73 protein-coding genes (1 of these 73 running past the window's edge) are annotated in these 106,659 nt (G+C 65.4%); 40 read left to right on the forward strand and 33 right to left on the reverse strand.

The window, feature by feature from the left end:
- From ACIPY3_RS05330 to ACIPY3_RS05345, 4 genes are all read right to left on the reverse strand, one after another.
- Window positions 1-1,649, reverse strand: partial view of a molybdopterin-dependent oxidoreductase gene (locus ACIPY3_RS05330; RefSeq protein ID WP_400331037.1) — the beginning only. Its footprint begins 2,683 nt before the window's first position; only the first 1,649 of its 4,332 coding nucleotides appear in the window; its start codon is at window positions 1,647-1,649; its stop codon lies beyond the left edge, outside the window.
- Window positions 1,650-1,810: 161 nt separating this feature from the next.
- Window positions 1,811-2,218: an arsenate reductase ArsC gene (locus ACIPY3_RS05335; protein ID WP_400331039.1), complete on the reverse strand. Its 408-nt coding sequence runs from the start codon at window positions 2,216-2,218 to the stop codon at window positions 1,811-1,813.
- Window positions 2,215-2,919 carry an aquaporin gene (locus ACIPY3_RS05340; RefSeq protein WP_400331041.1) on the reverse strand — a complete coding sequence of 235 codons (705 nt, stop codon included), beginning with the start codon at window positions 2,917-2,919 and terminating at the stop codon, window positions 2,215-2,217. The genes ACIPY3_RS05335 and ACIPY3_RS05340 overlap by 4 nt, the downstream gene beginning before the upstream one ends.
- Window positions 2,916-3,266 (reverse strand): metalloregulator ArsR/SmtB family transcription factor, encoded by a 351-nt coding sequence (locus ACIPY3_RS05345; protein ID WP_400331635.1) that lies wholly within the window; start codon window positions 3,264-3,266, stop codon window positions 2,916-2,918. Before ACIPY3_RS05345 ends, ACIPY3_RS05340 begins: the two co-directional genes overlap by 4 nt.
- A gap of 159 nt (window positions 3,267-3,425) precedes the next feature.
- Here ACIPY3_RS05345 and ACIPY3_RS05350 point away from each other — a divergent pair, with 159 nt between their 5' ends.
- Window positions 3,426-4,724 carry a Y-family DNA polymerase gene (locus ACIPY3_RS05350; RefSeq protein ID WP_400331043.1) on the forward strand — a complete coding sequence of 433 codons (1,299 nt, stop codon included), beginning with the start codon at window positions 3,426-3,428 and terminating at the stop codon, window positions 4,722-4,724.
- Between the two features lie 33 nt (window positions 4,725-4,757).
- Here ACIPY3_RS05350 and ACIPY3_RS05355 read toward each other — a convergent pair whose 3' ends face one another.
- The 3 genes from ACIPY3_RS05355 to nirB are packed head-to-tail and all read right to left on the reverse strand — an operon-like array spanning window position 4,758 to window position 9,591.
- Window positions 4,758-5,909 (reverse strand): uroporphyrinogen-III synthase, encoded by a 1,152-nt coding sequence (locus ACIPY3_RS05355; protein WP_400331045.1) that lies wholly within the window; start codon window positions 5,907-5,909, stop codon window positions 4,758-4,760.
- Between the two features lie 10 nt (window positions 5,910-5,919).
- Entirely contained in the window at window positions 5,920-6,954 is a 1,035-nt protein-coding gene (cobA, locus tag ACIPY3_RS05360) for a uroporphyrinogen-III C-methyltransferase (protein ID WP_400331047.1), read from the reverse strand.
- A 9-nt stretch (window positions 6,955-6,963) separates the two neighbouring features.
- Complete coding sequence (nirB, locus tag ACIPY3_RS05365) at window positions 6,964-9,591, reverse strand: nitrite reductase large subunit NirB (RefSeq protein ID WP_400331049.1); 2,628 nt, start codon at window positions 9,589-9,591, stop codon at window positions 6,964-6,966.
- Between the two features lie 282 nt (window positions 9,592-9,873).
- On the opposite strand from nirB, the gene nirD reads away from it, so the two are divergent.
- Window positions 9,874-10,236 carry a nitrite reductase small subunit NirD gene (gene nirD / locus ACIPY3_RS05370; protein WP_397326076.1) on the forward strand — a complete coding sequence of 121 codons (363 nt, stop codon included), beginning with the start codon at window positions 9,874-9,876 and terminating at the stop codon, window positions 10,234-10,236.
- Here nirD and ACIPY3_RS05375 read toward each other — a convergent pair.
- From ACIPY3_RS05375 to ACIPY3_RS05385, 3 genes are all read right to left on the reverse strand, one after another.
- Window positions 10,233-11,978: a phospho-sugar mutase gene (locus ACIPY3_RS05375; RefSeq protein ID WP_400331051.1), complete on the reverse strand. Its 1,746-nt coding sequence runs from the start codon at window positions 11,976-11,978 to the stop codon at window positions 10,233-10,235. The two genes, nirD and ACIPY3_RS05375, sit on opposite strands and share 4 nt — an antisense overlap.
- 100 nt (window positions 11,979-12,078) lie before the next feature.
- A complete protein-coding gene (locus tag ACIPY3_RS05380) occupies window positions 12,079-13,719 on the reverse strand; it encodes a glycoside hydrolase family 32 protein (RefSeq protein ID WP_400331054.1) in 1,641 nt (546 codons plus the stop codon).
- 87 nt (window positions 13,720-13,806) lie between these two features.
- Window positions 13,807-15,405: a glycoside hydrolase family 68 protein gene (locus tag ACIPY3_RS05385; protein WP_400331057.1), complete on the reverse strand. Its 1,599-nt coding sequence runs from the start codon at window positions 15,403-15,405 to the stop codon at window positions 13,807-13,809.
- Between the two features lie 685 nt (window positions 15,406-16,090).
- Between ACIPY3_RS05385 and ACIPY3_RS05390 the strand changes: the two genes are divergently transcribed.
- Entirely contained in the window at window positions 16,091-16,675 is a 585-nt protein-coding gene (locus ACIPY3_RS05390) for a hypothetical protein (RefSeq protein ID WP_400331060.1), read from the forward strand.
- On the forward strand, window positions 16,672-17,967 hold the full coding sequence (locus ACIPY3_RS05395; RefSeq protein WP_400331063.1) for an Ig-like domain-containing protein: 1,296 nt from the start codon (window positions 16,672-16,674) through the stop codon (window positions 17,965-17,967). The genes ACIPY3_RS05390 and ACIPY3_RS05395 overlap by 4 nt, the downstream gene beginning before the upstream one ends.
- A 2-nt stretch (window positions 17,968-17,969) precedes the next feature.
- Here the strand turns inward: ACIPY3_RS05395 and ACIPY3_RS05400 are convergent, their stop codons facing one another.
- Window positions 17,970-18,788, reverse strand: coding sequence for a purine-nucleoside phosphorylase (locus tag ACIPY3_RS05400; RefSeq protein WP_397326611.1), 819 nt, complete (start codon window positions 18,786-18,788; stop codon window positions 17,970-17,972).
- Window positions 18,789-18,892: 104 nt separating this feature from the next.
- Here ACIPY3_RS05400 and ACIPY3_RS05405 point away from each other — a divergent pair, with 104 nt between their 5' ends.
- Window positions 18,893-20,296 carry an NAD(P)H-quinone dehydrogenase gene (locus tag ACIPY3_RS05405; protein WP_400272136.1) on the forward strand — a complete coding sequence of 468 codons (1,404 nt, stop codon included), beginning with the start codon at window positions 18,893-18,895 and terminating at the stop codon, window positions 20,294-20,296.
- Between the two features lie 123 nt (window positions 20,297-20,419).
- On the opposite strand, the gene ACIPY3_RS05410 is transcribed toward ACIPY3_RS05405, so the two are convergent.
- The 4 genes from ACIPY3_RS05410 to ACIPY3_RS05425 form a co-directional block, all read right to left on the reverse strand.
- Window positions 20,420-21,151, reverse strand: coding sequence for an MBL fold metallo-hydrolase (locus ACIPY3_RS05410; protein WP_400331067.1), 732 nt, complete (start codon window positions 21,149-21,151; stop codon window positions 20,420-20,422).
- Window positions 21,152-21,278: 127 nt separating this feature from the next.
- Window positions 21,279-22,844 carry an FAD-dependent oxidoreductase gene (locus tag ACIPY3_RS05415; RefSeq protein WP_400331070.1) on the reverse strand — a complete coding sequence of 522 codons (1,566 nt, stop codon included), beginning with the start codon at window positions 22,842-22,844 and terminating at the stop codon, window positions 21,279-21,281.
- Entirely contained in the window at window positions 22,841-25,027 is a 2,187-nt protein-coding gene (locus ACIPY3_RS05420; RefSeq protein ID WP_400331073.1) for a molybdopterin oxidoreductase family protein, read from the reverse strand. The genes ACIPY3_RS05415 and ACIPY3_RS05420 overlap by 4 nt, the downstream gene beginning before the upstream one ends.
- Window positions 25,028-26,440, reverse strand: a complete 1,413-nt coding sequence (locus tag ACIPY3_RS05425) for an MFS transporter (RefSeq protein ID WP_400331076.1) — start codon at window positions 26,438-26,440, stop codon at window positions 25,028-25,030. It lies immediately after the preceding gene.
- A gap of 294 nt (window positions 26,441-26,734) precedes the next feature.
- On the opposite strand from ACIPY3_RS05425, the gene ACIPY3_RS05430 reads away from it, so the two are divergent.
- Window positions 26,735-28,144, forward strand: a complete 1,410-nt coding sequence (locus tag ACIPY3_RS05430) for an MFS transporter (protein ID WP_400331079.1) — start codon at window positions 26,735-26,737, stop codon at window positions 28,142-28,144.
- 71 nt (window positions 28,145-28,215) lie between these two features.
- On the opposite strand, the gene ACIPY3_RS05435 is transcribed toward ACIPY3_RS05430, so the two are convergent.
- Window positions 28,216-30,030, reverse strand: a complete 1,815-nt coding sequence (locus ACIPY3_RS05435; protein WP_400331082.1) for an acetyl/propionyl/methylcrotonyl-CoA carboxylase subunit alpha — start codon at window positions 30,028-30,030, stop codon at window positions 28,216-28,218.
- 120 nt (window positions 30,031-30,150) lie between these two features.
- Window positions 30,151-30,807: a Maf family protein gene (locus tag ACIPY3_RS05440; protein WP_400331086.1), complete on the reverse strand. Its 657-nt coding sequence runs from the start codon at window positions 30,805-30,807 to the stop codon at window positions 30,151-30,153.
- 117 nt (window positions 30,808-30,924) lie between these two features.
- Between ACIPY3_RS05440 and ACIPY3_RS05445 the strand changes: the two genes are divergently transcribed.
- Window positions 30,925-31,575: an HAD family hydrolase gene (locus ACIPY3_RS05445; protein WP_400331089.1), complete on the forward strand. Its 651-nt coding sequence runs from the start codon at window positions 30,925-30,927 to the stop codon at window positions 31,573-31,575.
- A gap of 305 nt (window positions 31,576-31,880) precedes the next feature.
- Here ACIPY3_RS05445 and ACIPY3_RS05450 read toward each other — a convergent pair whose 3' ends face one another.
- Together ACIPY3_RS05450 and ACIPY3_RS05455 are read right to left on the reverse strand one after the other, a co-directional pair.
- Window positions 31,881-34,406 (reverse strand): MMPL family transporter, encoded by a 2,526-nt coding sequence (locus tag ACIPY3_RS05450; RefSeq protein ID WP_400331092.1) that lies wholly within the window; start codon window positions 34,404-34,406, stop codon window positions 31,881-31,883.
- A gap of 1 nt (window position 34,407) precedes the next feature.
- Window positions 34,408-35,073: a TetR family transcriptional regulator gene (locus tag ACIPY3_RS05455; RefSeq protein ID WP_400331637.1), complete on the reverse strand. Its 666-nt coding sequence runs from the start codon at window positions 35,071-35,073 to the stop codon at window positions 34,408-34,410.
- A gap of 176 nt (window positions 35,074-35,249) precedes the next feature.
- Between ACIPY3_RS05455 and ACIPY3_RS05460 the strand changes: the two genes are divergently transcribed.
- Window positions 35,250-36,959, forward strand: a complete 1,710-nt coding sequence (locus ACIPY3_RS05460; RefSeq protein ID WP_400331095.1) for an HNH endonuclease — start codon at window positions 35,250-35,252, stop codon at window positions 36,957-36,959.
- Window positions 36,960-37,061: 102 nt separating this feature from the next.
- Here the strand turns inward: ACIPY3_RS05460 and ACIPY3_RS05465 are convergent, their stop codons facing one another.
- From ACIPY3_RS05465 to ACIPY3_RS05485, 5 genes are all read right to left on the reverse strand, one after another.
- Entirely contained in the window at window positions 37,062-37,595 is a 534-nt protein-coding gene (locus ACIPY3_RS05465) for a YbjQ family protein (protein ID WP_400331098.1), read from the reverse strand.
- 93 nt (window positions 37,596-37,688) lie between these two features.
- A complete protein-coding gene (locus ACIPY3_RS05470; protein WP_400331101.1) occupies window positions 37,689-39,122 on the reverse strand; it encodes a dicarboxylate/amino acid:cation symporter in 1,434 nt (477 codons plus the stop codon).
- A 254-nt stretch (window positions 39,123-39,376) separates the two neighbouring features.
- On the reverse strand, window positions 39,377-41,059 hold the full coding sequence (locus ACIPY3_RS05475; RefSeq protein ID WP_400331103.1) for a DUF885 domain-containing protein: 1,683 nt from the start codon (window positions 41,057-41,059) through the stop codon (window positions 39,377-39,379).
- Window positions 41,060-41,109: 50 nt separating this feature from the next.
- Entirely contained in the window at window positions 41,110-41,301 is a 192-nt protein-coding gene (locus tag ACIPY3_RS05480; protein ID WP_387434159.1) for an acyl-CoA carboxylase epsilon subunit, read from the reverse strand.
- Between the two features lie 44 nt (window positions 41,302-41,345).
- Window positions 41,346-42,929 (reverse strand): acyl-CoA carboxylase subunit beta, encoded by a 1,584-nt coding sequence (locus ACIPY3_RS05485; protein ID WP_400331106.1) that lies wholly within the window; start codon window positions 42,927-42,929, stop codon window positions 41,346-41,348.
- Window positions 42,930-43,193: 264 nt separating this feature from the next.
- On the opposite strand from ACIPY3_RS05485, the gene ACIPY3_RS05490 reads away from it, so the two are divergent.
- From ACIPY3_RS05490 to ACIPY3_RS05580, 19 genes are all read left to right on the forward strand, one after another.
- Window positions 43,194-44,057 (forward strand): SDR family oxidoreductase, encoded by an 864-nt coding sequence (locus tag ACIPY3_RS05490; RefSeq protein WP_400331109.1) that lies wholly within the window; start codon window positions 43,194-43,196, stop codon window positions 44,055-44,057.
- A gap of 57 nt (window positions 44,058-44,114) precedes the next feature.
- Window positions 44,115-45,029: a biotin--[acetyl-CoA-carboxylase] ligase gene (locus ACIPY3_RS05495; RefSeq protein ID WP_400331112.1), complete on the forward strand. Its 915-nt coding sequence runs from the start codon at window positions 44,115-44,117 to the stop codon at window positions 45,027-45,029.
- A complete protein-coding gene (locus tag ACIPY3_RS05500; protein WP_400331114.1) occupies window positions 45,022-45,615 on the forward strand; it encodes a PH domain-containing protein in 594 nt (197 codons plus the stop codon). The genes ACIPY3_RS05495 and ACIPY3_RS05500 overlap by 8 nt, the downstream gene beginning before the upstream one ends.
- Window positions 45,605-46,780, forward strand: a complete 1,176-nt coding sequence (locus tag ACIPY3_RS05505; RefSeq protein WP_400331117.1) for an adenylate/guanylate cyclase domain-containing protein — start codon at window positions 45,605-45,607, stop codon at window positions 46,778-46,780. The genes ACIPY3_RS05500 and ACIPY3_RS05505 overlap by 11 nt, the downstream gene beginning before the upstream one ends.
- Before the next feature lie 151 nt (window positions 46,781-46,931).
- Entirely contained in the window at window positions 46,932-53,066 is a 6,135-nt protein-coding gene (locus ACIPY3_RS05510) for an Ig-like domain-containing protein (protein WP_400331120.1), read from the forward strand.
- 178 nt (window positions 53,067-53,244) lie between these two features.
- Window positions 53,245-59,424: an Ig-like domain-containing protein gene (locus ACIPY3_RS05515; RefSeq protein WP_400331123.1), complete on the forward strand. Its 6,180-nt coding sequence runs from the start codon at window positions 53,245-53,247 to the stop codon at window positions 59,422-59,424.
- 61 nt (window positions 59,425-59,485) lie between these two features.
- Window positions 59,486-60,457, forward strand: coding sequence for an AAA family ATPase (locus ACIPY3_RS05520; RefSeq protein WP_400331126.1), 972 nt, complete (start codon window positions 59,486-59,488; stop codon window positions 60,455-60,457).
- Between the two features lie 63 nt (window positions 60,458-60,520).
- Window positions 60,521-61,921: a DUF58 domain-containing protein gene (locus tag ACIPY3_RS05525; RefSeq protein WP_400331129.1), complete on the forward strand. Its 1,401-nt coding sequence runs from the start codon at window positions 60,521-60,523 to the stop codon at window positions 61,919-61,921.
- Window positions 61,918-64,437, forward strand: coding sequence for a transglutaminase family protein (locus ACIPY3_RS05530; protein ID WP_400331132.1), 2,520 nt, complete (start codon window positions 61,918-61,920; stop codon window positions 64,435-64,437). The genes ACIPY3_RS05525 and ACIPY3_RS05530 overlap by 4 nt, the downstream gene beginning before the upstream one ends.
- Window positions 64,427-65,920, forward strand: coding sequence for an RDD family protein (locus tag ACIPY3_RS05535; protein ID WP_400331135.1), 1,494 nt, complete (start codon window positions 64,427-64,429; stop codon window positions 65,918-65,920). Before ACIPY3_RS05530 ends, ACIPY3_RS05535 begins: the two co-directional genes overlap by 11 nt.
- Window positions 65,917-66,858, forward strand: coding sequence for a PP2C family protein-serine/threonine phosphatase (locus ACIPY3_RS05540; RefSeq protein WP_400331138.1), 942 nt, complete (start codon window positions 65,917-65,919; stop codon window positions 66,856-66,858). The genes ACIPY3_RS05535 and ACIPY3_RS05540 overlap by 4 nt, the downstream gene beginning before the upstream one ends.
- Complete coding sequence (locus ACIPY3_RS05545) at window positions 66,845-68,980, forward strand: hypothetical protein (RefSeq protein ID WP_400331140.1); 2,136 nt, start codon at window positions 66,845-66,847, stop codon at window positions 68,978-68,980. Before ACIPY3_RS05540 ends, ACIPY3_RS05545 begins: the two co-directional genes overlap by 14 nt.
- Window positions 68,977-70,707: a protein kinase gene (locus ACIPY3_RS05550; RefSeq protein ID WP_400331143.1), complete on the forward strand. Its 1,731-nt coding sequence runs from the start codon at window positions 68,977-68,979 to the stop codon at window positions 70,705-70,707. The genes ACIPY3_RS05545 and ACIPY3_RS05550 overlap by 4 nt, the downstream gene beginning before the upstream one ends.
- A gap of 44 nt (window positions 70,708-70,751) precedes the next feature.
- Window positions 70,752-71,456, forward strand: a complete 705-nt coding sequence (locus ACIPY3_RS05555; RefSeq protein WP_397325788.1) for a hypothetical protein — start codon at window positions 70,752-70,754, stop codon at window positions 71,454-71,456.
- A complete protein-coding gene (locus ACIPY3_RS05560; protein ID WP_400331146.1) occupies window positions 71,453-75,901 on the forward strand; it encodes an FtsK/SpoIIIE domain-containing protein in 4,449 nt (1,482 codons plus the stop codon). Before ACIPY3_RS05555 ends, ACIPY3_RS05560 begins: the two co-directional genes overlap by 4 nt.
- A 97-nt stretch (window positions 75,902-75,998) precedes the next feature.
- The gene (locus ACIPY3_RS05565; protein WP_400331149.1) at window positions 75,999-76,640 is read left to right on the forward strand and encodes a hypothetical protein; all 642 of its coding nucleotides are present in this window, start codon (window positions 75,999-76,001) and stop codon (window positions 76,638-76,640) included.
- 43 nt (window positions 76,641-76,683) lie between these two features.
- Window positions 76,684-78,969, forward strand: coding sequence for an NAD-dependent DNA ligase LigA (gene ligA, locus ACIPY3_RS05570; protein ID WP_400331151.1), 2,286 nt, complete (start codon window positions 76,684-76,686; stop codon window positions 78,967-78,969).
- Entirely contained in the window at window positions 78,966-79,802 is an 837-nt protein-coding gene (locus ACIPY3_RS05575; protein ID WP_400331154.1) for an inositol monophosphatase family protein, read from the forward strand. Before ligA ends, ACIPY3_RS05575 begins: the two co-directional genes overlap by 4 nt.
- Before the next feature lie 7 nt (window positions 79,803-79,809).
- Window positions 79,810-81,021: an AAA family ATPase gene (locus ACIPY3_RS05580; RefSeq protein ID WP_400331157.1), complete on the forward strand. Its 1,212-nt coding sequence runs from the start codon at window positions 79,810-79,812 to the stop codon at window positions 81,019-81,021.
- On the opposite strand, the gene ACIPY3_RS05585 is transcribed toward ACIPY3_RS05580, so the two are convergent.
- From ACIPY3_RS05585 to ACIPY3_RS05600, 4 genes are read right to left on the reverse strand one after another with little or no spacing between them, the layout of a single operon-like run.
- Window positions 81,018-82,385 (reverse strand): LLM class flavin-dependent oxidoreductase, encoded by a 1,368-nt coding sequence (locus ACIPY3_RS05585; RefSeq protein ID WP_400331159.1) that lies wholly within the window; start codon window positions 82,383-82,385, stop codon window positions 81,018-81,020. The genes ACIPY3_RS05580 and ACIPY3_RS05585 overlap by 4 nt on opposite strands.
- A 25-nt stretch (window positions 82,386-82,410) precedes the next feature.
- Complete coding sequence (locus ACIPY3_RS05590; protein WP_400331162.1) at window positions 82,411-83,151, reverse strand: ABC transporter ATP-binding protein; 741 nt, start codon at window positions 83,149-83,151, stop codon at window positions 82,411-82,413.
- On the reverse strand, window positions 83,127-84,038 hold the full coding sequence (locus ACIPY3_RS05595; protein ID WP_400331165.1) for an ABC transporter permease: 912 nt from the start codon (window positions 84,036-84,038) through the stop codon (window positions 83,127-83,129). The genes ACIPY3_RS05590 and ACIPY3_RS05595 overlap by 25 nt, the downstream gene beginning before the upstream one ends.
- On the reverse strand, window positions 84,035-85,132 hold the full coding sequence (locus tag ACIPY3_RS05600; protein WP_400331168.1) for an ABC transporter substrate-binding protein: 1,098 nt from the start codon (window positions 85,130-85,132) through the stop codon (window positions 84,035-84,037). The genes ACIPY3_RS05595 and ACIPY3_RS05600 overlap by 4 nt, the downstream gene beginning before the upstream one ends.
- Before the next feature lie 387 nt (window positions 85,133-85,519).
- On the opposite strand from ACIPY3_RS05600, the gene ACIPY3_RS05605 reads away from it, so the two are divergent.
- The gene (locus ACIPY3_RS05605; RefSeq protein ID WP_400272170.1) at window positions 85,520-86,032 is read left to right on the forward strand and encodes a GNAT family N-acetyltransferase; all 513 of its coding nucleotides are present in this window, start codon (window positions 85,520-85,522) and stop codon (window positions 86,030-86,032) included.
- Between the two features lie 53 nt (window positions 86,033-86,085).
- Window positions 86,086-86,466 (forward strand): RidA family protein, encoded by a 381-nt coding sequence (locus ACIPY3_RS05610; protein WP_400331171.1) that lies wholly within the window; start codon window positions 86,086-86,088, stop codon window positions 86,464-86,466.
- Between the two features lie 69 nt (window positions 86,467-86,535).
- Here the strand turns inward: ACIPY3_RS05610 and ACIPY3_RS05615 are convergent, their stop codons facing one another.
- Both ACIPY3_RS05615 and ACIPY3_RS05620 read right to left on the reverse strand, forming a co-directional pair.
- On the reverse strand, window positions 86,536-87,195 hold the full coding sequence (locus tag ACIPY3_RS05615; protein WP_400331174.1) for a response regulator: 660 nt from the start codon (window positions 87,193-87,195) through the stop codon (window positions 86,536-86,538).
- Window positions 87,188-88,894, reverse strand: coding sequence for an ATP-binding protein (locus tag ACIPY3_RS05620; protein ID WP_400331639.1), 1,707 nt, complete (start codon window positions 88,892-88,894; stop codon window positions 87,188-87,190). The genes ACIPY3_RS05615 and ACIPY3_RS05620 overlap by 8 nt, the downstream gene beginning before the upstream one ends.
- Window positions 88,895-89,091: 197 nt before the next feature.
- Between ACIPY3_RS05620 and ACIPY3_RS05625 the strand changes: the two genes are divergently transcribed.
- On the forward strand, window positions 89,092-90,606 hold the full coding sequence (locus tag ACIPY3_RS05625) for a CitMHS family transporter (RefSeq protein ID WP_400331177.1): 1,515 nt from the start codon (window positions 89,092-89,094) through the stop codon (window positions 90,604-90,606).
- Window positions 90,607-90,630: 24 nt separating this feature from the next.
- Here the strand turns inward: ACIPY3_RS05625 and ACIPY3_RS05630 are convergent, their stop codons facing one another.
- Window positions 90,631-92,139, reverse strand: a complete 1,509-nt coding sequence (locus tag ACIPY3_RS05630; protein WP_400331179.1) for an LCP family protein — start codon at window positions 92,137-92,139, stop codon at window positions 90,631-90,633.
- Window positions 92,140-92,343: 204 nt separating this feature from the next.
- Between ACIPY3_RS05630 and gatC the strand changes: the two genes are divergently transcribed.
- The 3 genes from gatC to gatB are packed head-to-tail and all read left to right on the forward strand — an operon-like array spanning window position 92,344 to window position 95,697.
- Entirely contained in the window at window positions 92,344-92,640 is a 297-nt protein-coding gene (gatC, locus tag ACIPY3_RS05635; RefSeq protein ID WP_397325772.1) for an Asp-tRNA(Asn)/Glu-tRNA(Gln) amidotransferase subunit GatC, read from the forward strand.
- A 4-nt stretch (window positions 92,641-92,644) separates the two neighbouring features.
- Window positions 92,645-94,189, forward strand: coding sequence for an Asp-tRNA(Asn)/Glu-tRNA(Gln) amidotransferase subunit GatA (gatA, locus tag ACIPY3_RS05640; RefSeq protein ID WP_400331182.1), 1,545 nt, complete (start codon window positions 92,645-92,647; stop codon window positions 94,187-94,189).
- Window positions 94,189-95,697: an Asp-tRNA(Asn)/Glu-tRNA(Gln) amidotransferase subunit GatB gene (gene gatB / locus ACIPY3_RS05645; protein WP_400331185.1), complete on the forward strand. Its 1,509-nt coding sequence runs from the start codon at window positions 94,189-94,191 to the stop codon at window positions 95,695-95,697. The genes gatA and gatB overlap by 1 nt, the downstream gene beginning before the upstream one ends.
- 51 nt (window positions 95,698-95,748) lie before the next feature.
- Here gatB and ACIPY3_RS05650 read toward each other — a convergent pair whose 3' ends face one another.
- Complete coding sequence (locus ACIPY3_RS05650; RefSeq protein WP_400331187.1) at window positions 95,749-96,777, reverse strand: formylglycine-generating enzyme family protein; 1,029 nt, start codon at window positions 96,775-96,777, stop codon at window positions 95,749-95,751.
- A gap of 205 nt (window positions 96,778-96,982) precedes the next feature.
- Here ACIPY3_RS05650 and ACIPY3_RS05655 point away from each other — a divergent pair, with 205 nt between their 5' ends.
- The 5 genes from ACIPY3_RS05655 to ACIPY3_RS05675 all read left to right on the forward strand — a co-directional run bounded on the left by ACIPY3_RS05655 (window position 96,983) and on the right by ACIPY3_RS05675 (window position 103,020).
- The gene (locus ACIPY3_RS05655) at window positions 96,983-98,017 is read left to right on the forward strand and encodes an ABC transporter permease (protein ID WP_400272180.1); all 1,035 of its coding nucleotides are present in this window, start codon (window positions 96,983-96,985) and stop codon (window positions 98,015-98,017) included.
- Between the two features lie 31 nt (window positions 98,018-98,048).
- Window positions 98,049-98,972 carry a carbohydrate ABC transporter permease gene (locus tag ACIPY3_RS05660; RefSeq protein WP_397325767.1) on the forward strand — a complete coding sequence of 308 codons (924 nt, stop codon included), beginning with the start codon at window positions 98,049-98,051 and terminating at the stop codon, window positions 98,970-98,972.
- A gap of 57 nt (window positions 98,973-99,029) precedes the next feature.
- Entirely contained in the window at window positions 99,030-100,691 is a 1,662-nt protein-coding gene (locus tag ACIPY3_RS05665) for a sugar ABC transporter substrate-binding protein (RefSeq protein ID WP_400331190.1), read from the forward strand.
- Window positions 100,692-100,771: 80 nt separating this feature from the next.
- Window positions 100,772-101,809 carry a LacI family DNA-binding transcriptional regulator gene (locus ACIPY3_RS05670; RefSeq protein WP_400331193.1) on the forward strand — a complete coding sequence of 346 codons (1,038 nt, stop codon included), beginning with the start codon at window positions 100,772-100,774 and terminating at the stop codon, window positions 101,807-101,809.
- Window positions 101,810-101,835: 26 nt separating this feature from the next.
- Complete coding sequence (locus ACIPY3_RS05675; protein ID WP_400331195.1) at window positions 101,836-103,020, forward strand: Gfo/Idh/MocA family protein; 1,185 nt, start codon at window positions 101,836-101,838, stop codon at window positions 103,018-103,020.
- Between the two features lie 57 nt (window positions 103,021-103,077).
- Here the strand turns inward: ACIPY3_RS05675 and ACIPY3_RS05680 are convergent, their stop codons facing one another.
- Window positions 103,078-104,007, reverse strand: a complete 930-nt coding sequence (locus ACIPY3_RS05680) for a LysR family transcriptional regulator (RefSeq protein ID WP_400331197.1) — start codon at window positions 104,005-104,007, stop codon at window positions 103,078-103,080.
- Between the two features lie 109 nt (window positions 104,008-104,116).
- Between ACIPY3_RS05680 and tdh the strand changes: the two genes are divergently transcribed.
- On the forward strand, window positions 104,117-105,163 hold the full coding sequence (tdh, locus tag ACIPY3_RS05685; protein ID WP_400331199.1) for an L-threonine 3-dehydrogenase: 1,047 nt from the start codon (window positions 104,117-104,119) through the stop codon (window positions 105,161-105,163).
- Between the two features lie 20 nt (window positions 105,164-105,183).
- Window positions 105,184-106,377, forward strand: coding sequence for a glycine C-acetyltransferase (locus ACIPY3_RS05690; RefSeq protein ID WP_400331201.1), 1,194 nt, complete (start codon window positions 105,184-105,186; stop codon window positions 106,375-106,377).
- The last annotated feature ends 282 nt before the right edge of the window (window positions 106,378-106,659 follow it).

The raw sequence follows: 106,659 nt of genomic DNA on the forward strand, positions 1-106,659 counted from the left end.
CGGATGGGGTTCCGGCCGCTGCCCTCGGCCGTGGCCGCCGGCCACTGCACCGGGGTTTCGCGAAGCCGGGCGTAGCTCACTCCACGAAGGTCGTACCCGGTCTTGGGGTTCCAGAATCCTTTGATCTCCTCGAAGACCTCCTCGGCGCTGGCGTAACTGAAAGCTTCAGCGAAGCCCATCTCGCAGGCGATGCGGGCAATGATCTGCCAGTCCGGCAGAGACTGTCCCGGTGCTTCAACACCTGGTTGGAACAACGTCAGGTTGCGTTCGGAGTTGATCATGACGCCCTCGGACTCGGTCCACAGCGAGGCGGGCAGCAGGACGTCGGCGTAGTCGTTGGTTTCGGTTTCGCGGAACGCGTCCTGGGTGATCACCAGCTCCGCGGCTTCGAGCCCGGCAAGAACCGTCTTCCGGTTCGCGACCGTTGCAACCGGGTTGGTGCAGATAATCCAGCACGCCTTGATCTGGCCCTCGGCCATACGCTGGAACATGTCGATGGTTCCGCCACCGGTCTCGGTGCGGATGGTGCCGGCAGGGACGCCCCAGGCCTTTTCGACGAACTCTCGGTCAGCGTCAACAATGGCTGAGCGCTGCCCAGGGAGTCCAGGGCCCATGTAGCCCATCTCGCGGCCGCCCATCGCGTTGGGCTGCCCGGTGAGGGAGAACGGCCCGCTCCCGGGCCGGCAGATCGCTCCGGTGGCCAGGTGGAGGTTGACGATCGCGTTGGTGTTCCACGTCCCGTGGGTGCTCTGGTTCAGGCCCATGGTCCAGCAGCTCATCCACTCACCGGCCTCACCGATCCACTGGGCGGCCTGCCGGATATCGGCTTCGGGAATGCCGGTGGTTTCGGCGACCTTCGCCGGGGTGTAGTCGGCCAGGAACTCCGGCATGGCCTCCCACCCCTCAGTGAATTCAGAGATGAACTCGGGATCGGTGTGGCCATTCTCCACCAGCAGGTGCATCAGCCCATTAAGCAGGGACAAGTCCGTGCCGGGTTTGATCTGCAGGAACAGATCGGCCTTGTCGGCGGTGGCATTGCGGCGCGGGTCCACGACGATCAGCTTGGCCCCCGCCTTGACCCGGTCCATCAGGCGAAGGAACAGGATCGGGTGGCAATCCGCCATGTTCGCCCCGGCCACGAAGAACACGTCGGCCTGGTCGAAATCCTGGTACGAACCCGGAGGGCCGTCAGCGCCCAACGAGAGCTTGTAGCCCGAGCCCGCACTGGCCATGCACAGCCGGGAGTTCGATTCGATCTGGTTGGTGCCGATGAAACCCTTTGCCAGCTTGTTCGCCAAGTACTGCGCCTCGAGGGACATCTGCCCGGAGACGTACAGGGAGATCGCGTCCGGGCCATGCGCGTCCAGGATCGTGCGGAGCTTTGCCGCGGTTTCGGTGATGGTTTGGTCCACGGCCATCGCCTGTGGTTCCTCGCCGCGGGAAGCCCGGACGAAAGCGCTCTCCATCCTCCCAGGAGCTGCGAGCATGTCCGCCGTCGTGGCGCCCTTCGTGCACAAGCGACCGAAGTTGGTGGGATGCTCCTTGTTGCCGGTGGACTTCAGCGCCCGGATTGCGCCCGTCTTTGGATCCTTGCCGATCTCAAGGACCAGGCCGCAGCCGACACCGCAGTATCCGCAGAGCGTCTTCACGGTACTTCCATGACCAGCAGCCAACGATTTACTTCCTCACCTGAGTCCCGATCCCACCAACAATTGCCGTGGTATCAATACTCAGATTCGGATAATTCGTATCCTTTGCTTGATGATTGCGGTCTTGTAAATAGTTCTCAACCGCAAATGCGGATTACCGGTTAGGCGCGCCGATCCAGGGAAGCGATCAACGCCTCAACCCGGCCCTTGATCTCGTCGCGGATCGGGCGGACGGATTCGACGCCCTTTCCGGCCGGGTCTTCGAGTACCCAGTCCTCGTAGCGTTTGCCGGGGAAGTAGGGGCATTCGTCGCCGCAGCCCATGGTGATGACGACGTCGGAGTCCTGGACAGCCTCGGTGGTGAGGACTTTCGGGATCTCGGCCGACATGTCGATGCCCACCTCGGCCATCGCTTCGACGGCGGCCGGGTTGACCTGCTCGGCGGGCTGCGAGCCGGCAGAGCGGACCTCAATGGCCCCGCCGGAAAGGGTGGTGAGGTAGGCGGCGGCCATCTGGGAGCGGCCGGCATTGTGGACGCAGACGAACAGGACAGAGGGCTTGTTGCTCATGTGAGCACCTTTCGGTCAGCCGCGGCATCCGCGGAAGCACTGGGAACGGGGTAGAGGAATCGGACCAGGGCAAACCCCAGAACGCCGCCGGCGAGTTGGGCCAGGATAAATCCCGGGGCGGAGGCCGGGGCGATCCCGGAGAAAGTATCAGTGATGGTCCGGGCGATCGTGACTGCAGGGTTGGCGAAGCTGGTGGATGAGGTGAACCAGTAGGCGGCTGCGATGTACCCGCCGACGGCGAACGCCACCCGATCCGCCCTGCCGGAACGGATGGTTCCGAAAACCACCATCAGCAGCCCGGCGGTAGCGATGACTTCAGCCAGCCAAAGACCCGGGCCGGACCGGTCACGTGCAGCAAAGGACACCGCATCCAGCCCGAACATCAGGTTCGCTGCGACCGTCCCCGCCAAACCGCCAAGAACCTGTGCCGAGGCCAGCACAGCCGCAGTCCGGGTGTCGATCATCCCCAAGGCACGCTCGACGAACGTGACCACGGGATTGAACGATGCCGAAACCGGCTGGAGAGCCAGGATCAGCGCGAGCAGTGCGGCGCCGGTGGCGAGGCTGTTCTGCAAAAGCTGCAGTCCGACGTCGTTCGGTGACAGCCGTGAGGCCATCACGCCCGACCCAACCACGGCCATCACCAGCAGGGAGGTGCCGATGAACTCAGCCGTGGCCCGCCGGGCCAGAACATTCTTCACGCGGCCTGCCCGCCGATCAGGGCAGCCAGGTTCTGCAACGCCTCGGTCCGGGCCTTGTAGTAAACCCACACGCCACGCTTCTCGCGATCCAGCAACCCAACCTCGTGCAGCACTTTCAGGTGGTGGCTGATGGTGGGCTGCGACAACTCAAAGGCGTCGTTGAGGTCGCACACGCACGCCTCGCCGCCCTCATGGGAGGCAACGAGGGACATGAGCCGCAACCGCACGGGGTCGGCCAGTGCCTTCAACAGCGGGGCGACACCCTCGGCTTCGCTTTCGGACAGGGGCTCCCTGGCGAGTGGTGAGCAGCAGGCGACCGCTTGAACCGGGGTCAGTTCCAAAGACATAGACACCTATAAATATTTACACTCATCTATGTTTTAGACAAGACCGCTACTTTGTCGTGGCCCCGCTGTACAGTTGAACCATTCGAATATTTGTTCGAAAAATACCGTGTTGAACCAGCCGAAGGCCGGGGTCATCTGCTAGCGCCGGAAGGGGGCCCGATGTCCAAACCAGCCCTCATGCGCCGGATGCAGGAGATCGCCCATGTGGACATCAACTGCTTCTATGCCTCGGCAGAGCGGGCCTTCAATCCGGCGCTCGAGGGCAAACCCCTGATCGTCCTGTCCAACAACGACGGTTGCGCCGTCACCAGGTCCCCGGAGGCCAAGAAGCTCGGGATCGGCGTAGGGGACCCGTGGTTCAAGATCGCCCCGCGGGCCAAGGAGTGGGGACTCATCGCGATGTCCAGCAACTACGAGCTCTACGGAGATATCAGCCTGCGCGTCATGGAACTCTTGCGCCGCTACTCGGCGTGGCAGGAGGTGTACTCCATCGATGAAGCGTTCCTGGGGGTCAAGGGCGGCCCGGAAAACCTCCTGGAGCTGGGCCGGACCATCAAGGAAGCGTGTCGCAAGCATGTGGGCGTTCCGGTGTGCGTAGGCATCGCCCCCACCAAGACCCTCGCCAAGCTCGCCAATAAGTGGGCCAAGCACAATCCCGCGTTCAATGGCGTGTGCCGCTGGGATTCCGTGCCGGCAGATCAGCGAGAGGCGCTCATGGCACGGCTGTCCGTCATCGAAATCTGGGGGATCGCCACCCGGCTTACCAAGAGGCTGAACGCCATCGGAATCTTCTCCATCCTGGACTTGGTGCGCGCGGACCCCGTGAAGCTGCGGGACAAGTTCTCGATCGTCGTGATGCGTACTGTGCTGGAGTTGCAGGGCACGCCGTGCATCCCCATGGAAGAGGAACGGATCGGGCGGGACCAGCTGATTTTCTCCCGCTCCTTTTCGACGCCGATTACGACGGCGGCGCAGTTGCGGCAGGTGCTCAGCGTCTATGGCCAGATGGCCAGTGCCCGCCTGGCGAAGCATGACCTCCAGGCCAAGCTGCTCACGGCCTACGCGGCAACATCCGTGTACAACCCGAACGACAAATCCTTCCCCACCGTCACCGTCAGGTTGCCCATGCCGACGTCGGATCCCGTGCTCCTGACCAAAGCCGCGCATGCCTTGGTGCCCAAGTTCCAGGAAGGGACCAAGTACGCCAAGGCGGGGATCATGGTCACGGACCTGCGGCCCACGGGCAACCAGAAACCGTTGGAGATATTCGAGAACCGCCACGAGGAACGGGGGATCGGGCCGCTCCTGGAACAGGTCAGCAAACGCTACGGCCGCGGCTCCATCGGCTTGGGGCATGCGGGCATCCGCGGCGGCCCGGACTGGTCCATGAAACGGGGCCTGCTCAGCCCCCGCTACACCACCCGTTGGGACGAACTGCCCCTGGTGAAGGCAGCCTGAAATGAACGGTGGCGCAGCGGGATGCAGAGAGGACTACGCCCGCAGGCGGTACCCGCGTTTCACCACGGTCTCCACGAGCTTGCCGTCGGGCAGCGAGGACCGCAGCCGGCTGACCGTCATGTCCAAGGCGTGCACGGAACCGCGGAGGTCCAGCAGGTCGGACAACGCTTCCCGGGACAGCACGGCGCCACCGGCACCCAAGAGGGCCCGCAGCAACAGCAACGGGGCGGGCGCCAGTTCCACCACCTCACCGTTGATCCGCAGGCAACGCCCACGCAGCTCGATGGTGGCGCTCCTGGTCTCCAGGCGGCGCACGTGGTTCAAGGAAAGGTGCTCAGTGACCAGGCGTATCAGGGCACCCATGCGGTACCGGTCCGGAATGAGCGGCGTCAGCCCGGCGTCGACCAATGGCTGGGCGGTGACCGGCCCCACGGCCGCGACAGTTACGGGTCCCTTGAGTGCCTCGATGAGCTGGCGGTACAGGCCCATCTCGTGCGCTGTGCTCCACATGGCATCCACGGCCGGGGCACTGGTGAACGTCAGGACGTCCAGATTCCCGCCGACCACGGCTTCGATCAGGCGCGGCAGCTTGTCCTCGCCGTCAGGTTTCACCCACCGGTAAGGAGTGACGGTCAGCACCGTCGCGCCGGACATCCGCAGCCGCTCAAGTTGGCGCACATCCGTGTAGCCGTGAAGCTGCACGGCCACGGTCTTGCCGCGGACTCCTTCCGCGAGGAGCATGTCCACGAGTGTCGCCGTGGTTTCGTCGCTGCTGATTCCGACGTCGGCAAGACCCGCCGCGCGCACGGCACCGCGGGCCTTGGGGCCGCGGACGAACATCCGGCAGGCAGACAGTGTCTCCAGGAGTTGCTCGCCGATCCCGAAGGAATCCGCGGCCTCGCACCAGCGTCGCATGCCATAGGCCGTGGTGGCGATGCAGATGTCAGGTTTGGCCTCGATGATGGTCCGTGTGTCCTCGATGAGGACCAAGTCCTCCTGGACGGGAGCGATCTTCAAGGCGGGAGCATGGAGCACGCTCGCACCGCGGCGTTCCAGGGCCTCGATGAGGTCCCGGGAACGGCGGTGTGAGGTGACACCGATGCGAAAACCATCCAGCGGCAGCTCGGCGGCTTCGGTGGCCTCGGCCAACGTCACAGCAGCTTCGAGATCGTGTGCAACAGTCATGGGTCTACCTTCAGGCTTCAAGGAGCGAAGCCGCGAGGCGGCTCAGTTCAGCGGATGCTTCGGCATGATTGCGGTTGGCTTCAGCCACCCGGACCACCTCGCCGATGACCAGCACGGCCGGGTTGCTGCAACCGGTGGCTGCCGTTTCGATGGTACCCAGATCCGCGATGGTGGTGCGTTGGCCGGGGCGGTATCCGCGCTCCACTACTGCCATGGGCATGTCGGGTTTCATGCCGGCGCGGCGGAGTCCCGCGGCAAGCTGGGGGAGCGTGCCGATGCCCATCAGGACCACGATGGTTCCGCCGAGGCCCGCCAGGTGGGTGTGCTCCTTCTCGGTGAGGGGAGCGTGACCGGAAACCACCGTGAACATGTGGCTTACTTCCCTGTGGGTGACCGGAATTCCGGCAGCGGCGGGAACGGAGATGGCGCTCGTAACCCCGGAGATCACACGTACCGGTACACCAGCCGCGACACAAGCTGCCACTTCTTCGCCGCCGCGTCCGAACACGTAGGGGTCGCCGCCCTTGAGCCGGACAACATTCTTGCCGAGCAGTGCGGCTTCCACCATCAGTTTCTCGATGTCACGCTGCGTCACTTTGTGGTGCCCGGGCTGCTTTCCGACGTCCACAAGGTCGGCGGACGTCAGTGTCGCAAGCTCCTGGTAGGGCGCGAGCCGATCGTAAAAAACGACGTCGGCATCCCGCAGGGCGTCGACGGCACCGACGGTCAAGAGATCCAAGGCGCCCGGACCGCCGCCCACCAGGGTCACGTGTCCTTCCGGACCGGCGGCAGGTTCGTGGGCCACAGGAATTCCGGCTTCGCGGCAGCGTTCCAGCAGCGGCAGCCAGCCGGTATCGCCGTCGTCCACCACTGCCACCAGGAACGGGCGCACGGTGAGCGGACCGTCGAAGGCGATATCCGATGGCGTGCCCAGCCGGTGGACCGTGGCACCCGCAGCCTGGTAGCGGCGGACCGCCTGGCGGGAAGCGGTATCGGAACCGGTGACCAGGACGTCCCGGCCGGTGAGGTCGATGGTGAGCTGCATGGAATCCCCCTAGTTGTCTGCCGTGACGGCGCTGCGGACCGGAATGGTGGAAGCGATGAGCACGCCGCCCTTTTCCTCGTTCGTTGCGGGGCGGATCTGGCCGCGTTCCGGAACGAAGGAGATGGAGTCGTCCTTCTGGTTGGGCGCGTTGACGAAGGAACGGAAACGGCGCAGGCGCTCCGGGTCCTTCAGGGTCTCGGCCCACTCGTCCTCGTACGTGTCGATGTGCTTGGACATCGCGGCTTCGAGTTCCTCGGCGATGCCCAGGGAGTCGTTGACCACCACTTCTTCCACGTGCTTCAGCCCGCCGTCGAGCTCTTCCTGCCAGCGGGCCGTGCGCTGCAGGCGGTCCGCCGTACGGATGTAGTACATGAGGTAGCGGTCGATGTACTTGATGAGCGTCTCGTCGTCCAGGTCCTTGGCCAGCAACTGGGCGTGGGCGGGAGTGGCGCCACCGTTTCCGCCGACGTACAGGTTCCAGCCATCGGCCGTGGCGATCACGCCAACGTCCTTGCCGCGGGCTTCGGCGCATTCACGGGCGCAACCGGAGACACCCATCTTCAGCTTGTGCGGGCTGCGGAGGCCACGGTAGCGCAGCTCCAGGGCGATCGCCATCTGCACGGAGTCCTGGACACCGAAGCGGCACCAAGTGGAACCAACGCAGGACTTCACGGTGCGCAGGCTCTTGCCGTAAGCCTGTCCGGATTCGAAACCGGCGTCCACCAGTTCCTTCCAGATGTCCGGGAGCTGCTCCAGGCGGGCACCGAACATGTCGATGCGCTGGCCGCCGGTGATCTTCGTGTAGAGACCGTACTTCTCGGCCACGGCGGCAATGACGCCAAGGCCCTTCGGGGTGATCTCGCCACCGGCGATGCGGGGAACCACCGAGTAGGTGCCGTCCTTCTGCATGTTCGCCAAGGCGCGGTCGTTGGTGTCCTGCAGGGTGCCACGGCCGGCATCGAGCACGTAGGCGGAGTGCTGGCTGGCCAGGATGGAGGCAATGGTCGGCTTGCAGATGTCGCAACCGGCGCCCGTGCCGTACTTGGCCATGATGTCTTCGAAAGAACTGAGTTCCAGGACTCGGATGGCGTCAAAGAGTTCCTGGCGGGACAGGCTGATGTGCTCGCAGAGCGCCTTGGAGACCTCGATGCCGGACTTCTTCAGTTCGCCTTCGAGGAGCTTCTTCAGCATGGGGACACAGGAACCACACTGGGTGCCGGCGCGGGTGCAGCCCTTCAGCTCGCCCAGTTCCTGCACGGGAGCGTTCCCCTCGCAGGCACCGCAGGCATTGATCGTGTCGCGGATGGTTCCCGCCGCGACGTTGTTGCAGGAGCAGAGGATGGCGTCGTCCGGCAGTTCTGTTTCCGGGGCCTCGCCGCCACCGGCAGCGCTCAGGTAGGCGCCCGGTTCGGCGGGGAGCTCGCGGCCCAGGAGCGGTCGCAGGCTCATGTACGGGGAAGCGTCGCCGACGAAGATGCCGCCCAGGAGGGTCTTGGCGTCGTCGGTGGTGACGATCTTCTGGTAGACGCCACGGGCGGGATCGGCGTACACGATCTCCAGGGAGTGCTCCGTCCTGGCGAAGGCGTCACCAAAGCTGGCAACGTCCACGCCGGACAACTTCAGCTTGGTAGCGGTATCGAAGCCCGGGAACGTCGCCTCGCCACCATGAAGGCGGTCGGCCACGATCTCGGCCATGGTGTTCGCCGGAGCCACCAGGCCCAGGCACATACCGCCGAAGTTGGCCACTTCACCAATCGCCCAGATGCCTTCAACCTCGGTGGCACAGAAATCGTTGATGACTACGCCTCCGCGTTGTCCCAGGCTGAAGAGCTGCTCTTCGCCCTCGGCTGCGCGGAACAGGTCATCGCGGGGCTTCACGCCGATCGCGACGATCACCAGGTCTGCAGGGATGGTGCGGCCGTCTGCCATCAAGACTCCGGTGACCTGGCCGTCGTCGTCCGTTACTACTTCGGACGGGAACACGCCGCCGTGGACCTCGAAGCCCTTGGCCTCGATCAAACGTCCCAGGGCCTGGCCGGCGCCTTCATCCAACTGCGTGTTCATGAGCCACGGTGAGCCGTTGATGACCACCGGAGTGGCTCCGAGCTGTTCGGTTCCGGCTGCGGATTCGAGGCCCAGCAAGCCACCGCCGATGGTGACGGCGTTGACCTTGCGGCCCAGCTTGGCGCCAAGGTCGGCGATCGCCTTGTTGATGGCCCACACGTCCTCCAGCGTGCGGTACACGTGGGTGTGTTCGGCGCCGGGAATCGGCAGGCGGGCTGCGTCCGAACCGGAAGCGACTACCAGCTCGTCGTATTCGTACGTGTTGCCGGCGGCGGTGAGGACGGTCTTGGCGACCGTGTCTACCTTGATGGCGCGCTCGCCGGTCTTCAGGGCCAGGGCCTGGTGGTCCCACATGGACGCGTCACCGAGGGTGAGGTCAACATCTGTTTCGGTCAGGGCCTTGCTCAATGCCACGCGGTCGTAGGGGAGGTGGGCTTCCTCGGTGAGGACGGTAACCTGCCAGCCATCGAGTCCGCGGTTGTACATGGCGTCGGTAAAACGGTGGGCAGCAGGGCCGCCTCCGACCACGACGATGCGGCGCGGGTTCTCTGTGCTTGAAGTGTGTCCGGTCACTGGTGGGCCTTTCGCAAATGTTGCAGACAGGTCTCCGCAACTTGTGGAATCAGCCTAGAAAAGGGCAGTTTCACTTCAGTTTCCCGTTTGTTTCGTGATCTTAACTTCTGCATCACGAACGCATTTCGCGGGGCGTGAGGTCTCTTTTACGCGCTGGACACAAAGCCTGACACCGGTTGAAACACCCGGGTCCTAGCTTTGAGGGGTGGCCGCAAGCGTGGCCTGGTCCGGGGGAGTGACGGTGGAAAGTGCCCGCACCCGGACGCAGCGAGAGGGGCTGACATGACCGTAATTCTTGACCGCGCAGAGGACCTGTCCATCACCGGCACCTGGCATCGGGTGTGCCCGGTGGACGAGCTCGAACTGGCATGGGGCGAGGCAGCACTGATCGAGGGCCGGCAGGTAGCGTTGTTCCGCACCGCCCCCGGTGAGGTTTTCGCCGTCGCACAGCAGGATCCGGCAACGTTCGCCAATGTGATGGCGCGCGGCATCATCGGGTCCCGCGGGGCGCGGCCCACCATCGCCTCGCCGCTGCACAAGGAGGTCTACGACCTGGAGACCGGCGAATGCTTCACGCACCCGGAACTGACGCTCGCCACCTATGCCACCCGATTGGTGGATGGCTACATCGAGGTTGAGCTCTAGAGTCCCAGCGCTTCGCGGACATCCCTGAGGACATCGTCCAGGGATGTCCGTGCCGCTTGGCGGGCAGCGGGAAGTTCCGCCGCCGACTCCACGGGCTGGATGACCTCCAGGTAGCACTTCAGTTTGGGCTCGGTGCCGCTGGGCCTGATGATCACGCGGCTCTGGTCCTTGGTCAGGTACAGCAGCCCGTCCGTGGGTGGCAACGTTTCGCTTCCTTCGGCGAGGTCCGTGAAGACCTCGACGGCGGAGCCTCCAAACGCTTCCGGCGGGTTGACCCGCAAGCGGTTCATCATGGCGTCCAGCAGCCCCAGGTCCGCCACGCGAATGCTGAGTTGGTCGCTCGCGTGCAGGCCATGGACCAAGTACAACTCGTCCAAGGTATCGAAGACTGTCTTGCCATCGGCCTTCGCAGCCGCCGCAAGCTCGGCGATGAGCACGGCGGCCGAGATGCCGTCCTTGTCCTTCACCAAATCCGGCGCCACACAGTAACCGAGTGCTTCCTCGTAGCCATATGTCAGGCCGGGAACGCGCGAGATCCACTTGAAGCCCGTGAGCGTTTCCTCGTGGGCGTAGCCTGCAGCCGAGGCAATGCGGGAGAGCAGCCTGGACGAAACAATCGAGTTGGCGAAGACGCCCTCGCGTGGTTCATCGCTTGGCGTTACGGCCAGCCGGGCCACAACGTGCGCACCCAGGAGGGCGCCGACTTCGTCGCCGCGCAGCATGCGCCATTCACCCGTCGCGGGGTCCAACGCGGCAACCGCCGCCCGGTCGGCGTCGGGGTCGTTGGCCAGGACGATGTCCGCCCCTACCTCTGCAGCTTTGGCGAGCGCCAGGTCCAGTGCGCCGGGTTCCTCCGGGTTGGGGAAGGCCACCGTGGGGAAGTCCGGATCCGGTTGGGCCTGTTCGGCCACGAGGATCACGTCAGCGAAACCGGCAGCGTTGAGCACGGACACGGCTGTCTCGCCGCCCACGCCGTGCATGGGGGTGAGGACGATCTTGAGGTCCCGCGCAGGGAAGTGTTCGCGATCCGCCAAGCCGGCCATGGCAGCTTCGTAGTCCGTGGCGATGGAGGCGGGCAGCACGGTCCAGCCTTCACCCGCCAGTTCAATCGTTTCCAGCGGACCCACCCCTGAGATCTTCGAGGCAATTTCCGCATCGTAAGGGGCGACGATCTGCGCACCCCGTCCGCTCTCGGCCACCGCATGCCGCCCCAGGTAGACCTTGTAACCGTTGTCCTGCGGAGGGTTGTGGCTGGCTGTAACCATCACTCCGCCGTCGCAATCCAGCGCGCGCACCGCGTAGGCGAGGATCGGCGTCGGAAGTGCTGCCGGCATGAGGAACGCGTCGATGCCGGCGGCAGCGAAGATCGCCGCCGTTTCCTGCGCGAAAATGTCCGAGTTGTAGCGGGCATCAAAGCCGACGACGGCGCGTGGCCGGGTTCCGGGGGATGCGGAGCCAACCGCTTCGGTGAGGAAAGCCGCCAGGCCTGCCGCTGCCCGTCGGACCACCACGCGGTTCATCCGGTTGGGGCCAGGGCCGAGGGCGGCGCGCAGGCCGGCCGTGCCGAACTGCAGTGTGCCGTTGAAGCTGTCCGCGAGTTCCTGGGCTGCTCCGGCATCCCCGTCTCCGGCAAGGGCGGCGAGCTCCAGGAGGGCGGCCGACGTCGCGGGGTCGGGGTCCTGGGAAGCCCATGCGTGGGCGTCGTCAATCAGTTGTCCAAGTGCGGCATCGCTCGATGTCATAAGCACAAAACTATCCTCAATGCCCACACCAAAGGCAACGCGGGGTCAGATACGGCCCATAAAACGGGTCGTAATGGGCCGTATCTGACCCCGCGTTGCTCTAGAGGGTGCGGGAGCGGATTGAGAATTCTGTGTCGCCGTCGATGCTGAAAACGGAGGCCCCGGTGTGGTCCCAGCCAGGGAAGAACGTGTCCGTGATCACGGCAGCCCCGTCCTGCGCAAAGACCTCCACCGACGAGGTATCGAGCAAGATCCGCAGGCGCACCTTGTTGCCGTCTGCAGGCACGCGTACCTGATGGTAGGGACTGAACTTTTCCGAAAAGTTCGTGGTCCCGGCCTTCGAACGGTCCACTTTCAACGTACCCGTCTCCTTGTCATAGGAGATGCGGAGTCCATCCTCGCCGTCGGCGGAATGACGGAGCAGGATGCCGGCTTCGCGGGCTGAGCCGAGGTCCAGTTCAAGGTCAAGGAGCCGGCTGCGGCCCTCGAAATCGGAGCCAAGCGACTCCAACCGGGAGGAGACGGTGAGGTTTTTGCTCTTCAGCTCACCAAGCTCCAGTTGTTCAAGGGCGGTCGCCGCAATGGCCGAGCGCAACTCGTACCGCTCTTCACCGCGGACCAAGGTAAGCTCCCGCGGGATCGCCATGGCACCCCGCCACGGCGTGGTGGGCACGTTCTGGGCATAGTCCCAGTTGCCCATCCACCCCAGGAGCACCGGCTTGTCGCCCGGAGCGCCGGAAATGGAGTTGGCGGCGTAGTAGTCGGCGCCGTGATCCAGCCACTGGGACTCTTCCAGGGGAGCACCGGGAGCCGCTGCGTTTTCCGCAACGAACCGCGTTCCGTCGAACTCACCCACGAAGTACTGCATGCCCGAACCGCCCGCGATACCGCCCGGATTCATGCTCAGCAGCATGACCCACTTCCTGGCCGTGGATCCCTCCACTTTCATCTGCAGCAGCTCAGGCACTTCCCACAGCCCGCCTTGCGCGCCGACGCCGGAGAAATCGCTCAGGTAGTCCCAGTGGAGGAGGTTGGTGGATTTGAAGAGTTTGACCACCTGGGCGTCGGCCACCACGGTGGTCATCACCCAGTAGTTGCCGGGCTCGTACCAAGTGATTTTGGGGTCCCTGAAATTGTTGTTGCTCGGCGCGAGGTTCAGTACAGGGTTGCCGCGGTGCTTTTGCCACGTGGTTCCGCCGTCCAGGCTGAAGGCGACCGACTGTGCCTGGACCCCTTGGGGCAGGGCTCCGTTCTTGCCGTAGGCGCTGGTGTAGAGGGCAACCATGGGCGGGTTCTTGGCAGACCCGAGTCCGGAGGCGTTGTTTGAGTCCAGCACGATGCACCCGGAGAAGATCTCCTCGTCCTCGCTGGCTTCCATGGCCACCGGCTGCTGCTCCCAGTGCACCAGGTCCTTGCTGGTGGAGTGCCCCCAGGACATGTTGCCCCAGGAGTTCGCGCGGGGGTTGTGCTGGTAAAAGGCGTGGTAGGTCCCGTTTGCATAGACCAAGCCGTTGGGATCGTTGAGCCAATTCTTCTCCGCGGTCAGGTGCGCCGCGGGACGCCACGGCTCCGAAGCGGAAGGCTGCGGCCCGCGCGTGGCGGGGACCGGCGTCGGGCTTTCCGCGTCGCGTGGCGCTGTGCACGAGGCGGCTGAGAACGAAACCACGACGGCGGCACTTGCGGCCAGCAACTGGCGGCGGGAAAGGCGCGGGCTGGGTGTGTTGGGGGTGGGGTAAACCATGGGGAAATCCTGGGGGTTGGGGGTGGCGGGGGTGCGCCCGGCTCGTGGCCGCACGCACCCCTGCCGAGGCCTTATGGGCCAGGGGTCTTACTTGTAGAGGCCCTCGCCGCCAACGCGCACGTTGGTGGGCAAGTAGCCAAACGGGCCGAGGCCGTTCTTGCCGAAGCTGCGGTCAACCTGCGTCACGCCGCCCTGGAAGTTCATCTTCACCGTGGGGGAGAGGGAACCGCCGCGGACGCCGTCCACGTTGTCGATGAACGACTGGACCAAGCCACCGGGCTGCACGTAGTGCGAGTAAGCCTGGAACTGGCGGCCGTTCTGGCGCGGGTCCGGACCTTCCGGCGCGTTGGCCGGCATGTTGAGGTCCGTCGGCGAACCGAGTGCCAGGCCGCTGTTGTTCACGGGCTGGTAGTCGGAGCGGACGCCGTTGCCGACGAAGCCATACACGCCATCAGGGCCGCGCATCCCATCCGCGTACGTGAACTGGTGGCTGATGGTGAACAGGTAGTACTTGTTCTTGCCGTTCTCGTTCTGGATGAAGATCTGCGGACGCTCGGTCTGGTCGTTGACGCAGTTGGCGGACAGGATCGGGGGCAGGAAGCTCCACTTGGTCAGGTCCTTGTTGTCCGCCACGGCCAGGCCCACGTTCGCGGTCTGGTACCAGGCGCCGGTGCTGTTGACCTGGTCCACGGTCTCAGCGTTGGGATCGCCCGGACGGTAGCCCAGGTCTTCCTGCTTGCACTTGTAGGAGCCACGGGTACCGCCGGTGTTGCCTTCGAAGACCATGAAGGTCTTGCCCGGGTGGGCCGGATCGGCGAACGTGTACGGATCACGGAAGGCGAAGCCGGGGTTCTGGGCCTTGTTCTGGTACAGCTTTCCGTCCGGCTCAAGCAGCTTGGTGTGCTGGAAGCCGTCGAAGCTCACGCCGTTCTTGTCTGCGTGGATGGTGCCCAGTGCCTTGGCGATCACGGCGTCGGGGGCGATTCCGCCACCGCCGGCGTTCCGCTCCTTGACGTCGTAGAACGTGGTTGCCGTGTAGAAGACGTTGATCTTGTTGCCCTGCATGAGGCGGGTGGAGCCGGACCATTCCGTGTTGCCGATGGACGTGTTGTCCAGGAACAGGTGCCCGCCATAGTTCCACTTGTCCTTGGCCGGATCGGCGTTGGTCTTGCGGAAGAAGTAGCCGATCCGAGCGTTCCAGTGCCGCTGGTCGAAGCCGTAGCCTGCGTGCCGGTCAGCCACCAGGGAGAAGATGACATCCCAGCCCTTGTAGCTGATCTGGTTGGCGTTTTCGTCGGTCAGGGACCAGGTGTCCCATACCCACACGTCGTCGTTCATGGCCGGGAAGTCCTTGGGGATTTCCGGCATGGTGACATTGGGGCTCATGGAGTTCTGGCCGGGAGCGACGTTGGGGTTGCTCTGGGCCATGATCTGCTTGGCATCGGCACGGGTCCACTTGGAGGTGAAGTTCGCTGCCGGATCGTAGGCCTGCTGCGTGTGGTTCGACGGCAGCGGGAAGCCGGGCGTGGGTGCCGGCATGGTGCTCGACGGCGGATCGGCCGGCAGGTTGGCCTGCGCGGCCGGCGTGACAAGGAGGATGCCACCGGCGACGCCGACTGCTGCTGCGATGGCTGTTGCCTTGCGCAAGCGGCGTCTTGGCCGTGTTGGGGTTGAGTGCGTGTTCATGCTTGCTCTTCTCGCGGAGTATTGGACTTCGTGGAGTTGCTGCTCGAGTCCGGCGTCCGCTCGATCCGCTGGTGGCGTCTTCGAGGGACGCCATCGTTTCGAGGTGCGGCGGCCCTTCCTGAGGCGCTCGCCGCTGGTGCTCCGGCACGTCGACTTACCGGGGCACTTTCCACGCTAAACACGTGTCAGGTGCCAAAGCAAAGCCTGTTTCGATGGCTTCGGCGGGGATGTCAGACATTTGTATGCAAGCGTTTACATTGCCAACACGCGCGCGTGCCATGCACGGTGCGGGAGGGTCAAATGTTTCGCTATAAAACAGACTTATTCTGAGAATTTACTGTGCGTTTACACGGGCGCCATGTGACTTGACGGCCTGCCTCGAGTCCCGTAGGTGCCCACCCATCTAGGTCGCAGTAGTGCGCGTTTTGAGCGCCCATAACGCGCACTAATGCGACCCAGTTGGATCTGCCTAATTCCAATCGCTGGACGTAAAATGTGCTTGCGGTTCCCGGTTGTCGCCCGAACCTGGCAGACCTGGCGCGTTGTGAGTTGGTGCACCATGTGTGAGTTACCAAAGCGGCGTTGGCGCTCATCGATCACTCCTCTGCGGTTTCTTATCGGTGTCCTGGCCCTTGGAACCATAGCCTTCGGCTGGCTTGCTCCGTCTTTTCCGTGGGGTTTCCCCGTGGTCATCCAGGCGGCCGTGCTCATGGGCGCCGGATTCCTGGCCTTGGCCGTCGCGGTGTTCATGCCCATGGTGCGCGAAGTGGAACTTGGACTCACGCCAAGCGTCAAGCTGGGACCCGCGCTGAAGGACCGCCAAGCCGAGCTGCGGAGCGTGTTTGAGCAGCAAAAGGGCGATCTTGAGTACTGCGCCCACCTCCTGTGCGGCGATCCTGAAACGGCGCGCAGGTTGCTGGAAGCTTCGTGGTCGCAGGCGGCCAGTGCATGGAAGGGCCCCGCCAGTCCGCTGCTTCGCGTTTATACGTTGTGCCTGCTGGTCGAGAAGCTGAGGAAGGAAGATCTCTGGCTGCGTGGCTCTCCGAGACAGAACAGGAAGGGAAAGTTGCCGCGTCCGAAGGTGGATGAGGGTCCCTTGGGCGTGTTGTCGCCCGGCGAGCGGATCGTCGTGGTCCTCCACGAGTTTGCGAACCTTACGGTCTACGAGATTGCTGCCCTGACAACCCAGTCCGTGGATGACGTGCGTCAGTTGTTGACGAGCGCCACAGCCAAAACCAACCAGCCGGCATTGGAAGATGGCCGGCCGTGAAAGCGGAGTTGCGCGAGCGCCTCCTGGCCGAAGCCTCCGCCCACATCCGCACGTACCCGGCGGACATGGAGGGGGCTCTTGAAAGCGGCATGCAGCGTCTTCGCCGAAGGACCATCAGGGCATGGGTAGTGGCTCTGGCAGCGGCGATCCTGTTGACGGCCGGCTTGGTGGCCGTTCGGGTATTCCTGGACCGCGGACCGGTGGCACTGGCGTCCATCGAGGTCAGCGCGTCCGCCACAGCCCTCCGCCCCGATGCCACACTGCAGCTCTCTGCCAACGGTGTGTACAGCGATGGTTCGCGCCGCTCCCTGATGGACGGCGTCGTCTGGGCCTCCGAAAACCCTGCAGTGGCTGAGGTGGCAGGGTCGGGCGAGGTGACGGCTTTGGCCCCCGGCGACGCCGGGATGACAGCAACGTACGACGGCGTCTCCGGGCGTTTGGCGCTGACCGTCACCCGGCCCGGGTCGGCTTCGTTGACGGCCCTGCGCATCTTCCCGGAGACGGTGTCCGTGCAGACTGGTGGCAAGGTCCAGTTGGACGCCGTGGGCAGCTTCAGCGACGGCTCAATCGGCAAGCTCAACGTCACGGCGGTCTGGGCTTCGGACCGACCGGCCGTGGCACAGGTGGACGGGAACGGCCTGGTCACGGCCATCTCCGCGGGTTCGGCCACCGTGACGGCAACTGAAGCCGGCCTGCAAGCGGTGGCGCGCCTTACCGTGACCCCGAAGCCCCCGGCCACACTGACCGGACTGCACCTTGACCCCGCCGAGGCCACCCTCAAGGACGGTCAGTCGCGGCAATTCACAGCGGTGGGTGGATACTCCGACGGAACCACGGAGACGTTGGCGGCAGTCACGTGGTCCACCGGCAACCCGAAGGTGGCCACAGTCTCCGCGGGCGGACTCGTCACGGGGCAAAGCGTCGGGCAGGTGCTGGTCACAGCCCTCCACGTCGATGGTGCAGGCAAGCAATGGCAAGCCCAATCCAAGGTAACGGTGGCGCACGCGGTGACTGCCGTCGTCGTCAATCCTCCCGGGCCTTTTGCCCTTGACAGCGGCCAGACCGTTCAACTGACCGCAACCGTGGCCTACAGCGACGGGCTGCCGGGAACGGCAACAGTGGTTTGGGCGTCCAGCCGGCCGATCTTTGCCACGGTTGATGGAAACGGGCTGGTCCGCGCCGGCCCGGGGCAGGGACAGGCCACCGTCACTGCCACCGCGGAGGGTGTCTCCAGCAAGGCCGTCACGGTCAGTGTTGGACCAACCGTTCCGACACCCGGGCCGGTGAAATAGCTTTACAGCTTCGCGATGATCCCTGCCAGCAACGCCGAGATCCGCTTGCCTGCAGCCTCGCCCGCTTCCAGGACTTCGGCATGGCTGAGTGGAACCGGGCTGATGCCCGCGGCGAGGTTGGTGACCAAGGAGATCCCGAAGACCTCCATGCCCGCGTGGCGTCCCGCGATGGCTTCCAGTGCCGTGGACATGCCAACAAGGTCCGCGCCGATCCGCTTGGCGTACTGGACCTCGGCCGGGGTCTCGTAGTGAGGGCCGGTGAACTGGGCGTAGACGCCTTCCTGCAGCGAGGGGTCAACCTCGCGTGCCACAGCCCGGAGTCGCGATGAGTAGAGATCGGTGAGGTCCACGAACGTTGCGCCCTCCAGCGGGGACGTGGCGGTGAGGTTGATGTGGTCGCTGATCAGCACCGGCGTGCCGGGTTCCCAGGCTTCGTTGAGCCCGCCGCAGCCGTTGGTGAGCACCAGAGTCTTGCAGCCGGCAGCGGCAGCGGTCCGCACGCCGTGCACCACAGAGCGGACGCCCCGGCCTTCGTAGTAGTGGGTGCGCGCGCCGAGGACCAGGGCGCGCTTGCCCTCCTTCGTGAGGACTGAACGGATGGTTCCCACGTGGCCCACGACTGCCGGTTTGTGGAAGCCCGGAACTTCCGAGGCACTGAGGGTCGCAGTGGTTTCACCGATCAGGTCGGCGGCTTCTGCCCAGCCGGAACCGAGTACCAAGGCGACGTCGTGGGACTCGACGCCGGTCTCGGCAGCAATGTAGTCGGCGGCGTCTTTGGCGGCTTCGAAGGGGTCAGTGTTCAACAGCTCTGAGTTACTCACTGGTACAAGCTACCGTGCACGCGTAGCTGTCCGGTAGGGACGCGCCCGTGGGTGAGGTATGGCTGACTGGCAGCAGCAGCGCGGATACGGGAGAATTGAGGATTGTGACCACCCAAGTTGACTTCAGTTCCCCACGAATCGCGATCCTGGGAGGTGGTCCCGGCGGATACGAAGCTGCCATGGTGGCCGCCTCGCTCGGCGCCAAAGTCACCATCATCGAACGGGCAGGCCTCGGCGGCTCGGCCGTTCTGACCGACGTCGTGCCTTCCAAAACCCTCATTGCCACTGCCGACCTCATGACCCGCGTCAGCGAAGCCGACGAGCTCGGCGTCAAGTTCGATGACACCGCCTCCAAGCCGCACGCCGACCTCAAGCACATCAACGACCGCGTCCTTAACCTCGCGCGCGGCCAGTCCAAAGACATCCGCGACGGGCTCGAGCGCCTCGGCGTCGAAATCGTCATCGGCTCCGGCAAGCTGCTGGACAACAACACCATCGAGGTCCTCACACTTGAGGGCACCCGCACCATCGAGGCCGATTCCATCCTCCTGGCGGTCGGCGCCCACCCCCGCGAACTGCCCACGGCAAAGCCCGACGGCGAACGCATCCTGAACTGGGCCCAGATCTACAACCTGGACGAGCTTCCTGAAGAACTGATCGTGGTGGGGTCCGGTGTCACCGGCGCCGAGTTCGCTTCCGCCTACAACGGCCTCGGCTCCAAGGTCACCCTGATCTCCAGCCGCGACCAGGTTCTCCCGGGCGAGGACACGGACGCCGCCAAGCTGCTGGAGGGCGTGTTCGAGCGCCGCGGCGTGCGCGTCCTGTCCCGCTCGCGCGCCAACGCAGTTGAGCGAACGGACGACGGCGTAAAGGTCACCTTGGGTGACGGATCGGTCGTGACAGGTTCCCACTGCCTGGTGTGTGTAGGGTCCATCCCGAACACGGCGGGGATCGGGTTGGAAGAAGCAGGCGTTGCCCTGACCGAGTCCGGCCACATCAAGGTTGACGGTGTCTCCCGCACCACGGCACCCAACATCTACGCAGCAGGCGACTGCACGGGCGTGTTCGCCTTGGCGTCCGTGGCTGCGATGCAGGGCCGGATCGCCATCGCGCACTTCATGGGCGACGGCGTGAAGCCCCTCAAGCTCAACCAGGTAGCCTCCAACATCTTCACGTCCCCGGAGATCGCTTCCGTAGGTGTTTCCGAGGCCGATCTGGCTTCCGGTAAGTATCAAGGCGATGTGGTGATGCTGTCCTTGCTCAGCAACGCCCGTGCCAAGATGCGCAACACCAAGGACGGCTTCGTCAAGATCATCGCCCGCAAGGGTTCCGGCACCGTGATTGGTGGCGTGGTGGTGGGTCCGAACGCCTCCGAGCTGATCTTCCCGATCTCCGTGGCCGTCACGCAGAAGCTGCACGTGGACGACGTCGCAAGTGCCTTCACGGTGTACCCGTCGCTGACCGGCTCCATTTCCGAAGCAGCACGGCGTTTGCACGTGCACATGTAGCCAACTGTTTTCACGGGCCCGTTTCGGGGCGTCGCTGCGCAGAGTGCCGTTCGCACGGCATGCTGCGCAGCGAGCCAGCGAAACGGGCCTTTGCGTTTCCGGGGCGATCAGCGGCTTAGTCCGTCAGCGATGCAGGGCAGCCACGGCGTCGGCCAGGGACAGGCGCAGCGCAGGGCCGTGGCCCGGGAGGATCAGCGTGGCCTGGAGGTCTCCGAGCCTGCGGGTTGCCTCGAGCGCGGCCTCCGGGTCTGAGTGGAACATCCGTTGCAGCATTTGTGGCCCGGGCTTGCTGCTGAGTGGATGCCCGCTGACAAACGTGTCGCCCACGGCGATCGCTCCAGCGCCCGGCAGGAGAAGCGCCACGTTGCCAGGCGTATGCCCGGGGACCGCGATGGCCTCCGGACGTCCGGGCAGGTTTGCCAGTTTCTGCTCCGTCCAGGCCTCGGCCAGCGTGGCGGGTTCGGCCTGGAGAGCTTTGGCCTTGATGACGTGCAGCATCCAGCGGAAGACCTTCGGACGCCAGATGCGGACCAGCACCTGGCCGATGGTGACCTGATGCTTCTCCTTGCCCTGGACGTGCGCGAGTTCTTCGGGGGAGCAGAGGATGGGCGTGCCAAACGTCCTGGAGAAGTACGCCGCTGAGCCCGTGTGGTCCACATGGCCATGGGTGAGGAGCATGGCCTTGGCTTCAGCCGGCTCCAGGCCGAGTTGCCGGATCGAGTCCAGCACCGCATCCCGGTCAGCCGGGTACCCGCCGTCGATCACCATGAATCCGGAAGCATCGCGCACGATGATCCAGTTGGACGCCGGTCCCTCCACGAAGTGGATGCCGGGTGCGGGTTCAGTGATGGTCACCCGGAAATTCTAGGCGCCCAAGCAACGAGTTCGCCGGAAACCCTCAACAGCTCCCGGAAACTTCCAGCGAACGGGCACGCTTCCCGCGAACGGGGTGCCGTGCGGGGAATCGTGAGCTTACGCGGCCTCAGGCGGCAGCCGCTTGGAAGTGTTTTTCGATGAGTCCCTTGATGTCCTCGTGGCAGCCGCCGCAGCCCGTTCCGGCGCGGGTGGCCTTGGAAACCTCGGCTACCGAAGAGCAGCCTTCCACCACGGAGTCCTCAATGCTGGCCGCGCTCACGCCCGCGCAACGGCAAACGGTGCGCTCCGGATCGGAACTGTTTCCGCCCCCGGAATCAAGCTGGTCGGGGCCATCCAGGCGCAACAACAAGGAACGGTCGGCCGGGAGCTCAGAGGAGCGCTCGAACAGCACCACCAACTCGGCGGCTGTCCTGGGCATCCCCACGGCAACCAGGCCTTCCAGCACTCCGCCGCGGGTGGTCATCTTGACGTAGCGGCCGTGCTCGGGGTCGGCCCATTGCGAGATCTGCCGCCGGGGTCGCCCGGCCACGGCACCGGCTTCCAAAAGCTCCTCGTCCCACGGATCGGCTTGGTTGTCCCCGGCTACGGCAAGGTTGATGCCACGGGCTTTCAAGACCACGACTCCGGGCTTCTCCGCGGCCAGGGGCTCCAAGGCATCCGCCACCGACTGGCCGTCGCGGGCCAGTACCACCAAGTACTCTGCGAGCCATTCAGCCTGCCTCCACCCTGGGCCCACCAAGCCGGATGGACCCCCGGCCGTGCGGCAGTCGACGCAGGCGGCGTCGGGGCAGCGGACCTCGGCACAGTCGCCGATCGCGAACATGTGCGGCTCGTGATAGGTCCGGAGATGGTGGTCCACCAGGATTCCGGTACCCACCGGAAGACCGCAGCCCTCGGCCAGTTCGATCCGCGGACGCACACCGCAGGAGAGAACCAGCAGGTCGCCGTCGATGGCTGAACCATCCGCCAGCAACAGCGCAGAGAAGGATCCCCCGGGTCCTGCCGTTTCAACACCGGTGGACCTTGCGTTGCCGGCCATGCGGACACCACTGGAGCGGAGGCTTGCCGTCAGGACTGATCCACTGCCGCGGTCAATGCTCCGACCGAGCGGGAAGGGTCCGTTGTGGACCACAGTGGCCTTTGCACCTTCTTCCGAAGCTGCCAGGGCAGTCTCGAGGCCAAGGACGCCGCCGCCCAGCACCACCACGCGCTTGCCTTCGGAAACAGCCGATCGAAGCACCGCGGCGTCCTGCAGATCGCGGAGCGTAATCACTCCGGCCGGCAGCACCGGACCCGACGGATCGGGGTTCAGTCCAGTCAGGTTGGGGATGACCGGACGTGAGCCCGTGGCGAAGACCAAACGATCATAATGCTCGGCGGAGCCGTCGGAGAGGACAACCTGCTGCCGGGCGCGGTCGATCCGGCGCACCTTGGTTCCGAGCCGGACATCTACCCCGTCGGCCACAAGGGACGCGGCATCAGCCATGGCCAAAGCGTCGGCTGTGGTGCGGCCAACCCCAAGCTCAGCCACCATGACGCGGTTGTAGGCTGCCTCGGTTTCCTGACCAACAACCAAAAGCTGTACCAGGCCTGAACGGACGGAAGGAAGGAGCTCATCCACCAAACGCGCGGCCACAGGGCCGAATCCAACAACAACAATGCGCTCGCTCATGAAGCCTCCTCGGAGTGCAGTGACAATTCGGTGCTGACAGCAACGGGAACGACGCTGGATGCTGCGGGCCGGACCCACACCCGGCTGGTCTTGAACTCAGGCATGCCGGAAATGGGGTCGGTTGCTGCTTCGGTCAGCCGGTTGGCGTTTTCCAGGCCCGGGAAGTGGAAGGGCAGGAAGACGGTATCCGGCCGGACGGCGTTGCTTAGCTCGGCACGGCACAGCACCTCGCCCCGCTCGTTGGTCACCGTGGCGTAGTCGCCGTCGGCAATCCCGCGGGAAGCAGCGGTTGCCGGGTGGATCAACAGCCGCACCTGGGGCTGGGCCGCCAGGAGCTCGGCTACGCGCCTGGTCTGGGCGCCCGACTGGTAATGCTCCAGCAAACGGCCCGTTGCCAGGGCCAGGGAGTCATCGGCAAATGACCGCGCGGCCCGCTTCGAGGGGGTCACTGGAACCAGTACGGCCCGGCCATCCGCATGCGCGAAGCCGTCACTGAACAAGCGGGGAGTTCCTGTGCTGCCGACGGGATACGGCCAGTACGCAGCCTCGCCGCGGTCCAGCATGGCGTAGTCGATCCCGGAGTAGTCGGCCAGACCGCCGGCGGATGCCAGACGGAGTTCCTCAAAAACGGTCTCAGGATCTTCGCTGAAAGTAGAAGGTGCCTCAAGGAGCCCAGCCAGCCGGGCCATGAGCCACAGCTCGTTCCGGACGCCCGGGGGAGGGGTCAGCGCGCGCCGGCGCCGGATGACCCTGCCTTCGAGGTTGGTGAGGGTGCCTTCTTCTTCGGCCCACTGCGTCACGGGCAACACCAGGTCCGCTTCCTGGGCGGTTTCGGACATGAAGAAGTCACACACCACCAGGAAGTCGAGGGCCCGAAGCCCCGCGGTCACGGCGTTCGTGTCCGGAGCCGAAACCACCACATTGGCGCCGTGGACGAAAAGGCAGCGGACGCCGTCGGGCTTTCCAAGGGACTTGAGAAGTTCGACGGCGGGCAGGCCGGGACCGGGGATGAGGGACTCGTCGATGCCCCAGACGGAAGCGACGTGCGCGCGGGCAGCGGGATCGGTGATTTTGCGGTAGCCGGGGAGCTGGTCGGCTTTTTGGCCGTGCTCGCGGCCGCCTTGGCCGTTGCCCTGGCCCGTCAGTGTTCCGTAGCCGCTGCGCGCCGAGCCGGGAAGGCCTAGCAGCAGGCTGAGGTTGATGGCCGCCGTTGCGGTGTCGGTACCGTCAACGTGCTGTTCCACGCCGCGGCCGCTGAGGATGTAGCTGCCGCCCTCCCGGGCACCGTGGGCCAGGCGGCGGGCGGTCTCCCGGATGAGGGTGGCGGGCACTCCGGTGATGGACTGGACCCGCTCCGGCCAGAAAGCATTCAGGCTGCGCACCACCGAGGCGTAGCCGGTGGTCCGTTCCGAGACATAGTCCGTGTCCACCAGCCCTTCGTGCACCACAACATGGCTGATGCCCAACAACAAGGCCAAATCGGTGCCGGGCGTCGGCTGCAGGTGGAGGCCGCCGCCGTCGGACGTAAACGCCGCAGTAGCCGAGCGGCGGGGGTCCACGACGATCAGGCCGCCGCTGTCCCGTGCGCCCTGCAGATGCTGGACGAACGGGGGCATGGTTTCGGCGACGTTGGAGCCGAGCATGAGGATGACCGACGCCGAGTCAAGGTCGGTGACGGGGAAGGGGAGCCCTCGGTCCACTCCAAAAGCCCGGTTCCCCGCGGCCGCGGCCGAGGACATGCAGAACCGGCCGTTGTAGTCGATGCGGGAGGTACGGAGTGCCAGCCGGGCGAACTTGCCCAGCATGTAGGCCTTCTCGTTGGTGAGGCCGCCACCGCCGAAGACACCGACGGCGTCGTTGCCGTACTGCTGCTGGGCATCCTTGACCGCCGCCGTGATGAGCATGAGGGCCTGGTCCCAGGAGATCGGCTGGTGGACGCCGTCGGAGCCTTTCAGCAACGGTTCGGTGATGCGTCCGTTGTGGCGCAACAACGACGCCGATGTCCACCCTTTGCGGCACAGCCCGCCCCTGTTGGTGGGGAAGTCGCGCCCGGATACCTCCAGGGGTGCGGCCGGGGCAGCCACCGGTGCGGGCACTGCCCCGGCCGCTGGGGCAGCCGGGGTCAGCGTCATGGCGCACTGGAGCGCGCAGTAGGGGCAGTGGGTATCGGCGCCGTTGGACATCTAGATGTGTCCGATCGTGTTGCGCTTCTGGGCCGGGCGGATGTAGAAAGCCCAGCAGACGGTGAGCATCAGGACATAGGCTCCGACAAATCCGTAGAACGCCGGTGTGTAGGAGCCTGCCGTGGTGTTGGAGGCGTTGAGCACTTGGGGGATCACGAAACCGCCGTAGGCGCCGATCGCCGAGATCAGGCCCAAGGAAGAGGCTGCGAGCCGCGCGGTTGCTGCGCTGCTGGCTCCTGCGCGGGCCGCGCGGCTGGAGGTCGCGAAGATCACGGGGATCATGCGGTACGTTGCCCCGTTGCCGAACCCACTGGCGATGAAGAGCAGCAGGAACAGTCCCAGGAAGAGCCAGAAGCTCTTGAGCGGCAGGGTCCAGATCATGGTCAGGGTGATGACGGCCATGGAAGCGAACGCGGTCATGCTCATCCGTGCCCCGCCCATGCGGTCGGCCATGCGGCCACCATACGGCCGGGCCAGGGAGCCGACCAGCGGGCCCAGGAACGCGAGGGACAGTGCTACGGCACCCAGGTGGATGGAGGAGAACTCGGGGAAGTAGTCCTTGATCAGCTTGGGGAACACGCCGGCGAAGCCGATGAACGAGCCGAACGTACCAATGTAGAGGAAGGCCATGATCCACAGGTGCGGTTCCTTCAGCGCGGCCACCGAACCGGCAACATCCCCCTTGGCGCTGGTGAGGTTGTTCATGTACTTCCAGGCGCCGAAGGCTGCGATGAGGATGAGCGGGATCCAGATGAGGCCGGCCATGGGCAGGTTGACGGTTCCGGCAGCAAGCAACGTCACGGCGACGGGAACCACCAACTGCGCGACGGCGGCACCCAGGTTTCCGCCGGCAGCGTTCAGGCCCAGCGCCCATCCCTTTTCGCGGGCGGGGTAGAAGAAGGTGATGTTTGCCATGGAGCTTGCGAAGTTGCCGCCGCCGAACCCTGCCAGGGCTGCGACGAGGAGCATCACTCCGAAGGGAGTTTCCGGGTTGGAGACGCAGATCGCCAGGCCGGAGGAGGGGATGAGCAGGAGCAGCGCCGAGACGATGGTCCAGTTCCGTCCGCCGAACTTGGGAACCATGAAGGTGTAGGGAATGCGGAGCGTGGCGCCCACCAGGCTGGGGATCGAGATGAGCCAAAAGATCTGGTTGGTGTCGAACGTGAAGCCTGCTGCCGGGAGCTGCACGACCACGATCGACCACAGCTGCCAGACGACGAATCCGAGGAACTCGGCGAAGATGGACCAGTACAGGTTGCGCTTGGCGATGGACCGGCCTTCGGCTTCCCACTGGCCCTTGTTCTCGGCGTCCCAGTTGGCGATCCAGCGGCCGGGGCGGTGTTCAAGGGTGGGGGCGGCGGTGGCAGTGGACTGGGCGGGAGCCAGTTCGTCTGCGGTGCGGTCAACAGTCACGGGAGTGCCTCCTTGGTGGGGGACGTTGTCCTTCAAAATTAGGTTTCGTGCATTTCGCGGACCGTCGCGGTTTGTAAACGTGCTGTGACATTTCCCTATCTGCGGCATCACGGACGCGTGAGACGATGGTGAGGTTGTGGTGCAGACCACAATGTGGGATTTTCCTGTTGGTCCACATGATGGACTTGGTTGTCCAGTCAATGGACTGTGGGAACTATTATTGAACTCTCGAATAATCCATCGCCGCCAGGGCTTTCGTGGCATCAGGCGGCGTGAACGAAAGCTGCTAACTACATGTCTTCCACTGCACCCTCCAGGGAAGGTGAGTCCACCAAGCCAGTGAACTCGCGGGGCCGGGTGATCTTCGCCAGCCTGATCGGTACCACGATCGAGTTCTACGACTTCTACGCCTACGCGACGGCGTCGGTCCTCGTCTTCCCGAAGCTCTTCTTCCCCGATGCCACCGACATCAACGCGCTGCTCAGTGCCTTTGCGATCTTCGGTGTAGCCTTCTTCGCACGCCCCATCGGCGCCGTGGTCTTCGGCCACTTCGGTGACAAGATCGGCCGCAAGGGAACCCTCGTGGCGTCCCTGCTGACCATGGGTATCGCCACGTTCCTCATTGGCCTGCTCCCCGAGGCCTCGCTGCCGGGCTGGGCCATCATGGCACCGGTCCTGCTGGTGGTTCTCCGCTTCTTCCAAGGCCTGGCGCTGGGCGGCGAGTGGAGCGGCGCGGCGCTCCTGGCCACCGAGAACGCGCCGGAGGGCAAGCGTGCCATCTACGGCACCTTCCCGCAATTGGGCGCCCCCATCGGCTTCATCATTGCCAACGTGATCTTCATCTGGATGAACGTTGCCCTGACCCCGGAGCAGTTCCTGGCCTGGGGCTGGCGCGTGCCGTTCCTCCTGAGTGCCGTCCTGGTGATCGTGGGACTCTACGTCCGCCTCAAACTTGTCGAGAGCGCATCCTTCACCAAGGTGATCCAGCAGGACAAGATCCAGAAGCTGCCCTTGGGCGCCACCTTCAAGAACCACTGGCGCCCCGTGGTTGCCGGAACGTTCATCATGCTGGCCACTTACGTGCTGTTCTACATCATGACCACGTTCACCTTGTCCTACGGCACCAAGCCCACGCTGGCAGGTGCGCAGGCGGCTGCTGAGAAGGCCGGCAAACCCATGACGGCCGAGCAGGTTGCAGCGTTCGTTCCCGGTCTGGGCATCTCCCGGTCCGACTTCCTGTGGATGCTGATCATTGGCGTCGTGTTCTTCGGAATCTTCACCGTGGTCTCCGGACCGCTCGCCGAAAAGTGGGGCCGCCGGAAGTTCCTGCTGGGCGTGACGGCCGGCATCTTCGTTTTCGGAGTGCTCTGGTTCACTATGTTCGGTCCCAGCCAGGCCGCCGCGATGGTCGGCCTGATCGTTGGCTTCACGCTCATGGGCCTTACCTTTGGTCCCATGGCGGCCATCCTGCCCGAACTGTTCCCGGCGAATGTCCGCTACACGGGCTCCGCCGTTGCGTACAACCTGTCGTCCATGATCGGTGCAGCCCCTGCCTCGTTCGTCGCCATCGCCCTGTGGTCCGCCGCCAACGGAAGCACTTGGCTGGTAGGCGTGTACATGGCGGTTGCCGCCGTGATCACCTTCATCGCGCTCTGGCTCACGCGCGAAACCAAGGACACGGACTACGAGAACAACGTCGCCTGACGCTTCAAGGAGTACGACGTCGGCCCCGCACCAAACGGTGCGGGGCCGACGTCGTTATGGGGTACTTGCCGTTAGTCCTCGATAGTCGCGATGACAGCGCCGGCGGCGACGGTCTCGCCTGCGGAGGCCGTCAGGCCGCGGACCGTACCGGACTTGTGGGCCGTGAGGGGTTGCTCCATCTTCATGGCTTCGAGCACCACGATCAGGTCGCCTTCGGCAACAACGTCGCCGTCGGCTGCTGCGATTTTGACGATGGTGCCCTGCATCGGCGAGGTCAGTGCGTTGCCTCCGGCAGCGGCTGCGGTAGCACCGGCGGACCGGGAGCGCTTCTTCGACTTGCCTGACTTGGCGCCTGCACTGTTGGAGGCAGCGGCAACACCGGCACCCAGGCCGGACGGCAGGACCACCTCAAGGCGCTTGCCGCCAACCTCGACGACGACGCGCTGGCGTTCACCGGCGTCGGAGGCGTCTGCTCCGGCGCCCGTGGGTGCCCAAGCGGGAATGTTGTTGACGAACTCGGTCTCGATCCAGCGGGTGTGGACCTTGAACGGGCCCTCTGCCGGTGCGAAGTCGGGGTCGGTGACCACGGCGAGGTCGAAGGGAATGACGGTGGGAATGCCTTCCACCACCATCTCCTCGAGGGCCCGACGGGAGCGCTGGAGGGCCTGCTCGCGGCTGGAACCGGTGACGATGAGCTTGGACAGCATCGAGTCGAAGTTGCCGCTGATGATGTCGCCCTGCTCAACGCCGGAATCAACCCGGATGCCCGGGCCCGTGGGGTTCTTCAGCGTGCTGATGGTGCCCGGAGCCGGCATGAAGTTCCGGCCCGGGTCCTCGCCGGTGATGCGGAATTCGAAGGAGTGGCCCCGGACTTCGGGGTCGTCGTAGCCGAGGGCCTCGCCGCGGGCAATGCGGAACTGTTCGCGGACCAGGTCGATTCCGGTGACTTCCTCGGACACGCAGTGCTCCACCTGGAGGCGGGTGTTGACCTCCAGGAAGGAAATGGTTCCGTCCTGGCCCACCAGGAATTCGCAGGTTCCGGCGCCCAGGTAGTTGGCTTCCTTAAGGATGGCTTTGGAGGACTCGTACAGACGCTTGATCTGCTCTTCGCTCAGGTAGGGGGCCGGAGCCTCTTCCACGAGCTTCTGGTTGCGGCGCTGCAGGGAGCAGTCGCGGGTGGAGACCACAACCACGTTGCCGTGGGCGTCGGCCAGGCACTGGGTTTCAACGTGGCGCGGGGAGTCCAGGAAGCGCTCGATGAAGCACTCGCCGCGTCCGAAGGCCGCAACGGCCTCACGGACGGCGGATTCGTAGAGTTCCGGGATCTCTTCCATGGTGCGGGCAACCTTGATGCCACGGCCACCGCCGCCGAAGGCGGCCTTGATGGCAACCGGGAGGCCGAATTCCTCGGCGAACTTCAGGATCTCGTCCGCGTCCTGGACGGGGTCTGCCGTGCCGGGAACCAGCGGGGCGCCAACCTTCTCGGCGATGTGGCGGGCCTGGACCTTGTCGCCCAGAGCGGAAATCGCCGCGGGGGAGGGGCCGATCCAGTTGATGCCGGCCTCGATCACCTTGGCGGCGAACTCGGCGTTCTCGGCCAGGAAGCCGTAGCCGGGGTGGATGCCGTCAGCGCCGGACTGCTTGGCGACGTCGATGATCTTGTCCATCACCAGGTACGACTCCGCGGCCGTGTTGCCACCCAGTGCGTAGGCCTCGTCGGCGAGGCGGACGTGCAGGGCGTCGCGGTCCGGGTCTGCGTAGACGGCTACGGAGGCGATGCCTTCGTCCCGGGCTGCTCGGATGATGCGGACCGCGATCTCGCCGCGGTTGGCAATCAAGACCTTGGTAAGAGGGCTGGAAATGGGCTGCGCCGGGTTAGCTGACAAGTTGTTGACTCCTTCTGTCCTTCAGGGAGCCTAGCGCGATTGTGAGGGTTCCGCCCATATTGATGGGGGATTCCGTGTGTGAAGCGCTGTTCCTTTGTAGGGTTGCTACAAACTGGTCCCTTACGCCTGTGGTGCCCACAGTTCGGTGATGCCAACGTTCGCGTGGACCAGCAGATCGCGGAGCGTTGAGATGGAAAGCCCGACGACGGCGTGCGGGTCCCCGTCCACCTTGCGGATGAAGGCCCCGCCCAAGCCGTCGATGGTGAATGAGCCTGCGCAGTGAAGGGGTTCGCCGGTGGCTATGTAGGCGTCGATGTCGTTTTCGGACATCTCCGCAAAGTGCACTTCCGCACTGGAGACGGCACCCAAGGTGGCGCCCGTGCCTTCGGCGGTCTCGTCGTCGTCCACGTCTGCTTCCGTGTCGCGGCAGTCCACCAACCAGTGGCCCGTGTGCAGCACGCCCTTCGAGCCGCTCATGCGGAGCATCCGTTCCTTCGCGACCTCGGCCGTGTACGGCTTGCCGTGCGACTCGCCGTCGAACTCGAACACCGAATCGCAGCCGATCACCAGCGCACCCTCGGCCTCGGGAAGCGACGCGACCGCCTCGGCCTTGGCGCGGGCCAGCAGGAGCGCCGTGTCGTGCGGGTCCGTCACTCCGTACTTGGCCTGCACCGCATCCTCGTCGACGTCCGAGACCAGGACGTCGTGCCGGATGCCCGCCTCCGTGAGGAGCTTGGTACGGGCGGGGGACTGGGAGGCGAGGATCAATCGAGTCACGCCTCCCAGCCTAATACGGACCCTCTCTCACCAAATCGCCCTTTTCGGGGGTCCCTCTCTCACCGATTCGCTCTTTTCGGTGATCGCTCTCTCACCTCGGCAGCCTAGGCTGGGCGAATGCTGCTTCGCGTAGATTTGGACAACACCTTGGTCGACAGGGCGTGGGCGTTCGATCAGGGGGCCAAAGAGTTTGTCCAACGCCTCGGACGTCCACGCCGCGACGCGGATTGGCTCATAGGGGCAGACCGGGATGGATATGAGTCGAGGCTTTCCCTCGCAGGGCAGATGAAGATCAAGTTTGGGCTCAACCACGACATTGCGGCCCTAGTGCAGATTTTGCTCTTTGAGCATGTTGATCTCATGTCCATGGACGCCCGGAACCTACAAGCGCTTGAGGCTGCCCGGGAGGCAGGTTGGCGCGTCGGCATCGTAACGAACGGAGCCACTGCACAGCAAACCCGGAAAATCGATCTTCTGGGGCTGGAAGAATACGTCGATGCAATCGTCATTTCTGAGGAGGTCGGTGTCAGCAAGCCAGAGCGGGAGATACTCCAGATAGCCGCCCAACGCCTGGATACCGACCTTGACGACGGCTGGATGGTCGGGGATCACCCCGTAGCGGACATCTTGGGTGGCAGAAACGCAGGTTTGCGGACGGGTTGGGTTTCGCGTGGCACTCCCTGGTCCCGAGATGACGCCATCCCGACGCTTACGGGCTTAACCGCAGCTGACGTTATTGCTGAGGTCATGCGCCGAGCGTCGCGGTGAAAGAGGGGCCGCGGGGAGGGGCGGTTTGGTGAGAGAGGGTCCGCGGGGAGGGGCGGTTTGGTGAGAGAGGGTCCGCGCGCAGGGGCGGTTTGGTGAGAGAGCGTCCGGTGGGGAGGGGCGGTTTGGTGAAAGAGGGTCCGCGGGGAGGGGCGGTTTGGTGAGAGAGGGTCCGCGGGGAGGGGCGGTTTGGTGAGAGAGCGTCCGGTGGGGAGGGTGCATGAGGCGACGAACGCCCCCTTGCCGGCGCCCGTGGGGCAACCGGTGAGAGAGCGTTCGTCGGGAAGGGGCGGTTTGGTGATAGAGGGTCAGTGGACCAGTTCGCCGGAACTTGCCGAGCTGCGGTCGGAGCGCTGTAACTTGGCGCCTTCCACATCCACGTCCGGCAGGATCCGCTGGAGCCACTTGGGCAGCCACCAGGCCTTCTCGCCGAGAAGGTACATGATGGCCGGCACGATCGTCATGCGGACAACGAACGCATCGATCAGTACGCCGAACGCCATCGCGAAGCCGAGCGGCCGGACCATGGTCAGGTGGCTGAAGATGAAGCCGGAGAACACGCTGACCATGATGATCGCGGCTGCGGTCACAACGGCGGCCGCGTGGCTGAAGCCGGTGCGGACTGCGTGCTTGGCGGATTCGCCGTGCATGAAGGACTCACGCATCCCCGAGGTAATGAACACCTGATAGTCCATCGCGAGCCCGAACAATACGCCGATCAGGATGATGGGCAGGAAGCTCAGGACAGCACCAGGGTTGGCGACGTCGAACACGCTTCCCAGCCAGCCCCACTGGTACACGGCCACCACGGCGCCGAAGGCGGCGGCGAGCGAGAGCAGGAACCCGCCTGTCGCCAGCAGTGGAACAACGATCGAGCGGAACACCAGTAGCAGCAGGATCAAGGACAGCCCGACGACGATCGCCAGGTAAGGCGGCAGGGCGGCGCCGAGTTTGGCCGAGACATCGATGTTGCCCGCGGTTTGCCCGGTCAAACCGATGGTCACACCGGTTTGATCGCGGATTTCCGTGCCCTTGTCGCGGAGTTCGGACACCACGTTTACGGTGCTGGCACTGGCCGGGCCTTCCTTCGGAATGACCTGGAACAGGGACGTGCGGCGGTCGTCGCTCAAGGCCACAGGAACCGCGGCGGTGACGTTTTCGACGCTGCGCAGCTTGTCGGCGACGTCGTACTGCTTGCCCTTGGCATCGTTTTCGCTGAGCCCTTCAGGGAATTCGGCCACCACGATGATGGGTCCGGTCATGCCTTCGCCAAAGCTGTTGCGGGTGAGGTCATAGGCCTTGAACGCCTGCGAATCCACCGGTTCCGAGCCGCCGTCGGGCAGTGCCAAACGCAACTGGGAGGCCGGCAGCGCAAGCGCGCCGAGCAGCACGATGCTGGCAACCAGTGAAACCCATGGATGGCGGGTCACGAGGCCGCCCCAGCCGCGGGTGCTGCGCTTCTCTTCGAGGGCGCGATCGGCCGCCTCGTGGCCGGGTTCGGCGTTGTGTCGCGCGGCTTTGGCCCAGGCTCGCTTGGAAATCAGGCGACGGCCAATGAGCGAAAGGATGGCGGGTGTCAAGGTCAAAGCGACGACGACGGCGACAGCAACTGTCGCTGCGGCGGCAACACCCATGACCGCCAGGAAGGGCAGCCCGGGAACCACCAGTGCAGCCAGCGCAATGATGACGGTGAGCCCGGCGAACAGCACGGCGTTGCCCGAGGTGCCTGTAGCGAGGGCCGCGGATTCTTCGCCATCCATGCCGGCGAGGAGTTGGCTGCGGTGCCGGTTGACGATGAAGAGGGAGTAGTCGATGCCCACAGCGAGGCCCAGCATGAGGGCAAGCATCGGCGAGATGGAACTCATGTCGATCACACCGGTCAGCGCAAACGTGCCCCCGACGCCTACTGCGACGCCGATCAACGCCATGATCAGGGGGAGGCCCGCGGCGATGAGCGTACCGAGCATGATGATCAGGACGGCGGCTGCTACGGCGACGCCGACGATTTCCGCGATGCCGAAGATCTGCGAGACGTCCTCGGTGATCTCCTTGCTGGCGTAGGCCGTGACGCCTGCGGACGAGACACCATGGACGATGTCCTGGACTTCCTTGCGGACGGCGGGATCCACTGCGTTGATGGAGGTCTTGAACTGGACCTGCGCGATCGCTGCTTTGTTGTCACTGGAGACGAACCGGAGGCCCTCGGACGCTGCGGCCTCCCGCTTGCCCAGCGCCAGCGTTTCGGCCCCGTCGGCAGCTTCCTTGGTCCCGGCGTCGAGCTTTTCCTTGCCTGCGGCCAGTTCGGCGCGCCGGGCACCAAGCTGGGCCTCGATCTGCTCGGGTGAAAGGCCCGAGGCGGCGAGTCGCTGCTCGGCGGCCGCAAGCTGAGCTTCCCCGGCTGTGATCTGCGCCCGGGAGGCGTCCAGTTGGGCCTGCCCGGCAGCTGCCTTCGCTTCGCCGTCAGCGATCCGGCTGGCGGCGGAGTCCAGCTGCTCCTGGGTGGTGAAGGGGTTCACCGTCCCCTGGACATCGGGCAGGGCCTTGAGCTTGTCCAAGGCAGCCGCGACGGCGTCTTTCTTGGCCTGGTCGAAGCCGGAGTCACCGGCGTCGAAGACCACGCTGGCTGAACCGCCGGACGACGCCGGAAGCGCTTCCTTCAGTTTGTCGGCCATCCGCTGGGTCTCGGTGCCCGGGATGGTGAAGTTGTTGGACATGGTGCCGTGGAAAGCAGCGGCCGATCCGCCCACGGCCACCAGGACGGCCAGCCACAGGGAGATGACCAGCCAGCGGCGGCGATACGAAAACTTGCCTAGACGGTAAAGGAGCGATGCCATGTCAGGACCGATCTGTGGAGGTGGGAACGGATGCTGTTTGAAGTGACGCTAACGACGACGGCGCGAAGCCGGCTCCGAGGAGCCCCATCGCATCGATGAGGTGCTGGCGGAGGATCGCCAGGGATGTGGGGGACAGGTCCGGTCCGCATTCGGCGAACCAGACGGTCATGGCGGCTTTGCCGCAGGAAATGACGGCTCCGGCCAAGGCATAGAGGTACAGCTCGCTGACATCCGGACCCAACCTGGAGCGGGCAGCATCGATGATTTGTCCGGTGCAGTGCTCCCACGCCTCGAGTTCGGAACGGGCCAGCGAGCGGTTGTCCTGGGTCAGGCTGAACAGTTCCGCCATGGGGGCGACGGACATGGGATCGGCCAGGGCCATGAGGGCTGCCTGGGCCGATTCGAGGATGGTTTCGTCGCTGGGCCGCAGCCTGAACTGCTCCAAGGCCCGGTCCATGAAGCCGTCGGCAACCGAAGACAGGGCTGCCTCGAGGCTTGGGAAGTAGTTGAAAAAAGTCCGTCGGGAAACGCCGGCGCTCGCGGCGATGTCCTCGACGGTGAAGTTTCCAGGACCGTTGCTTCGCAACAGGTCGAGGGCGGCTGCCGCAATGGAGGCACGGGTAGCGGCCTTGTTGAGTTCGCGGCGCGAGGGAGCACTTGGCTCCATGGTGGCCGACGGGTTGGTTGGGGTCACATACTTACACTAAGTGCAACTTTGCACTCTGCGCAATTTGATTCAAGGTTTGCGCAAATTGGCACCTCGCCGGGGCGCCCGCGACAGGTCCCGGAGACGCCTCGAAGCAGGGCGCGAATAATGTCAGACCCCTCTGGAAGAGTTGAGGCATGGACGGAAAAGAGGTGCTGCTAGCGGAGGTGGGGGACGTGCGGTCGCTTGCCTCGGGTAGTGGGCAGGAGACCTTCCGGGAGGCCCTCAATCGAGACGCTGTGACCCTGGCCGCGCTCCCGTCAGCGTCCGTCCGGAGCGCTGCAGGTCCGTCCGCTGCCGTCCGGAACGGCGCTGATCCTGCGACCGTTGCCACTCAGTTGATTGACCAACTGCGCATCCTGGAGGACATGAAGTCCGCGATTTCCGGCCTCCAAGCCAAGATCGCCGTAGCGTTCGATCACGCACAGCGCCAGGTCCAAGCTGAGCGAGGCGTTCCGGCATCGGAACGCGGCAACGGGGTTGCTGCCCAGATTGCGTTGGCGCGGCGTGAATCGCCGAACCGTGGATCACGGCTGCTGGGGCTCGCCAAAGCGCTGGTGACCGAGATGCCCCACACGATGGCCGCTTTGGATGCCGGCCAGCTCAACGAATGGCGCGCAACGCTGTTGGTCAAGGAAACTGCATGCTTGTCAGCCGAGGATCGCTGCGCTGTGGACGAAGAACTCGCCGCGGACATGGGAACCTTCGAAGGCGTCGGGGATCGTTCGATCATCGCTGCTGCCAAGGCTGCCGCATATCGGCGGGATCCTCGTTCAGTGACGCAACGAGCGGCGCGTGCGGCCTCGGAGCGGCATGTGGGCCTTCGGCCGGCGCCGGACACCATGGCAATTTTGACCGCGCTGCTTCCTGTCGCCCATGGGGTAGCCGCCTACAAGGCCCTGACGGAGGCTGCAGATTCGGCTCGTTCGACGGGTGATGAACGTTCCCGCGGCCAAGTCATGGCGGACACCCTCGTCGAGAGACTCACGGGTACGCCGGGCGGCATTTCCAAGGTGGAAGTGCAGCTGGTCATGACGGACCGCACGCTGTTCCAAGGAGACAGCGAGCCCGCAAGGCTTGAAGGGTACGGAATAGTCCCGGGTGGTTGGGCCAGGGAACTCGTGGGCAAAGCTGACCCGGCGCCACCCGGGGAGTGCAGTCCACCGCTGGCGGAAGCCGGTGCGCCGGTGAGGCATCCTGGGCAGGCGCTGCCCGGGGAGGGTGGGCCGCCGCTGGCGGAGGCCCGTGCGCCGTTGAGGCAGCCTGGGCACGCGCCACCCGGGGAGTGTGGGCTGCCGCTGGCGGAGGCCGGTGCGCCGTTGAGGCAGCTTGGGCAGGCGCTGCCCGGGGAGTGTGGGCCGCCGCGGCCTTCTGCGGGGACGCATGAGTCGTCCGAGCGATGCAGACCACCGTCGGATCCGGCATTCGAGGTGTATCTACGGCGCCTCTTCGCCGCCCCGGCCAACGGGGAACTCGTGGCCATGGATTCCAGGGCAAGGCTCTTTCCTGGCGGCATGCGGAGGTTCATCGAGGCGAGGGACGCTCTGTGTCGAACGCCTTACTGCGACGCGCCCATTCGGCACATCGACCACATCGTTCCGTGGCATGCCGGAGGCCCAACCACCCTGCGCAACGGCGCAGGGCTCTGCGAGCAGTGCAACCACACTAAGGAAAACCCCGGTTGGACAGCGAAGCCACCGACCAGTGGGCAGGGCGCGCACCACCCGTGCCTGCACACCCTGGAAGTGACCACGCCAACGGGCCACACCTACAGATCGAAGGCTCCGCCGCTGCCGGGGCATGGTCCTGCATTGAGCCCGGCTGCCCGTCTGCCGGGTGGGCCGTAGCGCGAGGGCATCAGGCTTGAGCAAGTCCCGTCCTTGCTCGCCAAAGCGCCGCGCATGAGAGGTGCCACGAGCATGGACGGGACCTGGTTTGCCGAGGTGGGGCTAGTACTGCGACTGACCCGGGAACTGCTGGCCGGGGAACTGCTGACCCGGCTGCTGCGCGCCCGGTTGCGACTGGCCGGGGAACTGCTGACCCGGCTGCTGCGCGCCCGGTTGCGTCGGGGTCGCCGGCTGGGAGGGGGCGGACTGCCCCGCGCCCTGCTGGGGCTGCTTGGTCAGGTAAATCGACTGGCCGGTAGCGCCGGGCTCACCTTCACCGAGGGGGAGGACATAGACTGCCGTTCCGTAGGCGCAGACTTCCGTCCAGTTGGTGCCCATTTCCGAGGTGTCGAAGCGCATGGCCACAATCGCGTTGGCGCCACGCTGCTGTGCCTCGTTGACCATGCGCGCCATGACTTCCTGGCGGCTTTCATACAGGGCCCTGGTCATTTCGGGGAGCTCGCCTCCGCCCAGGGAACGGAAACCGGCGAGCATTTGCGATCCGATGTCGCGTGAACGGACGGTAAGGCCCATGACTTCGCCGAAGACGGCGTCAATGCGGTGGCCGGGAATCTCATTGGAAGTAACGATCAGCATGAACCTGAGCCTACTCAGTGTCCGGCCTTAAATGGCGCAATCCCTTGGGGAGATCTCCCCAAGGGATTGCGTGTCAACAACAGCTTTGGGTTCCTAGCCCTTGGCGTCCGCCAGTTCGCGTTCGTCAGCCGCAGCGGCAGCGGTCTCGGCTGCGTACTCGTCGGAGAAGGCGGCACCGTTGCGCGGTGCGTTGTACAGCGACTCGTCCAGGATGCCCTGGCGCTTGGCCACGATCGCGGGGACCAGGGCCTGTCCGGCCACGTTGACGGCGGTGCGGCCCATGTCCAGGATGGGGTCGATCGCCAAGAGAAGGCCGACGCCGGCCAGCGGCAGTCCCAGCGTGGAGAGCGTCAGCGTCAGCATGACGACGGCGCCGGTGGTGCCTGCCGTTGCTGCCGAACCGAGGACCGAAACCAGCACGATCAGCAGGTACTGGCTGAAGTCCAGGTTGATGCCGAAGAACTGGGCCACGAAGATCGCAGCGACGGCAGGGTAGATCGCCGCGCAGCCGTCCATCTTGGTGGTGGCGCCCAGCGGCACGGCGAAGGAGGCGTAACCGGAGGGAACGCCGAGGTTGCGCTCAGTGACGCGCTGCGTGAGCGGCAGCGTGCCGATGGAGGAGCGGGAAACGAAGGCGAGCTGCACGGCGGGCCAGACGCCGGAGAAGTACTGCTTGATGGAGAGTCCGTGCGTGCGGACCAGGATCGGGTACAGCACGAAGAGCACCAAGGCCAGCCCGATGTAGATGGCCACGGTGAACTTGCCGAGGGAGCCAATGGTGTCCCAGCCATAGATGGCCACGGCATTGCCGATCAGGCCGATGGTGCCGAGCGGAGCCACGCGGATGATCCACCACAGAACCTTCTGGATCACGGCCAGGGCGGAGGCGTTGAACGTCAGGAACGCTTCGGCCTGCTTGCCCACCTTGAGGGCGGCAACGCCAACGGCGATCGCCACCACCAGGATCTGGAGGACGTTGAAGTTCACAGAGGTGCTCACCGTGGTGGCTGTGTTGGCAGCTTCGGTGACCGTGGAGTTCGCGCCCAGGCCAAGGAAGTTCTTGGGGAACAGCCCGATCAGGAAGGCCCACCAGTCGCCGGTCTTGCCTGCGTATTCCGCCTTCTGCGTGATCCCGGTGGCCGCACCGGGCTGCAGGAGGACGCCCAGGCCGATACCGATCAGCACCGAGACGAGCGAGGTGATGGCGAACCAAAGCAGCGTGTTCCAGGCGAGGCGCGCAGCGTTGGACACTTGGCGCAGGTTCGCGATGGAACTCACTACGGCGGTGAAGATCAGGGGAACGACGGCGGTCTGCAGCAACGAGACGTAGCTGGAGCCGATCGTCGCGAGGGTAGCGCCGAGACCGTTGGGGGCGGTCTTGGTGCTGCCGGTGTACTTGGCAACTAGGCCAAGAACCAACCCGACGATGAGGGCGGCGATGATCTGGACGCCGAAGGAACTGGCCCACTTGGGGAGCCGGGAACCGGTCTTGCCGGTCGCGGGAGTGATGGTGTTTGAGGTGCTCACCGGAACACGGTAGGTGCTTCGCGAATAACATAGCGAACGGACGTTTAGAAATGTTACGTGCGTAAAAGTTATTCCGTGTTCGTTTGTGACGTTGCTCTCCGGCAGTCGGAAATATCAGCGCACCCATTGCCGCCGAGCGCACCCGTAACCAGTGGTGCGCTCGGCGGGAGCGGGTGCGAACCCGGCGCCTGAGTGGTGCGCTCGGCGGGAACGGGTGCGAACCCGGCGCCTGATGCTCCCCGGCCGAAAGCGCGCTAGCCCAGCAACGCCCGTCGCAGCACGTCCAGGCCTACCGAACCAATGTTGAGTGCTTTGCTGTGGAAAGACTTGAGGTCGAAGCCGTCGCGGGTTTCGAGCTCGGCCCGGATCTGTTCCCACAACCGCTGGCCCACCTTGTAGGACGGCGCCTGTCCGGGCCAGCCGAGGTAACGGGTGAATTCGAACTGAAGTTGGCCCTCGCTGATGTCCAGGTTGGCCTTGAGGAAGTCGAAGCCCTTCTCCGGGGTCCAGGTGCCCGTGCCCCAGCGTTCGGGGACGGGGAGCTCCAGGTGCACGCCAATGTCGAAGACCACGCGGGCCGCACGCATGCGCTGCCCGTCGAGCATTCCCATGTGGTCGCCGGGATCCTTGAGGTAGCCGAGTTCCAGCATGAGCTGTTCTGCGTAGAGCGCCCAGCCTTCACCGTGCCCTGAGACCCAGCAGACGTTGCGGCGCCAGTTGTTGAGCAATTCCCGCCGGTAGGTTGCCGTGGCCACCTGGAGGTGGTGGCCGGGAACGCCCTCGTGGAACACCGTGGTGGTCTCGGACCAGGTGGTGAAGGTGTCCTCACCGGCAGGAACGGACCACCACATGCGGCCCGGCCGGGAGAAATCGTCGGAGGGCCCGGTGTAGTAGATGCCGCCCTCATCCGTCGGCGCGATCATGCATTCGAGTGTCCTCATGACGTCCGGGATCTCGAAGTGGACGTCGGCGAGCTCGGACACGGCCCGGTCGGAGAGCTCCTGCATCCAGGCTTTCAAGGCGTCGGTACCCTTGATCTGCCGGGCGGGATCGTTGTTGAGGATGCTCTTGGCTTCCTCGATCGACGCGCCGGGCTTGATCTGGTCGGCCACCTTTTCCTGCTCGGCGATCAGGCGCTCGAGCTCCTGGACGCCCCAGGCGTAGGTTTCTTCAAGATCAACCGTCGCACCAAGGAAGGACCGTGAGGCCAGGGCGTACCGTTCCCGGCCCACAGCTTCCTTTTTGGGGGCGAGGGGGAGCAGTTCGTCCCGCAGGTAGGCCCCCAACGCACTGTACGCTTCACGCGCTGCGGCAGTGCCGGCGTCGAGCTTTGCCTGGACGTCTGCCGGCAGCGGCGTACCGCCGGCCGAGGCATCGGCGGCGAGTTTGGCGAAGAAACCATCCGGGGCGGCATACCGGCCGGTCTGTTCGATGACGATACGGACCTGGCGTGCCGCGGAGACCTTCCCGGAGACTGCGCCGGCGCGCAAGGACGAGATGTAGCCATCAACTGCACCAGGAACGTTGGCTGCGCGGCCTGCGATGTGTCCCCACTGCTCCACCGTGTCGGTGGGCATGAGGTCGAAGACGGCGCGGATGTCCTGGGCGGGCGACGCAATGTTGTTCAGGTCTGCGGCGTCCCACCCCGACTCGTGGATTTCCAGTTCCAGGCCGAGGCGTTCGCGCATGGCGTCGAGCGTGACGGCGTCCACGTCATCGCCCGGTTCAAGGCCGGCCAGGGCATCCAAGGCCAACTTTGCGGCCTCCGCGTGGGCTTCCGCGCCGGCGGGAGAGTAGTCCTGGTATTCGGTCTCGTGGCCAGGAAGCCCCAAGGTGGTGGCGAAGCTGGGATTGAGTTCGATCAGCTTTTCTGTGTACGCGTCAGCTACGGCATCGATGGCGGACTTGGCTCGTACGGGCGTGTTTGCAGTAGTCACCCGAAGAGCCTAACCGCCACCTTCGCCATGTGAAAGGGTTATTGAAAGCTTCAGCCGCGGCTTCGCCGCCACGCGCCGGGCCCCGGGGTGGGGTCCAGGCGCAACTGTTGGCGGCGCACCCAGTGGCGGACGTTCGGCTTGGCGGCCGGTTCCGGTGTCTGGGGTACTCCAACGGAAGCGACGACGGCGGCAAGGGCCGCAAGTTCTTCGGGCGTGGGATCTCCCTTGACCACGGAGAACATAGGGAGCACCGGCTCGTTGGCCGGTACCGGGTTCTGGGCCGCGCTCACAGGGGAATGTTCCCGTGCTTCTTGGTGGGCAGGCTGGCGCGCTTGTCCCGCAGGGCGCGCAGGCCCCGGATGATCTGCACGCGGGTATCGGACGGTGCGATCACGGCGTCAACGTAGCCAAGCTCGGCGGCCTGGTAGGGGTTGAGCAGTTCTTCCTCGTAACCCTGGATGATCTCCGCGCGCCGTGCTTCCACGTCGCCGCCGGCCTCGGCAACCGCGGCAAGATCGCGGCGGTAGAGGATGTTCACGGCGCCTTGGGCTCCCATGACGCCGATCTGGGCGGTGGGCCAGGCGAGGTTGAGGTCCGCACCGAGCTTCTTGGAGCCCATCACGATGTACGCGCCGCCGTAGGCCTTCCGGGTGATGACCGTGAGCTTGGGGACAGTGGCCTCTGCGTAGGCGTAAAGGAGTTTGGCGCCGCGGCGGATGATGCCCTGGAATTCCTGGTCCTTGCCCGGCAGGAAGCCCGGAACGTCCACCAGAGTGATGATGGGGATGTTGAAGGCGTCGCAGTGCCGGACAAAGCGGGCTGCCTTCTCGGACGCCGAGATGTCCAGCGTGCCGGCAAACTGCATGGGCTGGTTGGCCACGATGCCTACCGTGTGCCCTTCAACGCGGCCGTAGCCGATGATCACGTTGGGGGCGTAAAGGGCCTGCATTTCCAGGAAGTGTGCGTCATCGACGATCTGCTCGATGACCTTGCGCATGTCGTACGGCTGGTTGGCGGAATCGGGGATCAGGCCGTCCAAGGCGAGATCGTCCTCGTCGATGTCCAGTTCCTGGTCGTGTTCCACCACCGGGGCCTCGGACAGGTTGTTCGAGGGCAGGAAGTCCAGGAGTTCGCGGACAAACTCGATGGCGTCGGCTTCGTCGGACGCGAGGTACGTGGACGTGCCCGTGGTGGCGTTGTGCTGGCGTGCGCCACCCAGGGTTTCCATGTCCACGTCTTCACCGGTGACGGTCTTGATCACGTCCGGGCCGGTGATGAACATGTGGGAGGTCTTGTCCACCATCACCACGTAGTCGGTGAGGGCGGGGGAGTACGCGGCGCCACCGGCGCACGGACCCATGATGAGGGAGATCTGCGGGACGACGCCGGAGGCGTGGACGTTGTTGCGGAAGATGTCCGCGAACATGGCCAGGGAAGCAACGCCTTCCTGGATGCGGGCGCCGCCGCCGTCATTGATGCCCACTACGGGGCAGCCGTTGCGGAGGGCGAATTCCTGCACCTTGACGATCTTCTCGCCGTTGACCTGGCTGAGGGAGCCGCCGTAGACGCTGAAGTCCTGGCTGTAGATGGCGATGAGGCGGCCGTCCACGGTGCCGTAGCCGGAGACCACGCCGTCGCCGAGGGGCTTCTTCTTCTCCATGCCGAAGGCCGTGGAGCGGTGGACGGCGAGGGCGTCGAACTCAACAAACGAGCCGGGATCAACCAGGAGGTCGATGCGTTCGCGTGCGGTGTTCTTGCCGCGTGCGTGCTGCTTCTCGATCGCTTCCGGGCCGGAAGGCTGCTCGGCACGTGCCTGGCGGTCGCGGAAGTCGGCGATCTTTCCCGCTGTCGTTGTCAGATCGTGGCTCATCAAGTGTCTCCGGCTCTGTAGCTGATATTCCTTGGCGCGGTCCATGTCCGGGAAAGCAACTGGTTAAGTAGCTTCCGTACAAAGAACAGGCCCTGTTGGCCAGTCTAGTGACGCCTTTGCCGCGAACCGCTGTAGAAACCCTACAATTTTCGACGCCCTTGCCCGATGGGGCTCGCCGTGGCGGATGCGGAGGAGTGCCTTCTTCTGCCAACCCGGACCACCCTAAGTTACCCGTGGGTAACATAACTGGGCTAGAGTGTCCCCATGACTCAGAGCAACGTTGCTTCGTCCCCTTACACCGCCCAGGGATCGCTCAAGGGCCGCACCATCATCATGTCCGGCGGGAGCCGCGGCATCGGCCTGGCCATCGCCACACGCGCTGCCCGCGATGGTGCCAACATCGTCCTTCTGGCCAAGACCGGCGAACCGCACCCCAAGCTTGAAGGGACCGTCTTCACCGCGGCCGAACAACTGGTCGCCGCAGGCGGCCAGGCCCTGCCCCTGGTGGGGGACGTCCGCAAGGACGAGGACGTCGCCGCTGCCGTGACTGCCGCCGTCGAACGATTTGGCGGGATCGACGTCGTGATCAACAACGCCTCAGCGATTGACCTGTCCCGCACCGATGCCGTGGACATGAAGCGGTACGACCTCATGCAGGACATCAACGTCCGAGGAACCTTCCTGCTGTCCAAAATGGCGCTGCCTGCGCTGCGTGAATCGGAGCATGGCCACATCCTGACGCTGTCCCCGCCCCTGAACCTCGACCCCAAGTGGGCGGGCATGCACCTGGCGTACACCATGGCCAAGTACGGTATGAGCCTCACCACCCTGGGGCTCGCCGAGGAGTTGAAGGACGACGGCGTGCAGGTCAACTCCCTCTGGCCGTGCACCTTGATCGATACTGCCGCCATCCGGAACATGCCCGGTGGGCAGCAAATGGTGCAGGCTGCCCGGGGGCCGGAAATCATGGCGGACGCCGCCCACGCGATCCTGGCCGGGGCGGGCAACTACGGGACCGGAAACTTCCATACGGACGAAGAAGTCCTGCGTGCGGCTGGTGTGCGCGACTTCTCTCCGTACAGCCTCGGGGCGCCGGAAGACCGGCTGGTTCCGGACATCTTCCTCTAAGCGGATTCACACCTCCGGGGAGCGGTCCGGCGCCCGGTAACTGGATAGGATTCAGCTATGGACGCCGAACAGCCTGAAAGCCGCGAACCGAACGAGCCCCAGCTCCGCGCCGCCTTGGACCGCGAGGCGCTGTTGTCGCCCGATTTCCTTGCAGCGAGTGGCATTTCCCAGCTCAACATCGTGGAATCCACGGGATCAACCAACGCCGACCTGGTGCGCGCCGTGACGGTTGAGCCGAAGAAGTGGGCAGACCTGGCCGTGCTGACGGCCGAGCACCAGACAGCGGCGCGCGGGCGGCTCGACCGGCATTGGGAATCGCCCGAGCGCTCGGCGGTGTCGGTGTCCATGGTGCTCCGTCCGGTGACGGCCGAGGGCATGCCCGTTCCCACGCAGAGCTATTCCTGGCTGTCCCTGCTTGCCGCCGTTGCCTTGCGCGAAGCGCTCCAGCAGACCGCGGGAGTCACGGCGGAGATCAAGTGGCCCAACGACGTCCTGGTCAACGGAAGGAAAATCGCGGGCATCCTGGCGCAAATGACCCCTCTGGGCGACGGCTCGGTCCCGGCCGTGATCCTCGGCGTGGGACTCAACGTCACGCTGTCCGAGGACGAACTGCCCGTCCCCACGGCAACGTCGCTCGCCTTGGAAGGAACCACGACGACGGACCGCACCGCGCTGCTGAAGAGTTACCTTTCGAGTTTCGCCCGTCTCTACCGGAGCTTCTGCAACGCCGAAGGCGACCCCGCGGCCGGACTCGCCGGCGGACCGTCGCTGCACAAGCGGGTCGAATCGGCCATGGTCACGCTGGGCCGCGAAGTCCGGGCGCACCTGCCCGGCGACCATGAGCTGGTGGGCCACGCATCGCGCCTCGACGAGCATGGATCCCTGCTGGTGGTGGACCACGGAGGCCGTGAGCACGTGGTGACGGCCGGAGACGTGGTGCACCTGCGTGCCACAGAAAGCGGTTATGCGTAAGGAACTGCTTCCGGGGGAGCAGGTGCTGACCATCACGCGGCAGCAGCCGCGCGCCCTTTTCTTTCCGGTGCTGGTGCTCATCCTTCTTCCCGCCGTGGCCGGGTATGCGACTGCGTGGATTGCCAAGGGAAATCCGCAGCGCCTGGCACCCTTCATCACCAGCGCATGGACGCCGTGGCTGATGGGTGTTTGCTTGGGTCTCGCTGCCTTCGCGATCCTGGCCTACAGCGTCAAGCGTTTCCTGCGGTGGCGGTCCCTGCGCTACATCCTGACAAGCCGCCGCATCATTGCCAAGCACGGGATGCTGCGGCGAGGGGACTGGCAGGTTCCGTTGATGTCCGTCCGCAATGTAGGCATCCAGCAGAGCCTCCTCCAGCGGACCTTGCACTCGGGGAATATATCCTTGGATACCGGGCACTCCGGAATGACGATCCTCGCGGACGTTCCCGAAGTGGGGAAATTCCGTGGCTTCATCATCGATGCCTTGGAGGATCTGCCGAGGGACGGAGTCCTCGAAGGAGAAGTGCTGCCGGATTTTGAGGAATTGCCGTGGGAAGTGAGAGAAGGTGGAAGAGATGAGCGTTGAGGATCAGCAGTCCGGCGAGGACCTGGACCAGGAGTTCGACGCCGTACCCGAACCTTCAGTGGATGAAGACACGGAACCAGTACCCAGCCAGGCGGTGCCCACCGGGCCGCCGACCGGCGTGATGTCCGCGGAACGGCTCGCCATTAAGTCGCTGGAGGCCCGCCTGCTGGGCGGCGAACGCAAGCTCCGCCGTCGTGAAGTTGCTGCCGGTGCCGGTGTCTCCGTGCTGTCCGCCCGGAAACTGTGGCGCGCTTTGGGTTTCCCCAACTGGGGTGATGAGGACGTGGCCTTCACGGAACGGGACCAGGCCGCGTTGACGACCATCCTTGACCTGGTCCGCGCAGGTCTCCTGACTGAGGAAGCGGCCATCTCCGTGACCAGGTCCATCGGCCAAATGACGGACCGCATGGTGGTGTGGCAGGTCGAAGCCCTGGTGGAGGACATGGTCCAGGAGCAAGGGATCCCGGATGCCGTTGCCCGCAAGCAATTGGTGAACCAACTCCCCGCCTTGGTGGATTCCCTGGAGGAGATCCTGGTCTACTCCTACCGCCGTCAACTCAACGCCGGCGTGCAACGGCTGGCCGTCCGCGCCGAAGCGGGCCTCCAGGCCAGCGAGGAAGGCCGTGAAGGTGACGAAGACGATGCTCCGCTGCCCCTGGCCCGCGCCGTAGGCTTTGCCGACCTGGTGTCCTACACCAGTTTGTCGCGCCGCATGAACGAGAAGACGCTGGCGCAAATGGTGCAGCGCTTCGAAAACAAATGCGCCGAAATCATCTCGGTCGGTGGCGGACGCTTGGTCAAGACCGTGGGCGACGAAGTCCTGTATATCGCTGAAACGCCTGCTGCCGGTGCCGAGATTTCCCTGGCGCTGGCTCATGCGTTCACGGAGGACGAGATTCTTCCGCAGGCCCGCGTCTCCATGGTTTGGGGCCGCATCCTGTCCCGCCTCGGTGACATCTATGGACCCACGGTGAACCTGGCGGCGCGTTTGACCAGCTTGGCCCAGCCGGGAACGGTGCTGGTTGATGCCATGACGGCGGCTGCCTTGGGACAAGACGAGCGCTTTGTGCTGGTCCCGCAGGCTTCGGAAAATGTGCGCGGCTTCGGTGAAATCCACCCCGTGATGCTGGCCCGCGGCCAAGGCAGGGGCCTGGTCCTCGACTAGTCCCCGGCCGGGCTGTCGATCCGCCGTGAACGGGAAGTTGTACCCATCACATCTTCGCTAATCGATGGATTAAACCGGTAGGCTGGGTGACTGTTCGCGTCAAGCCAGCCGCGCGAAGGGTGACGGCTGCCAATTTCACGGGGGATTGTTGATGGCACCGTCCATGAGGCCTGGCCGCCGGGCGCCCGGAAACAGCGCGGCAAAGCAGCGCCGCAACAGGGTCATCGGGGCAGCGTCGCTGGTGGTGGCCGTTGCTGTCGTTGTCACCGGCGCCATTCTCTACCCGGGGTTCAAAACCACCGAAGTGGACCTGAACGACGGCGGCGTGTGGGTGGTCAGCAAGGCCAACAACGCTGCCGGCCGCCTGAACTACCCGTCCAAGTCCCTCGACGGCGCGGTGGTCCCGGCCAGCGACGATTTCGACATCCTGCAGCAAGCGGGCGATATTTTCATCGACGACTCGCGCGGGGCAACCATCAACCCCGTCAGTGCCGCAAACATGCGGCTCGGCGGCGACCAGAAACTTCCGGGCTCCGCGAAGGTGAGCTTCGGCAGCAAGGTCCTGGCTGTCACGGACCCTTCCAAGGGCAAGGTGTGGGCGGTCTCTCCGACATCCGTCAGTGGATTCAGCGACGAATCCAAGCCGCTGATCGAACAATCCGCGGGAATCACCTCCATAGTTGGGGCTGACGACGCCATCCACACCCTGGACCCCAAAACCGGCAAGCTCACCACCACCACAGTGGATGGAGAAGGCAACGCGGTGGACTCCCGGGTCCGGACCGACGACGCCCTCAAAGCTGCCGGTGAGGTCCAGCTGACAGCCGTGGGGGACAAGGCAGTGGTGCTGAACCTGGCCAACGGAAACCTGGTCCTTCCGGGTGGCTCCACTGTTCACCTGGACGATGCCAAGGACGCCAAACTCCAGCAAGCCGGACCCGAAGCGGACGCCGTGGCCATCGCTACCAAGAGTGCGTTGCTCCTGCAGCCCCTGGGCGGTGGGACGGCCAAGACCGTCAAGCCCGATGGCCAGGGCATTCCTGCGGCGCCCGTCCGCATGGGCAGCTGCACCTACGCCGCCTGGTCCGGAGCCAACAAGTACCTTCGCGAGTGCGCCAACCAGGCTGACAGCCACCGCGCCGATGTACCCAAGGCGAGTGCATCGCCGTCGTACGTTTTCCGCGTGAACCGGGACCTGGTGGTCCTCAACGACGTCAACTCCGGCAACGTCTGGATGGTCAACCAGAACATGCAGCTGGTGAACAACTGGCTGGACGTGATTCCGCCCCAGCAGACCTCAGACGATGCAGACAAGGATTCCGCCGATGAGGTCCAGCAGACAGTACTTCCGGACCGCAGCAAGCCCAACACTCCTCCCGTGGCCAAACCGGATGCTTATGGCGTGCGTGCCGGAAAGACCACGTTGCTTCCCGTCCTGGACAACGACGCCGATTCCGACGGCGATGTCCTGACGGTCAGTGCCGGAGAACCGCTCAAGTCCGGCGCGTTGTCCGCGGTCTACGGTGGAACCGGCTTCCAGATCGCGGTCCCGGCCGGAACCACCGGTTCGGAATCGTTCAAGTACACGGTGGACGACGGCCGTGGCGGGACGGCGTCCGCGGAGGTGGACCTGCGGATTGTGCCGCCGGAAGAAAACAACGCTCCGCAGCCCAAACCCAACCGCAACACCACCCTGGTGGTCCAGTCGGGCAAGATCGCCAACCAGTACATCCTGACGGACTGGATGGATCCCGACGGCGACGACCTCTTTGCGGTCTCGGCCTCCAGCAGCGATCCCGCGGACCAGGTCCGGATCAGGCCCGATGGCTTGCTCACGTTCCAGGACTCCGGCGCGGGTCCGGGCCGGAAGACGATCAACGTGACCGTCTCGGACGGATCACTGACCACCGAAGGCCAGATCAGCGTGGACGTCCGCGCTGCCGGGGCACTGCCGCCTATCGCGAACGCGGACCACGTGGTGGCCGTGGCCGGTCAGGACACTGTCATCGCGCCCCTGAAGAACGACACCGATCCGCAGGGCGGCACGTTGCGGCTGGCCCAGGCACAGCCCGACGGCCAGTCCACTGCGGTGGTGGGACCGGACCAGCAGACCTTCACGTTCAATTCCGCCGCAGTGGGCGCACACTACGTCACGTATATGGTCACCAACGGACCGGCGAGCGCCCAGCAACTGGTTCGCGTGGACGTGGTCTCCGGAAACAGCGACGGCGCGCCGGTAGCCGTTCGCGACATCGCCTTGCTGCCCAGCGGCGGGAGTACGGTTGTGGACGTCCTGGGCAATGACTCGGATCCTGCCGGCGGAGTGCTGGTAGTGCAGTCGGTTACGGCGGCCGATGGCCTTCCGGTCAGCGTGGCGGTCCTGGACCATTCGGTGGTGAAGATTACCGACATCCGGGCCGAGGGCCAGTTGTCGCTGAAGTACACGATTTCCAACGGGAAGTCCTCGGCCACCGGGGACATTTCCGTCCAAGTGGTCCCCGCGCCCACCAAGCTGCAGGCTCCGCAGGCCAAGCCGGACGAAGTCACCGTCCGTGCCGGCGACGTGGTGACCATTCCCGTGCTGGAGAACGATACCGACCCCAACGGGGGCGATCTCACCCTGGACCCCGTCCTGGCGCAGCAGCCGGACGAAGCGGATGGGCGCATGTTCGTGGCCGGCAAGACGCTCCGGTTCATCGCCGGCGAAGAGGCCAAGACGGTCTATGCGATCTACAAAGTCAGCAATGCGTCCGGGCAGACGGGTTCCCAGCAGGTGACCATCCGGATCCGCGCCCGCGACGATGCTGCGAACACCCGTCCTGAACCGAAGAACCTGACGGCGCGGGTGGTTGCCGGGATGACCGTGCGGGTTCCCGTTCCGCTGGACGGCATCGATGCCGACGGCGACTCGGTGCAGCTGATCGGGATCGACAAGGCACCCTCCCTTGGCACAGCCATCCTCCGGGACGGGTACCTCGAATACACGGCCGGTGGAAAGTCGGCCGGAACAGACACCTTCAGCTACCGTGTCCGGGACAGGATCGGGGCCGAGAACACCGGCACCGTGATCGTAGGAATCGCCCCCGCGGAAGCGGACAACCAGAAGCCGATCGCCGTGGACGACGTCATCGACGTCCGTCCCGGACGGCGCGTCGCCGTCGATGTGCTCAAGAACGACTCAGACCCCGACGGCGATCCCATCGCCTTGGTGCCCACGTTTGAGGCCAAGCCTGAGCTCCAGGTAGAGGCTGCCGCCGGCAAGGCTGTCCTGACGGCGCCTGGCGTGGCCGGGGTGGAAAGTGTCAGCTACCGGATCCAGGATGACAAGAAAGCCGAAGCCAGCGCCGTGATCCGTGTGCAGACCAGTGCCACTGCACCCCTGCACGCCCCCATTGCCGTGGACGACCACGTGACGCTCGCGGAAACGCTCGGCAAGAGCGCCGTGGATGTGCCGGTGCTGAAGAACGATTCCGATCCCGATGGCGTGGCCGAGGACCTGAAGATTTCCCTTCCGGACGGCAACCCGAACGCGCGGGTGGGAACGTCCGGCAACGTGGTGGTCACGTTGGCTCCCGTGGACCAGTTGATTCCCTACACCGTCACGGACATCGACGGACAGTCCGCGACTGCCGTCATGTGGATTCCCGGCCAGGGGCTTCAGTACCCGACGCTGGCCAAGACGGATGTGGTGGAGGTGACCGCCGGCAAGGAAGTGACGTTGTCCCTGGCGGACTACGTCAAGGTCCGCGAAGGTCGAAGCCCCCGGATCACCGTTGCGGACGCCATCAAAGTCCAGGGCGGCGACCCCCTGAATGTCATTGCCGGAAACGGCACGGCGCTCCGTTACGCAGCGCAGGCAGACTACGTGGGGCCGGACTCCATCACCTTCGAAGTGACCGATGGTTCAGGGCCTGACGACTCTGAGGGCCTGAAATCGACACTGACCATCATCACCAAGGTGCTTCCTGACCCGAACGCCAACCATCCGCCAACATTCAGCGGAGCCTCCATGGACGCGCCCAAGGGCGATACCACCGAACTGGAACTGGGCAATCTTGCCAAAGACGTGGATGAGCAGGACCAGGGCAAGCTCAAGTTCGAGTTCGACGGCCAGCAGCCGGGCGGTTTCGACGCACGCATTGACGGCACTGTCCTGAAAGTCACTCCGGGTGGCTCCCTGAACCCGGGCGCTCGCGGCGTCCTTCCACTGCGCGTCACCGACGGGCGGTCCGAGCCCGTCAAGGCAGCCGTCACTGTCACGGTTGTGTCCTCCAACCGCCCCAAGCCGGTGGCCAATGACGACACCGTGGACAAGGCCGATGCCGGCAAGCCGCAAACGGTCAACGTGCTGGGCAACGACTTCAACCCGTTCAGCGAACCGCTCACGATCGTTTCGGCCGTGACCGAGACGGGTTCAACCGCCGGGCAGCCGTCCATATCCGGGGACTCGATTTCCGTGACCCCGGCTCCCGGGTCCAAGGGCGTGCTGGTGGTCAGGTACACCATCAAGGACAAGACGGACGATCCTGGCCGGCAGGCCGTTGGCCGGGTCCGGATCACCGTCCGGGACAAACCTGACGCGCCATCGGCACCGACGGCAACCGACGTCCGGAGCCGCACTGCCGTGCTCAAGTGGGCGCCGCCGTCGGACAATGGCGCGCCGATTACCAAGTACACCGTCAAGTCGGCAGGCTTCCAGCAGGAATGCCCCACCACCACGTGTACGCTGACCGGGCTGACCAACAACGTCAAGTACGTCTTCACCGTGACCGCCACCAACGACGTGGGGGATTCCCCAGCCTCGGTGGCCTCGAACGAGATCAGGCCCGACGAAAAGCCTTCGCCGCCCGCGCCGCCCACGGTCAAAGCAGGCGACAAGGACCTGGCCATCACCTGGACCCCCGCCAAGACCGAGGGCTCGCCGGTGAAGCACTACAACCTGGAGATCTCGCCGCCCCCTGCCAACGGCATCGCGGTGAAGAACGACGTGACCGGGCTCAGCTACACCTGGCCGGGCCTCACGAACGGCGTGAAGTACAAGGTGCGGGCGCAGGCCGTCAACGACCTCGGACCTTCGGACTGGAGCCTGTATTCCGCCGAAGACCACCCGGCGGGACTGCCCGGCGCACCCGCGGCGCCGACCACCGCCGTCGTGTCTTCCGTTGGCTCCCAAAACCAGCTCCGGGCCAGTTGGACCGAGCCGGACATCAACGGTGACCCGATCAAGAACTACTACGTCACCATGAGCGGTGGCGGTGGGAGCCCGCAAACCCAGACGGTGGCTGGCAGCGTCCGCACCGCGACGTTTACCGCCAACAACTCCGAAACCGGGTACACGTTCACGGTCCAGGCCGAGAACAAGGCCGGGAAGGGCGGGGTCAGTGCCGCATCCGCCCCGCGACGGGCCACCGGCAAGCTGGGAACCGTGGGCAACGTCAGTGCAACCCCGGCAAACACCGGGGGAGCGGGCGGACAAGTGACCATCAACTTCACAGTGCTCAACCAGGCCCAGCGCAACGGCTCGAGCGCCAGCGAGGTCAGCTACACGTACCGTGCCAGCACGGGACAATCCGGACCCATCCAGCCAGGCCAGACCGTGGGTGGCTTCGCCAATGGACAGGCCAGCAACATCACAGTGACGGCGCAGTCGTCGGTGGCGCCGAGTTCGGATGCGAGTGCGCCGGCATCAGCCACTCCGTATGGGGCGCCGGGAACGCCGTCCGCGTCGGGTACGAATGGTGCCATGAATGATCCATCGGTAACCCTCAATTGGTCTTCGCCGTCTTCAGCAAGCAACGATGTCCGGACCACCAAGATCCGCATCAACGGCGGAGGATGGGAAACCGTGGCGGCCTCGGGCAGCAGGACCATCAACACCGGCGGCTATGAACAGACCCGGACCATTGACGTGCAAACGTTCAACTCCCTGGGCCAAGGTGGACCGGTGGCCAGCGCCAGCGCCAAGTCCGGCAAGAAGGGGGAATGGACCACCACCATGAACCCGGGTGCTGTGCAACGCTCGTGCAGCTACACCCTTGGTGGATCGAACTACGATCCGAACAAGTACACCTGTGACGGCAAGGGCGGCAACCAGCCTCCGTGGATGTACACCTCGGACCAAGGGCAAATCGTCGTCCGTTGTTACATCGACCAGACGGACGGCTGGGTAGGAATGCAGCGCTGGTGGCGGATCGAATCCGGTTCCTACCGCAACGTTGGCCGGTACATCATTGCAGGTCACACGTACCTGGGCGATCCAGCAGGCCTCGGAGCGCCCCGATGCTGACGCTGACCCCATGGTTGCAGAGCCAAGCCCCGCCGTTACGTCGGGTACTTGTACCCATCGCGCCGCCTGCTGCGAAGACAGTATGCTGTCAAAGCCAATGGAGAGCCCGGTATCGGGTTCCCATGGATGGCCGTGTGGCGTGTGGGATATTCTTAGGCACTGAAAATTCCGCCGCTGTATGGGGGTACTGCGGAATGTCTGGCTGCCGGCGCCTGCCGGTTGGCCTGGAAGCTGCTTCGCGCAACTTGAACACAAAGGGAATTTTGGGGCTGTGACTTCTTTCTTCGGCAAGGACTGGCTGAAAAAGCGTCGAAACAAGAAACTCGTCTCTGCCACAGCCGTGACCGCGGCCGGGGCAGTGCTTGTGGCGTTCGCCGTGCTGTACCCGGGCTTCAAGACCACCGAGGTGGACCTGAACGACGGCGGCGTGTGGGTGGTGAGCAAGACCAAGAACGCGGTGGGCCGGTTGAACTATCCCAGCCGCGTCCTCGATGGTGCCGTGACGCCTGCGAGCACCACGTTTGACGTCCTGCAGCATGACGGCAACGTCTTCGTGGACGACGAGTCCGGTTCCACCATCAACCAGGTGTCCGCAGCGAACCTGAAGCTCAGTGGCGACAAGCAGCTCCCGTCGTCCTCGCGGGTCAGTTATGGTTCCACCGTCCTCTCGGTGACCGACCCCGCAAAAGGCAAGGTGTGGGCGCTTTCGCCTTCCACCGTCAACGGCTTCGACGAAGAAGGCACCGAGCCGGTCCTCACCGGCTCCCAGGGCATGGTCTCGGCAGTAGGCCAGGACAACCGGATCTACACCGCGGATCCGGGCAAGGGCGAAATCACGGTGACCACCGTTGATGCCAACGGTGAGCGGACCACCTCGGACGTCACCAGAGTGGACGAACTGAAGGGCGCGGGGGACCTGCAACTCACGGTGGTGGGTGACAAACCGGTAGTCCTCGATGCAGCGTCCGGCAACCTCTTCCTGCCCGGCGGGCGGAAACTCAACCTGCAGGACGCCCGCGAAGCCAAGCTCCAGCAGAGCGGCGGGGACAGCGGCTTCGTGGCTATCTCCACGCGGAAGGCGCTGCTGAAGCAACCGCTTGACGGCTCGACGGCGGATACGGTCGCCGCCGGGGGCGAAGGCGTTCCGGCGGCTCCCGTACAGGTGAACAAGTGCGTCCACGCTGCGTGGGCCGGTGCCAACAAGTACGTCCGTGACTGTGAAAACGACGCTGACGACAAGAAGAACGATGTCCCCAAGGCAAGTGCTTCGCCAAGTTACGTTTTCCGCGTCAACCGTGACCTGGTGGTCCTGAACGACGTCAACTCCGGCAGCGTGTGGCTGGTCAACCAGAACATGCAGCTGGTCAACAACTGGGACGACGTTGTCCCGCCGAAGAACCAGTCCAACGACCAGGACGAAGAATCCGCGGACAACAACACCATCAACGTCCTGCCGGACCGCACCAAGCCCAACAGGCCACCGGAAACCAAGCCGGACGAGTTCGGCGTGCGTCCCGGACGGACGTCCATCCTGAGCATCCTGGACAACGACTCGGACCCCGACGGCGACGTTCTCACCGCCGCAGTCGGCGCCAACGGTCCCAAGGCAGGCGCGCTGGAGAGCATCTACGGCGGCTCGGCCTTCCAGATCAAGGTTCCCGCGGAAGCGAAGCCGGGCACGGAGACCTTCGACTACAACGCCTCCGATGGCCGTGGGCTCTCCGCAGGCGGCAAGGTCACCTTGCGTGTGGTTGGACCGGAGGAAAACAAGCCGCCGTTCTTCAAGCGTGCCGAGCCCACCACCATGCTGGTGGAGCAGGGCAAATCGGTCAGCCAGAACATCCTCACCGACTGGATGGACCCCGACGGCGACGACCTGGTGCTGCTCGATGCCAAGGCAGACAATGACCAGGACCAGGTCAAGGTCCGCCGCGACGGCCTGCTCACCTACCAGGACTCAGGCGCGGCGCCGGGCAAGAAGAACGTGACGATTACCGTGTGGGACGGCAGGGCTACCACCACCGGCCGCGTGGTGGTCAACGTGCAGCCACCGGGCGCACTCGCTCCCGTGGTCAATGCCGACCACGTCACTGCAGTGGTGGGCCAGGACCTGGTGATTTCGCCACTCAAGAACGATGTGGATCCCAACGGCGGTGCCTTGCGCGTGGCCCACGTGGAGGCGGCAGGCCAGGCCGAGCTGGGCGCCATCACCGATGGCGGCACCTTTACGTTCAAGAGCAACACTCCCGGTCCGGTGTACCTGACGTACATCGCCAGCAATGGCCCGCAAAGCAGCCAGGGCCTGATCCGCGTGGACGTGGAGTCCGGGAAGGATTCCGGCGCGCCGGTGGCGGTTCACGACGTCGCCCTGCTCCCGGTGGGCGGCAGTGTACTCGTGGATCCGCTCGCCAATGACTCCGATCCATCCGGTGGCGTCCTTGTGCTGCAGTCGGTGACGGTCCCGGACGGGTCCACAGCCTCGGTCAGCGTCATCGACCACAGCGTCCTGCGCGTCACGGATGTGCTGGGTTCCAAGGATCCGTTCGTCTTCAGCTACACCATGTCCAACGGCCGTTCCTCGGCCACCGGAACAGTGGGCGTCGTTCCGGTGCCGGCTCCCGCCGTCGTCGAAGCTCCCCAGCCGAAACCCGACGAGGTCAACGTGCGCGTGAACGACGTCGTCACCATTCCGGTGCTGGACAACGACACCCATCCGCAGGGCGAAGAGCTCAAGGTTGATCCGGTCCTGGCCCAGAACATCGTGGAGGAGGACGGCAAGGCGTTCGTCTCCGAGAACACGTTGCGCTTCATCGCAGGACCCACGCCCAAGACCGTGCGCGCCATCTACAACGCGGTTGACCCACAAGGCCAGAAGAGCGCGGCGGCCGTGACCATCCACATCCTTCCGCTGGAAGGGGCGCAGAACTCGCGCCCGCAACCGCAGAACCTGACGGCCCGCGTGGTGGCCGGAGGAACGGTGCGGATTCCGGTACCGCTGGATGGCATCGATCCTGACGGCGACTCGGTGCAGCTCACCGGCATCGACAGCACCCCCACCATGGGAACCGCGACGGCGGGAAGCAACTTCATCGACTTCGTCGCCGCCGGTGACGGCGCGGGTACCGACTCGTTCCGTTACAAGGTGGTGGACCGCCAGGGCGCGGTCAACACAGGCACAGTGACCGTCGGTGTTGCGCCCCGGGGCGAAAACAACCAAAAGCCCGCCCCCGTGGATGATGAAGTGAAGGTCCGCCCGGGACGCCAGATCGCCGTTGACGCGACAGCCAACGACACCGATCCCGACGGCGACCCCATCCGGATCCTCACGGACAGCATCGAGGCTGACAAGTCCCTCGACGCCCACGTGAGCAAGACCAGTGGGCGCATCCTGGTCACCGCTCCGGCGGTGGAAGGAACAGTGAATGTCCGCTATTCCGTGGCCGATGACCGCGACGCCGTGGGGCAGGCGAGCATCAGGGTGATCGTCAAGAACGACATTCCGCTGCAGGCGCCGATTGCCCGTGACGACCGCGTCACGTCCGCCCAAACCCTGGGCAAGACGGCCGTGGACGTGCCGGTGCTCAAGAACGACGAGGATCCGGACGGCGTGGGGGAGAACCTCAAAGTCAGCACCGACGTTCCCACCGCACGGCCAGGCTCCGAGGGCAACGTGATTGTCGAGCTCACTGAGCAGCCGCAGCTTGTGCCGTACACCGTTGAGGACGTCGACGGCCAGAAGTCCACGGCCATCATTTGGGTCCCCGGCGTTGGACAGCAGGTTCCCACGCTCGCCAAGGACGAGGTCATTGAACTGGTCTCCGGCCAGTCCGTCACGGTAAACCTCGCCGAGTGGGTCAAGGTCCGTGACGGGAAGTCGCCCCGGCTCACCCAGGCCGACCGCATCAAGCTGATCGGCGGGGACGGAAGCGATCCCATCGCCAACAACGGAACGGCCATCAAGTACACGGCTGGTGCCGAGTACGTTGGCCCCGGTTCCATCAGCTTCGAGGTCACCGACGGCAGCGGACCCGACGACCCCAACGGTTTGAAGGCCACGCTGAGTATCCGCACCAAGGTGCTGCCCGATCCGAACAAGAACAACCCGCCGGAACTCCTGGGCAGTGACGTCGAGGTGCCCAAGGGCGATTCGGCGAGCCTGGACCTGGGAAAGCTCACGTCCGATCCGGACACCGATGACGTGCCGAACATGGGCTACGAGCTGGCCGGTTCGGTGCCGGGAGGCTTCCGGGCCAGTGTGGACGGCAAGACCCTCAAGGTCTCCGCCGACGACTCCGTCCAGATCGGTCAAAGCGGCACGGTACAGGTCAAGGCCAAGGACCGCCGGGGGCTGGAGGCGATCGCCAACTACAAGTTGACCCTGACGGCGTCCAACCGTCCCAAGCCGGTGGCCAACGATGACGTGGAACCGGACGCCCAGTCCGGAAAACCCGTCACTGTCAACGTTCTCGCCAACGACTCCAACCCGTTCCCGGACACGGCCTTGAAGATCGTCTCCGCCGTTGTGGAAACCGGCCAAGGCACGGCCGAGCCCGGGGGCGACAGCGTCACCGTGACGCCGGCCGGCGGTTTCACCGGGACCATGGTGGTGGCGTACACCATTTCGGACAAGACCGGCGAGTTGTCGCGCTATGCCACGGCCCGTGTCCGCCTGACGGTGAAGGACAAGCCGGCAGCGCCCACCACCCCGCAGGCCCAAAGCGTGGGCGACCAGACAGCGCTGTTGACGTGGACTGCGCCCGCAGACAGGGGCTCACCCATCACCAAATACACCGTGTACGGCGAGGGTGGCTTCAAGCAGGACTGCCCCGCGAACACCTGTACGCTGACGGGCCTGACCAACAACGTGAAGTACCACTTCGCGGTGACGGCAACCAACGCCATCAACGAGTCCGAAAGGTCGCCGGTCTCGGCCGAGGTCCGGCCGGACGTCAAGCCGGACACCCCGGTGGCGCCGTCGCTGAAGTTTGGCGACAAGCAACTGTCCGTGGCCTGGGTTCCGCCCGCCAGCAAGGGCTCCCCGGTCAAGTCCTACGACCTGGAGATTTCACCGGCACCCGCCGGACAGAACGCGCAGATCCAAAACCTCACCGGTTCCAGTTATGTCTGGAAGGGACTGACCAACGGCGTGGCCTACAAGGTCCGTGTACTGGCGAGGAATGACGCCAAGGAGCCTTCCGAGTGGAGCCCGTACTCTGCTGCCGAGACTCCTGCCGGAATTCCGGCGACGCCGTCCGCGCCCTCAGTCTCGGGGGCTGGATCGGTGGGCACCCAAAGTCAGTTGCGGGTCAGCTGGGCGGCACCGAACAACAACGGTGACCCGGTGTCCGCCTACACCTTGACCACCTACCGCGGCGGCGCCGTCGTGGGTTCCCAATCGGTGGCAGCGACGTCGCAGAACGTGACCGTTGCCAACTCCGAGGCGGACTACACCTTCACGGTCTCGGCAACCAACAAGGCAGGCGTCAGTGGAGTCAGCCAGCAGTCCGCTGCCATCCGCGCCGCGGGCAAGCCGGGGACCGTGGGCAGCGGCTCGGTAGCTGCCACCGGTACAAGCGGGCAGTTGCGCGTGACCTTCACGCCGCTGACGGCTGCCGAACGCAACGGTTCGCAGGACAACGAGATCACCTACCGCTGGCAGACGGCTTCGGGTTCCGGCCCGATCGGCCGCGGCGGTGGGGACATCGGTGGCCAGCCCAACGGCACCAACGTGGTGGTCAACATCATCGCGACGTCGGTCAAGAACAACCAGTCCGGCGACGCCAAGGCGATCGGTACCGGCAACCCGTACGGACCACCGAATGCACCGAACGTCAACGGCGGCAAGTCGGCCAAGGGCGACGGCCAGGTCCACTGGACCTGGAACAACCCGGCCACCAACGGCCGCCCGCTGGACCACTACGAGGTCAGCCTGGACGGCGGCGGCTGGACGGGTGTGGGCAAAGCCAACCGGTTCGATGCCGGAGGCGGAGGCTGGGACAAGCAGCACACCCTGCGGGTGCGTGCCGTGACGGTCGTTGCCGGTCCCGTAGGCAGTGCCAACGCCACCAGCGGCGACGATCCAACGCCTCCGCCTCCACCGCCCACACCATCGCAAATTCTGGTGCACAACAACACGTGCCCCGGAAAGCCGGGCCAAGCGGACACGTACAACCCGAGCGGACCATCGTGCGGTGTTGGCTGGGTGTCCCGTTCCGAGGGCAAGTTGAACGTCAACTGCACGAAGGACATCTACAACAACGGCACCCCCTGGTACCGCGTGACCGAGGGAAGCCACCCAGGCTGGTTCGTGAAGTCCACCACCGTGGACCTCAGTGGACCCAGGCCCGGTGGTTGCTGATGCTGCCCCAGTCCGCCAAACAACTTCATCCGAACACCCACACAATGAACAGGATCAACCGATGACCATGACAAACGAGCAGGCCGCGTGGTTTGCAGAGACGTTCGAGAAGCTCGTTGCCAACGTGGGCCAGGCCGTCCTGGGCAAGGAACACGTCATCCGGCTGACCTTCACGGCGATGCTGGCAGAAGGCCACGTGCTCTTCGAGGATGCCCCGGGAACCGGTAAGACCTCCTTGGCCCGTGCCCTCGCGGCCACCGTCCAGGGCTCGCACAACCGCATCCAGTTCACCCCCGACCTGCTGCCCTCGGACGTCACGGGTGTGACCATCTACGACCAGAAGACCCAGAAGTTCGAGTTCCACAAGGGCCCGGTCTTCAGCAACATCGTCCTGGCCGATGAAATCAACCGTGCTTCGCCGAAGACCCAGTCTGCGCTGCTCGAGGTCATGGAAGAGTCCCGCGTCACCGTGGACGGCACCACGTACGACGCCGGGCGGCCGTTCATGGTCCTGGCGACCCAGAACCCGATCGAGCAGGCAGGCACGTACCGCCTGCCGGAAGCACAGCTGGACCGCTTCCTGATCAAGACCTCCATTGGCTACCCGGACCATGCCTCCACCGTGCGGTTGCTGGGCGGCTCCAACCTCAAGGACCGTTCGCGGGACCTCTCGGCCATCATCACCACCCAGGCCGTTGCGGACATGGCCGACCTCGCGGCCACCACGCACGTGGACACCGCAGTGCTGGAGTACATTTCCCGGCTCTGCGAGGAAACCCGCAACGCTTCGGAGACCCGCCTGGGTGTTTCTGTCCGTGGCGCACTGGCCATGGTCCGCGCGGCCAAGGTCTGGGCTGCCGGCCAGGGACGGAACTTCGTCCTGCCGGACGATATTAAGGAACTGGCCCCCGTGGTGTGGACCCATCGACTGGTGATGGATCCGGAGGCGGAGTTCTCCGGTGCCACCCCCGAGGTGGTCCTCACGCGCGTCCTTGCGGACGTCGCCGCCCCGCAGCAACGCGCCAGCGCCTAAGCCTGCGCCAGTCACGGCTCACGCACGAACCACCCGCACCCCGGCACGAACAAAGGTCCACACATGTCCTCCAGCACACCCCTGAACAGGGCTGCTGATTCGCTCAAGCGCGCAACTTCGGCGCTTGGCAGCAAGATTCGCTCCCTGGGCGGCTCCGGCAAGGGTACCGGCGCCCGGCCGGGCGGCTCCCGGTCAGGGAAGCCCGGCAAACTCCATCCCGCAGCCGTGTGGGCCGAAGCCGCAGGGACGCTGGGGGAGGTGCTGGCCCCCGCGTGGGCCACCGTGCGCCGGGTCTGGCTGCGCTTCGTGTGGCCCGTCCTGTCCGTGGTGAGCGTGCTCGGTTGGGTGGTGCTGGCCACGGCCATCGGCTTGTGGATTGCAGGGCAGTCCTGGGGCTGGCAGGAAGCCAAGTCCGCCGCCATGGTGGCATTCCTGTTGTTCGTGTTCGCCATCGTGTTCATTGTTGGCCGCTCGGCCTACGGCGTGGTGCTGGACCTTGCACGCACCCGCGTGGCCGTGGGCGACGATGCCGTAGGCAGCATTGCCGTGTCCAACGTGTCCGCGCGCCCGCTGCTGCCGGCCACGCTGGAACTTCCCGTGGGTTCCAACACGGCCATCTTCCACTTGCCGCGCATGAAGCCCGCCCAAGTACACGAGGACTTGTTCACTATTCCCACAGCCCGCCGCGCCGTGATTGTTGTTGGCCCGGTGCGCTCCGTGCGGGCCGATCCACTGCACCTCCTCCGCCGCCGCGTGTTGTGGACCGAACCCGTGGATTTGTTCGTGCACCCGCGCACGGTTCCCCTCGGGGGATCGGCAGCAGGCTTCATCCGCGACCTTGAAGGCATGCCGACCACGGAGCTGTCCAGCGCGGACGTTTCCTTCCACGCCCTGCGCGACTACGTTCCCGGCGACGACCGCAGGCACATCCACTGGAAGACCACTGCCCGCACCAACAAGCTCATGGTCCGTCAGTTCGAGGAGACCCGCCGGGCGCACCTGGCCATTTCACTCTCGATCAACCTGGACGAATATGACTCCGAGGCCGAGTTCGAGATGGCCATTTCCGTGGCTGGCTCCATCGGGCGCCAGGCCATCCGCGAACAGCGCGAGCTGGATGTCATGACGCAAAAAGGCCCCCTCCGCTGCGAAACAGGCCGCAACCTGCTGGACGACATGACCAGGATCGTCGGAGCACCGATGCGGAAGACCGCCGTCGACCTCGCCCGGACCCTGGCCGATACGGTTCCGAACGCCTCCGTGGTGTTCTTCGTGGTGGGCAGCCAGGTGACGGCGACGCAACTCCGTTCGGCGGCTGCCTCTGTTCCGCCCGGAGTCCGCAGCCTCGCCGTTCGCGTCCAACCTGGCGCCGCGCCGTCGCGGGCCAACATCGCGGACCTGACAGTCCTCACCGTGGGAGACCTCGACGACCTCGCCATAGTTCTTCGAAAGGCGGCAGCATGAGCACCGCGCCGAATACCCGCAACCGCCAGCGGCGGGACGGCAGGCCGGATGCCCGCACGCGGAGGCGGGCGGCCAACAGCAGCGCCTCGATCTTCGCCGATGGGCGGCCCGTGTGGCATTTTGCCGTTGACTGCGGTGCCCTCGTGGCGTTGTTGTTCCTGGGCGTGCTGGGCTTCAGCCTGAGCTTCGGCGGAGACGCACGCTACCTGGTGGCCGGACTGGGCGGCATCCTGCTGGGCCTGGGCATCGCGGTGCTGAACGCGCACCTTCGGCTGGGCCTGCTGATCACCACAGCCATGGCCTTCGGCGCCTACATGCTGTTCGGCTCGGCCCTGGCAGTGCCGGACACCGCCGTGCTGGGATTCCTGCCGAGCCTGGATTCGCTGCGCACGCTGTTGCTGGGCATCGTGTTCTCGTGGAAGGACATGTTGACTGTCGGCGTGCCCGTGGGCACCGCGAACGGCATGCTCATTGTTCCGTTTCTGAGCTCGTTGCTGACGGCCCTGGCAGCGGGCCTGCTGGCCTGGCGCCTCAAGAGCCCGTACTGGCCGCTCCTGCCCGTGCTGGCACTGTTTGTCACCGGCATTGCCTTCAGCACCAGTGCAAGCTTCCTCAACGTCGAGCGCGGTGTTTCCCTCACCATCATTTCGATCGTGTGGGCCACCTTCCGCCGGGACGTGTTGCGCCAGAGCAGCACCCGGATGGTCTCGGCCAACCGGCCGGATCACGACGCCGGTACGGCCCGCCGCGGCAGGCTCCGCCGCCTGGGGACTGCTGCAGCCGTGATCGCCGCCGCCGTCGGCATCACCGCGGTGGCCTCGCCGTTGGTCACCGCGAGCGATGACCGGAAGGTGCTGCGCAACACGATCGTTCCGCCGTTCGATCCCCGCGACTACATCACACCGCTGGCCAGCTTCCGCAACTTCGTGAAGGACCAGAAAGACGAGACGCTCTTCTCCGTCAAGGGCCTGCCCAAGGATGGCCGTGTCCGCCTGGCCGCGCTGGACTCCTTCAACGGCTTGAACTACACCATGGACCCCAACAGTTCGGGCAACTTCAGCAAGGTAGGCGATGCCCGTTCCCTGAACACCCTCGCCGACACGGGCAGCCCGGTGGCCAGCACCAACTACACGCTGGACATCACCATCGAGGACTACCAGGGCTACTTCGTCCCCGGCGGACGGCACACCACGGGCCTGGGCTTCCTCCAGAATTCGGAGGCAGCTTCCGGGCTGTACTTCAACGCCGGAACGGACACCGCGGTGACTACCAAGGGCCTGGCCAAGGGCGATGAGTACACCGTCCAGGTTTCGGATCCCGGGATGCTGGAGCACGGGCAGCTCACCCAGTACGACTTTGCCAAGATCACGCTGCCCGACGCGCAGGAAGTCCCGCCGATCGTGGCCTCCCAAGCCAACGAACTCTCCGCCGACGCACCAACGGCGATCGACCGTGTCCGGCAGATCGAAGCGCACTTCCAGAAGAGCGGCGCCTTCAGCAACGGACTCGTTGCCGACGGACAGCTGCCCAGCCTGCCCGGGCACAGCGCTGCGCGCGTACGCAACCTGTTGTCTGCCAAGCAGATGCTCGGCGACGACGAGCAGTACTCGGTGGCCATGTCCTTGATGCTGCGCCACCTGGGTATCCCTTCGCGCGTGGTGATGGGCTTCTATCCTGACCCCAAGAGCCCGGAGAACGGCGCCGGCGATATCAACATCACCGGCAAGGACGTGCACGCCTGGGTGGAGGTCGCCTTCGACCGTGTTGGCTGGGTGGCCTTCGATCCCACCCCGCCCAAGGACAACGTCCCCATTCCGCCGGATCCCGAGACCAAGTCCAAGCCCAAGCCGCAGGTGCTCCAGCCGCCGCCCCCGCCGCAGGAGCCCGCGGACCTGCCGCCGGACTCCACACCGGACGCGCTTGATGCTGACGAGAAGAAGAACAACCCCTGGCTTTTCTGGGGTCCCCTGTTGGCTGCGATCGGTGTTGCGTTGATCCCGATCGGGATCCTCGCCTTGCCGCTGTTGCTGATTCTCCTGTTGAAGGCACGACGCCGGAAGGCCCGGTTCCGGGACGGTCACGCCGCCCAGCGCGTGGGCGGAGGCTGGAACGAAGTCTTGAGCCTGGCTACGGACATGGGTGCCTCGATCGCCGGCCAGTCCACCCGGCGCGAGTCGGCTTCGGTGATCGCGGAGGCCTTCCCGGTCACCGGAACCACCACCACGTTGTTGGCGCACCGGGCCGATGCTGCTGTCTTCGGCGCCGGCCAACCCAGCGAAGCCGAGGTTAAGGAGTACTGGGAGATCGTGGATTCGTCACTGGACGGCATCACGGGAAGCGTGGGCTTCTGGAAGAGGCAGCAGGCCCGTTTCTCGCCCCGCTCCCTTCTCTCGGACGGCCGGGCTGCCCTCCGGCGCAGGGACCTGGAGGGGCGGGCTCCGAAGGACCCCGCAGCCAAGGGTCTCCGCGGCAGGCTCGGGTGGTTGTTCACGAAGGGCGGCAAGGGTGGGCAGTGAGGCCGAAGCATGCCCGGCTTGCCGCCACACGGTGCGTCCGGGGGCATCGTTCTGTACCTTCTGCGGCTCCCCGCTGAACAACCGTGGAGCCCGCAGGGACCGGAACGTCAACCACGCCCAGGCGGCTGCACAGGATCCCTTGACCCGGCAGGTCACGCCCGGTGCCGGTAGTATCTCGGTAGTGTCCGCGCCAGCCGGATCCGTTCAACCGTTCCCGGTACAGACCGGAGCCGGTGCCGGCGCAACGTCGAATCCAGGGGGAGGGACCACTTTGACGACGAAGCTTGAACTCGCGCCGGCGTCTGCCGGTAAACGCTTGGGTGCGGCCGTTTTGGACTGGCTGGCTCCTGTCGCTGTGCTTGCCACTACCTTCGCCATCGGCATCGCCGGCATCACCCAGACCCGCCGGAACGGCTTCATTGTCTACGACACCGGGCTGCTGGTCCTGTTGGGCAGCATCGGCTTGGGCTTCACTGTGGTCTACATGATGGTGCTGTTGGCCTTGGAAGCCAAGTCCGGCAACACCATCGGCAACCAGGTGATGGGCATCCGCAGTTCGGATGCTGACGGCTATGCGCCCGGAGCGGGTGCCGTCTTTGTCCGTGGCATCATCACCGGGGGAGTGTTGCTGCTCGGCAGCATAGCGGCCGGCGTGTTCTCCGGTCTGGGACTTATTGGGCTGATGTTGTTCATTGGCCTCCCGTTGATGGGCCTTGGCGTGGTGTGGGCCATCCTGGTGGTGGTCTCCAACGCCTGGGACAGCAACGGCAAGCTCCGGGGCTGGCATGACAAGGCAGCCAAGTCGCTGGTGTTCGATGTCCACGCCGGCCGAAACCCCGTGGCGACGGGCGGAATCCAGGGACCTTACAGCTTCGCTCCCGTGGACCTGCCGCCCGTGCAGCCCGTGGCTTCGCCGGTTCCCGGTTCGGCTGCGGCATCCCAGGCACCTGGAGCAAAGGCGGCCGCGGTGCCTGCCACGGCGCCCCACGTCCAGCCTTCCCACGACCCCAACCAGTGGCGGCCCCCGGTGGCTCCGCGGCCCGGGAACGCAAGCCCCGCCGTCGTACCTCCACATGCCGCAAGCCCCGCGGCTGTGCACCCCGATGATGACCTGGACCGGACCCAGATGCGGCCGGGTGCCGCACGCGTGGAGGCAGTATTGCGGATCCGCGTGGACGACGGGCAGGATGTCCAGCTCGGGGGCACGGTGCTCGTCGGCCGAAACCCCGCACCCCAGCCAGGAGAAGCCACCCAACAGCTGCTCCCGGTTTCCGATCCCGGCCGGTCGATCTCCAAGACCCATCTGCATTTGCGGGTGGACGGCGACGGCGTCTGGGTGACCGACCGCAACTCCACCAACGGCAGCGCGGTCACCACGCCTGACGGCATCCAGACCCGGTTGCATCCGGGCGAGGCCGTTTTTGTTCGACCCGGTTCCACCGTTCACTTCGGGGACCGTTCCTTCCACCTAGGACAAGCATGAACTCACAGCCGGCGAGCCCGGATGCCGACGCCCTTGCCGCCCCCAGTGGCCCCAGTTTCCAGCTGAGCTACGGCTACGGGACGGACCGCGGCCTGCGGCGCGAATTGAACGAGGATTCGTTCATCGCCTCCGATCCCGTCTTCGCAGTGGCGGATGGCATGGGCGGCCACGAGGCCGGGGAGATCGCCAGCGGCATGTGCGTCCGCACCCTGGGCAGCGCTCCGGAACTGGCTACCGGCACCCGTTCGGCGACGGCCGGGGAACTCCAGGCGTGCCTGCTCAAGGCAGATGCGGCCATCCGCAACGCGACCGGTGGCCGGGCCGGGACCACGTTGTCCGGCGTGGTGGTGGTGGAGCAGATGGGCGTGCCCTACTGGCTGGTCATGAACATTGGCGACTCCAGGACCTACCTGCTCAGCCAAGGCGGCTTCTCGCAGGTCAGCGTTGACCACTCGGAGGTCCAGGAACTGGTGGATTCCGGAGACATCACCCCGGAACAGGCCTCGATCCACCCGCGCCGCCACGTCGTTACCCGCGCCTTGGGTACCGGCGACGAGACCGAGGCGGACTTCTGGCTCTTGCCCATCCAGGAGGGTGACCGTGTGATGGTCTGCTCCGACGGGCTCAACGGAGAGCTCGGCGATGACCACATGTTCCGTGTCCTCAGCACTGTGGCGCACCCCCAGGATGCCGTGGATGCCTTGATCCAGGCAGCGCTCCGCAGCGGCGGCCGGGACAACGTCACGGTGATCGTGGTTGACGCCAAGAACGTGCTGAACGACGCCGGCATCGCCACCACCGCTCCGCGACCGGAGGTGGAATCCGAGGTGGAGGAAGACACCCTCCCACGCGCTTGGGTGAACGGTACGGAAGAGCACGGCACCGATGCCGTTGACGCCGGCCCGGAGACCGAGGCCGGTGCAGATGCCAAGCAGTAACAGGCCGATGGTTGCCCGCTACGGCCAGGGTGACTGGTTCGGCGTGGTGCGCCAGGGAACCGTGGTCCTGCTGGGGCCGGACACCCCTGCATCGCTGATCGAAGCGGTGTGGAGTGTCTTGGCGTCCGCGCCGGAAGCCCACGAAGTCCTCCACGAAGTCACCGATGCCTTTGGTGTCTCCCTGAGCCGGATTCCGCCGTTCGGAATCATCGACGCCAAGGACGGTTTGCGGGTGTTCCTCCGCGGCGACCTTGAACTTACGGTCCAGTCCACCGGGATGCCGTCCGGCTCCGGCGGCGAGCAGGTCAGCGGCAGGGACGTCACCACGTGGACGGAGCGGCGGTTCAGCTCCGCTGACGCCTACAGCCTGCGGATCGTTTCAAGCACGACGGCGGGTGGCAGCCCGCCGCTGTTGGACGGCTCAAACCTGCCTTTACTTGAAGGTGTGGTGCGCTTGTCCGGCGTGGATGTTGTGCTCACGGACGGGGCAGCCCTCGAGACGCCGGTACAGCCGGCCGAGGGAGTCGCGGCCACAGCGGTGGGGGTCCCGGGCGAGGCCGACGCGGCTGAAGCGGCGGCCGGGATTCCGAATCAGCCTGGCTCCGAGGCACCGGATTCTCCGGCGCCGGTGTCCGATGAGACGGTTCTCGGCTACCCCGACGCCGATCTTGGGTTGACCATTGCGCCGCACGCGCTGGCCTTTGGGCAGGGTGAAGAAGACGCGGTGGACGAGGAGAGCCCCGCCGCACGTGGCGACAGCGCTGGACGTCGTGAAGGATCCGCCTACGGCGGGCCTGCCAGTGAGACTTCGGCAGAAGACGGATCCGGCGAGCCCACACACGAACCGGAAGTAGCCTCGGGTGGCGCGGCGGATACGCCCTCGGCAGTGGTTGAAGGGCTGGAACAGGGAAGTGGCCCGGGTGAGGTGGCAGGCTCGGATCAGGCGGGCGGCTCTTATCAGCCCGGTGGCCCCGAACTTTCGGATGACTCCGATCAGCCCGGTGGCCCCGAACTTCCGGACTCCAATCAGTCCGGACCAGACAAGCCTGCTGATTCCGGCGCCGAGCCGGACGTCTCTGAGGATTCAACCGGAGTTCCCGTGCACACCAGCACCACGGATCCGCTGCTTCCCACGTTGGAAACCACCACCAACTATGACCATTTGTGGGACAAGACGGTGATGCGGAACATCGAGGATGCTGCCGTACGGATCGCGGACGATTCCGATGAGCACGATGTCCCCGCGCCCCCGGCACCCAAGACCACGGATCTCGCTGAGCCGGCCCCTACAGTGGGGGAGCAGGCAGCGGGGGAGCCGGCAGCGAACGGGGGCTCCGGCGTCGTGCCTTCGCCTGCCGCTCCAGCTGGGCCTGCCGCCGCTCCTGCGGAACCGGCGGCCGCCCCCCTCGGCATGCCCGCTTTGATCGACTCCGTTCCGTGGCTGCGCAGCAGCACCGGAGCGTCGGCGCCGCAGGGTGGGCCCGAAGCACCCGGCCTTGCGGGTCCGCCGCCGGCCGTCCCCGCTTCGCCAGCGCCGCCGGCCCAGTCCATGCCGGAGCACGATCCTGACCATGACGGCCAAACGATCATGAAGAGCAGCGTGGCAGACGACCTTCCCACAGCGGCATCTGCTCCGGACCAAGCCAGCGCGCCCGCGGGCAACGGTCCGAGCGTTCTGGCACGCGTGTGCTCCCAAGGCCATGCCAATCCACCTACCTACCCGCAGTGTGCGGCGTGCGGCGTGGCCTTGTCCGGCGACGCGGTGCAGGTTCCCCGGCCTCGGCTGGGCAGGATGCGGTTGTCCACCGGCGAGCTGATTGACCTTGACCAGTCGCTCATCATCGGCCGCCAGCCCTCGGTCTCCCGGGTGCAGGGCGGCACCATGCCGCGGCTCGTCCAAGTTGAGAGCCCTGGCGGGGATATTTCACGCTCCCACGTCGAGGTGCGGCTGGAAGGCTGGCACGTCATGCTCTGCGACCTTAAGGCCACCAACGGCACCGTCCTGATCAGGGAAGGCCAGGCCCCGCGCCGCCTTGCCCAAAACGAGATGGCCATCCTGCTGGACGGCGACATCGCCGAACTGGGTGACAACATTTCATTGCGTTTCGAGGAGATTCTTTGAGTTCCAAGAGGCCCCCCGCGCCGCCTCCCCCCATCCCGGGGTTCAAGTACATCAGCCTGCTCGGCTCCGGTGGTTTCTCCGACGTCTTCCTGTATGAGCAGGACAGGCCGCGCCGTAAAGTTGCCGTCAAAGTGCTGCTTTCCGACCTGAAGACCGAGGGCGCGCGCCGCCGCTTCGAGTCCGAGGCGAACCTGATGGCGCAACTGTCCTCGCACCCGTACATCGTGACCATCTTCGAAGCGGAGATCACCGAGAACGGGCACTCGTACCTCGCCATGGAGTACTGCTCCCGGCCGAGCCTGGATGTCCGGTACCGTCGCCAACGGTTCAGCGTGGACGAGGTCCTGGCCGTCGGCATCCAGGTGGCTTCCGCCGTCGAGACCGCCCACCGGGCCGGCATTGTCCACCGTGACATCAAGCCAGCCAACATCCTGGTCACGGACTACAACCGGCCCGCCCTGACGGACTTTGGCATTTCGGGAACCATCGGTACGGACAGTGATGACGACGCCGGTATGTCCATCCCGTGGTCGCCCCCCGAACAGTTCCGCGGCGGTGCCGTGGATGGTGTTCCCGTGGACATCTGGGCTTTGGGCGCCACGCTCTACACCCTCTTGGCAGGCCGTTCCCCGTTCGTCCTTCCGGGCCAGGACAACTCGCAGCGCGAGCTGATTTCACGGATCACCAACTCGCCCGTGCCGCGGCTGGGTCGGGCCGATGTGCCCGAATCGCTGGAGCTGGTCCTTGCCACGGCCATGGCCAAGTCTCCGGACTCGCGCTACTCCTCGGCCCATGCCTTCGCGCTGGCCCTGCAGCGCATCCAGGCTGAACTGAACCTCTCGGTCACGCCGTTCGAGGTCCTCGCCGAACCTGGGCACGGTGATGAGCAGCATCCGGATGACAATGTGGAGGAGACCCGGGTCCGGAGCATCGCGTCGATCGATCCCGATGCCTCGGGAACCGCAACCACCGGCTCGGCTCCCACGTTCCCGGCCCGGACGTTCCCTTCCACGATGCCCGGATCCAGTCCGCAGACCACGCGTCCTGGGCCAGCCCAGCAGCAGCCAGCCCAGCCGCGGCCGGCCAACGCTCCGCAGCTGCCGCCGTCCCAGACGTACCCGCCGCAGTTCCAGATGCCGGATGCCAGATCCATCCGGCCTGCCGAGGCGGAACCGGAGACTGCGGAATCCACTGTCCTTCGGGGCTGGCAACCGGCGTCGGACAACCTCGATGCAACCGTCAACCGTTCGGCGCCCGGCGCCGCGCCTGCGGCGGAAGAGGCGTCGCAAGCCGACCACGGCAAACGTAACCTTTGGCTTGCCGTCACCGGCGGCGCGGTCCTGGTTGTCGCCGTCGTGGTTGGCGTGGTGCTGGGCGGTTCGGCGCAGCCCAAGGTGGCACCGACGGAATCGGCGAGCAAGCCACCGGCGGATCCTTTGGGAGACGGGAACGTTCCTGACGTCGCGGGACTCAGCGCGGCACGGGACACCAAGGATCCGAACATTGTGGTCTTCTCCTGGAAAAACCCCCAGCCAGGGAAGGACGACTCCTATAAATGGCGGACCAAATCGGCCAAGGCAGATGGTGCGTACCAAACCACGGGCATCGAGAAGGCTTTTGTCTCGGGCTTCAGTGAGTTGCCCATCTGCGTCCAGGTCATCATTGTCCGCTCCGACGGTTCCGCTTCGCCCGGTGGTCCTGACTCCATTGCGTGCCTGGAGAAATAACAGGCCATGAAAGACACACACTGCCCAGCGAGGAGGCACAGATCATGGGGGATCTAGCAATAGATTTCTGTGGGGAATGGTACGAACCGTCTGATGAGGACGTCTTTGACATTGGCCGCGAAGGCGACCTCGAAGTCGACGATAACCCTTACCTGCACCGGCGTTTCCTGCAGATTGCCCGGTATGACGGCATCTGGTGGCTCAGCAACGTGGGCAGCATGCTGTCCGCCACCATCGCCGACGGCTCCGGCGGCATGCAGGCCTGGCTTGCACCCGGTGCCCGGATTCCGCTGGTTTTCAGCCACACCAACGTCATTTTCACGGCCGGACCCACCACCTACGAATTCGCCGTGCATTTGAAGACGCCCTCGTTCCGGCACGAAGCCCGGGACGAGGACCAAGCCGGCGACACCACCATTGGTCCCGTGGTGTTCACGGACTCGCAGAAGGCCCTGATTGTTGCCCTGGCCGAGCCCATGCTCCGCCGAGAAGGAACCGGGTTCAGTGCCATCCCGTCCTCGGCCGAGGCTGCCAAGCGGCTTGGCTGGGCCTTGACCCGGTTCAACCGGAAGCTGGACAACGTGTGCGACAAGCTGGACCGCGTGGGCGTCGTGGGCCTGCGTGGGGGAGCGGGCAAACTCGCCACCAACCGCCGCGCCCGCTTGGTGGAGCACGCTGTGACCTCCCACCTGGTGACCGCCGCAGACCTGTACCTCCTGGAAACCGAGACTGGAGTCGACGAAGGATGAAGTTCCGCCTGACCTTGCGGCGAGACCCCGCGGAAGCCAAGGACCTCGCCGTCACGGTGGACGGCCGCGCCACGGTGGCCGATATTGCCACAGAACTCTGGGCAGCGGACCCCGCACGGAAGGGGACCGAACCGCCGTCGAACCTGTCCATCAGCGTGGACGAAGCGTTCGTGGGCGGGGGGCTCTCCGGCCAGATCCTCAAGCCTGGCGATAACCTGCTGGAGTCCGGACTGCGGCCCGGCTCGCGTGTGTCGCTTGCCCAAGTGAGCGAACAATTCGCCTCGAACGGGCACGGCCCGGACCGCGGACCCGCTGCGGCCACCTTGCGCGTCATGGCAGGGCCCGACGTCGGACGCGAATTTTCGCTGCCGTTCGGCACCAGCTACATCGGCCGGGACCGGGACGCCGACATCCGGCTGAGCGACCCGTTGACGTCCAAGCGCCACGCGCGGATCACCGTGGGCGAAACGGTGGAAATCGTTGATACCAACTCGGCCAATGGCCTCCTCATGGATGGCCTGCCCGTCACCCGGGCAACGCTGGAATCCTCGGATACCGTCACCCTGGGCGACACCACCGTGGGTGTGGTTTCGCTCTCCCGCAACCACTCGGGCGGGCCGACGTCGCCGCTGGTGGATTTCAACCGCTCGCCGCGCGTGGTGCCGAGGTTCGAATCTCCCAAGCGCGTTCCGCCCGCGGGCCCCAAGCGCCCCGAGCACCAGCCGTTCCCGTACATCATGCTCATCACCCCGCTCCTGATGGGTGGTGTCCTGTTTGCCTTGACGCAGAACCTGCTCTCGGTGATTTTCATGGCCATGATGCCGCTGTTCGTCGTGGGCCATTACGTGGACCACAAGATGCAGGGCAAGAAGCAGGCCAAGGAAGGCCACAAGCAGTTCAAGGCCGCCATGCTGGCCTTCCGCGAGGACATCGACCGGCAGCAGAACATCGAGCGCGCCGTCCGGCTGCAGGAGGCGCCCTCCGTCAGCGACACCGTGGATGCGATCTACAAGCTGGGACCGCTGCTCTGGACCAACCGGCCTGAACACCAGCACTTCCTGGGCGTGCGGTTCGGCCTGGGGTCCGCGCCGTCCCGCATCCAGTTCGACGAGCCCGGTGCCAACGAGACCGAACCCAGGTACATGCGGGAAATCCAGGAGTGCCTGCAGCAAGTCCGTGTCATCGAAGGCGTGCCCATCGTGTCCCAACTGCGGACCTCGGGATCCTTTGGCGTGGCGGGCGACCGCAGTGTGGTGGACGACGTGGCCCGGGGCATGGTGCTCCAGTTGGTGGGCCTCCATTCGCCGGCGGAACTGGTTGTCACGGCGTTGACGTCCCCGCGCTCACGTGAGCGCTGGGACTGGCTGCAGTGGCTGCCGCATGTCGGTTCCGGCCACAGCCCGCTGTCCGGCGACCACCTCGCCGCCGGCCCGGCGGCCGGGTCCACGCTGCTGTCCCGCCTCGAAGACCTCGTGGAACAGCGCGAAGCACAGGCCAAGGAACCCGGGCAGCAGCCGAGGCCAGGGCTCAAGGACGAGCACGAGGACACTCAGGGGCCGGTAGTCCCAGCCGTGCTGGTGGTAGTGGAAGACGACGCCCCCGTGGACCGCGGACGCCTCACCCGGCTCGTGGAACGCGGCCCGGATTACGGGGTCCACGTCATGTGGGTGGCAGCCAACGTGCAGTCCCTGCCGGCCGCCTGCCGCGATTTCCTGTCCGTGGACGGCGACCACGGCACCACCACGGGACAGGTCCGGCTGGGCCGCCACACCTACCCCGTGAGCTGTGAAAGCCTCGACGCCGGACTGGCCACCCAGCTCGCCCGGATGATGTCGCCCTTGGTGGACGTCGGCAATCCGCTCGAGGACGATTCCGACCTGCCCCGCGCGGTGTCCTACGCTGCGCTGATCGGCAAGGAATTCATGGACAACCCGCAGTCGGTGGCCGAACGGTGGCGGGAGAACAACTCCGTGCACGCCAGTGCCGTGCCCAACCGCAAGGACAACGGCAGCCTGCGTGCCCTGGTGGGCTCCAAGGGTGTGGAGCCGTTCTACCTCGACCTCAAGAACGAAGGCCCCCACGCGCTGGTTGGTGGAACCACCGGTGCCGGCAAGTCCGAATTCCTGCAGTCCTGGGTGATGGGCATGGCCGCCGCGTACAGCCCGGACAGGGTCAGTTTCCTGTTCGTCGACTACAAAGGTGGCGCTGCCTTCGCGGACTGCCTGCACCTGCCCCACACGGTTGGCCTGGTGACCGACCTTTCGCCGCACCTGGTACGCCGGGCGCTGACCTCGCTCCGCGCCGAACTGCACTACCGCGAACGCCTGTTGAATCGGAAGAAGGCCAAGGACCTCCTTGCCCTGCAGCGCGAAGCGGACCCGGAGGCACCTCCGTACTTGATCATCATCGTGGACGAATTCGCGGCCCTGGCCACCGAAGTTCCGGAGTTCGTGGACGGCGTGGTGGACGTCGCCGCCCGTGGCCGTTCCCTTGGCCTGCACCTGATCCTGGCCACCCAGCGTCCTGCCGGCGTCATCAAGGACAACCTCCGGGCCAACACCAACCTTCGCGTGGCACTCCGCATGGCCGATGAAGTGGACGCCGTGGACATCCTGGGAGTTCCCACCGCAGCCTACTTCGATCCCTCCATTCCCGGCCGTGGCGCTGCCAAGACCGGGCCGGGGCGGATCCAGGGTTTCCAGACCGGCTACGCCGGCGGCTGGACCACGGACAAACCGCAGCGGCCGCGCATCGACATCGTGGAAATGGCCTTTGGCTCAGGACCGTCGTGGGAACCGCCGCCAGCCACGGACATCGTGGAAGATCCGGCCGGTCCCAACGACATTGCCCGGATGACGGCCAACATCATCAGGGCCGCGGACGTGCTGGAGATCGAGCCGCCCCGCAAGCCGTGGCTCAACGAACTCGCCACCACCTACGACTTCTCCAAGCTGCCCAATCCCCGTACGGACGAGCGGCTGTTGTTGGGCGTCGCCGACGATCCTGCCCACCAGGACCAACCCACGGTGTTCTACGAACCGGACCGCGACGGCAATATGGCGGTCTACGGGACCGGTGGCGCCGGCAAGTCGGCCGCGCTGCGGGGCATCGCGATCGCCGCTGCCGTGACTCCCCGCGGCGGTCCCGTCCATGTGTACGGGATCGACTGCGGCTCTTCCGGCCTGAAGATGCTGGATGGCCTGCCGCACGTGGGCGAAATCATCAACGGCGACGACGTGGAACGGGTGGGCCGCCTCCTCCGCTGGCTCAAGGACATCGCCGATGACCGGGCCACCCGCTTTGCCGAGGTCCGCGCCTCCACCATCGTGGAGTACCGGGAGTTGGCCAACCGACCCGACGAGAAGCGGCTCTTCATTCTCGTGGACGGCATGTCCTCCTTCCGGGAGGGCTACGAGTACAGCAACCTGTCCGCACTGTGGGACATCTTCCTCCAATTGGCCACCGACGGCCGTCCTTTGGGCATCCACCTGGTTGTTGCCGGTGACCGCCCCAACTCCGTTCCGGCGTCGCTCCTTGCCTCCATCCAGAAGCGGCTGGTCCTGAGGCTGAGCTCCGAAGACGACTACATGACCCTCGATGTTCCCAAGGACGTCCTCAACGCGGCTTCGCCTCCCGGGCGCGGTCTTTTGGACGGCCTGGAAGTGCAGCTCGCCGTCCTGGGCGGAAACTCCAACCTGGCCCTCCAGGCCCGCGAGGTATCCAAGCTCAGCCAGGCCATGGTCCGCCAGGGCCTGGACCATGCGCCGCAGATCCAGCGCCTGCCCGAACTCGTGGACCTGGACATCCTCCCGGTGGGCTCTGCCGACAACCCGGTGATCGGCGTCGACGACGAGACCCTCGGCTCTGCTGCCATCGCCGCCAAGGGCCCGTTGTTGTTGGCCGGTCCTCCGGGCTCCGGACGCACCGTCGCCCTGGTCACGCTGGCCTACGCCTTGCGGCGCTCGAACCCGCGCACGGACTTGATCTACATCGGTTCGCGCCGCTCGGCCGTGGCGTCCCTGAACATCTGGAGCCGGTCCCTGGTGGGTCCCGATGAAGTCTCGGACGTGGTGGACGACCTCGTGGACAAGGCCGCGGACAACCCCGGCACCATGGCGATCTTCATCGAAGGCCTGACCGAGTTCACGGACACGCTGGCCGAGTCCGGGGTGGGACGTCTTGTCACTGCGGCCATCAAGGCCGACCAGTGGGTTGTGGGCGAGTCCGAAACCTCTACGTGGTCGCAGGCATGGTCGCTGGCCCAACCCTTCAAATCGGGCCGGCGAGGACTGCTGCTCAACCCGGGCGACGTGGAAGGCGACAGCCTCCTCAACACCTCCCTTGGGCGCCTCGGCAAGGACTTCATTCCGGGCCGCGGCTACATCGTGGGACGAGGCAAGGTACGGAAGCTGCAAGTGGCCATGCCCCCGGAGAACCGCGGCTAGGATTTGCATCTGCACGGCCTCGTGTAGGAAGATGCCGAAAACATTCGCCTTTCCGGATCGCCTCAAGCGCCCCAACGCCCAAGCGAGGTCATGCTCCATGCAACGCACCGTTCTCCATACCGTGATGCCCTCCGGCCTGCGACGCCGGGTACCTGCCGTCCTGGCGGGTATCCTGCTCGCCGCAGGTGCGTGGGTGCTGCCGCAAACGGCCGCCCACGCGGCGCCGTGCGTTCCGGCGACTGCCGGTTCGTGTCCGTCCTTGGCCGCGCCCACGGAACCGACGCCAACCCAGCCGGGCTTGGCGCCGGAGACGGGCAAGACGAAGCCCACGCCCCGGCCTGCGCCCACGCGTGTCCGTGAGACTCAACAGCCTGCTCCTGCTCCAGCGGCGCCGGCACCCGCGGTGCAGGCACCTCAACCTGCGGTAGTCCAAGCACCGGCAACGGTTGAGCCCGAGGCGACCCAACCGCCGTCGGCCGCTCCTGAAGCGAGCACGACGGCGGCAGCCCCGGCTACCGCTTCGGCAACCCCTTCCGCGAGCCCCAGCCCGTCGACGTCCTCCAACTGGGACACGCCCATCGACAAGGGCAAGGAAACGCAGGCTGCCGTGCTGGCCAACGCAAGCTACAACGGGCCGAACCTGATGGGCCTGTTCGGGATCCTCGGCGGTGTGCTGCTGGTGGGCCTGGGCGGCCTGGCCTTTGCCCTGTGGAGCAAGAACCGCCTGTCCTCGCACTGACCGCGGGCACATATTGTCACTGCCTTTTGGCAAGATAGACCCTGTGAGCACTCCAGAGAATCCAGATCGGGTCGAAACCACCTCCAGGGCCGCCGCGGCCATCGTCGCTGAGGAGGTGGCGCCGCCGTCGGAGAATCTCCGGGACGAATACCAGGAATTGGCGGACCTGGTCCGGAAATACCGCTATGCCTATTACCAGGAAGACGCACCGACGGTTTCGGACGCCGAGTACGACGTCCTGTACCGGCGCCTGGAGGAAATGGAAGCGCTCCACCCGGAGTTGGTTTCCAACGATTCACCCACCCAGGAAGTCGGCGGCGAAGTATCCGCCGCGTTCGCCGCGGTGGAGCACTTGCAGCGCATGTACAGCCTCGACGACGTGTTCTCCCTCGACGAGTTGGAGGCCTGGGTCCGCAAGGCCGAGGCGTCGGTGGCCAAATTGGGCGACCGGGTTCCGCCCATTGCATGGCTGACCGAGCTGAAGATCGACGGCCTCGCCGTCAACCTCCTCTACCGCGACGGCAAGCTGGTCCGCGCTGCCACGCGCGGGGACGGAACCACGGGTGAGGACATCACCCACAACGTGCTCACCATCAAGGAGATCCCGCGGCAGCTGAGCGGTTCGGGCTATCCGTCCGAGGTGGAGATCCGCGGTGAGGTGTTCATTCCCTCCAAGGCCTTCGTCGAATTCAACGAGGCCCTGGTCGCAGCCGGCAAGGCCCCTCTGGCCAACCCCCGCAACGCCGCCGCCGGTTCCCTCCGGCAAAAGGATCCGGCTGAAACGGCCAAGCGCCCACTGAGCATGTTCGTCCACGGCATCGGTGCCCGGGAAGGGTTGGATGCCACCAGCCAATCGGAGACGTACAGGCTGCTGGGCGAATGGGGACTGCCCGTGAGCCCCTACTCAAAAGTCCTGGACACTTATGAAGGCGTGCTGGAGTTCATTGCGGACTACGGTGAGAAGCGCCACAGCCTTCTTCACGAGATCGATGGCATCGTGGTCAAGATCGACGATTTCGCTACGCAGCGTGCCCTTGGCTACACGTCCCGCGTGCCCAGGTGGGCAGCGGCCTACAAGTACCCGCCGGAGGAAGTGCACACCAAGCTCCTGGACATCATGGTGAACGTTGGCCGGACGGGCCGCGTGACGCCGTTCGGGCTCATGGAGCCGGTCAAGGTTGCAGGCTCCACTGTCGGCATGGCCACGTTGCACAACCAGGACGTCGTGAAGGCCAAGGGCGTCATGATCGGCGACATCGTGATCCTCCGCAAGGCCGGCGATGTGATCCCCGAGATCGTCGGTCCGGTCCTGGCCCTGCGCGACAAGCAGGATCCGCCAGTCCGCGAGTTCGTGATGCCCACTGAATGCCCCTCCTGCGGAACACCGTTGGCGCCCTCGAAGGAAGGCGACGTGGATATCCGTTGCCCCAACGGAAAGTCCTGCCCGTCCCAGTTGCGTGAGCGCGTGTTCCACGTAGCCAGTCGCGGCGCCTTCGACATCGAAGCGCTGGGGTGGGAAGCCGCGATCGCCCTGACCCAGCCCGCCGAGCCGGAAATCCCGCCGCTCACCAGCGAGGCTGCCCTGTTCAGCCTGACCCGGGAAGACCTGGCCAGCGTGCTGATCCGCCGGGAAAAGAAGTCCAAAGGCGTGGCCACAGGCCAGTACGAGTTGGTGCCGTACTTCTACACCAAGGCAACGGCCAAGACTCCTTCCAAACCGACGGCCACCACGGAGAAGCTCTTCGCGGAATTGGAGAAGGCGAAGAAGCAGCCGCTGTGGCGGGTGCTGGTGGCGCTGTCCATCCGCCACGTTGGCCCCACCGCGTCGCGCGCACTGGCAACAAATTTCGGCAGCATGGATGCCATCAGGAATGCCACCGAAGAACAGCTCGCCCACGTTGACGGAGTAGGGCCCACTATCGCGGCCGCCCTTACGGAGTGGTTCGCCGTGGATTGGCACAACGAGATCGTGGAGAGCTGGGCCGCCGCCGGTGTGCGCATGGAGGACGAACGGGACACCGCCACTCCACGTACTCTGGAGGGCCTCACCATTGTGGTCACGGGATCGCTGCCCAACTTCAGCCGCGACGAGGCCAAGGAAGCCATCATCATCCGGGGTGGCAAAGCCGCAGGTTCCGTTTCCAAGAACACGAGCTACCTCGTGGCCGGCGAGGCCGCCGGAACCAAGCTGGACAAGGCGGAACAGCTGGGTGTCCCCGTGCTGGACGAGGACGGCTTCCGTGAGCTGCTGGCCAACGGACCCGCCGAGCCAGACACCCAGGAAGGCGAAGACGAAGCTACCGTGCAGACCGAGGAGGAGGCCGAATGACGCCGCAATCCGTCGATGTCCTGGAACTTCTGGCGGCGGCCAAGACAGCGGCCGCGGCCGGAGCTGCCGTGCTCGCCCAACGTTCCGTCACGGGCAGCGGCGGCGATGGTCTGGGCATGTCCAACAAGGGCGAGGCCGGAGACTGGGTCACCGAGTTTGACGTCGCCGCGGAGAATGCCGTGCGCAGGGCCATCATTGAGGCCCGCCCGAACGACACCGTGACCGGCGAAGAACACGGCACCACCCGCCCGGAGGAGGCTTCCGGATACCGCTGGTCGATCGACCCGCTGGATGGCACCACCAACTTCATCCGCAACATCGCCTACTACGCCACCTCGGTGGCCGTCGCGGACGCCGACGGCGTGTGGCTGGCCGGCGTCGTGCACGCACCTGCTCTGGGCCGCATCTACTCGGCGGCCCGCGGCCACGGCGCGTGGCTGGAGGTGGCGGGGGAGTCCACACGGCTGGCCGGTCCCGTCCCGGGGCGGAAGGGCCTGATCCTGGCCACAGGATTCAGCTACGACCCCGCCACGCGTGCCAGCCAGGCCGAAGGGCTGGTGGGGCTCATGGACAGCTTCGCGGACATTCGAAGGCTCGGCTCCGCAGCGCTTGACCTTTGCTTCGTGGCGGACGGCACCGTTGACGCCTTTGGCGAGCGTGGCCTGAACGAGCACGACTTCGCCGCCGGCGCCCTGATTGCGGAGGAAGCGGGGTGCTGGGTTCGCAGGCCTCGCCTGCAGAGCCCGCTCGACGGCGGTCCAAGCACCGAGGACCGGCTGGCAGCGTGGATGTGTGCAGGGACATTGGAGTTGTCCGGCACGTTCCCGCTGTGATGAACCGATGATCAGAACCCTCGCCATCGCGAACTACCGTTCCATCCGGGACCTGACCATGGAACTCCATGGCCTGGATGTGGTGACGGGGGCCAACGGCAGCGGGAAGTCCTCGCTCTATAGGGCGCTGCGCCTGCTGGCCGAGTGTGCCGGCGGGGACTCGGGCAATGTGGTGGGCTCCCTGGCCCGCGATGGTGGACTGGCGTCCACGCTGTGGGCGGGCCCCGAAACCATCAGCGACGCCATGAGGCGTGGAGAAGTGCCGGTCCAGGGCACCGTCCGGAAGGACGTCGTCAACCTGAAACTGGGCTATTCGGGGGATGACTTCGGGTACCTGGTGGACCTCGGCATCCCGGTGCCCGGCGGTGCGGGATTCGATGAAGAGACCGGCAGGCCCCGGCCCACGGTGTTCAGCCGCGATCCCGAGATCAAGCGGGAGCAGATCTTCTCGGGACCGGTGGCGCGGCCTGGCTCGTTGCTGGTGGACCGCAAAGGCGGCCTGGCCAGGTTGCGGGGCGCGGATGGCAACTGGGCCGAACTGTCCCGGCGCCTGGACACGTTCCAGAGCATGCTGACTGAGGTCTCGGACCTGGACAGGGCTCCCGAAGTCCTCAGGGTCCGGGATTCGGTGCGCTCCTGGCGTTTCTACGACCATTTCCGGACCGATGCTGAGGCGCCGGCCAGGCAGGCGCAGTTGGGGACCCGTACGCCGGTACTGCACCACAGCGGGAAAGATCTGGCGGCGGCCCTGCAGACCCTCCGGGAGGTGGGCTTCGAGCGGCAGCTGGATGCCGCCGTCGCCCACGCCTTCCCGGGGAGCCGGCTCAGTGTGGCGGTCAGCGAGGAAGGCCGGTTCAGTGTTGAGCTGAAACAGCCAGGGATGCTCAGGCCCATGAAGGCGGCGGAACTCTCTGATGGCACTCTCCGCTTCCTGCTGCTGACGGCGGCCCTCCTGACACCGCGTCCGCCGGAGCTCATGGTGCTCAACGAACCCGAAACCAGCCTCCACGTGGACCTGATGCCGGCACTGGCAGGACTGATCGTCCAAGCCAGTGCCAGCAGCCAGGTCATTGTGGTGACCCACTCGCAGCCCTTACTTGACGCCCTGCGGGAGAGCGGCGCCGCGCAGGAGCACGAGCTTTACAAGGACCTCGGGGAGACCCGGATCAGGGGACTGGGGTCGCTGGAGGGTCCCCTGTGGAGCTGGCCTAAACGCTAGAAGGCAGAACCGATGGAGGTCAGTTCCCGTGCCTCGGCGTCCGCGAACCGGTTCTCCGGCCGTTCCAGTCCGTAGTGGCCGCGCAGCGTGGATGCCGTGTACTCGGTCCGGAACAGGCCGCGCTGCTGGAGGATGGGCACCACCTGGTCCACGAACACCTCCAATCCGGAGGGCAGCACCGGCGGCATGATGTTGAAGCCGTCGGCGGCACCGGCGTCGAACCAGTCCTGGATGGCGTCCGCAACCTGTTCGGGGGTGCCGGAGAACGTCCGGTGGCCGCGGCCGCCGCCAAGGCGCCCGATGAGCTGGCGGACCGTGAGCTGCTCGCGCCGGGCGAGCTCCACGATCAGCGTGTATCGGCTCTTGGCTCCCTCGATCTCGTCTTCGGAGGGGAGGTCGGCGGGCAACTGGCGGTCCAGCGGGAGATCTTCAGGCGAGAGGCGCAGGGTCTTGGCCAGTTGTTCCCGGGCGTACTCGGGCTTGATCAGCTCGTCCAGTTCGCGCTCCAGCTTGAGGGCTTGGGCTTCGGTGGAACCGATCACCGGAACAATGCCAGGGAGGATCTTGATGCCCTCCGGGTTCCTTCCCGTCGCAGCGGTCCTGGCCTTGAGATCCGCGTAGAACGCCTGCGCGTCGGCCAGGGTCTGGTGGGCGGTGAACACGGCTTCGGCGTACTGAGCGGCGAGCTTCTTGCCGTCATTCGATGATCCGGCCTGCACGATCAACGGGTGGCCCTGCGGGGAACGCGGGACGTTGAGCGGTCCGCGGACGCGGAAGTGCTTGCCCACGTGCTCAATGGCGCGGATCTTGGTGGAATCTCCCCACACGCCCTCCGCTTTGTCGGCCAGGATGGCGTCGTCTTCCCAGCTGTCCCAGAGCTTCTGCGCAACCTCAAGGAATTCCGCGGCCCGTTCGTAGCGGACAGCGTGGGCGGGCTGGTCGTCCACGCCGAAGTTCCGGGCGGCATCCGGTCCGGCTGTGGTCACGACGTTCCACCCCGCACGTCCGCCGCTGACCCAGTCCACCGAAGCGAAACGGCGGGCGAGGTTGAAGGGCTCGTTATAGGTAGTGGAAGCGGTGGCGATCAGGCCGATCTTCTGCGTTGCTGCTGCGATGGCCGTGAGCAGGACAGTGGGTTCCAGCTTGCCGACGGGCCGCCGGCCCACTTCGCCGAAGAGCACGGGTGAGTCGGCGAAAAAGATGGAGTCCAGCTTGCCCCGTTCGGCGGTCCGGGCCAGGTGCTGGTAGTGCTCGATCCTGGTGGAGGAGAAGGGATCGCTTTCCGTGAGCCGCCAGGACGCTTCGTGGTGGCCGGTGCTCATGAGGAAGGCGTTGAGGTGGAGGTGGCGTGGCGGGGTAGTCATGGTTGTTTCCTTTGCGGGTTGGGATTCAGGCGGCGGCTGTGACGCCGAGGGCGCGCAGCAGTTCGGTTCGGAGGGTGGAATGTTCGACGGCGGGACCGGCCTCGCGGGAACCGGTGACCCGCTCGAGGGCCACCCGGCCGTCCTGGAGCACGATGACGCGGTCGGCGAGGGTGATGGCTTCATCCACGTCATGGGTGACCAGCAGGACGGCAGGACGATGGGCGGCAACCAGGTCCTTCAACAGGGCATGCATCTTCAAACGGGTGAGCGCGTCCAAGGCCCCGAAGGGTTCGTCGGCCAGCAGCAGCCGGGGCTCACGGACCAGCGACCGTGCCAAGGCCACGCGTTGCTGTTCGCCCCCGGAGAGCTGGTGCGGCCATGCCTTTTCGCGTCCGGCGAGTCCCACTTCGGCGAGTGCGCGGCGGCCGCGGACATCGGCGTCGTGATCGCGCAAGCCCAAGGTGACGTTGCCCAGGACGGTGTCCCACGGCAGCAGCCGCGAATCCTGGAACACCACGGACACTTGTTCGGGAACCTGGACCACGCCGCTTCCGCGGACGTCCCGGTCCAGTCCGGCGAGGGCACGCAAGAGGGTGCTCTTACCGCAGCCGCTGGGTCCCAGGAGGGCCACGAACTCGCCCGGAGCAATGTCCAGGTCTACGCCGTTGAGGACTCCCTTCGGTCCGAAGCTGCGGATGAGGTTGCGGACGGAAACCTCCCGGGTGGGAGGAGCGGCGAGGTCTAGCCCGCCAGTGTTCGCTGCCATGACAAGGCCTTTCGTTCCAGGAGCCGGACGGCTGCGTCTGAGAGGAGTCCGAGGATGCCGTAGACAGCCAGTCCCAGGACGATGATGTTGGTTTGGCCGTAGGTGCGGGCGAGCTCCATCATGTAGCCGATGCCGCTGGTGGAATTGATCTGCTCCACCACCACCAGGGACACCCAGGCGCCGGTGACCGCGAAGCGCAGGCCCAGGAAGAACCCGGGAAGCGCGCCAGGCAGGACCACCCTGCGCAGGAACCCTGCCCGGCTAAGTCCCACTGTTTGGGCCAGTTCGACGTACCGCAGATCGATGCCGCGCAGTCCGGCGTGGGTCTGCAGGTAGATCGGGACGAACACGCCCAAGGTGATGGTGAGGACCTTCATTGTTTCGTCGATGCCGAACCAGAGGATCAGCAGCGGAATGAGCGCCAGGCCGGGAATGGCGCGCTTGATCTGCACGGGACCGTCGATCAGTGATTCACCCACCCGGCTGAGTCCGGCCACCAACGCCAGCACTGCGCCCACGACGATTCCGAAGAACAAGCCGAGCCCGGCCCGCTGTGCGGAGATGGCGAGGTGTTCCTGGAGGCGGCCATCGGCAATGAGTTCACCGGCAGTGCCCACCACGGTCCACGGTTCGGAGAGGATCCGCGGATCCAACAGGCCCGTGGCCGAGGCGACCACCCAGAGCAGGACCAACGCTGCCGGTCCCACGAGTCCGGCGAAGCGGCGCCGCGGGCCGGGGCCAAGCCGGCGGGTGCCCGGCCTGATGTCAGGCCGGCCGGCAAGCGCCGGGTCCAGATGAGGCGCGACGACGGGACCAGGCCGGGTGCCGTCGTCGGGCGTTGCGGTGGTGCGGAAGGAAGAACGGCGGGCAGCAGCCGTGGTGGTCATGCGGTACCTCCCTCGGCTGCGTACGCGGTTCCGCCGATGGCCTCGAAACGAAGGTCGTAGAGTTTGGCGGCGTCCAGCTGGGGTTTCTTCTGTTCGCGGGCCAACAGGTCGATGGTCTGCTGGTGGCGGGCGATGGCCTCGGACCAGGACGTGGGCAACTCGCGCACTCCGGCCGAGTCGATCAGGTACTGGCCGTCTTCCGCGGAGAGGCCCTGGTTCTTCACGTAGTACCCCTCCAGCCATTCCTTGGGGTGGTCCTGGATCCAGCGCTGGGCCTGGCCCCACAGCCCCACGTATTCGGCGAGTGCTGCAGCTTTGGCCGGGTCGTCCAGGACCTTGGCGGGGGAGTAAAGGTGCCCTGGGTCGTCGCGGAGTCCGTGCCGGAGCGTCGTTCCGCCGTCGGCGCCGTACTTGGCCAGGTAGCGCTTGATCTGGACTCCGCCCAGCGGCGCGGCGTCCACCTGCTTGCTGGAGAGGGCTGTGGAGTAGGCGTCTCCGGTGCTGGGCAGTTCAACGAGTTTCACGTCGCTTTGCTGCAACCCGGCTTTCTCAAGCACCCGGAGCACCAAGGCACCCTGGGCCTGCCCCGGGCTGTAGGCGATCTTCTTCCCACGCAGCCCTTGCAGGTCCGTGATTCCGGCGCCGGGCGCGATGCCCAGTTCGTAGAGCGGGTGGTTGACTGCGTCCTGGCGGAACACGCTGGCGATGATGCGGACGTCCAGGCCGGTCCACGTGGCATGGATGGGCGGGATGTCGGCTACCGAACCGACGTCCAGCGCATTGGCGCGGAAGGCTTCGGTAGTGGCCGGGCCTCCGGAGATATTGGCGAACTTCACGGGAAAGCTGAGCTTCTTGTCCAGGCCGGACAATTCCAGGGCTACCTGGACGGTGGGATCGCCAACCACCAGGGTTGTCCCTGCCGGCACGGTCGTTGCCAGCGGCGTGGTGACCTGGGCTGCCTGGGTGGCTTGGGTGCCTGCGGTAGCCGTGGCATTGCAGGCCGTGATGAAGGCGATGGCAGGGAGGGCAAGGAAGCCACCGAGGACCTGGCGTCGGTTGGGGTGTTTTTGGGCGCGGGGAAACGCGGATGACATGGAAGGCCTTTCAGGTGCGGGGGTCTGCCAGGCCCGGCCGGTAGGGGACCTCGGGCGGCAGCGGTGCAGAGCGCTTAGGGCTGAAGGCAGGGCGGACAGCAGGAGTGCGCCGGCGTCATGCTGAAGTGGGCCTGGAGCATCGTTCCTCCTGTTCGTTTTCCGGGGATGCTGCGGTTGATCCGTGTGGCAACTCAAGCACGGGCTGAATGCCCCGCGCCAGCTTTGTGAAACAGCCCGCAACGGCAGGAAATCCGGCTTCACTGAGCGCAACGCAACTCAACCCGGGGCCACGCGGAGCAACACAAAACGCCGGATAAGACTGATAGTTCGGTCACGGAAACGGCCGTTTCGCACAATGCAACTCCCGGTTACCCCTACCATTGACAGGTGCTTTCGCCGATTACCGTCCGCCCCGCCCTGCCCGAAGACTACGACGCCGTTGCCCGGATCACGCTGGACTCTTATGTCACAGCGGGCTACTACGGCAGCGCCGACCACCCCTACCTGTTGGAACTGCAGAACGTAGCGGGCCGGGCGAAACACGCCGACATCCTGGTGGCCGAGCGCGACGGCCGGATCATCGGATCGGTCACGGCCGCCCCGGCCGGCGGGGGTTTCTCCGACATCGGACTGGAAGGCGAGCTGGAACTGCGGACCCTCGTGGTGGACCCGGCAGTCCAGCGTTCAGGTGCCGGGCGCGCCCTGGTGCAGGCCGTCGTCGAGCAGGCCCAGGCGACCGAAGGCATCGACGCCGTGTGCCTGACCACCGGTGCCACGTGGGAAAGCGCCAACGCGTTGTACCAGCGGACCGGCTTCGACCGTGCGCCCGAGCGGGACTGGTTCGTTCCCGGGACCGACATAAAGCTGTTCGTTTACAGGCTTGGGCTGCAGCAGCCCTAAAGTTTTCCTCGGAATCCCGGCACCAGGCCGGGAAGCGACAGGAAAGGCGCGGCATGCGCAAGACATTCGGCTCGGGCTCGGTCTGGGAACAGACCCTCGGCTACTCCCGTGCGGTCCAGGTGGACAACACCCTCTTCATTTCGGCGACGGCTGCCTCCGGGCCCGACGGCATCGTTGGCGATGACTTCTACTCGCAGACCAAGTACATCCTGGAAAAGCTCGGCGCTGTCCTGGAAGAAGCCGGCTTCTCTTACGAGGACGTGGTCCAGTCCAAGCTGTACCTGACGGACATCAGCAAGTGGGAAGACGCCGGCCGCGCGCACGGCGAAGTCTTCGGCGAGATCCGTCCCACCCTCTCCCTGGTGCACGTGCTGCCGTTCCTCGATCCGCAGATGCTCGTGGAGATCGAGCTCGTGGCGCAGAAGTCCGCGTAGGCACCCAACTGGGTCGCACTTGTGCGCGTTTTGACGCATCAAAACGCGCACAAGTGCGACCTACTTGGGTTAGCCCGGGATGCCGTAGCGGTGTTCCGGGCGGCCCGTGGTTCCGTAGCGCAGTTGGATTTCGACGGCGCCATCGTCCGCGAGCGAGGACAGGTACCTTTGCGCTGTGGCCCGGGAGACGCCCACCCTGTCCGCGACTTCCGCTGCGGAGTACTGCTCACCCGCCACCAGCGACTCCAGCACGGCCGCTTCGGTCGCCGATCGCGGCTTGGCCGACGGCGTCACGTCGCCGGGTATGAGGGCCCGCTTGGCCCTTTCGATGCTGCCCTGGTCCACACTGGGTTGCTGGCCCAGGATACGGCGGTACCGCGCATAGGACCTGAGCTGCTGTGACAGGGACTCGGCGGTGAAGGGCTTCAACAGATAGCCGAGCGCGCCGCGGCGGAACGCTACCCTGATGGATTGGGCATCGGAGGCCGCGGTCAGCATCACTGCGTCAACATCGAGTTGGCCCAACAGGTCCAGGCCCGAGCCGTCGGGCAGGTAGACGTCCAACAGCACCAGGTCCGGCCGCAGGCTGTGGATGGCCTGCAGCGCCTGGGACACGGAGCCTGCAGGGGTCAGGGCCATGAAACCCGCCACGGAATCGACGTAGGCCGCATGCAGCCTGGCCACGTGGAAGTCGTCATCCACGATCAGCACCCTCAAGTCCTCAGCCACTGCTGTCCTTCCTCTCGTCTGCCTGTTCGCCCGCCACGTCCATCACGCCCGGTACGGACGCCATGAAAACCGCGCCTGGACCTCCCGTGCTGCCGGCTTCGAGCACCCGGACGTCACCACCCCGGCGCCGGGCAAGTTGGCGTACCAAAGCCAGGCCCAGGCCCTGGCCGGCGCCCGGACGCGCCGGATGGTCCGCCGTCGTAAATCCTTCCGCAAACACGTCCTCCGGTTCGATACTGCCCAAACCGTCGCCCGAGTCTCCCACCACGATGTGGAGGGTGCCGCCGTCGCTCGCTGAATCGTCCAGGAGTTCAACCTCCACCCAGCGTTCCGTCGCTGAGCCGGCGACGGCGGCGTTCACGGCGTTGTCAATCAGGTTGCCCAGGACAGTGGTGACGTCCTGGGGGTCGGCCACATGGCCGCGGACCAGGGTTTCGGGGCCGATGCGCAACGCCACGCCGCGCTCGGACGCCTCCACGCTCTTGGCGCCCACGAAGGCCTGCAAGTACGTGTCCTGAAGCAGTTCGCCCTGCTCCACCGGGAACTTCAGTGGGCCGGTGGCCGAGATGCGGGCCAGGTATTCCTTGGCTTGCTCGTGCTGTCCGATGCTCATGAACCCCGCGATGGTGTGGAGTTGGTTGGCGAACTCGTGGCGCTGGGCGCGCAGGGCCGTTGACATGGTTCCCACGGCGTCGAGCTGGCGGGTCAATTGCTGGAGCTCGGTACGGTCACGGAGCATGACCACCCAGCCGAGGTCCTCCTTGCGGTGCCAGGCCTTGCGCGCGCTGGCCACCAGCACGCGCCCGCCGGCCACCACTTCCACGGCCTCCGCGTCCTGGGCTGCCGGACGGGTGAGCTTTTTGAGCTGCTCCGGCACCGGAGCGGTGGCCCAGTCCTGGCCTGTGGCATCGGGAACGTCCAGGAGCCGGGAAGCGGCCGCGTTGAACACCGAAATCCGGCCGTCGGCGGCAATGCCGATCACGCCGTCGTCCACGCCCTGCAGGACTGCCACTTGGTCGTGGACCAAGGTGCTGATTTCTTCCGGTTCCAGTCCGAGGGTGAGCCGCTGCAACCGGTGGCGGAGCAGGAACGAGGCCAGGACGCCGGCCAGCAGGGCACCACCCGCCGTCAGGGCAATGGGCACGATGTCCCGGGCCAGGCTTTGGCTCAGGGATTCCATGGAGTAGCCCACGCTCACCTCGCCCACGATCGCACCGTTGGAGGTACCGGCACCCTCGGGAGTCCCCGGCGCGTAGATCGGCACCTTCGCGCCGGCGGACGGGCCGAGTGTTCCTGTGTTGCGGGTGGTGATTTCCTGGCCGCCCAAGGCAACTGACGGATCCGTGCTCACCCGCTCGCCCAGCCTGGCCGTCTCGGGGTGGGCCAGCCGCAATCCGGTTTCGTCGGTGATCACCACGAACAGGGCGCCGGTCCGGATCCGGGCGGCTTCGGCGGCCTCCTGCAGGGGACCGGCAGCGAGTACCGCCGGGGGAGGGGTGCCTTCTTCCTTGCTGATTTCCTGGACGTCGGATCTGACATCGGGATCAGCTGCCACAGTCCGGGCCAGGGTCAGCGCCTGGTTCTCGGCTTCCGTGCCGATGCGGTCGTAGACCAGCCAGGCGTGGACGGCTCCGCTGAGGAGAACCACCAGGAGTACGACGCCGAGCTGGAGGAGGAGTGTCTGGGTGGAGAAGCGCATACTGATCCGGCTGTTGCGGGGCACCTTTACTCCTTTCCTCCTGTTCCATTGAATCACTGAGCACAATGCGCAAAACGTTCGCAACGAGCAGTATTCCCATCAATACCCACAAACCTCACTGCGTGACGGAGGCCACCCTACGGTTTGTAGTGCGCATCACACCGAAGTGTTGCCATCACAGTAGTAAGGAGCCGGCCGTGCTGGTTTTGCTTGGATTCGCAATGATTGCGGTATTCATGGTCCTGATCATGACCAAAAAACTGACGCCAGTCCTGGCGCTGATCATCGTCCCCACCATCTTCGGCCTCTTCGCCGGAGCCGGGCTCGGCATCGGACCCATGGTCATGGATTCGATGAAGTCCATGACGTCCACGGCCGCGCTCCTCATGTTCGCGATCATCTACTTCGGCCTCATGATCGACGTCGGACTCTTCGACCCCTTGGTGAAGTTCATCCTGCGCAAGCTCGGTAACGACCCCGCCAAGGTGGTCCTCGGCACGGCGATCCTCGCCGCCGCTGTTTCCCTCGACGGTGACGGCTCCACCACGTTCATCCTCACGACGGCCGCGATGCTTCCGGTCTACCTGCGCCTCAAGATGAGCCCCGTCGTCCTCACCTGTGTGGCAGGCCTCGCCAACGGCACCATGAACATCCTGCCGTGGGGCGGCCCCACAGCCCGCGCCGCAACGGCCCTGCACCTGGACGTCAACGACGTCTTCGTCCCGATGGTCCCGTCCCTGATTGTTGGCCTGATCGTCGTCCTGGTCTTCTCCTGGCTGCTCGGCCTGCAGGAGCGCAACCGCCTCCGCGCCACCGCTCCGGAGATCTGGGGCGAGGTCGCCGATCCGGCTGACGCGTTCGACGGCGGTAACGGCCGCGGCGGCAGTGTCGCCGGCGGTTCGGGCTCGGGTTCGGGCTCGGGTTCGGGCAAGGGCAGCTCCCGCTTTGGCCGCACCGGCTCAACCCCGACGGCGGGTGAGCCGGGCACCGGCGGAGGCTCCGGCGTCGTGGTCCTGGAACGCACCGAAGAACTGGTTGACGAGCACGACACCGCCATGGCGGACACCGCACTGGATCCCAACCGCTCCACGCTGCGCCCCAAGCTTTTCTGGTTCAACCTGGCCCTGACCGTCGCGGTGATGGTGACCCTGGTAGCCAACATCATCCCGCTGCCGTTCGTCTTCATGGTGGGCTCGGCCGTTGCACTCCTGGTGAACTTCCCCAAGGTCAAGGACCAGGGCGCCCAGTTGATCGCGCATGCGCCGTCCATCGTGGCAGTGGTCAGCATGGTGATGGCAGCCGCAGTCCTCACGGGTGTACTGAATGGCACCGGCATGGTCAAGGCCATGTCCGAGTGGCTCGTCCAGATCATCCCCGCGGACATGGGACCGTTCATGGCAGTGATCACCGGCGTGCTCAGCATCCCCATGACGTTCTTCATGAGCAACGATGCCTTCTACTTCGGCGTCCTTCCCGTCCTTAGCGAGACCGCCGCACACTACGGTGTTGGCGCAGCGGACATGGCCCGCGCTTCCATCACCGGCCAGCCGTTCCACCTGCAGAGCCCCTTGGTCCCGGCCATCCTCCTGCTGGTCTCCCTGGCCAAGGTGGACCTGGGCGACCACCACAAGAAGGTCCTGTGGCGCACCGCGGTCATCTCGCTGGTGATGCTGGCGGTCGGTGTCCTGACGGGAGCCATCGGCATCGGCTAAAAGTTCCGCCGTTACCGCAAATGATCAGCCTGCCGGGTTCGTCGCCTGGCAGGTCTGGTCATTTGCTGTTTGTGCAGCAACGTTCCCTTGGGCGGGCGCCGGGGTGGGCTTGGCGCCTGACGCAAAGTCCTCGCCCGCGTAAATCTGGACGCCTTGGATGGCTGAGGCGGGTTGGATGCTGCTTGCCGGCAAACCGAACATCGCGGCGACGTCCGCGGCCACGTCCTCAAAACCGGACTGATAGTAGACCACGGTGGTGGGTACCGCCTGGGCCTCGAGCTTGGTGATCTGGGTGAAGCCGGCCGTCGTGAGCGTTTCCGCGATGGCGTTGCTGCGGCCTGCCACGTTGGTGCCGTTGGCCACCGAGACCGGTTGGAGGGACTTGTCATACGAAGACGTGGCGGGCGCCGTGGACTGGTCGGCCTGCGCCGGGGCACCCTTGCTGAGGTCCGCGCTGTTCTGCAGGGCCGAGAAGAGGTTTCCTGCCGCGGGTTCGTCCAAGGACAGCCGGTTGGGATCAGAGGGCGCCGGAACCGTAGGGACGGTGATGAAATTGACCTTCGCAGGGTCGATGTTCTTGAGCCGGTCCGCGATGGTCAGCAAGGATGGAACCGAAGCCAAACCTTTGTCCACGGTCAGGTTCTTGGTCATGGTGTCTGCGATATCCAGCACCTTCTGCGGGTTGCTGAGGGTTCCCTCGGACTTGAGCTTGCGGGTCAGCGAACCGAGGAATGCCTGCTGGGCCTGGATGCGGCCCAGGTCCCCGCCATCGGCAAAGGCATGCCGGGTCCGGAGGAAAGCCAGCGCCTGGTCGCCCTGCACCTGCGAGGTTCCCTCCGGGAGCTTAAGACCGGAATCGGGATCGTTGACGGCCGAGTTGACGCATACGTCCACGCCGCCAACCGTGGTGGAGAGTTCTTTGACCGCGTTGAAGTCGGCCATCATGAAGTGGTCTACCTCGAGTCCTGTCAGTTTGCTCACCGTGTCCACGGCGCACCCGATGCCGGCCTCGGCCATGGCGCTGTTGATCATCACGCCCTCGCGCGCGGCGTGCTGCTGCTTGGTTTCCTGGTCCGTGCACTCCGGGACGTCCACCAGCAGGTCCCGGGGGAAGCTGATGACGTTGACGTTCTGGTTGTCCGCTGAAATGTCCACCAGCATCATGACGTCCGACTGCCCATAGCCGGAGGATTGGTCGGCCGTGCCGTACTGGCTGTTCTTGCCGCTGCGGGTATCGCTGCCCAGGACCAGGATCTGGAGCCGGTCCTTCCGGTCGTCCACGGCGCCTTCGGTCCGGGTGCCACCCGCGCCCAGGGAACCGGTGGAGATGTTCGATTGCAGGCGCCAGAGCCAGTAACCGCCGAAGCACAGGACGCCCACCAGCACTGCGGCAACCACCAGGATGCCCACCCTGAGCCAGCGGCGACGCTTGCGCGTCGGCGAGCCCAGGCTGCCTTCGGCGAGGCTTCCTTGGCCTGGGTAAAGCGTGGGTTCTGAGGGGTTGTGGTCAGGGATATTGTGGCGACCTTGCACGTCGCGGGCCTTTCCTCGGGGTAAGAAGCTGTCTATGCTACGCACCGAATCTGGGAACTTCCCGAGTCAGGGTCCTTGCCTGCGGGCAGGACCGCCACCATCCGCACGGCTGCTGACGGCCGCTGACGGCTGCACGGCAGGTGAAGGGCAGCCCGGCCAAGTAGACTGGTCCGGAAAACCATTTGAACTTTGCAGGGGAGATCCATGGCTGCGATCAACCGTGACGACGTCGCGCATCTTGCGCGTCTGGCTCACATTGAAATGAGTGCCGAAGAGCTGGACAGGATGGCCGGCGAGCTTGCCGTCATTGTGGATTCGGTGAAGTCCGTCAGCGAAGCCGCCGGGGATGACGTCCCGGCCACGTCCCACCCGATTCCGTTGACCAACGTGTTCCGCGAGGACGTTGTGGGCCACACGTTCACGGCCGAGCAGGCATTGTCCGGCGCCCCTGACGCTGCCGAGGACCGTTTCAAGGTTCCGGCAATTTTGGATGAGGACTAACACCATGACTGAACTGAAGAACGAACTCATCCACCACTCCGCTGCCGATCTCGCCGCCAAGCTGGCCGCCCGCGAGGTATCCGCCGTCGAGGTTACCCAGGCGCACCTTGACCGGATCGCCGACGTCGACGGCCAGGTCAACGCGTTCCTGCACGTCAACACGGAAGAAGCCCTGTCCGTCGCAGCCGAGGTTGATGCCGCCCGTGCGGCAGGCAGCGAGGACCTGCACCAGCTCGCTGGCGTGCCTATCGCGGTCAAGGACCTGATCGTCACCATCGGCCAGCCGACCACCGCCGGCTCCAAGATCCTCGAAGGGTGGCACAGCCCCTACGACGCGACGGTCATCAAGAAGCTCCGCGCCGCGAAGATGCCCATCCTGGGCAAGACCAACCTTGACGAGTTCGCCATGGGTTCGTCCACGGAGCACTCGGCGTTCGGTCCCACCCGCAACCCGTGGGACCTGGACCGCATCCCCGGCGGTTCCGGCGGTGGCTCCGCTGCCGCCGTCGCCGCATTCGAAGCTCCGCTGGCCCTCGGCACGGACACCGGTGGCTCCATCCGCCAGCCAGGTGCCGTCACCGGAACGGTGGGCGTGAAGCCCACCTACGGTGCCGTGTCCCGTTATGGTGCCATCGCGATGGCGTCGTCGCTGGACCAGATCGGGCCGGTTTCCCGGACCGTCCTTGACTCCGCGCTGCTGCAGGAAGTCATTGGCGGACACGATCCCTTCGACTCCACGTCCCTGACTGATCCCTTCACCAACCTGGTTGCCGCCGCCCGCCTGGGCAACGTTGCCGGGCTCAAGATCGGCATTATCAAGGAACTGCACGGCGAGGGCTACCAAGCCGGGGTCGAGAACCGCTTCAACGAGTCCCTTGAGATCCTCAAGGACGCCGGTGCGGAAATCGTGGAGGTTTCCTGCCCCAACCTCAAGTACGCCCTGGGCGCCTACTACCTGATCATGCCGTCCGAGGTGTCCAGCAACCTGGCCAAGTTCGACGGCGTCCGGTACGGCTTGCGGGTCCTCCCCAAGGACGGCCCCATGACCATCGAACGTGTCATGGCCGCAACCCGCGCCGCCGGTTTCGGCGACGAAGCCAAGCGCCGCATCATCCTGGGCACCTACGCCCTGAGCGCCGGGTACTACGACGCCTACTACGGCTCGGCCCAGAAGGTCCGTACGCTGATCCAGCGCGACTTCGACGCCGCCTTCGCGCAGGCCGATGTCCTGATCTCGCCCACCGCGCCTACCACGGCGTTCAAGTTGGGGGAGAAGCTGGACGATCCGCTGGCCATGTACCTCAACGACGTCGCCACGATTCCCGCCAACCTCGCCGGCATCCCGGGCCTGTCCCTTCCCGGCGGCCTGGCAGACGAGGACGGCCTTCCCGTGGGCATCCAGCTCCTGGCGCCTGCCCGCGAAGACGCCCGCCTGTACCGCGTGGGTGCCGTCCTTGAGTCCATCCTTGAAGAGAAGTGGGGCGGCCCGATGCTCGCACAGGCACCTGTCTTGGGTTCTGCTTCCACCACCGCCGGAGGTTCCAACTAATGTCCGTCGACGCAACCCTGAGCTTCGAAGAAGCCATGGAGAAGTACGATCCCGTCCTGGGGTTCGAGGTCCATGTGGAGCTCAACACCAAGACCAAGATGTTCTCCTCAGCTCCGAACGTCTTCGGCGACGAGCCCAACACCAACGTCAACGAGGTTGACCTGGGCATGCCCGGCGTTCTTCCCGTGGTCAACAAGACGGCCGTGGAGTCCTCCATCAAGATCGGCTTGGCCTTGAACTGCAAGATCGCCGAGTCCTGCCGCTTCGCCCGGAAGAACTACTTCTACCCGGACACCCCCAAGAACTTCCAGACCTCCCAGTACGACGAGCCGATCGCCTACGACGGCTATTTGGACATCGAGCTGGAAGACGGCACGGTTTTCCGCGTAGAGATCGAGCGCGCGCACATGGAAGAGGACGCCGGCAAGCTGACCCACATGGGTGGCGCCGCGGGCCGCATCCAGGGTGCCGACTACTCGCTGGTGGACTACAACCGTTCCGGCGTTCCGCTGGTGGAAATCGTCACCAAGCCGATCGAGGGCGCGGGCAGCCGGGCACCGGAACTGGCCAAGGCGTATGTTGCGGCGATCCGTGAAATCGTGAAGAACCTGGGCGTTTCCGATGCCCGCATGGAACGTGGAAATGTCCGCTGCGACGCAAACGTCTCCCTTCGTCCGCACGGGCAGGAGCGCTTCGGCATCCGGTCCGAGACCAAGAACGTGAACTCGTTGCGCGCCGTTGAGCACGCAGTCCGCTACGAGATCCAGCGCCATGCAGCCGTTTTGGATTCCGGTAACCCGATTGTCCAGGAAACGCGCCACTGGCACGAGGACACGCGTTCCACGACGTCCGGGCGGCCCAAGTCCGACGCCGACGATTACCGCTACTTCCCTGAACCGGACCTGGTTCCCGTGGTTGCCTCGCGTGAATGGGTTGAGGAGCTGCGCGCCACCTTGCCCGAGCCGCCCGCGGAGCGCCGCAAGCGCCTCAAGGAAGCCTGGGGCTATTCGGACCTCGAGTTCCGCGACGTGGTGAACGCCGGCGTCATGGACTCCATCGAGGAGACTGTTGCTGCCGGTGCCAGCGCAGATGTCGCCCGTAAGTGGTGGATGGGTGAGGTTGTTGGCCGTGCCAAGACCGCCGAAGTCGAGCCCGCCGAACTCGGTGTCACGCCGGAGTTGATCGTCGAACTCAACAAGTTGGTTGAAGGCGGCAAGATCAACAACAAGATGGCCTCCCAGGTCCTGGACGGCGTCCTCGCCGGTGAAGGAACCCCGGAGGAGATCATCCAGAAGCGCGGCCTCGCGGTGGTTTCCGACGACGGCCCGCTCCTGGAAGCCATCGATGCCGCCCTGGCTGCCCAGCCGGACGTTGCGGAGAAGATCCGCGGCGGCAAGGTCCAGGCCATTGGTGCCATTGTCGGCGGCGTCATGAAGGCCACGCGTGGCCAGGCCGACGCCGGACGTGTCCGCGAACTGATCCTCGAGAAGCTCGGGGTACAGGGCTAGGAACGCCTCCATAAGAAGCAGGCCGCAGACTTTGTCTGCGGCCTGCTTTTTTTAGAGCGCCACGGTCCTGAAGCCAAGGTTGGCGCTGGCCGAATCCGGCGTGTTCGAACTGCGCGCCGCCAACCGGTACCGGTTGCAGTAGGAGTCGTGGCATAGGTAGGAGCCGCCGCGCATCACGCGTCCCCTCCCCACCGTGGGTCCCTGCGGATCCTGCACCATGCCGTTGGCCAGGCATGTTGCGTAGTACTTGGGCAGGAACCAGTCGCTGCACCACTCCCACACATTGCCGCTGGTCTGGTACAAACCGTAGCCGTTCGGGGCGAACCAGCGGGCGGGTGCGGTGGTCAGGAAGCCGTCCTCCACGTCATTGCGCACGGGGAATTGACCCTGCCAGATGTTGCAGTTGTGGCGGGATTCCCCTTCGCCGGAGCTATGGAGCCCGTTGCCCCACGGGTAGCGCAGGCCTTCCGCTCCGCCACGGGCCGCGTACTCCCATTCGGCTTCAGTAGGGAGCCGTCGGCCGGCCCAGGCGCAGTAGGCCAAGGCATCGTTGTAGGAAACGTGGGTCACCGGGTGGTCGGGAATTTCGCTCCAGTGGGAGAGCGGTCCGGCCGGGTGTGCCCAGTTGGCGCCGCGGACGTTGAGCCACCACGGGACGTTGGTGACCCGGTTGAGGATGTCCTTCGGCTCTGCCTGGACCGCCAGGTGGAAGACGGGCGAGGTTCCGAAGCTTTCCGATTCGGTCCGGTAGCCGGTGGCATCGACGAAAGCCGCAAACTCCTGGTTCGTGACGGTGGTGGCGCTGATGAGGAAGGCCCCGACTCCCACTTTATGTACGGGAGACTCGCCGTCGTCCGCATAGCCTTCGTTGAAGGGGTCGCCCATGGCGAACGTCCCGGCCGGGACGGTGACATCGTTGGAACCGGCCTGCGCGGCCGCACGTTCGGGTGTGGGACCTTGGGCGGAACGCACGACGCCGGTCGGCGGCGTGGGGTGTCCGTCCGCCGCGCGCTGTGGCGGCGCCAGCCCCGGCGTCGAACCTTCCCGGGCGGTTCCGCCCGGACTGCAGCATCCTGCCATTCCCGCTCTTTCCTCACGTGCGAAGCCGTTCGTCGTGTTCGCCCCTCATCCATCTTACTGGCGCTCTTTGTCCCTCAAAATGATGAAAACTGATTTCTAGGCGCAGTTTCAATCATGATCTTGCAAATGCGGTACGAGTCACTTATGGTTTGTTAAACGGTTAACGAACGTGGCTTGAATCACACTCGGCACTTGAGGAGACAGCATGAACTCGACAACGGAACAGGCTCCGGCATTGCCCGAAGCCAGCCGTGTCCCGGCTCGGGAGGGCGCCAAAGCGCCAGTGTCCGGCTCCCGGAAAGGCAAGGGCACCAAGCCGCCCAGCCAGAGCTTCCGCTCGCGCTTGAAGCGGGACAAGCAGATGCTCCTGATGATGGTTCCGGGCATCGCCTTCCTGTTGCTCTTCTTCTACATCCCCATCCTGGGCAACGTCATCGCCTTCCAGGACTACCAGCCCTACCTGGGCATCGGGGACAGCCTCTGGGTGGGCTGGCAGAACTTCGTGGACCTCTTCGCCAACCCGGACTTCATCCACGCGTTCTGGAACACGCTGTACCTGGCGGCCTGGCAGTTGGTGTTCCTGTTCCCGGTTCCGCTGGTCCTGGCCCTGATCGTCGATTCCCTGATCAGCACCAGGGTCCGGCAGGTCTTCCAGAGCATTGCCTACCTGCCCCACTTCCTTTCCTGGGTCCTGGTGATCGCCTTCTTCCAGCAGATGCTGGGCGGTGCCGGCTTCGTGAACAACCTGCTCCGGGACTGGGGCATGGATCCCATCCCGTTCATGACCAACTCCGAGACATTCCCTGTGCTGGTGGTGGTCCAGATGATCTGGAAGGACGCCGGCTGGGCCATGATCATCTTCCTCGCCGCCTTGGCGAGCATCGACGCTTCGCTCTATGAGGCGGCAGCGGCGGACGGTGCCGGACGGTGGCGCCGCATGTGGCACATCACCCTGCCCGGCCTGCGTCCCGTGATCGTCCTGCTCCTGATCCTGCGCATCGGCGACATCCTCTCCGTGGGCTTCGAGCAATTCATCCTGCAGCGCGACGCCGTGGGCGCAGGGGCCGCGGAAGTCCTGGACACGTTCACCTATTACACCGGCGTTGTGGGTGGCGGCTGGAGTTCGGGTGCCGCTGCGGGCTTGGCTAAGGGCGTGGTCAGCATGCTGCTGATCTATGGCGCGAACAAGTTGGCACACCGCTTTGGCGAAGACGGAATCTTTGCTCGAAAGGTCGGCTAGCCCCAGCGGCGGCCGAACAAGGAGAACCCCCATGGCAACAACACTTTTCACCCGCAAACCGCGCGAGCTGAGCTACAACCCCAAGCGTCCGGTCTGGAAGGAACGCCCTTCCGCGCTCTACCAGACCGTCAAGTCGGTGGTCCTGGTGGCCTTCAGCCTGTCCATCCTGGCACCCATCCTGCTGGTGGTCTCGACGTCCCTCGCGGACAACGAGCAGCTGGTCAAGGCCGGCGGCTTTGTCCTCTGGCCGGAACGTCCCACGCTGGAGGCCTACGCCACCATCTTCAAAGGCCCCATGGTGCTGCAATCCCTGGGCGTGAGCGCCCTGATCACCGTGGTTGGCACCATCCTGGCTCTCTTCGTCACCATCACCATGGCCTACGCCACCAGCCGCTCGGTCCTGTTTGGCCGTCCCGTGGTACTCGCAGTCCTTTTCACCCTGCTGTTTGCCCCGGGCCTGATCCCGTCCTTCCTCATGATCCGTCAACTCGGCCTGCTGGACTCGTTGTGGTCGCTGATCCTGCCGGGCATTTTCGGTGCCTTCAACTTCGTGGTGATGCGGTCCTTCTTCATGAACATTCCCGGCGAACTGATCGAGAGCGCCAGGATCGACGGCGCCAATGACTGGCAGATCCTCTGGCGGATCGTCATGCCCTTGTCCAAGGCAGTGATTGCCGTGGTGGGCCTGTTCTACGCCGTCGGCTTCTGGAACTCGTTCTTCAACGCACTGCTGTACATCAACGACCACAGCAAGTGGCCCATCCAGTTGCTGCTGAGGAACTTCGTGGTGCAGGGGAGCGGTGCCGCCGACCAACTGGGCATTACCACCACCCCGCCGCCGCAGTCCATCCAAATGGCCGTGGTTGTCGTGGCCCTGGTTCCCATCCTCATGGTCTACCCCTTCCTGCAGAAGCACTTCGCCAAGGGCGTCATCACGGGCGCCGTCAAGGGCTAGGCCACCAAAAATCCCACGCGTCAGAAACCAACAAAGATCACCAGAAAGGGTTATGCCATGAAGAGCACTACCTCAGGACAGGCTGGATTCAGCCGCCGCGGCTTCCTTGGCCTCGCCGGCCTGGCCGTGACCGCCGTCGGCCTGTCCGCCTGCGGTGGCGGCGGAGCTTCCGGGGGTGGGGGCGCCGCTGCCTCCGCCACGGTCAAGCTGCCCACCTACAAGGAGTTCACGGGCGTGACGCCGGACATCGCCGGCAACGCCCAGGGCCTGCAGGCCGGATACTTCAAACTGCCCAACGCAGTGCAGTCCGTGAAGACCCCGCCGCTCAAGAGCAAGGTCACCGGCCTCACGGAAACCTTCGACACCATGAGCCCGGGCCTGAAGGACAACCCGTTCTGGCAGCGCCTCAACGCCAAGCTCGGCGGGGACCTCGAGCTGCAGATTGCCGAAGACATCGGAGACGGCTACCCGGCCAAGTTTGCCACCGTCCTTGCCAGCAACGACCTCCCGGACATGATGTGGGTACCGCCAAACCAGGGCATCCCCAACGTGGGCCCCATGCTGGAGGCCAAATTCCAGGACCTCACGCCGTACCTATCCGGCGACGCCGTGCTCGAGTACCCCAACCTGGCCGCACTGAAGCCGGATTCCTGGAAGACCGCCGTCGTGAACGGCAAGATCTGGGGCGCTCCCATCCCGAGCACCCCGTTCGGCCAGGTGTACCTGGGCAACCACGACATGTGGGCGCAGGTGGGTGGCTTCGAAGCGTCCAGCGCCGACGAGTTCCTGGACAAGGCCAAGGAACTGACGCGTCCCGGCGAGCAGAAGTACGCCCTTGAACCGGCCTATATCAATGCCCTGCACATGGTCACGGAATGGTTCGGCGCCCCGAACAGCTGGGCCGTCAACAAGGACCGCACGCTGACCCACCTGTATGAAACCGACGAATACATGGCGGGTGTCGAGTTCACGGCCAAGATGTTCGCCGCCGGCGTGTTCTACCCGGATTCCAAGGCCACGGACATCCGCAACCGCGTGGCCAACGGCAGCGTTGCCGCGCAGGTGGTGGTGGGCCCGCACGATATCCGCAGCTACCGTTCACTGAGCCGTACCGCGAAGTTCGACATCCTCATTCCGTTCAGCGCCGACGGCAAGGTCAAGCCGACGTACGACATGGGCTACGGCACGGTGGGCTTCACGCCGTTCAAAAAGGCCGAGGAAGGCAAGATCCGCGAGCTGCTCGCCCTGATCGATTACCTCTCGGCGCCCTTTGGAACCGTGGAGTACATGCAGAAGAACTTCGGCGAACTGGGCCAGGACTACACGATCGACGGCAGCGGCAACCCGGTCCGCACGGACACCGGCACCACGAACGCGCCCGGCCTCGTCTCCGCCCTGAACATCATGGCCAGCCCGGAGAACGTCATCTTCAACCCCGGCTTCGACGACGACACGCGCTACGTCAGCGAGCAGGAGAAGAAGCTCCTGGAACTCGCCTGGCGCAACCCCACCAACGGTTCCTACTCGGACACCAACGCCAAGGTGGGCGCCAAGATCACCAAGCAACTCAGGGACAAGGTGGTGGACATCATTACCGGCCGCGCCAAGATCGACGAGCTCAAGGACGCGGTGAAGCGCTGGAAGAGCGAGGGCGGCGACAAGATGCGCGACGAGTACCAGGCTTCGTTGGACCCCAACGCGCCAGTGTTCCGGAGCTAGCGGCTTCCCGGGCAGGCCCGGCTTGACGGGCTAGCCTCGACACCACGGACACGGACATCACATCAACACCAGGGGGAACCATGGCAAAAACAAGCAGTACCGGCGTCAGGCCCACCATCCGCATGGTGGCCGAACTCGCCGGGGTCTCCACAGCCACGGTTTCCTATGTGATGTCCGGTCGCCGGGGTGACGGCGGGCCTGGCGTTTCGGATCCGACGGCGGAGAAGGTCAAGGCGGCCGCGGAGCGGCTCGGATACCGGCCCAACCAGGCCGCGCGCGCCATTCGCACCGGACGGACCAACACCGTGATCCTGTCGCTGACCATGCTTTCGGATCCGTGGTCCCTGTCCGTCATTGAGGCGGTCCAGCGGGCCGCGGAACCCCTGGGCATCACGCCGATGATCCTGGGCGACGCCGACTGGGTGAAAGTGCTCGCTACCCACAACGCGGACGCGGTCTTCGTGGATGCCGTCCGCGAAGACCAGACTGCGGCGCTCCGGAAACTGGCCGGGCACGGAACCACGTTGGTGGTCTTCAACGAAACGCTGGAACCGGAGGGTTTCGACGTGATCCGTTCCATCGCGGAGCCGGGCTGCCGGATGGCCGTGGAGCACCTCCTCCACGGACACCGGCGGATCGCTTGCCTGACTCCGGCCACGGCTGCCGGAACGTCCGGTGGCAGCCGCTACCGGGCGTACTCGGAGGCCTTGGCCGCCGCAGGGATCGACGAACGGGAGGACTACGTGGGGCTCTTCGACGGAACCACGTCCGGAGCCTTTGCCGCCACGACCAAGCTCCTGGGACTTCCGGACCGGCCCACGGCGATCTACGCCACCACGGATTTCGCGGCCGTGAGCGCCATCAACGCCGCCCAACGCCTTGGCCTGGCCGTCGGTCAGGATGTGGACATCATCGGTGTGGGCAACACCGTGGAGGGCGAACGCATGTCGCCGTCGCTCAGCACCGTGGGTCCCGTGGACTTCTTTGACAAGCTCGCCAGGCTGCTCCTGCAGCGGGCCACGGGCACCGGTGATGCGCCGACGGTCCTGGATTTCCCCTGGCACCTCTTCGTGCGGGAATCGGCACCACACCGCAGTGCCGCAACAAGACTTAATTAGGAATCAGCAGAAGGAATGTGCACACCATGGAAAAGGATTTGAAGGTCGGCATCGTGGGTTTCGGCCTGCGTTCGGGGTTGTGGAAGCACGCCCACAAGCCCGGCCAGGGGTCTGTCGTCACGATCGTCTGTGACCTCAGCGAACGGGGACGGGCGGATGCCGCCGAGCGCATCCCCTCGGCACGGATCACGGACGACCTTGAGGAGTTGCTGGCCAGCGGCCTGGACGCGGTACTGGTCCTGACCCCGGACAACCAGCACGCCGCCGTCGCCATCCGTACCCTGAAAGCCGGCATCCCCACGTTCTGCGAGAAGCCACTGGACGTCACGCTCGAGGCCGCGGACCTGATCCTCAAGACCGCCTATGAAACAGGCACCCGGCTGTACGTCGGCCACAACATGCGCCACATGCCCGTGGTGGTCCAGATGCGCCAACTCATCGAGCAAGGAACCATCGGTGAGGTCAAAGCCGTGTGGTGCCGCCACTTCGTGGGACACGGCGGCGACTACTACTTCAAGGACTGGCATGCCCAGCGGGCGAATGTCACGTCCCTGCTCCTGCAGAAGGGTGCCCACGACATCGACGTGATCCACTGGTTGGCCGGCGGCTACACCAAGCGCGTCGCGGCAGTCGGCGACCTCGCTGTCTATGGCGGCGTGACGAACCGCGCCAACAACGACGGCAAGCGGATGGGCGACTGGTTCTCCCTGGACAACTGGCCGCCCACGGAGCAGCAGGACCTGGCGGAGGTGATCGACGTCGAGGACATCTCCATGATGAACATGGTGCTGGACAACGGTGTCCTGGCCTCCTACCAGCAGTGCCACTTCACGCCGGACTACTGGCGGAACTACACGATCATCGGTACCAAGGGCAGGATCGAGAACTTCGGCGACGGGCCGGGGGAGACCATCAACGTGTGGACGTCGCGCACCTCCGGCCGGGGCGAGCCGGACCAGGTCATCACCATCCAGGACGGCGAAGGCGGCCACGGAGGCGCGGATCCGCGGCTGATCGAGGAGTTCCTGCGGTTCGCTTCGGAGGGCGGCCGGACCCAGACCAGCCCCATCGCCGCCCGCCAGGCCGTGGTGGCCGGCATCCTGGCCGCAGAATCACTGCGCGCGGACGGGTCCGCCCGGGAAGTCCCGGAGTTGCCCGCGGAGTTGGTGGAGTACTTCGACGCCAGCCAGCCCGCCCTGGTCCGCGACTAGCCCAACTGGGTCGCAGTTAAGCTCGTTTTGACCGCTGAAAACGCGCACTAATGCGACTTACTTGGGTGCGGAAAGCCCGGTCATGACGGTTTGAAGTGACTCGCAAACCGTCATGACCGATTTCCGTTTAAGCGTCTCCGGCCGGGCCAGGATGTCGATCTTGCGCACCGAGTTCACTCCGGACAGTGGCCGCAGCACCACGCCGGCATCCAGCACGCGCCGTGCCGTGAACCTCGGTAACAGCCCGATTGCCCCACCCGCCGAAACCAGCGCCGCCACGGTCGAGTAGTCGTTGATGCGGTGCAGCACTTCGGCCGGGCGCCCGCTCACAGCAACGACGGCGGCCAGCACGTCCGCGGGGGAGTAGCCATCGCGGCTGGTCACCCAGGGTTCATCCACGACGTCGGACGGCTCCAGTTCGCGGTGTGCTGCCAGCGGGTGGTCCGCGGGCAAGGCAATGTCCAGGGGTTCATCTGCGAGCGGGATCACCGCCACCTTGTCCTCGGGCCACGGGGGACTGTTATCCATGCGGTGCGCCAGGACAAGGTCGTAGCGCGCCACCAATCCCGGGAAATCCTCCTGGGCCACATCCTCGTCGGACAGGCGCAACCGTGGCGACATCCCGCCGTCGGACGCTTTTCCGCTGGACAGCAACGCGGCGAGCGGTGCGAACAGTGCCTGCCCGGCGCTGTGGAAGGCGCTGACACTGACCGGCGCGTCGGGAGCGTCGTGGTAGGCGCCGATTGCCGCGCGGGCATCCGCCATGGCATTCACGACGGCGGCACCCGCCTCGGCGAGCACGCGGCCGGCGTCGGTGAGCACCAGGGCACGGCCTTCCTTGCGGGTGAGCGGCACATCCACCGACTTCTGGAGCAACGCCAGCTGTTGGGAAACGGCCGACGGCGTGACCATGAGCGTTTCCGCCACGGCCTTGACGCTGCCCAGGTCCCCGAGCTCGCGAAGCATCTGCAGTTGGTGGATTTCCATTAGCAAATCCTAAATCGTGGATTGAGAAGAATCTAGTTGTGCTAAATCGTTGCCGGGTCTTCAATGGACTCAGCAGCAGCGAAGCAGCATCAAGCCAGTGAGGAATCCCATGAAGGCTCTCTACAAATCCGGACCACACGCCGGGTTCGAACTCGTCGACCGTCCCGAGCCCGAAGCGGGCCCCGGCGACGTCAAGATCCGTGTCATGACCACGGGCATCTGCGGTACGGACCTCCACATCCAGAGCTGGGATGCGTGGGCGCAAAGCATCATCGAAGCACCCCTCATTGCCGGACACGAGTTCTACGGCGAAGTGGTGGCGATCGGCGAGGACGTCCGCGACGTCAAGGTCGGGGACAGGGTCTCCGGCGAAGGCCACGTGGTCTGCGGCATCTGCCGAAACTGCCGCGCCGGACGCCGCCAGATGTGCATCCACACCGTCTCCGTGGGCGTGCAGCGCGATGGTGCGTTCGCCGAATACGTCGTCATCCCGGAGACCAACGTCTGGGTCCACCACGACGAATCCGTCACCCCGGAACTCGGCGCCATCTTCGACCCCTTCGGCAACGCCGTGCACACGGCTTTGAGTTTCCCGCTGGTGGGCGAGGACGTCCTGATTACGGGTGCCGGCCCGATCGGGTTGATGGCGATTGCTGTCGCCCGCCATGCCGGTGCACGGAAGATCGCCATCACGGATGTCTCTGAACCGCGGCTCGAACTTGCCCGGCAGATGGGCGTGGACCTGGCCGTGGACGTGTCCAAGATGCGCGTCCGCGAAGCGCAGCAGGCTCTCGGCATGCGCGAGGGCTTCGACATCGGCCTGGAAATGTCGGGACACCCCACGGCGCTGCCTGAGATGATCGACAACATGAACCACGGCGGACGCATCGCCATGCTCGGCCTGCCCAGCCAGTCCATCGACATCGACTGGGGCAAGGTGGTCACGCACATGCTCACGCTCAAGGGCATCTACGGCCGCGAGATGTTCGAGACCTGGTACGCCATGAGCGCCATGCTCTCTTCCAACCCCGCGCTGCACCGCAGCATTTCCGCCGTCGTCACCGACAAGTTGCCCGCCACTGAGTGGGAAAAGGGCTTCGAGATCGCCCGCAACGGCGTGGGCGGCAAAGTGGTCCTCGACTGGACTGAACTCTAAGAATCCTCAGGAGCAATTCAATGTACTCAGCCATCAAAGACCAACTGCAGGGCGAACTGGACGAGATCCGCAGCGCCGGACTCTTCAAGACCGAACGCCACATCGACTCACCCCAAGCCAGCCACATCGCCGCGGGCCAACTCGGCCAACCCGCCAACAAGGTCCTGAACTTCTGCGCCAACAACTACCTGGGCCTCGCAGACCACCCGGACATCATCGCCGCCGCCAAGTCCGCCATGGACGAGCGCGGCTTCGGCATGGCCTCCGTGCGCTTCATTTGCGGCACCCAGGACCTGCACCTGGAACTGGAAGCCCGCGTTTCGGAGTTCCTGGGGACTGAGGACACCATCCTCTTCTCCAGCTGCTTCGACGCCAACGGTGGTGTGTTCGAGTCCCTCTTCGGCCCGGACGATGCCATCATCTCCGACTCCCTTAACCACGCTTCCATCATCGACGGCATCCGTTTGAGCAAGGCCAAGCGCTTCCGCTACGCCAACCAGGACATGGCAGACCTCGAAGCCAAGCTCGTGGAGGCGTCCGGTTCGCGGCGCAAGATCATTGTCACGGATGGCGTCTTCTCCATGGACGGCTACCTGGCGCCCCTCGAGGCGATCTGCGACCTCGCTGAGAAGCACGACGCTCTGGTGATGGTGGACGACTCCCATGCTGTCGGGTTCATGGGATCCACCGGCGCCGGTACCCCTGAGCACGCCGGGGTCTCGGACCGTGTGGACATCTACACGGGTACCTTCGGCAAGGCCCTTGGCGGCGCCTCCGGTGGATACGTTTCCGGCCGTGGCGAGATCGTGGCCATGCTGCGCCAGAAGGCCCGTCCGTACCTGTTCTCCAACTCCCTCGCACCGGCCATTGTTGCGGCCACGATCAAGGCCTTGGAACTCGTGCAGGGATCGGGCGAGCTGCGCACCCGCCTGTTCGAGAATGCTGCGCTGTTCCGCCGCCGGATGAGCGAGGAAGGCTTTGAACTGCTCGACGGCGAACACGCCATCATCCCGGTCATGTTCGGTGACGCCGTGGTTGCGGCGCGTATCGCCGACGAGATGCTCGGCCATGGCGTTTTCGTCACCGCGTTCAGCTACCCCGTAGTGCCCAAGGGCGCGGCCCGCATCCGCGTCCAGCTTTCCGCCGCGCACAGCACGGACGACGTCGAAGCTTGCGTCCAGGCGTTCGTCAAGAGCCGCGCCGCAGTCGCCTAACCCAACCCTCTCTCACCGACCACCCCCTTTTCCGGCACGCTCTCTCACCGACCACCCCCTTTTTGGGGACGCTCTCTCACCGACCACCCCCTTTTCCGGCACGCTCTCTCACCGATTGCCCTCTATCGGCGCCCCGTTCTTTCCCCGGAAAAGAGTGAGAGAGGGTTTGGTGGATGGGGTGATTCGGTGAGAGAGGGTTTGGTGGATGGGGTGATTCGGTGAGAGAGGGTTTGGTGGATGGGGTGATTCGGTGAGAGAGGGTTTGGTGGATGGGGTGATTCG

The sequence above is a fragment of the Paenarthrobacter sp. NPDC089714 genome, from assembly GCF_044748905.1.
Lineage (GTDB): Bacteria > Actinomycetota > Actinomycetes > Actinomycetales > Micrococcaceae > Arthrobacter.

Excerpts from the sequence above, each read along its gene's own strand:
- ACIPY3_RS05335 (WP_400331039.1), bottom strand. The coding sequence starts at position 2,218 with ATGAGCAACAAGCCCTCTGTCCTGTTCGTCTGCGTCCACAATGCCGGC.
- ACIPY3_RS05345 (WP_400331635.1), bottom strand. The coding sequence starts at position 3,266 with ATGTCTTTGGAACTGACCCCGGTTCAAGCGGTCGCCTGCTGCTCACCA.
- ACIPY3_RS05350 (WP_400331043.1), top strand. The coding sequence starts at position 3,426 with ATGTCCAAACCAGCCCTCATGCGCCGGATGCAGGAGATCGCCCATGTG.
- ACIPY3_RS05355 (WP_400331045.1), bottom strand. The coding sequence starts at position 5,909 with ATGACTGTTGCACACGATCTCGAAGCTGCTGTGACGTTGGCCGAGGCC.
- cobA (WP_400331047.1), bottom strand. The coding sequence starts at position 6,954 with ATGCAGCTCACCATCGACCTCACCGGCCGGGACGTCCTGGTCACCGGT.
- nirD (WP_397326076.1), top strand. The coding sequence starts at position 9,874 with ATGACCGTAATTCTTGACCGCGCAGAGGACCTGTCCATCACCGGCACC.
- ACIPY3_RS05375 (WP_400331051.1), bottom strand. The coding sequence starts at position 11,978 with ATGACATCGAGCGATGCCGCACTTGGACAACTGATTGACGACGCCCAC.
- ACIPY3_RS05380 (WP_400331054.1), bottom strand. The coding sequence starts at position 13,719 with ATGGTTTACCCCACCCCCAACACACCCAGCCCGCGCCTTTCCCGCCGC.
- ACIPY3_RS05385 (WP_400331057.1), bottom strand. The coding sequence starts at position 15,405 with ATGAACACGCACTCAACCCCAACACGGCCAAGACGCCGCTTGCGCAAG.
- ACIPY3_RS05415 (WP_400331070.1), bottom strand. The coding sequence starts at position 22,844 with ATGAGCGAGCGCATTGTTGTTGTTGGATTCGGCCCTGTGGCCGCGCGT.
- ACIPY3_RS05420 (WP_400331073.1), bottom strand. The coding sequence starts at position 25,027 with ATGTCCAACGGCGCCGATACCCACTGCCCCTACTGCGCGCTCCAGTGC.
- ACIPY3_RS05430 (WP_400331079.1), top strand. The coding sequence starts at position 26,735 with ATGTCTTCCACTGCACCCTCCAGGGAAGGTGAGTCCACCAAGCCAGTG.
- ACIPY3_RS05445 (WP_400331089.1), top strand. The coding sequence starts at position 30,925 with ATGCTGCTTCGCGTAGATTTGGACAACACCTTGGTCGACAGGGCGTGG.
- ACIPY3_RS05450 (WP_400331092.1), bottom strand. The coding sequence starts at position 34,406 with ATGGCATCGCTCCTTTACCGTCTAGGCAAGTTTTCGTATCGCCGCCGC.
- ACIPY3_RS05455 (WP_400331637.1), bottom strand. The coding sequence starts at position 35,073 with ATGGAGCCAAGTGCTCCCTCGCGCCGCGAACTCAACAAGGCCGCTACC.
- ACIPY3_RS05460 (WP_400331095.1), top strand. The coding sequence starts at position 35,250 with ATGGACGGAAAAGAGGTGCTGCTAGCGGAGGTGGGGGACGTGCGGTCG.
- ACIPY3_RS05465 (WP_400331098.1), bottom strand. The coding sequence starts at position 37,595 with ATGCTGATCGTTACTTCCAATGAGATTCCCGGCCACCGCATTGACGCC.
- ACIPY3_RS05480 (WP_387434159.1), bottom strand. The coding sequence starts at position 41,301 with ATGTTCTCCGTGGTCAAGGGAGATCCCACGCCCGAAGAACTTGCGGCC.
- ACIPY3_RS05485 (WP_400331106.1), bottom strand. The coding sequence starts at position 42,929 with ATGAGCCACGATCTGACAACGACAGCGGGAAAGATCGCCGACTTCCGC.
- ACIPY3_RS05490 (WP_400331109.1), top strand. The coding sequence starts at position 43,194 with ATGACTCAGAGCAACGTTGCTTCGTCCCCTTACACCGCCCAGGGATCG.
- ACIPY3_RS05495 (WP_400331112.1), top strand. The coding sequence starts at position 44,115 with ATGGACGCCGAACAGCCTGAAAGCCGCGAACCGAACGAGCCCCAGCTC.
- ACIPY3_RS05500 (WP_400331114.1), top strand. The coding sequence starts at position 45,022 with ATGCGTAAGGAACTGCTTCCGGGGGAGCAGGTGCTGACCATCACGCGG.
- ACIPY3_RS05505 (WP_400331117.1), top strand. The coding sequence starts at position 45,605 with ATGAGCGTTGAGGATCAGCAGTCCGGCGAGGACCTGGACCAGGAGTTC.
- ACIPY3_RS05510 (WP_400331120.1), top strand. The coding sequence starts at position 46,932 with ATGGCACCGTCCATGAGGCCTGGCCGCCGGGCGCCCGGAAACAGCGCG.
- ACIPY3_RS05515 (WP_400331123.1), top strand. The coding sequence starts at position 53,245 with ATGGGGGTACTGCGGAATGTCTGGCTGCCGGCGCCTGCCGGTTGGCCT.
- ACIPY3_RS05520 (WP_400331126.1), top strand. The coding sequence starts at position 59,486 with ATGACCATGACAAACGAGCAGGCCGCGTGGTTTGCAGAGACGTTCGAG.
- ACIPY3_RS05525 (WP_400331129.1), top strand. The coding sequence starts at position 60,521 with ATGTCCTCCAGCACACCCCTGAACAGGGCTGCTGATTCGCTCAAGCGC.
- ACIPY3_RS05530 (WP_400331132.1), top strand. The coding sequence starts at position 61,918 with ATGAGCACCGCGCCGAATACCCGCAACCGCCAGCGGCGGGACGGCAGG.
- ACIPY3_RS05540 (WP_400331138.1), top strand. The coding sequence starts at position 65,917 with ATGAACTCACAGCCGGCGAGCCCGGATGCCGACGCCCTTGCCGCCCCC.
- ACIPY3_RS05545 (WP_400331140.1), top strand. The coding sequence starts at position 66,845 with ATGCCAAGCAGTAACAGGCCGATGGTTGCCCGCTACGGCCAGGGTGAC.
- ACIPY3_RS05555 (WP_397325788.1), top strand. The coding sequence starts at position 70,752 with ATGGGGGATCTAGCAATAGATTTCTGTGGGGAATGGTACGAACCGTCT.
- ACIPY3_RS05560 (WP_400331146.1), top strand. The coding sequence starts at position 71,453 with ATGAAGTTCCGCCTGACCTTGCGGCGAGACCCCGCGGAAGCCAAGGAC.
- ACIPY3_RS05565 (WP_400331149.1), top strand. The coding sequence starts at position 75,999 with ATGCAACGCACCGTTCTCCATACCGTGATGCCCTCCGGCCTGCGACGC.
- ACIPY3_RS05575 (WP_400331154.1), top strand. The coding sequence starts at position 78,966 with ATGACGCCGCAATCCGTCGATGTCCTGGAACTTCTGGCGGCGGCCAAG.
- ACIPY3_RS05580 (WP_400331157.1), top strand. The coding sequence starts at position 79,810 with ATGATCAGAACCCTCGCCATCGCGAACTACCGTTCCATCCGGGACCTG.
- ACIPY3_RS05585 (WP_400331159.1), bottom strand. The coding sequence starts at position 82,385 with ATGACTACCCCGCCACGCCACCTCCACCTCAACGCCTTCCTCATGAGC.
- ACIPY3_RS05590 (WP_400331162.1), bottom strand. The coding sequence starts at position 83,151 with ATGGCAGCGAACACTGGCGGGCTAGACCTCGCCGCTCCTCCCACCCGG.
- ACIPY3_RS05595 (WP_400331165.1), bottom strand. The coding sequence starts at position 84,038 with ATGACCACCACGGCTGCTGCCCGCCGTTCTTCCTTCCGCACCACCGCA.
- ACIPY3_RS05600 (WP_400331168.1), bottom strand. The coding sequence starts at position 85,132 with ATGTCATCCGCGTTTCCCCGCGCCCAAAAACACCCCAACCGACGCCAG.
- ACIPY3_RS05610 (WP_400331171.1), top strand. The coding sequence starts at position 86,086 with ATGCGCAAGACATTCGGCTCGGGCTCGGTCTGGGAACAGACCCTCGGC.
- ACIPY3_RS05620 (WP_400331639.1), bottom strand. The coding sequence starts at position 88,894 with ATGCGCTTCTCCACCCAGACACTCCTCCTCCAGCTCGGCGTCGTACTC.
- gatC (WP_397325772.1), top strand. The coding sequence starts at position 92,344 with ATGGCTGCGATCAACCGTGACGACGTCGCGCATCTTGCGCGTCTGGCT.
- gatA (WP_400331182.1), top strand. The coding sequence starts at position 92,645 with ATGACTGAACTGAAGAACGAACTCATCCACCACTCCGCTGCCGATCTC.
- gatB (WP_400331185.1), top strand. The coding sequence starts at position 94,189 with ATGTCCGTCGACGCAACCCTGAGCTTCGAAGAAGCCATGGAGAAGTAC.
- ACIPY3_RS05650 (WP_400331187.1), bottom strand. The coding sequence starts at position 96,777 with ATGGCAGGATGCTGCAGTCCGGGCGGAACCGCCCGGGAAGGTTCGACG.
- ACIPY3_RS05655 (WP_400272180.1), top strand. The coding sequence starts at position 96,983 with ATGAACTCGACAACGGAACAGGCTCCGGCATTGCCCGAAGCCAGCCGT.
- ACIPY3_RS05660 (WP_397325767.1), top strand. The coding sequence starts at position 98,049 with ATGGCAACAACACTTTTCACCCGCAAACCGCGCGAGCTGAGCTACAAC.
- ACIPY3_RS05665 (WP_400331190.1), top strand. The coding sequence starts at position 99,030 with ATGAAGAGCACTACCTCAGGACAGGCTGGATTCAGCCGCCGCGGCTTC.
- ACIPY3_RS05670 (WP_400331193.1), top strand. The coding sequence starts at position 100,772 with ATGGCAAAAACAAGCAGTACCGGCGTCAGGCCCACCATCCGCATGGTG.
- ACIPY3_RS05675 (WP_400331195.1), top strand. The coding sequence starts at position 101,836 with ATGGAAAAGGATTTGAAGGTCGGCATCGTGGGTTTCGGCCTGCGTTCG.
- ACIPY3_RS05680 (WP_400331197.1), bottom strand. The coding sequence starts at position 104,007 with ATGGAAATCCACCAACTGCAGATGCTTCGCGAGCTCGGGGACCTGGGC.
- tdh (WP_400331199.1), top strand. The coding sequence starts at position 104,117 with ATGAAGGCTCTCTACAAATCCGGACCACACGCCGGGTTCGAACTCGTC.
- ACIPY3_RS05690 (WP_400331201.1), top strand. The coding sequence starts at position 105,184 with ATGTACTCAGCCATCAAAGACCAACTGCAGGGCGAACTGGACGAGATC.